This is a genomic window from Thermoactinomyces sp. CICC 10521, assembly GCF_016055135.1.
Lineage (GTDB): Bacteria > Bacillota > Bacilli > Thermoactinomycetales > Thermoactinomycetaceae > Thermoactinomyces_A > Thermoactinomyces_A daqus.
The window spans coordinates 1-115343 of record NZ_JAECVZ010000010.1; the positions used below are offsets into that span (position 1 = coordinate 1).

At 49.8% G+C, this 115343-nt stretch carries 111 protein-coding genes, 3 tRNA genes, 1 other RNA gene and 1 other annotated feature (1 of these 116 running past the window's edge); of the genes, 71 read left to right on the top strand and 44 right to left on the bottom strand.

Annotation, left to right across the window (positions count from 1 at the left end; translation table 11 throughout):
• Positions 1 to 235: 235 nt before the first annotated feature.
• The 4 genes from argS to speE all read right to left on the bottom strand — a co-directional run bounded on the left by argS (position 236) and on the right by speE (position 4326).
• Positions 236 to 1906 carry an arginine--tRNA ligase gene (argS, locus tag I8U17_RS08765; RefSeq protein ID WP_033100448.1) on the bottom strand — a complete coding sequence of 557 codons (1671 nt, stop codon included), beginning with the start codon at positions 1904 to 1906 and terminating at the stop codon, positions 236 to 238.
• The gene (locus tag I8U17_RS08770) at positions 1903 to 2325 is read right to left on the bottom strand and encodes a YwiB family protein (RefSeq protein ID WP_033100449.1); all 423 of its coding nucleotides are present in this window, start codon (positions 2323 to 2325) and stop codon (positions 1903 to 1905) included. Before I8U17_RS08770 ends, argS begins: the two co-directional genes overlap by 4 nt.
• 287 nt (positions 2326 to 2612) lie before the next feature.
• Positions 2613 to 3485: an agmatinase gene (gene speB / locus I8U17_RS08775; RefSeq protein WP_198055573.1), complete on the bottom strand. Its 873-nt coding sequence runs from the start codon at positions 3483 to 3485 to the stop codon at positions 2613 to 2615.
• Between the two features lies 1 nt (position 3486).
• Positions 3487 to 4326, bottom strand: coding sequence for a polyamine aminopropyltransferase (gene speE, locus I8U17_RS08780; protein ID WP_033100559.1), 840 nt, complete (start codon positions 4324 to 4326; stop codon positions 3487 to 3489).
• Positions 4327 to 4603: 277 nt separating this feature from the next.
• Here speE and I8U17_RS08785 point away from each other — a divergent pair, with 277 nt between their 5' ends.
• A complete protein-coding gene (locus I8U17_RS08785) occupies positions 4604 to 6652 on the top strand; it encodes a transglycosylase domain-containing protein (RefSeq protein ID WP_052154098.1) in 2049 nt (682 codons plus the stop codon).
• A gap of 147 nt (positions 6653 to 6799) precedes the next feature.
• Here the strand turns inward: I8U17_RS08785 and I8U17_RS08790 are convergent, their stop codons facing one another.
• From I8U17_RS08790 to I8U17_RS08810, 5 genes are all read right to left on the bottom strand, one after another.
• Positions 6800 to 7036: a hypothetical protein gene (locus I8U17_RS08790; protein ID WP_198055575.1), complete on the bottom strand. Its 237-nt coding sequence runs from the start codon at positions 7034 to 7036 to the stop codon at positions 6800 to 6802.
• Between the two features lie 230 nt (positions 7037 to 7266).
• A complete protein-coding gene (locus tag I8U17_RS08795; protein WP_033100452.1) occupies positions 7267 to 7761 on the bottom strand; it encodes a YwhD family protein in 495 nt (164 codons plus the stop codon).
• 18 nt (positions 7762 to 7779) lie between these two features.
• Positions 7780 to 10089, bottom strand: a complete 2310-nt coding sequence (locus I8U17_RS08800) for a sensor histidine kinase (protein ID WP_198059294.1) — start codon at positions 10087 to 10089, stop codon at positions 7780 to 7782.
• A gap of 322 nt (positions 10090 to 10411) precedes the next feature.
• The gene (locus I8U17_RS08805; RefSeq protein WP_033100455.1) at positions 10412 to 11005 is read right to left on the bottom strand and encodes a hypothetical protein; all 594 of its coding nucleotides are present in this window, start codon (positions 11003 to 11005) and stop codon (positions 10412 to 10414) included.
• Between the two features lie 217 nt (positions 11006 to 11222).
• Complete coding sequence (locus I8U17_RS08810) at positions 11223 to 11984, bottom strand: YheC/YheD family protein (protein ID WP_052154099.1); 762 nt, start codon at positions 11982 to 11984, stop codon at positions 11223 to 11225.
• A gap of 119 nt (positions 11985 to 12103) precedes the next feature.
• Here I8U17_RS08810 and I8U17_RS08815 point away from each other — a divergent pair, with 119 nt between their 5' ends.
• From I8U17_RS08815 to I8U17_RS08840, 6 genes are read left to right on the top strand one after another with little or no spacing between them, the layout of a single operon-like run.
• Positions 12104 to 12424: a hypothetical protein gene (locus I8U17_RS08815; RefSeq protein ID WP_033100456.1), complete on the top strand. Its 321-nt coding sequence runs from the start codon at positions 12104 to 12106 to the stop codon at positions 12422 to 12424.
• Positions 12421 to 13134, top strand: a complete 714-nt coding sequence (gene yycF, locus I8U17_RS08820) for a response regulator YycF (protein ID WP_033100457.1) — start codon at positions 12421 to 12423, stop codon at positions 13132 to 13134. Before I8U17_RS08815 ends, yycF begins: the two co-directional genes overlap by 4 nt.
• Positions 13135 to 13147: 13 nt before the next feature.
• A complete protein-coding gene (locus tag I8U17_RS08825) occupies positions 13148 to 14950 on the top strand; it encodes an ATP-binding protein (RefSeq protein ID WP_033100458.1) in 1803 nt (600 codons plus the stop codon).
• Positions 14943 to 16316, top strand: coding sequence for a YycH family regulatory protein (locus tag I8U17_RS08830; protein WP_198059295.1), 1374 nt, complete (start codon positions 14943 to 14945; stop codon positions 16314 to 16316). The genes I8U17_RS08825 and I8U17_RS08830 overlap by 8 nt, the downstream gene beginning before the upstream one ends.
• Before the next feature lie 18 nt (positions 16317 to 16334).
• Entirely contained in the window at positions 16335 to 17096 is a 762-nt protein-coding gene (gene yycI, locus I8U17_RS08835; protein ID WP_033100460.1) for a two-component system regulatory protein YycI, read from the top strand.
• A 23-nt stretch (positions 17097 to 17119) separates the two neighbouring features.
• Complete coding sequence (locus I8U17_RS08840) at positions 17120 to 17926, top strand: MBL fold metallo-hydrolase (protein ID WP_033100461.1); 807 nt, start codon at positions 17120 to 17122, stop codon at positions 17924 to 17926.
• A gap of 39 nt (positions 17927 to 17965) precedes the next feature.
• On the opposite strand, the gene I8U17_RS08845 is transcribed toward I8U17_RS08840, so the two are convergent.
• Positions 17966 to 18223 (bottom strand): hypothetical protein, encoded by a 258-nt coding sequence (locus I8U17_RS08845; RefSeq protein WP_033100462.1) that lies wholly within the window; start codon positions 18221 to 18223, stop codon positions 17966 to 17968.
• 555 nt (positions 18224 to 18778) lie between these two features.
• Here I8U17_RS08845 and I8U17_RS08850 point away from each other — a divergent pair.
• From I8U17_RS08850 to rlmH, 3 genes are all read left to right on the top strand, one after another.
• Positions 18779 to 19957, top strand: coding sequence for a S1C family serine protease (locus I8U17_RS08850; RefSeq protein ID WP_033100464.1), 1179 nt, complete (start codon positions 18779 to 18781; stop codon positions 19955 to 19957).
• Positions 19958 to 20121: 164 nt separating this feature from the next.
• Positions 20122 to 20304 carry a CxxH/CxxC protein gene (locus I8U17_RS08855; protein ID WP_033100465.1) on the top strand — a complete coding sequence of 61 codons (183 nt, stop codon included), beginning with the start codon at positions 20122 to 20124 and terminating at the stop codon, positions 20302 to 20304.
• Between the two features lie 19 nt (positions 20305 to 20323).
• Positions 20324 to 20803, top strand: coding sequence for a 23S rRNA (pseudouridine(1915)-N(3))-methyltransferase RlmH (gene rlmH / locus I8U17_RS08860; protein ID WP_198059296.1), 480 nt, complete (start codon positions 20324 to 20326; stop codon positions 20801 to 20803).
• Between the two features lie 78 nt (positions 20804 to 20881).
• Here the strand turns inward: rlmH and I8U17_RS08865 are convergent, their stop codons facing one another.
• The 11 genes from I8U17_RS08865 to I8U17_RS08915 all read right to left on the bottom strand — a co-directional run bounded on the left by I8U17_RS08865 (position 20882) and on the right by I8U17_RS08915 (position 30304).
• Complete coding sequence (locus I8U17_RS08865; protein ID WP_033100467.1) at positions 20882 to 22168, bottom strand: adenylosuccinate synthase; 1287 nt, start codon at positions 22166 to 22168, stop codon at positions 20882 to 20884.
• 127 nt (positions 22169 to 22295) lie between these two features.
• A complete protein-coding gene (gene dnaB, locus I8U17_RS08870) occupies positions 22296 to 23645 on the bottom strand; it encodes a replicative DNA helicase (RefSeq protein WP_033100468.1) in 1350 nt (449 codons plus the stop codon).
• Positions 23646 to 23703: 58 nt separating this feature from the next.
• A complete protein-coding gene (gene rplI / locus I8U17_RS08875) occupies positions 23704 to 24150 on the bottom strand; it encodes a 50S ribosomal protein L9 (RefSeq protein ID WP_033100469.1) in 447 nt (148 codons plus the stop codon).
• On the bottom strand, positions 24147 to 26117 hold the full coding sequence (locus tag I8U17_RS08880) for a DHH family phosphoesterase (protein ID WP_198055581.1): 1971 nt from the start codon (positions 26115 to 26117) through the stop codon (positions 24147 to 24149). Before I8U17_RS08880 ends, rplI begins: the two co-directional genes overlap by 4 nt.
• A gap of 132 nt (positions 26118 to 26249) precedes the next feature.
• Positions 26250 to 27104: a DUF2232 domain-containing protein gene (locus tag I8U17_RS08885; RefSeq protein WP_152568512.1), complete on the bottom strand. Its 855-nt coding sequence runs from the start codon at positions 27102 to 27104 to the stop codon at positions 26250 to 26252.
• Between the two features lie 50 nt (positions 27105 to 27154).
• Positions 27155 to 27466: a MazG-like family protein gene (locus tag I8U17_RS08890; RefSeq protein ID WP_033100472.1), complete on the bottom strand. Its 312-nt coding sequence runs from the start codon at positions 27464 to 27466 to the stop codon at positions 27155 to 27157.
• A 114-nt stretch (positions 27467 to 27580) separates the two neighbouring features.
• Positions 27581 to 27808, bottom strand: coding sequence for a 30S ribosomal protein S18 (rpsR, locus tag I8U17_RS08895; RefSeq protein ID WP_033100473.1), 228 nt, complete (start codon positions 27806 to 27808; stop codon positions 27581 to 27583).
• Positions 27809 to 27848: 40 nt separating this feature from the next.
• Positions 27849 to 28313 (bottom strand): single-stranded DNA-binding protein, encoded by a 465-nt coding sequence (ssb, locus tag I8U17_RS08900; RefSeq protein ID WP_033100474.1) that lies wholly within the window; start codon positions 28311 to 28313, stop codon positions 27849 to 27851.
• 54 nt (positions 28314 to 28367) lie between these two features.
• Positions 28368 to 28661 (bottom strand): 30S ribosomal protein S6, encoded by a 294-nt coding sequence (gene rpsF / locus I8U17_RS08905; protein WP_033100475.1) that lies wholly within the window; start codon positions 28659 to 28661, stop codon positions 28368 to 28370.
• Positions 28662 to 28841: 180 nt separating this feature from the next.
• Entirely contained in the window at positions 28842 to 29942 is a 1101-nt protein-coding gene (gene ychF, locus I8U17_RS08910; protein WP_033100476.1) for a redox-regulated ATPase YchF, read from the bottom strand.
• Between the two features lie 146 nt (positions 29943 to 30088).
• Positions 30089 to 30304: a DUF951 domain-containing protein gene (locus I8U17_RS08915; RefSeq protein ID WP_033100477.1), complete on the bottom strand. Its 216-nt coding sequence runs from the start codon at positions 30302 to 30304 to the stop codon at positions 30089 to 30091.
• A gap of 291 nt (positions 30305 to 30595) precedes the next feature.
• Here I8U17_RS08915 and yyaC point away from each other — a divergent pair, with 291 nt between their 5' ends.
• Positions 30596 to 31186 (top strand): spore protease YyaC, encoded by a 591-nt coding sequence (gene yyaC / locus I8U17_RS08920; protein WP_033100478.1) that lies wholly within the window; start codon positions 30596 to 30598, stop codon positions 31184 to 31186.
• A gap of 131 nt (positions 31187 to 31317) precedes the next feature.
• On the opposite strand, the gene I8U17_RS08925 is transcribed toward yyaC, so the two are convergent.
• The 4 genes from I8U17_RS08925 to noc all read right to left on the bottom strand — a co-directional run bounded on the left by I8U17_RS08925 (position 31318) and on the right by noc (position 35488).
• Entirely contained in the window at positions 31318 to 32463 is a 1146-nt protein-coding gene (locus tag I8U17_RS08925) for an aminotransferase class V-fold PLP-dependent enzyme (protein ID WP_033100479.1), read from the bottom strand.
• Between the two features lie 136 nt (positions 32464 to 32599).
• On the bottom strand, positions 32600 to 33469 hold the full coding sequence (locus I8U17_RS08930; protein ID WP_033100480.1) for a ParB/RepB/Spo0J family partition protein: 870 nt from the start codon (positions 33467 to 33469) through the stop codon (positions 32600 to 32602).
• Entirely contained in the window at positions 33462 to 34226 is a 765-nt protein-coding gene (locus I8U17_RS08935) for a ParA family protein (RefSeq protein ID WP_033100481.1), read from the bottom strand. The genes I8U17_RS08930 and I8U17_RS08935 overlap by 8 nt, the downstream gene beginning before the upstream one ends.
• A 437-nt stretch (positions 34227 to 34663) precedes the next feature.
• Complete coding sequence (gene noc, locus I8U17_RS08940; protein WP_033100482.1) at positions 34664 to 35488, bottom strand: nucleoid occlusion protein; 825 nt, start codon at positions 35486 to 35488, stop codon at positions 34664 to 34666.
• A 571-nt stretch (positions 35489 to 36059) separates the two neighbouring features.
• On the opposite strand from noc, the gene I8U17_RS08945 reads away from it, so the two are divergent.
• Positions 36060 to 37241 (top strand): ParM/StbA family protein, encoded by a 1182-nt coding sequence (locus I8U17_RS08945; protein ID WP_033100483.1) that lies wholly within the window; start codon positions 36060 to 36062, stop codon positions 37239 to 37241.
• 143 nt (positions 37242 to 37384) lie between these two features.
• Positions 37385 to 38830, top strand: coding sequence for a hypothetical protein (locus I8U17_RS08950; protein WP_033100484.1), 1446 nt, complete (start codon positions 37385 to 37387; stop codon positions 38828 to 38830).
• 65 nt (positions 38831 to 38895) lie between these two features.
• On the opposite strand, the gene rsmG is transcribed toward I8U17_RS08950, so the two are convergent.
• The 8 genes from rsmG to rpmH form a co-directional block, all read right to left on the bottom strand.
• Positions 38896 to 39618, bottom strand: a complete 723-nt coding sequence (rsmG, locus tag I8U17_RS08955; RefSeq protein WP_198059297.1) for a 16S rRNA (guanine(527)-N(7))-methyltransferase RsmG — start codon at positions 39616 to 39618, stop codon at positions 38896 to 38898.
• A gap of 17 nt (positions 39619 to 39635) precedes the next feature.
• The gene (mnmG, locus tag I8U17_RS08960; protein WP_033100485.1) at positions 39636 to 41519 is read right to left on the bottom strand and encodes a tRNA uridine-5-carboxymethylaminomethyl(34) synthesis enzyme MnmG; all 1884 of its coding nucleotides are present in this window, start codon (positions 41517 to 41519) and stop codon (positions 39636 to 39638) included.
• Positions 41520 to 41534: 15 nt separating this feature from the next.
• Positions 41535 to 42911, bottom strand: coding sequence for a tRNA uridine-5-carboxymethylaminomethyl(34) synthesis GTPase MnmE (gene mnmE, locus I8U17_RS08965; RefSeq protein ID WP_033100486.1), 1377 nt, complete (start codon positions 42909 to 42911; stop codon positions 41535 to 41537).
• A gap of 160 nt (positions 42912 to 43071) precedes the next feature.
• A complete protein-coding gene (gene jag, locus I8U17_RS08970) occupies positions 43072 to 43698 on the bottom strand; it encodes an RNA-binding cell elongation regulator Jag/EloR (RefSeq protein WP_198059298.1) in 627 nt (208 codons plus the stop codon).
• On the bottom strand, positions 43695 to 44399 hold the full coding sequence (locus I8U17_RS08975; RefSeq protein ID WP_052154118.1) for a YidC/Oxa1 family membrane protein insertase: 705 nt from the start codon (positions 44397 to 44399) through the stop codon (positions 43695 to 43697). The genes jag and I8U17_RS08975 overlap by 4 nt, the downstream gene beginning before the upstream one ends.
• Before the next feature lie 70 nt (positions 44400 to 44469).
• Positions 44470 to 44730, bottom strand: a complete 261-nt coding sequence (gene yidD / locus I8U17_RS08980) for a membrane protein insertion efficiency factor YidD (protein WP_181735397.1) — start codon at positions 44728 to 44730, stop codon at positions 44470 to 44472.
• Between the two features lie 22 nt (positions 44731 to 44752).
• A complete protein-coding gene (gene rnpA / locus I8U17_RS08985) occupies positions 44753 to 45106 on the bottom strand; it encodes a ribonuclease P protein component (RefSeq protein ID WP_033100489.1) in 354 nt (117 codons plus the stop codon).
• 123 nt (positions 45107 to 45229) lie between these two features.
• Positions 45230 to 45364: a 50S ribosomal protein L34 gene (gene rpmH, locus I8U17_RS08990; RefSeq protein WP_081943776.1), complete on the bottom strand. Its 135-nt coding sequence runs from the start codon at positions 45362 to 45364 to the stop codon at positions 45230 to 45232.
• A gap of 576 nt (positions 45365 to 45940) precedes the next feature.
• Here rpmH and dnaA point away from each other — a divergent pair.
• The 7 genes from dnaA to gyrA all read left to right on the top strand — a co-directional run bounded on the left by dnaA (position 45941) and on the right by gyrA (position 54764).
• The gene (gene dnaA, locus I8U17_RS08995) at positions 45941 to 47290 is read left to right on the top strand and encodes a chromosomal replication initiator protein DnaA (RefSeq protein WP_198055585.1); all 1350 of its coding nucleotides are present in this window, start codon (positions 45941 to 45943) and stop codon (positions 47288 to 47290) included.
• A 227-nt stretch (positions 47291 to 47517) separates the two neighbouring features.
• Positions 47518 to 48651 (top strand): DNA polymerase III subunit beta, encoded by a 1134-nt coding sequence (dnaN, locus tag I8U17_RS09000; RefSeq protein WP_033100491.1) that lies wholly within the window; start codon positions 47518 to 47520, stop codon positions 48649 to 48651.
• A 20-nt stretch (positions 48652 to 48671) separates the two neighbouring features.
• Entirely contained in the window at positions 48672 to 48887 is a 216-nt protein-coding gene (yaaA, locus tag I8U17_RS09005; RefSeq protein WP_033100492.1) for a S4 domain-containing protein YaaA, read from the top strand.
• Between the two features lie 22 nt (positions 48888 to 48909).
• On the top strand, positions 48910 to 50022 hold the full coding sequence (recF, locus tag I8U17_RS09010) for a DNA replication/repair protein RecF (RefSeq protein WP_309485161.1): 1113 nt from the start codon (positions 48910 to 48912) through the stop codon (positions 50020 to 50022).
• A gap of 4 nt (positions 50023 to 50026) precedes the next feature.
• The gene (remB, locus tag I8U17_RS09015) at positions 50027 to 50278 is read left to right on the top strand and encodes an extracellular matrix regulator RemB (protein ID WP_033100494.1); all 252 of its coding nucleotides are present in this window, start codon (positions 50027 to 50029) and stop codon (positions 50276 to 50278) included.
• An 85-nt stretch (positions 50279 to 50363) separates the two neighbouring features.
• Positions 50364 to 52274, top strand: coding sequence for a DNA topoisomerase (ATP-hydrolyzing) subunit B (gene gyrB, locus I8U17_RS09020; RefSeq protein ID WP_081943785.1), 1911 nt, complete (start codon positions 50364 to 50366; stop codon positions 52272 to 52274).
• Positions 52275 to 52307: 33 nt separating this feature from the next.
• Positions 52308 to 54764, top strand: a complete 2457-nt coding sequence (gene gyrA, locus I8U17_RS09025) for a DNA gyrase subunit A (protein WP_198059299.1) — start codon at positions 52308 to 52310, stop codon at positions 54762 to 54764.
• Here gyrA and I8U17_RS09030 read toward each other — a convergent pair.
• Positions 54758 to 55825 (bottom strand): YaaC family protein, encoded by a 1068-nt coding sequence (locus I8U17_RS09030; RefSeq protein ID WP_033100497.1) that lies wholly within the window; start codon positions 55823 to 55825, stop codon positions 54758 to 54760. The genes gyrA and I8U17_RS09030 overlap by 7 nt on opposite strands.
• A gap of 97 nt (positions 55826 to 55922) precedes the next feature.
• Between I8U17_RS09030 and I8U17_RS09035 the strand changes: the two genes are divergently transcribed.
• The 10 genes from I8U17_RS09035 (at position 55923) to I8U17_RS09080 (ending at position 65418) form a co-directional block, all read left to right on the top strand.
• Positions 55923 to 56774 (top strand): alpha/beta fold hydrolase, encoded by an 852-nt coding sequence (locus I8U17_RS09035; RefSeq protein ID WP_198055588.1) that lies wholly within the window; start codon positions 55923 to 55925, stop codon positions 56772 to 56774.
• 162 nt (positions 56775 to 56936) lie between these two features.
• Positions 56937 to 58394 carry an IMP dehydrogenase gene (gene guaB, locus I8U17_RS09040; protein ID WP_033100499.1) on the top strand — a complete coding sequence of 486 codons (1458 nt, stop codon included), beginning with the start codon at positions 56937 to 56939 and terminating at the stop codon, positions 58392 to 58394.
• A gap of 195 nt (positions 58395 to 58589) precedes the next feature.
• Entirely contained in the window at positions 58590 to 59825 is a 1236-nt protein-coding gene (locus I8U17_RS09045) for a D-alanyl-D-alanine carboxypeptidase family protein (protein ID WP_198059300.1), read from the top strand.
• 109 nt (positions 59826 to 59934) lie between these two features.
• Entirely contained in the window at positions 59935 to 60828 is an 894-nt protein-coding gene (pdxS, locus tag I8U17_RS09050) for a pyridoxal 5'-phosphate synthase lyase subunit PdxS (RefSeq protein ID WP_033100500.1), read from the top strand.
• Between the two features lie 12 nt (positions 60829 to 60840).
• Positions 60841 to 61431: a pyridoxal 5'-phosphate synthase glutaminase subunit PdxT gene (pdxT, locus tag I8U17_RS09055; protein ID WP_033100501.1), complete on the top strand. Its 591-nt coding sequence runs from the start codon at positions 60841 to 60843 to the stop codon at positions 61429 to 61431.
• Positions 61432 to 61457: 26 nt separating this feature from the next.
• Positions 61458 to 61684, top strand: a binding site (T-box leader).
• Between the two features lie 41 nt (positions 61685 to 61725).
• Complete coding sequence (gene serS, locus I8U17_RS09060; protein ID WP_198055590.1) at positions 61726 to 63012, top strand: serine--tRNA ligase; 1287 nt, start codon at positions 61726 to 61728, stop codon at positions 63010 to 63012.
• Positions 63013 to 63112: 100 nt separating this feature from the next.
• Positions 63113 to 63202: transfer RNA gene (locus I8U17_RS09065), tRNA-Ser, on the top strand.
• 185 nt (positions 63203 to 63387) lie between these two features.
• Positions 63388 to 63765 (top strand): hypothetical protein, encoded by a 378-nt coding sequence (locus tag I8U17_RS09070; RefSeq protein WP_198059301.1) that lies wholly within the window; start codon positions 63388 to 63390, stop codon positions 63763 to 63765.
• Positions 63766 to 63783: 18 nt separating this feature from the next.
• Positions 63784 to 64437: an ATP-binding cassette domain-containing protein gene (locus I8U17_RS09075; protein WP_198059302.1), complete on the top strand. Its 654-nt coding sequence runs from the start codon at positions 63784 to 63786 to the stop codon at positions 64435 to 64437.
• 318 nt (positions 64438 to 64755) lie between these two features.
• Complete coding sequence (locus I8U17_RS09080; RefSeq protein WP_198059303.1) at positions 64756 to 65418, top strand: class I SAM-dependent methyltransferase; 663 nt, start codon at positions 64756 to 64758, stop codon at positions 65416 to 65418.
• 546 nt (positions 65419 to 65964) lie between these two features.
• Here I8U17_RS09080 and I8U17_RS09085 read toward each other — a convergent pair.
• Positions 65965 to 66642 (bottom strand): Crp/Fnr family transcriptional regulator, encoded by a 678-nt coding sequence (locus I8U17_RS09085; RefSeq protein ID WP_033101613.1) that lies wholly within the window; start codon positions 66640 to 66642, stop codon positions 65965 to 65967.
• 199 nt (positions 66643 to 66841) lie between these two features.
• On the opposite strand from I8U17_RS09085, the gene I8U17_RS09090 reads away from it, so the two are divergent.
• The 12 genes from I8U17_RS09090 (at position 66842) to I8U17_RS09145 (ending at position 76738) form a co-directional block, all read left to right on the top strand.
• Positions 66842 to 67252, top strand: a complete 411-nt coding sequence (locus I8U17_RS09090) for a hypothetical protein (RefSeq protein ID WP_152568583.1) — start codon at positions 66842 to 66844, stop codon at positions 67250 to 67252.
• Positions 67253 to 67865: 613 nt separating this feature from the next.
• On the top strand, positions 67866 to 68393 hold the full coding sequence (locus tag I8U17_RS09095; protein ID WP_198059304.1) for an Hsp20/alpha crystallin family protein: 528 nt from the start codon (positions 67866 to 67868) through the stop codon (positions 68391 to 68393).
• Between the two features lie 173 nt (positions 68394 to 68566).
• Positions 68567 to 68857 carry an MTH1187 family thiamine-binding protein gene (locus I8U17_RS09100; protein WP_033101610.1) on the top strand — a complete coding sequence of 97 codons (291 nt, stop codon included), beginning with the start codon at positions 68567 to 68569 and terminating at the stop codon, positions 68855 to 68857.
• 211 nt (positions 68858 to 69068) lie between these two features.
• Positions 69069 to 69503 (top strand): hypothetical protein, encoded by a 435-nt coding sequence (locus I8U17_RS09105; protein WP_198059305.1) that lies wholly within the window; start codon positions 69069 to 69071, stop codon positions 69501 to 69503.
• A 15-nt stretch (positions 69504 to 69518) separates the two neighbouring features.
• The gene (locus I8U17_RS09110; protein WP_198059306.1) at positions 69519 to 70202 is read left to right on the top strand and encodes a PspA/IM30 family protein; all 684 of its coding nucleotides are present in this window, start codon (positions 69519 to 69521) and stop codon (positions 70200 to 70202) included.
• An 85-nt stretch (positions 70203 to 70287) separates the two neighbouring features.
• On the top strand, positions 70288 to 70584 hold the full coding sequence (locus tag I8U17_RS09115) for a protein liaI (RefSeq protein WP_198055595.1): 297 nt from the start codon (positions 70288 to 70290) through the stop codon (positions 70582 to 70584).
• A gap of 228 nt (positions 70585 to 70812) precedes the next feature.
• Positions 70813 to 71700 carry a DUF4097 family beta strand repeat-containing protein gene (locus I8U17_RS09120; RefSeq protein WP_198059307.1) on the top strand — a complete coding sequence of 296 codons (888 nt, stop codon included), beginning with the start codon at positions 70813 to 70815 and terminating at the stop codon, positions 71698 to 71700.
• Positions 71701 to 71734: 34 nt separating this feature from the next.
• Entirely contained in the window at positions 71735 to 72466 is a 732-nt protein-coding gene (gene liaF, locus I8U17_RS09125; RefSeq protein ID WP_198055597.1) for a cell wall-active antibiotics response protein LiaF, read from the top strand.
• On the top strand, positions 72463 to 73527 hold the full coding sequence (locus tag I8U17_RS09130; protein WP_198059308.1) for a sensor histidine kinase: 1065 nt from the start codon (positions 72463 to 72465) through the stop codon (positions 73525 to 73527). Before liaF ends, I8U17_RS09130 begins: the two co-directional genes overlap by 4 nt.
• On the top strand, positions 73524 to 74156 hold the full coding sequence (locus I8U17_RS09135) for a response regulator transcription factor (RefSeq protein WP_198055599.1): 633 nt from the start codon (positions 73524 to 73526) through the stop codon (positions 74154 to 74156). Before I8U17_RS09130 ends, I8U17_RS09135 begins: the two co-directional genes overlap by 4 nt.
• A gap of 225 nt (positions 74157 to 74381) precedes the next feature.
• Positions 74382 to 75254 carry a YitT family protein gene (locus I8U17_RS09140; RefSeq protein WP_052154322.1) on the top strand — a complete coding sequence of 291 codons (873 nt, stop codon included), beginning with the start codon at positions 74382 to 74384 and terminating at the stop codon, positions 75252 to 75254.
• A gap of 164 nt (positions 75255 to 75418) precedes the next feature.
• Positions 75419 to 76738, top strand: a complete 1320-nt coding sequence (locus tag I8U17_RS09145; protein ID WP_033101608.1) for a hemolysin family protein — start codon at positions 75419 to 75421, stop codon at positions 76736 to 76738.
• Between the two features lie 31 nt (positions 76739 to 76769).
• Here the strand turns inward: I8U17_RS09145 and I8U17_RS09150 are convergent, their stop codons facing one another.
• Positions 76770 to 77513: a sporulation protein gene (locus tag I8U17_RS09150; RefSeq protein ID WP_052154316.1), complete on the bottom strand. Its 744-nt coding sequence runs from the start codon at positions 77511 to 77513 to the stop codon at positions 76770 to 76772.
• Between the two features lie 254 nt (positions 77514 to 77767).
• Here I8U17_RS09150 and asnB point away from each other — a divergent pair, with 254 nt between their 5' ends.
• The 19 genes from asnB to I8U17_RS09240 all read left to right on the top strand — a co-directional run bounded on the left by asnB (position 77768) and on the right by I8U17_RS09240 (position 95641).
• Positions 77768 to 79612, top strand: coding sequence for an asparagine synthase (glutamine-hydrolyzing) (gene asnB / locus I8U17_RS09155; RefSeq protein WP_033101607.1), 1845 nt, complete (start codon positions 77768 to 77770; stop codon positions 79610 to 79612).
• Positions 79613 to 79733: 121 nt separating this feature from the next.
• Positions 79734 to 79810, top strand: a tRNA-Arg gene (locus I8U17_RS09160).
• A gap of 353 nt (positions 79811 to 80163) precedes the next feature.
• The gene (locus I8U17_RS18575) at positions 80164 to 80295 is read left to right on the top strand and encodes a hypothetical protein (protein ID WP_255517819.1); all 132 of its coding nucleotides are present in this window, start codon (positions 80164 to 80166) and stop codon (positions 80293 to 80295) included.
• Positions 80296 to 80399: 104 nt separating this feature from the next.
• Positions 80400 to 80978 carry a hypothetical protein gene (locus I8U17_RS09165; RefSeq protein WP_033101606.1) on the top strand — a complete coding sequence of 193 codons (579 nt, stop codon included), beginning with the start codon at positions 80400 to 80402 and terminating at the stop codon, positions 80976 to 80978.
• Positions 80979 to 81412: 434 nt separating this feature from the next.
• Complete coding sequence (locus I8U17_RS09170) at positions 81413 to 82015, top strand: TetR/AcrR family transcriptional regulator (RefSeq protein WP_033101605.1); 603 nt, start codon at positions 81413 to 81415, stop codon at positions 82013 to 82015.
• An 89-nt stretch (positions 82016 to 82104) separates the two neighbouring features.
• Entirely contained in the window at positions 82105 to 84168 is a 2064-nt protein-coding gene (locus tag I8U17_RS09175; RefSeq protein WP_052154315.1) for a YhgE/Pip family protein, read from the top strand.
• A 425-nt stretch (positions 84169 to 84593) separates the two neighbouring features.
• Positions 84594 to 85535, top strand: coding sequence for a metal ABC transporter substrate-binding protein (locus tag I8U17_RS09180; RefSeq protein ID WP_033101626.1), 942 nt, complete (start codon positions 84594 to 84596; stop codon positions 85533 to 85535).
• Positions 85532 to 86287 carry a metal ABC transporter ATP-binding protein gene (locus I8U17_RS09185; protein WP_198055603.1) on the top strand — a complete coding sequence of 252 codons (756 nt, stop codon included), beginning with the start codon at positions 85532 to 85534 and terminating at the stop codon, positions 86285 to 86287. The genes I8U17_RS09180 and I8U17_RS09185 overlap by 4 nt, the downstream gene beginning before the upstream one ends.
• Positions 86288 to 86346: 59 nt before the next feature.
• Positions 86347 to 87201 carry a metal ABC transporter permease gene (locus I8U17_RS09190; RefSeq protein ID WP_033101603.1) on the top strand — a complete coding sequence of 285 codons (855 nt, stop codon included), beginning with the start codon at positions 86347 to 86349 and terminating at the stop codon, positions 87199 to 87201.
• A gap of 46 nt (positions 87202 to 87247) precedes the next feature.
• Complete coding sequence (locus I8U17_RS09195) at positions 87248 to 87682, top strand: Fur family transcriptional regulator (RefSeq protein ID WP_033101602.1); 435 nt, start codon at positions 87248 to 87250, stop codon at positions 87680 to 87682.
• Positions 87683 to 87746: 64 nt separating this feature from the next.
• Entirely contained in the window at positions 87747 to 88241 is a 495-nt protein-coding gene (gene tadA, locus I8U17_RS09200) for a tRNA adenosine(34) deaminase TadA (protein WP_052154313.1), read from the top strand.
• Between the two features lie 43 nt (positions 88242 to 88284).
• A complete protein-coding gene (locus tag I8U17_RS09205; RefSeq protein WP_198059309.1) occupies positions 88285 to 89574 on the top strand; it encodes an ATP-binding protein in 1290 nt (429 codons plus the stop codon).
• A 4-nt stretch (positions 89575 to 89578) separates the two neighbouring features.
• Positions 89579 to 90505, top strand: coding sequence for a DNA-binding domain-containing protein (locus I8U17_RS09210; RefSeq protein WP_198059310.1), 927 nt, complete (start codon positions 89579 to 89581; stop codon positions 90503 to 90505).
• Between the two features lie 171 nt (positions 90506 to 90676).
• Positions 90677 to 90850: a hypothetical protein gene (locus tag I8U17_RS09215; protein ID WP_198059311.1), complete on the top strand. Its 174-nt coding sequence runs from the start codon at positions 90677 to 90679 to the stop codon at positions 90848 to 90850.
• 43 nt (positions 90851 to 90893) lie between these two features.
• On the top strand, positions 90894 to 92162 hold the full coding sequence (locus I8U17_RS09220; protein ID WP_033101601.1) for a cation:dicarboxylate symporter family transporter: 1269 nt from the start codon (positions 90894 to 90896) through the stop codon (positions 92160 to 92162).
• Between the two features lie 139 nt (positions 92163 to 92301).
• Positions 92302 to 92393 (top strand) — tRNA-Ser (locus I8U17_RS09225).
• Positions 92394 to 92975: 582 nt separating this feature from the next.
• Positions 92976 to 93404: an NUDIX domain-containing protein gene (locus I8U17_RS09230; protein WP_052154426.1), complete on the top strand. Its 429-nt coding sequence runs from the start codon at positions 92976 to 92978 to the stop codon at positions 93402 to 93404.
• A gap of 132 nt (positions 93405 to 93536) precedes the next feature.
• The gene (locus tag I8U17_RS09235) at positions 93537 to 93998 is read left to right on the top strand and encodes a MarR family transcriptional regulator (protein ID WP_033102202.1); all 462 of its coding nucleotides are present in this window, start codon (positions 93537 to 93539) and stop codon (positions 93996 to 93998) included.
• A 173-nt stretch (positions 93999 to 94171) separates the two neighbouring features.
• Positions 94172 to 95641 carry an MDR family MFS transporter gene (locus I8U17_RS09240; RefSeq protein ID WP_198059312.1) on the top strand — a complete coding sequence of 490 codons (1470 nt, stop codon included), beginning with the start codon at positions 94172 to 94174 and terminating at the stop codon, positions 95639 to 95641.
• Between the two features lie 242 nt (positions 95642 to 95883).
• On the opposite strand, the gene I8U17_RS09245 is transcribed toward I8U17_RS09240, so the two are convergent.
• Both I8U17_RS09245 and I8U17_RS09250 read right to left on the bottom strand, forming a co-directional pair.
• Positions 95884 to 96345, bottom strand: coding sequence for a DinB family protein (locus I8U17_RS09245; protein WP_198059313.1), 462 nt, complete (start codon positions 96343 to 96345; stop codon positions 95884 to 95886).
• Positions 96346 to 96572: 227 nt separating this feature from the next.
• Positions 96573 to 97265, bottom strand: a complete 693-nt coding sequence (locus I8U17_RS09250; protein ID WP_198059314.1) for a lytic polysaccharide monooxygenase — start codon at positions 97263 to 97265, stop codon at positions 96573 to 96575.
• A 345-nt stretch (positions 97266 to 97610) separates the two neighbouring features.
• Between I8U17_RS09250 and I8U17_RS09255 the strand changes: the two genes are divergently transcribed.
• Entirely contained in the window at positions 97611 to 98717 is a 1107-nt protein-coding gene (locus I8U17_RS09255) for a chitinase (protein WP_198059319.1), read from the top strand.
• Positions 98718 to 98968: 251 nt separating this feature from the next.
• Entirely contained in the window at positions 98969 to 99757 is a 789-nt protein-coding gene (locus tag I8U17_RS09260; RefSeq protein ID WP_033102199.1) for a GNAT family N-acetyltransferase, read from the top strand.
• 61 nt (positions 99758 to 99818) lie between these two features.
• On the opposite strand, the gene I8U17_RS09265 is transcribed toward I8U17_RS09260, so the two are convergent.
• The gene (locus I8U17_RS09265) at positions 99819 to 101123 is read right to left on the bottom strand and encodes an ArsB/NhaD family transporter (RefSeq protein WP_033102210.1); all 1305 of its coding nucleotides are present in this window, start codon (positions 101121 to 101123) and stop codon (positions 99819 to 99821) included.
• Between the two features lie 195 nt (positions 101124 to 101318).
• Complete coding sequence (gene ald / locus I8U17_RS09270; protein WP_033102198.1) at positions 101319 to 102452, bottom strand: alanine dehydrogenase; 1134 nt, start codon at positions 102450 to 102452, stop codon at positions 101319 to 101321.
• A gap of 135 nt (positions 102453 to 102587) precedes the next feature.
• Here ald and I8U17_RS09275 point away from each other — a divergent pair, with 135 nt between their 5' ends.
• Positions 102588 to 104279 (top strand): PucR family transcriptional regulator, encoded by a 1692-nt coding sequence (locus I8U17_RS09275; protein WP_232330999.1) that lies wholly within the window; start codon positions 102588 to 102590, stop codon positions 104277 to 104279.
• 169 nt (positions 104280 to 104448) lie between these two features.
• On the opposite strand, the gene I8U17_RS09280 is transcribed toward I8U17_RS09275, so the two are convergent.
• Positions 104449 to 105027, bottom strand: coding sequence for a PadR family transcriptional regulator (locus I8U17_RS09280; protein WP_198059315.1), 579 nt, complete (start codon positions 105025 to 105027; stop codon positions 104449 to 104451).
• A 103-nt stretch (positions 105028 to 105130) separates the two neighbouring features.
• On the opposite strand from I8U17_RS09280, the gene I8U17_RS09285 reads away from it, so the two are divergent.
• Together I8U17_RS09285 and I8U17_RS09290 are read left to right on the top strand one after the other, a co-directional pair.
• Positions 105131 to 106351, top strand: coding sequence for a cytochrome P450 (locus tag I8U17_RS09285; RefSeq protein ID WP_033102195.1), 1221 nt, complete (start codon positions 105131 to 105133; stop codon positions 106349 to 106351).
• A gap of 685 nt (positions 106352 to 107036) precedes the next feature.
• Positions 107037 to 107579: an undecaprenyl-diphosphatase gene (locus I8U17_RS09290; RefSeq protein ID WP_052154422.1), complete on the top strand. Its 543-nt coding sequence runs from the start codon at positions 107037 to 107039 to the stop codon at positions 107577 to 107579.
• A gap of 502 nt (positions 107580 to 108081) precedes the next feature.
• Here the strand turns inward: I8U17_RS09290 and I8U17_RS09295 are convergent.
• Together I8U17_RS09295 and holB are read right to left on the bottom strand one after the other, a co-directional pair.
• Positions 108082 to 108483 (bottom strand): hypothetical protein, encoded by a 402-nt coding sequence (locus I8U17_RS09295; protein ID WP_033102193.1) that lies wholly within the window; start codon positions 108481 to 108483, stop codon positions 108082 to 108084.
• Positions 108484 to 108831: 348 nt separating this feature from the next.
• Positions 108832 to 109851: a DNA polymerase III subunit delta' gene (gene holB / locus I8U17_RS09300; protein ID WP_198055615.1), complete on the bottom strand. Its 1020-nt coding sequence runs from the start codon at positions 109849 to 109851 to the stop codon at positions 108832 to 108834.
• Positions 109852 to 109962: 111 nt separating this feature from the next.
• Here holB and ffs point away from each other — a divergent pair.
• Positions 109963 to 110229: signal recognition particle sRNA large type (gene ffs / locus I8U17_RS09305), an RNA gene on the top strand.
• 402 nt (positions 110230 to 110631) lie between these two features.
• Positions 110632 to 111795 carry a two-component system sensor histidine kinase NtrB gene (locus I8U17_RS09310; protein WP_198055616.1) on the top strand — a complete coding sequence of 388 codons (1164 nt, stop codon included), beginning with the start codon at positions 110632 to 110634 and terminating at the stop codon, positions 111793 to 111795.
• A gap of 216 nt (positions 111796 to 112011) precedes the next feature.
• On the opposite strand, the gene I8U17_RS09315 is transcribed toward I8U17_RS09310, so the two are convergent.
• A complete protein-coding gene (locus I8U17_RS09315) occupies positions 112012 to 112602 on the bottom strand; it encodes a YczE/YyaS/YitT family protein (RefSeq protein WP_198059316.1) in 591 nt (196 codons plus the stop codon).
• A 321-nt stretch (positions 112603 to 112923) separates the two neighbouring features.
• On the opposite strand from I8U17_RS09315, the gene dnaX reads away from it, so the two are divergent.
• The 3 genes in view from dnaX to recR are tightly spaced (at most 24 nt apart) and all read left to right on the top strand, a layout consistent with a single transcriptional unit that may run on beyond the window.
• Positions 112924 to 114609 (top strand): DNA polymerase III subunit gamma/tau, encoded by a 1686-nt coding sequence (dnaX, locus tag I8U17_RS09320; protein WP_198059317.1) that lies wholly within the window; start codon positions 112924 to 112926, stop codon positions 114607 to 114609.
• 24 nt (positions 114610 to 114633) lie between these two features.
• A complete protein-coding gene (locus tag I8U17_RS09325) occupies positions 114634 to 114945 on the top strand; it encodes a YbaB/EbfC family nucleoid-associated protein (RefSeq protein ID WP_033102205.1) in 312 nt (103 codons plus the stop codon).
• A 24-nt stretch (positions 114946 to 114969) separates the two neighbouring features.
• Positions 114970 to 115343, top strand: the 5' portion of a protein-coding gene (gene recR, locus I8U17_RS09330) for a recombination mediator RecR (RefSeq protein ID WP_198055619.1). The gene runs 223 nt beyond the window's last position; 374 of the gene's 597 nt are visible here — the first part of the coding sequence; it begins with the start codon at positions 114970 to 114972; the stop codon falls past the right edge of the window.

Consider the following 115343-nt stretch of genomic DNA (forward strand, 5'->3'; position numbering starts at 1 on the left):
GGATGAATTCGTCCTGAACATAGAAACCTTCCTTCGGAATTTTTTTTATACCTTTTCAACAAAAAAAGGCTGTTGACCTTCTTTGTCAACAACCTCAGCCGGTTTTTCACCGGCTGATTCTGCACTGATTAAACGTTGACCCGTCGGAACTCAGGATCCCGGAAAAGGGGACACAGAGGAAATTTTGGCATTCCGCACTTTTGCCGCCTTGCCGGAACCAAATGCCGGCAATTCCTTACATACGATCCGGCGCGCTGACCCCGATCAATTTCAATCCGTTGACAATCACTTGACGAATGCCGCTGAGCAATGCCAGGCGCGCTTCCGATTTTTCCACATCATCAGTGATCACGCGGTGAGCATTGTAATAACTGTGGAATTGTGTTGCCAGATCGTAGAGATAACGAACAACCCGGTGTGGTGCCAACTGCTTGGCCGCCGTGGCGATCTCACTGCCAAACTCGCCAAGCTTCTGCAACAAATCCAATTCCTGTTCCAGTTCCAACCGGGACAGGTGCTCCTGATCCCACTTCGCCGACAACCCTCTCTCCTCAGCCTGACGGAAGACACTGGCGATCCGCGCATGGGCATACTGCACATAGTAGACCGGGTTTTCATTGGACTTGGAAACAGCCAGATCTATATCAAAATCAAGATGGGAATCCGGGCTTCTCATCACAAAGAAGTAGCGGGCTGCATCCACTCCAACCTCGCTCATCAACTCTTCCAGCGTGACCGCTTTTCCGGTCCGCTTGGACATTTTCACCAGTTCGCCGCCCTGGTACAGCTTCACCATCTGGATGATAACCACATCCAACCGGTCCCGGTCATTCCCCAGAGCCTGCAATGCCGCTTTCATCCGGGCGATGTAGCCGTGATGGTCGGCTCCCCAGACGTTGATCATCCGGTTGAAACCCCGTTCCAGCTTATTGCGGTGATAAGCGATATCCGGCGTCAAATAAGTATAGGAACCGTCCGACTTGACCAGAACGCGATCCTTGTCGTCTCCGAAAGCGGTGGAGCGCAGCCAGAGGGCCCCGTCCTGTTCGTAGGTATAACCTTTTTCCTTCAGCTCCGTCAATGTTTTCTCAATGGCTCCGGACTGATACAGGGACTGTTCGCTGAACCATACATCAAATTCGACCCGGTAATCACGCAAATCATCCTTGATCTTCTCAAGCAGCTTCTTTTTCCCGTATTCCTTGAGGAACTGAAGCCGCTCTTCCCGATCCATCCCGAGCAAACGCTCTCCCTCTTGTTGGATCAGCTCCTCGGCGATCGCAATCATTTCCTCGCCGCGATAACCGTCCTCAGGGAACTCGATCTCTTTTCCCAAGCCTTCAAAATAACGGGCTTCAATGGACTGGGCCATCATGTTCATCTGATTGCCGGCGTCGTTGATGTAATATTCGCGCGTCACCTCATACCCGGCGGCCTCGAGAATGTTGGACAGGGCATCGCCGACGGCCGACCCGCGGGCATGTCCGAGATGGAGCTTTCCTGTGGGGTTGGCACTGCAAAACTCCACGTTGACCTTCTCACCCTGACCGCTGTCCGAGCGTCCGTATGCATCTCCGGACCGTTTGATTTCCACAAGCACATCGGTCAGGAAGGAACGATCCAAAAAGAAATTGATAAAACCGGGCCCGGCAATTTGAATGTCGCGAACGCCCACTTGTTCGCGGTCAATCCCGGCAACGATCTTTTGCGCGATCTCTCTGGGGTTTTTGCGGGCAATCCTCGTCAGTTGCATGGCAATGTTGGTAGCCCAGTCGCCATGTTCCTTTTCCCGCGGCACTTCCAGCACGATCTCCGGAATGTCCGTTTCCTTTACCAAATCGGCGGCGATGACCGCCCGCTCGATTTCCTGTTTCAACTCCTCTTTCTTTCTCTCAAGCGGATTCATTTCCCAGCCTCCATCCACTTCAAACTTAATTGGTATTGGCCCAGATCCTGGCTCCCCATATGAAGCAAAAAGGTGAAGCGAATCCGGCCTTCCTTTCCGGACCAGTCACGCTCATACACCAATGTGGTCACTTCCATCTCCGTCTTACCCGCCGGAGTATGAACCACGCTCTCCATGGTTTTCCCAGGGGCATAGGTCTGCCTGTACGAAACAGGTCCTTGGCGCGCGATCGTGATTTTCTCCGGGAATGAACGAACCGATGTCCGCACTTCATCAGGCTTTCCTTCATTTTCGGTATAACGGAGAATCCATTCCTCTTCCTTCATTTGAAAACGGCCGTCCAATTCCTGCTCGATGACTTCCTTCTCTTCTCCCGGCTGTTCAATGGTCGACTCGATGAAAATCTTTACTGGAATCAAACCGTCCGCCCCTTTCAACCTAATAAATGTATCTTAACACTGGTTTTTATGCTTTGCCAATAAAGCTGACCCGTTCTTCCTCCAATATTTTGAAAATCATCCGTCAGAAAAAAGCTTCCCTCCGCAGATCGGGAGGGAAGAATGAGGTTTCTTCAGCTTGCTGACAAAGACCTGAAGAGTCATCCGTCGGGTCTCGGCGCCCGGCCTCATGCTTGGCAAAGGCCGCTGCATAAAGCATTCAACCCTTTTCGCTCCAGTTTGTCAACAGCCTCAGAATGGGCAGGGATTTATTTCACAAAGCCGAGCAACATTTCGCGAATGAGTTTGGCAGCCAAAACCGGGGTCTGCTCACTGTGATCATAAGCCGGCGCCACTTCCACCAAATCTGCACCGACCACTTTCACGCCGGATCTGGCGATCAGGTGGATGGCTTCCAGCATTTCTTTGCTCGTAATCCCGCCAGGCTCGGGCGTTCCGGTTCCCGGAGCATGGGCCGGGTCGACGGCGTCGATATCAATCGTCACATAAACCGGACGTCCTTTCAGTTCCGGCAGGCATCTCTTCAAAGGCTCCACCACGTCAAATGGATGAAAATGAATATTCGCCTCTTTGGCGAACAGCACCTCCTCCTTGGTCATCGAGCGAATCCCGAATTGATATAAATTGGGACCCCCGATCAATTCGGCGATTTTACGAAGCGGGGTGGCGTGAGAGAGCGGCTCTCCTTCATAATCCGTGCGCAAATCAGCATGTGCGTCAATATGGATGACAGCCAGGTCAGGATAATCCTTGAAAACTTCCCGCACAACAGGCCAGGTGACCAGATGCTCGCCCCCCAAGCCGATCGGCATTTTCCGCAAATCGAGCACCTTGCGCACAAAATCGGCAATCTGCTGCAAGCTCCTTTCGGGATTGCCAAAGGCCAGCGGGATATCCCCTGCATCATAAAAGGTGATTTCCGAAAGCTCCCGTTCCAGGTAGTGGCTGTATTCCTCGTGCACCAGGGAAGCCTCGCGGATGCGTGCCGGACCGAACCTGGAACCGGGGCGGAAGCTGACCGTCCAATCCATCGGCATCCCGTAAATGATCGCTTGAGCAGCCTCAAGGTCCGTACTTGCCCCGATGAACACATTTCCCGAGTATTTCTCTTCAAAGCGCATCCTATTTCACCTCGTCCGTCAGCAGTTCCTGTACGAAAGCGGGAAGTTCAAACAAGGCTTTATGCATTTCCGGACGATAATAGCGGGTATCGAATTTGGACAGTTCCGCTTCGTTGACATGAAGGGGATCATATTTTTTCGATCCGATCGTAAAACTCCACAAGCCGCTCGGGTAGGTGGGGATGCTTGCCGTGTACAGGCGCGCCACCGGGAATGTATTTGAAATGTCACGGTAAACCTGGCGGATCAAATCGCGGTTAAACCACGGCGATTCCGTTTGCGCCACCATGATCCCATCGTCCTTCAGTGCTTCGTAAATCCCTTCGTAAAAGGGCTTTTGAAACAAACCGACAGCCGGCCCCACCGGTTCGGTCGAATCGACGATAATCACGTCATACCTGCCTTTATTTTCGGCAATGTGGCGAATTCCGTCCGTTACTTGCACATCGACGCGGGGGTCATCCAATTTCCCGGCGATTTGCGGGAAGTATGTTTTTGATGCTTCGATCACCTTTTTGTCGATCTCTGCCAACACCGCACGGGTGACAGACGGGTAACGCAAGATTTCACGAATCACGCCGCCATCGCCTCCGCCGACCACAAGAACTTCCTTGGGATCAGGATGCGTATTCATCGCGACATGGGTAATCATCTCATGGTACACGAATTCATCGCGATCCGTCGTCATCACCATGCCATCAAGCACCAGCATATTTCCGAATTCCGCTGTTTCAATCACATCCAGAGTTTGAAACTCGGACTGATCATGATAGAGCGTCCTTTTGATTTTCGTCGTAATCCCGTGATTTTTCGTTTGTTTTTCTGTATACCAAAGCTCCATATCCATCTGTCATTTCTCCTTTCAAGGCCGAAAACCGGGGCCATTCCGCATTTCCCCGGATACTCTTACTAAGAATAATGCATGTCCATTTCGCAGACAATCGCTTTTCGCCCCGCCACAAAAAATTTTATAATCATTTTTTTAGCGACTGTTATCCAAACCATGTATTCTGCCGCTAAATTCCGCTTTTCTTTCTCCAGGTATATTCTTCCTGCGGCTTTCGCATAATATTCTTACCTTTAGACTTGGAAGGAACTTCCGGAAAAGGAGCAGAACCATGGGCGATAACAAAGCAGCCACTCATCCCCATACCCTTAACCAGTTCTTTCTCTGGCGTCTGGTCAGACGGACACGTCAAGTGATGCGCCTGCTCTTCTTCTCTCTCCTGATCAGCTCCCTTGCCTTCATCATTCTCCTGCTCTATCTGAAAGCGCGCCCCTTGCCCTCACCCGAGGTATATAACATCTCCACCCTCTACGATGATGAGGGAAATTATCTCGGGCAACTGGATCACAATGAGCCGCGCGATCCCGTCCATTTAAATGAAGTGCCCAAGGCCCTGATCAATGCGACACTGGCCGCGGAGGATAAAAACTTCTATTCCCATCACGGCTTCTCCCTGAGCGGAATAGCCCGCGCCACACTGGCCAACATCAAGGCGGGGCACGTCGTGCAAGGAGCCAGCACCATCACCCAGCAATTGGCGAGAAATCTCTATCTCACCCATGACCGGACGTGGACGCGAAAACTGAAGGAAGCCATTCTGACCGCGCAATTGGAACTCCATTTTTCCAAAGATGAGATCCTGGAGATGTATCTCAATGAGATTTACTACGGTCACGGAGCCTATGGAATTGGCCAGGCGGCCAAGTACTATTTCAACAAAAAGGTGCAGGACTTGAATTTGGCGGAGTGCGCACTGCTGGCCGGAATTCCGCGCGGACCCTATTTATATTCGCCTTATCATCATCTGGGCCGGGCGATTGCGCGCGAACACCACATCCTCGACCTGATGGCAAAAAACCGCATGATCACCGCCGAAGCTGCGCGGGAAGCAAAAAAGCAAACGCTCACTTTTGCGCCAAGGACCCATCCCAAACAGATGAAAGCCGAGTATTTTCGCGATTATATCGTTCAAACGCTGGTCACGCGGTACGGGCTGGATGAAGCGACGGTGCGCCACGGCGGACTCAAAATATATACCACCCTTAACGCGCAAATGCAACAGGCGGCGGAACAATCGGTAAGCCGCTATACCAAAAAGGTGGACGGGCTCCAGAGCGCCTTGATCTCGGTTGATCCCCACACCGGTGAAATCAAGGCGATGGTCGGAGGCAAAGATTACTCATCCTCTCAGTTCAACCGCGCCTTCGCCCGCCGGCAACCCGGTTCTTCTTTTAAGCCGATTCTCTATTTAAGCGCCTTGGAAAACGGATTTACGCCGCTGACCCGGATCATGAGCAAGCCGACCGCTTTTCTTTTTCATGGACAAGAATACCGACCCTCCAATTTCCGCGGCCACTATGCCAACCGGCCGATCACGCTGCGTGAGGCAATCGCCCGCTCGGATAATATCTATGCAGTGAGCACACTAATGAAAATCGGTTTACAAAAGGAAATCGACATGGCCCGCCGGCTCGGCATCCGGGCCACGCTGAAGCCGACGCCCTCCCTGGCACTGGGCAGTTATGCCGTCACTCCTTTTGAAATGGCCGAGGCCTATGCGACGATCGCTTCCGGCGGAATCCACCATCCGCTCACCGGAATCAAAAAGGTGCTTGATCCGTTTGGACGCCCCTTGGTTCAAGAGGAGAGCAAGCCGGTCCGGGTAGCCTCTCCCGCCCACGCCTTCGTCTTGACCAAGCTGATGGAAAGCGTGTTTTCTCCGGGTGGAACCGGCGGACGCGTGCACCAGATTTTTTCACGGGCCGCCGCCGGCAAAACGGGAACGACCGATTGGGACGGCTGGCTCTCCGGATTTACCCCGGATCTGGAGACTACAGTGTGGGTCGGCTATGACCATGACAAAGAACTGCCACATGATCAGGCGCATTTAAGCCAATATATCTGGGCGGATTACATGAAACAGGCCACCCGGTTTCAGCCGGCAAAAATCTTCCCAATTCCCCAGGGGGTAACGAGTGTTTATGTCGATTTGGATACGGGCTATGTGGCCACACCGGAATGCAGGCACACCCGCCTGGAGTATTTTGTCAAAGGTACGGAACCAACAGAAGTCTGTCCCGTCCATCGAACAAAAACCGGTTCTTCTCCTGAACAACCCTCTTTGTTGAAACGGGTGCTCGACTGGCTGAAAAGCTTTTAAAGTGACACAAACGGACATTTCCTGTCTCCCCAGCCGCGGGTCAAGCCCGGGCAAACCGGGAAAAATCGAGGCCTCACCCCCGACAGGCAAAGGCGGGATCGCGAAAACGCCCGACCATCCAATAACTACTGGATGTCGGGCGTTTTTTCAGCATTCATCGCTGCCGCCAATCTTCCCTTCACCGTCTGCCCAGATTCCATCATTCAAAATGGTAATCATCCCGGCAGACTCCAATTCCTTCATCACCTGAGCCATATTGCTGCGCCGGGATTCCGGCAGAGACGCAACAAAACGGTTTAATTCTTGCTCGGAAACATTGGCGCGAAAATGAACCCCGCCATGGCGGGCGAAATGGTCCTGTGATCCGATATGATGATCAGCCATTTTCTTAAGCCCTCCTTTAACCCTTAGAATGAGCCAAAGAAAAGGCAAATACTCAGGAAAAAGAAAAAGCGGACCGATGGGATCCGCCAATTTGGTGTCCTAGCAAAAGATTCCGAAACCACATAATTAAGTGTACATTTGCAATTGAGAGCCGACAATGCTGAAATCCATTTGTTCACAAACCGTTCACTTTTAAAAACTTCGGTTGGAACCCCTTTTCACAATGGCACTCACGACAACTTTTCTTTCAGTTCATCCGGGCTGTTTTTCCACATCTCTTCATTATGGTTGACCAAAAAATCCCTCAGCACCGCTTTTTCCTGTTTCCCCAGCTCATCGACACGGATTCTCCGTTTCAACGCATCGTCCATGCGGTTCACGTGGAAGGGCAGGTTTTTCCACCCGATCCGTTTTTCTTTATTGATCCTCATCGGACAGGCGGCCACTCCTGCATAAAAAGGCCCGCTTTCATTGCGGTCGACGGCCACCCACACAACCCAGTAATCTTCACCATCAGGAACCTCATCCTGATGGGGGGTAAACTTAATCCCTCGTTCCACCGCGCTTTTGGCGTGAATCAGGCCGAGGTCGATTTTCGCTTGTTCCCCGGTCAGCAAGATAGAGGAAAGATTGCTTATGTTCAGCGTTCCGGTGTAGTAAGTGCCATGGGTGGTCGATTTATTGCTGATAATGTTGAATTGCGCATTTTTCTTTTGGTTGGCCATTTTTTCCCTCCTCGCTCATCATTTTACCGCACGCCGGGGCTTCGGCGCAAAAACCGTTTCCTCATAGAGGTAAAAATCCGCTTCCTCCCCGCTCTCCGGCGGATCAGCCGGAACCTGCTTCACCACCATGTGCACCTTTTGCTCCTGCCCGCTTCCTTGCCGTACGGCCTCTTCTTTCATTTTTTCTTCCACTCTCTTTTCCGCCCGGGCCATGATCTCGGCCACTTTCTCTTCAACGGAACGGCGGTCCTTTTTGCGCGGAAAAATGTCTTGCAGGGGGAGTTCTTCCTCCATAACCTTCCCTTTTCCGGCCATCAATTCTTTCTTATACTTTTTCCAGTCCGTGGTTTTTTCATGTTTCGGCTGCTCATCTGCATGCACCTCGTCCGCTTCACAGTTGCTCCCAGCGGAAGCCTGATGCCCGGTCCCATCGGTTTCCCGGCCCGCGCCTTCCTCACTCCGGTCAGGGACGGATACGCTCTCTTTCGCCTCCTCCCCCGCCTGCTCTGCTTCCGCGCTTCCGGCTTCGTCAGCGGCGATTGCGGCACTTCTCTCCTCCGGTTCCGGGAAAACTCCGCTCCCATCCGCGGCGGCAACATCTTTCTGAATTTGTTGATCCGCTGCCAGTGCCCGTGTTCTCATCCTGCCGGATCCGGCCTGGCTGAGCGGCAGATAAATATTGAAAGTCGTGCCGAGCCCGGGCTGGCTGTTGACGAAAATTTCCCCGCCATGCTCGGTAATGATCCGGTGGCAAATAGAAAGTCCCATCCCCGTTCCGTCGCCCTTGGTCGTAAAGAACGGATCAAAGATGCGGGTCATATGTTCCGGATGAATTCCATCGCCTGTATCTTTCACGGAAATATGGGCGTAATCGTTTTCACGCGCCCAGCTTACCTCCACAACTCCTTTGCTCGTCAAGGCCTCCAGCCCGTTCTGAATCAGGTTGATCATCACTTGTTTCAGCTGTTCCCCGTCCGCTTCAATCTCCATCTTGTACGGAGGGGCAACCTGTTTCAATTCATGCCCCATCAACAACGATTTCGGTTCGAGAAGGCTCAACACATCCCCCATCAACTGCTCCAGTTGAAAACGGGTAACCTGAACCGGTTTCACCTCACTCAGATTCAGAAACTGTTTGAGCAAATCATTAATCCGGTCGATTTCCGGCAAAATAATCGATTCCCATTTTTTCACCGCTTCCGACTCGGCGGCGGAAATTTGCACAAAGCCCCGAATCGATGTCAAAGGATTGCGGATCTCATGAGCCAGCCCGGCAGCCAGCTGACCCAGTGCCGACAGTTTTTCCAGATGCCGCCTGTGTTCCTCTTCTTTGTTGCGAATGCGGCGCTGTTTGAGCGTGAGCCGCTCTTCCGCGAGGCGGATCAACTGTCCTCCCGTTTTCGCCTCCTGCGGATAGGTGGCCGTCCCCAGGCAATAGTGCAGGTAGCCTTTTTCCACCTGGATCTCTTTCATGATGCAATCCACAGTCTCCAAAATCCGGCGCAGAACCTGGGAATCCCCCATCAACCCGATCGCGAATTGGTCACCGTCATAACGGGCCAGCTTTGCCGTTGCCGGCATATACTTCTTCAAAGCGTGGGCGATTCGCACCAAAATCCGGTCACCGACATCGATCCCTTCCCTCATGTTCACCTGCCGAAAGTCGGTCAAATCCAGACAGACCACGTGAAACGGCTGGTTTAGCAAATTGCGGGCCAGGCTGCGAATCACCTGTTGCTGAAACCCGTGGAAATTATATAATCCGGTCAAGGGGTCGCGCAGGTAGGTTTCCTCCAATTCCTTTTGAAAATCGCGCAGCCGCTTGTTGGACTCATTTTTCTGTTCAATCAGATAGCAGATCTTTTCCTTCTGTTTTTGCAATTCAAAATAAGCGGCCCTCACCTGCCCGCTCATCCACGCAACCCATACAAACAACAAAGAGTGACTGATCAGTTCGATCAGCATAAATTGATTCCAGACGGTAAAAGCGGAAACAGATAAATAACAAACCGTAAAGCAAAATGTGATCACATACGGGTGCTCTTCGGATGATCGGAACAGAACATAGCCCAGAACAATCAGGTAAACAGTCAAAATCGGAATGGTTTGCGTCAGGAGATCCAGCAACAAAATCGAACCCAGAACCGCCGACATGTATGTGTATAACGGAAAGCGTTCCAGCCATTTTTGATTGATAAAGAGCAAAAAGCATAAAAGGGCGGTTACCATTCCCACACAAATCCAGTGGACGGAAGGATATGTAGAAAATAATCGTTGGATGAATAAATAGAGAATCCCTTTTTTCGTGACAGCTTGAACGGTTAACACGGCGAATTCCACCCCCCGGCTCGTATTTTCAATATTTTCCATATTCCAACTCAATCATACAATCTTTGCTCATATTCTGGATGATTTCTTCCACTTATAAATAAAATAATCCTCCTCTCCTCCCCTCCTTCGACAAAACCTCACAAAATTCGCGAAGTTCCGATCCATATAAAATAGGAGTCCGCTCCCCACCATTACGGACTCCCTCTCATTCCAATCGCCGATTAATCCAATCCACGGTGTCTCCTCATTCACTTGTGATCCACCCGGTCAAGCACCGGATCACCTCGCTGTGATCGCCCCGCTTCTCTCGGGTGAAGCATCAACCGAGATAATTGACCAAATGGTTAAATCCCTTTGCCGCCTTTTCCTTGTTCTCGCTCTCGTCTTCCGCTGCGTGTTTGGATATTTTCTCCCAATTGGTGTAAGGCTCTTCCAGAGAAACGTGTTCCCGCTTGAGCAGAGTCAGCTTTTGCGACTCTTCCGAATAGGGATAGTATAATCCTTGCGCTTCATGCGCCTCCTTCACTCCATAGGGAGCTTGTCCCATCATCCGTGGCGGAAAGTGAGGTTGATCATTGAGCAGTGTATGAACAACCGTCTCCTTCAGGATATTTTTGATTTCCTCACTCCGATACCCGCTTTCCAGGCTTTTGATCCATTGGTAAACCGGTCCGTCCTCGGGTGTGAACGTCACGTTGCGCTGGGTCGGGACATACTCGCTCCGCTTCTGGATCTGCTCCTTCAACATCCTTGAATCACAGATGGACTGCAGCGGAAAGTAGTTGCTGCGCAGATAGGATTGGATGCAATATTTTACCAACATCGGGAATTGGCCTTTTGGAAGGATCTCATACCAGTAACGCACCAACCGATCTTTTTTCCCGAGATAAACGCCTACCGTAATGGAAGACATGATAACACCTCCGACAGTTGTTAAAAAATTTTAAATACCTAGAATTAATATTAATAGTAACAAGTGATCTACAAATAAGTCAACGGGAATACTTTGTCGAATCCTGTTATATATTTGCGAAAACGAAAAAAACATGCTTAGTGCATGTACAAAATCTTCTTGCAACGGAAATTTATTGGTTAAATTTTTTTATTTTTTATGAAATAAACTCCTCTGATCAAACAATGAGACTGTGAATCTTTTTAATCCTGCGATACTGCGACCGGTCTTTCAAATCACGGAACATTTTGAAATCAGGCCTTGTATTTACCTCAAAAACCCAAATTTTAAGATCGCTGTCAATCCCTGCATCAATCCCTAGCTCTTTCAACCCCTTAAAACGAGCGTTTAATGTTTTAGCAATTTCTATAGAAAGATAATGTAATTCTTTATGCAAATTTTTCATCTCCGTCAGGTTGCCGTCCGTAATTTTTTGCAATGCTGTGTGCAGTTCGATCGGCATTCCTCCTTTGCAATGATTTGTCACGATTTTTCCCGGAGCCGCCACTTTGGCACAGACCCCCGTTATTTCCCAATACTTATGCGGCTTTTGCAAATTGATGCGAAGATCAAACGGTCGTCCCTCGATCCGGGCTAATTCAATTCCTTGTTGCATGATATATTTTTTGTCCGGACGAAATTTTCGCTCAATCCATGTGGAAATTTGTCGGATTGGCAATTTTTTTCGCTCATAAAGAGTTTCGCACTTGACGATTCCGCCCCCGAGTTTCGTCAACCGGATTGCCCCGGCGCCACCGCCGCCCTTATCCGGCTTGATAAAAACGGAGCCATGGTGTTCCAGCATTCGGTAAAGCCGGTCTTTCTGATACCAGTCTGTTTCAGGGAGATAAGGCCGTAGCCTTTCATTCGCGTATAAGACCGCTGTTTTGAGGGATTTGCTGGCGACTTGTTGATACGGGAGTTTACGGGTCGTTCGCACTCCTTCTCCCCTCCTTTATGATCGTCATATCTTATTCATCTCTCTTCTGCCACGCTCGTCGGCGAACGCCCAATTTTCGACGATTTTTCAAGGGAAAAGAGGTGTTAGAATAGATAATAATGAAACAGATTGTTGCAACGGCAAAAGCGTTTGTCTTCGACCCGTCCTTGTGGGACAATGGTCTTAACTTTTGCCGGCGCCCATCGGCATTCCGGCGCAACCGGCAATCTGTTTTCCGCCAAACGCCAATCCGGCACCTTTCGGTGAAGACTCATAGAAAACAAGTATTTCGGCACAAACCGGGAATGAAAGCCGAAGCAAACTCGAAAGAGCGCTGGGACCACTTAACTGGCCATCAGGAACGTGGGGAGATCAGGAGTCCCCAACGGCCTGACCTGAAACAAAATATCACCATCAAGCTGAAGGAGGGACTGCTTTGAGCGCCAAAATCTATGTCGTCGAGGACGAGCGGCCGATCGCCGATATCATCAAGTTCAATCTGGAAAAAGAGGGATACACCGTTGATTGTATCCACGACGGATTGGAAGCGATTGAAAAGGTGATGGATTCAGCACCCGATCTCATGCTGTTGGACCTGATGTTGCCCGGCGCGGATGGAATTGAAGTTTGTCGGCGCGTACGGCAACATTTTCAATTTCCGATCATCATGCTCACCGCGAAGGACTCCGAACTGGACAAGGTCCTCGGACTGGAGATGGGAGCCGATGATTATGTGACCAAACCCTTCAGCAATCGCGAACTGCTCGCGCGGATCAAGGCAAATCTGCGCCGCACCCAATCCACGGTTAAAGAAATGAGCAAAGCGGAGAAAGGAAGCGAGATCACCGTTGGCAACATCGTCATAGACCCCGGAAGTTTTGTGGTCACCAAAAAAGGGAAAACGGTCGACCTCACCCATCGAGAGTTTGAACTTCTGCTGTACCTGGCAAAACATGTGAATCAGGTGCAAACAAGAGAACATCTGTTACAATCGGTATGGGGTTATGATTATTTCGGGGATGTGCGCACCGTTGATGTCACCATCCGTCGTCTGCGCGAGAAAATCGAAGACGACCCCGGCGCTCCCAAATACATCATCACACGCCGGGGAATCGGGTACACCATGCGCGATCCCCATTCCGAACGTTAACCCGGGTGATCAAATGAAAAAGTGGCTTCAGCTGGCAAACAGTATACAATGGAAATTGGTTGTGATCTATCTCCTTTTGATCGTGATCGCCATGCAGCTGATCGGGGTCTATTTCTTCCGGCAATTGGAAAATTATCTGACTGACAGCCTGCGCGGACAGATCAGGAATAACGCGGTGGCGATTCAGCAGACGATTAAGGATGAGCTGGCCAAACCGGAAAATGACGAGCGAAACAAAACTATTTTGTATTGGCTGAATACACTGGTTCCCCGCACCTCCAAGATGACGGTGCAGGTGATCGACCAGAACAACTTTGTCATCGCCTCCACCTCATCCAAACAGAGCAAGATCAAACAGCCCTTCAACTTTCAGCTTCCGGCAAAAGGATCGGCTTCCTTCAAGCGGCGGGACCCGGCGACCAACAAAGATTTTCAGGTCTACATTCAGAGCATCAAGGGAGAAAACGGAAAAAACCTCGGGATGATTTATATTGAAGCCCCGCTTGACGGGACCTATGCCACGATTTTTGCCATCAGCAAGATCCTGCTCAAAATTACGGCCGTCGCCGTCGTCATCTCCAGTTTCCTCATTATTATTTTGGCCCGGACGATCACCTCCCCGGTCAAAGAGATTACGGAGCAGGCCACCATTATGGCAGCCGGCGACTTTAACCGTCAGGTGGATGTGCGCAGCAAGGATGAGATCGGGCAACTGGGAATCGCATTCAATCATCTGGCTTCCCATCTGCGCAATGCCCTGGCGGAAAAAGAAGAAGAAAAAGAAAAACTGGAGTCGGTGCTGGCCAATATGAGTGACGGAGTGATAGCCACCGACAGCAAGGGGAATATCATCGTCAAAAACGCGTGGGCGGAAAAGCTTCTGGAATGCCCGGTCAAGATCGGGGACAGCTTCAATCGCGTCCTTCCCTTATCCGAACCGATTCAATTTCCCCTGCGCGAAGAAAAGCAAACTTTTCTCGAACTGAACAGCGACGACCCGGAAGAGCTGACGATCCTGAAAATCACCCTTACCCCTGTCAAATTAAAAGGGGCGCACCAGACGGGGATGGTTGCCGTACTGGAGGATGTAACTGAACAGGAAAAACTGGACCGGCAGCGAAAAGACTTTGTCGCCAACGTTTCCCATGAATTGCGCACTCCCCTGACCACCATCAAAAGCTATCTCGAAGCGCTTGATGACGGGGCAATCAATGAACCGGAGCTGGCGACGCGATTTTTGAAAGTGACCCGGCAGGAAGCAGACAGGATGACCCGCTTGATTCAGGACTTGTTGCAGCTGTCCCGCCTGGACGCGCAAAAATCCAAGTTCGCCAAGAAACCGGTCTCTGTCGAGCTGATGCTCGAGGAAGCGGTTGACCGTTTTTCCTTCCAGTGCAAACAGAAAAATATCTCTCTTACGCTGTATATCCATGAACGGATTCCGCGCGTCTATGCCGATCCGGACAAATTGGATCAAGTGCTGGACAACCTTATTTCCAACGCGGTTAAATACACGCCTGACGGGGGTTCGGTTGCCGTCGTCGCACAAGAAAAAGCGGATGGCATGGTGGAAATCGGGGTGGCCGACACGGGTATCGGCATCCCGAAAAAAGATCTCGGCCGGATTTTTGAACGTTTTTACCGTGTGGACAAGGCCCGCTCCCGCAGCATGGGAGGAACGGGGCTCGGTTTATCGATCGCCCAGCAGATCGTCCACGGTCATCAGGGAGAGATTGAAATTGACAGTGTGTACAAGAAAGGGACGCTGGTATCCTTTACGCTGCCCCCGGTGAGTGGAGGGAACGTTCATGAGTGAAAAATGGATTGAACATGCCAAAACGGCCACCCTGGTCACGCTGGTCACCATCAGCCTGGTGTTGACCGGTTTCCTGTGGTTCAGTTCCCCTGGATACCAGACCAATCCACCCTTTACCAAATATGACCTTACCTATATTTACAGCGGTACGAAATACAATGATCGGGCAGCTCATCAGCTGGCTTCCCCCTATCAGGTGATTGTCCATGCCAACAACAAAATCTCCTGGTTATTGCCGGAAGGAAATACGTATGCCCGTCTGACCCAATTGCTGCAAAAGGCAAGCTTTGACAGCTTCACCACTGTCGCTCCCACCGCGGACATGTGGAAAACCCTGTTCACTCAGGCTCCCGGCGCAGAACTGGTCTTCCCGCGCGATATTTCCGTGCAATATGCGGATGCTTTTTTCGATGCTTCCCTGCTGCAAAAGTATCCGCTCAACGGGCTCGATTCGATCAGCCGCATCTGGTTTTTTTATAACCCGGCATCCAAGGAATCTTTTGTCTGGTTCATCTCGGCGCAGGATCAGCAAATCGTGCAGGCGAAAGTGGATTTGGGGGACAAGCACCTGGAAGATGAAATCGCCAGGAGCAGCATGACCAAATCCCCGCCGCTGACAGCGGTTTTTGCGGACGGCAAAGCCCCGTGGGAGCAAAAGAACCCATCCGGCCATGCGTTTTCCCGATTTTTTTATCTGCCGACCTCTTCGTTGCCGATGAACGAATGGAGCTTTAAACTGACATTGTTCGATATCAATGAGATGAAAAAGTGGCTGATCAAAGATCCGAGCGTCGAGCCGTTCGTCACCAATAAAAATGAAGATCTCTATATGAACAACAATGAGTTTCTCACCTACAACAAAAAAGGAAACTTTATGAGTTACAGCCAGACGCCTGACGACACAGAACCGGGGACTTCCAATCTCTACACCGATCTCGCCCATATCAACAACTTTGTGCAAAGGCATCACGGGTGGACCGGCAACTATCTGCTCGACGATGTGCGGAGCAATGATAACAATCAATATTCATTCCGCTTGCTGGTGAAAGGATATCCGGTTTACTGGTCGGCCAATGTCCCGATCAATCCTGATCAAATCCAATTACAGACCAACAACAACGAAGTGATTAAATATTACCGGTCGGTTTATATCCTGGGGAGCCCCGACCGGCAGAGGACGCTTTCCCTTCCGGGCAAAGCCGAACTTCTGCAAAGTCTTGCCGACAAGAAAATCAGCCTTTCAACCGTCGAGCAAATCTATCCCGGCTATCAGGCGGACGGAATCGCCGGCAAACAAGCTGTACTCAAACCAGTCTGGATTGTCATTACCACTTCAGGCAAACGCATGTTTATCAGTTCTCCATGATGCGGGGAGGATTCCCAAATGGATTGGAGTCGTGCCAAAACCATTTTTATCATCGCTTTTCTCATTCTCGACCTTTTTCTGGGGGCACAGCTCAGCCATACGATGCAGCAACAATCACAATTTGTGGAGGAGAATGATATTTCCGCACAACAGCTACAGCAATTGCTGAAACAGGCCAAAATCAAATTCGCGGTTAAAGCGCCGAGCCCCCCGGAGCAACTGGATACCTACAAAGCAACCATCACGGCGATGGACAACAGCTGGAACCGGGATGAAAAAGGAGGCTATATCAAAGAGTTCCGTAACCCCCTTTCCTATCGTAACCAGCATGAGCTGGAAGGGATTTTGCATAAAGAAATCCCTTTTTTCGGCGAATTTGATTACATGCCGGCCCTGTCCACCCCGTCAAAAAAGCTGGTTTATTTGCAAATGGTGGGAAACCGTCCCATTTATGACGGAAAAATAGAGGTGAACCTTTCCGGTTCCCACCGGATTCACTCCATTCATGTAACCCGGTTTCAACTGGAAAAGGTGCAGGCGGTGCAGCTGGTTCCTTTCAATAATGTGCTCTACCGCTTTGTCACCGGGTGGAACAAGACGGACTTTACGATTAGCAGCGCCACTCTCGGCTATCAGGCCAAGGTTTATCCGGGAACGAGCGAAGATTACTGGTTAATCCCCTGCTGGTGTTTCCGGGTGGGGAACAGCCATCTCCTGGTGAATGCCACCAATCGCGGCGGCGATGAAGATGTGGAAACAGGGCCGGGGATCACAAAATAAAAAACAAAGGAACGAACAAGACGATGAAATTTAGCGTTCTGGCGAGTGGAAGTACAGGAAATGCCCTTTTTATCGAATCGGATAAAACGCGGATTTTAATCGATGCCGGATTGAGCGGCAAACAGCTGGAAGAGCGCATGAAAAAAATCGACATCGATCCGTCGACCATCGAAGCCATTTTTGTCACACACGAGCATATTGACCATGTGCGCGGATTAGGGGTGATGGCCCGGCGCCACCAGATCCCCGTCTATATGAATGAGGCGACGTGGCTGAGCCTTCCCTCAACCGTTGGCGAAATCCCGGAACCGTTGCAGAATGTGCTGGAAACCGGAGCGGCCCTTCAATTTCAGGACCTGACCATCGAGTCGATCCCCATCTCCCACGATGCGGCCGAACCGGTCGGCTACCAGATTCGCCAAGGCCGGGAATGCCTCGCCACCGTGACCGACCTGGGATATGTGAGCAAACGCATTGTCGACCAGGTAAACGGCGCTGACACGCTCATCTGGGAAAGCAATCATGATGTGGAAATGCTGCGCATGGGTTCTTATCCCTGGAATGTAAAGAGAAGGATTTTGAGCGACACCGGCCATTTATCCAATGAAGATGCCGGTGCGGCCCTGACCGAGATTCTGAAGGGCATCGGGGAAAACGTTTATCTGGCGCATTTGAGCCGTGATAATAACATGAGCGAACTGGCCCATCTGACGGTGAAAAACATATTGGAAGAAACGGGGATGAAAGTGGGACGCGATGTCCATCTGTGGCCGACATTTGACGACCGCCCCACTCCTCTCCGCGAAGTGCGCATAAAGGTAAAAGGGTAGCCCCCTGTTCCGGTTCCGGCAAGGGGCTGCCCTTTCCTTTCAGTAAAACGAATGTTCATCATTTTGGTTTGCACCTGGCTCTGCCTTCACCTCTGCATCAAGTCCCTTGACCAGTTCCGCAAATTCGTTTCTTTCTATCAGGCCTTTACCGATCAATAGTTCCAAAAGGGCCGTCAACAGCAAAGTCTGCTTGTAAAAATCCAGCTTCAGATCGGCCAATTGCGCCCCGAAATTCACTTCGTCACAGCGCTTATGAGGACTTACCGGCTTACCCGCTTTCGCGCGATTTTCTTCCATTTTCTCAACTCCCAAGCAAGCAACCGACGTATAGATATTTTCTACTATTCCCCTCCTTTTTCCTATTTTATGAGCTGATTTCCACCTGCAAAATATCAAACTCCGGCAGGCTCACGCGATGATTCCCCCGCTTTGCTGATCGAGAACCCCCTTCCGGTAATTTTTGCAAACAAAAAGCGGCCTCGAGGGAACGCCGGCCAAATGCTCAATTCCAATATGGTTTCAATCAAACGGAGACAAAGCCCGAATGGTTCGAGTTGCAATGAGACACAGACGGGGGAAATTTTACCCAGTTTTTCATTGCAGTTTGAATCATCACCTTTTATGATTTCATTGAAAGCGGCCGGTTCTGCCTTTTCAGCAAACATTCAGCCAATCCTCAAGAAATGTTCAGTTCCTTTTAAGCAACCATTCAGCCGATCAGGATATGATGAGATTGTAAGCAAAATCGGCTGAATGCCCTCATCAAATATGAGGAGGGCGGAAAAATCTCCTCATGCCCAAGGTTAAAGACTTTACCAATTCGGGTATATTAAGGATGCAGGAGGGAATGAAATGGGATATTATGACGAATCGGACCACTATCCAAAAAGACGCCTCACCTCCCCGATCTGGACTGCTCTCATTTCAGCAATTATCGGCGGATTGGTCGTCTTGCTCTTAACCCCTTTCTTTATTTCAAGAGGGATTCTCTCTCTTCCGCCCACTTCTTACAACGGTGCAATCTCCGGACCAACCACAACGACGAGCGTCAAAGTGAACTCAGATATTACCAAGGCCGTCCAAAAAGTGGCGCCTGCAGTGGTCTCGGTTATCAACTACAACAGATCGGAAGACTTTTTTAACCCACAGGAAGTGGAGAAAGACACGGGTTCCGGCATCATTTTCCGAAAAGCAAACGGAAAAGCCCTGATCGTCACCAATTACCATGTGATTGCCGGCGGTGACCAGTTCAAAGTCGTCATTTCCGGATCAGACAACAAAAAAGAGGTCAACGCCAAACTGCTTGGCGGCGATCAACTGACCGACCTGGCAGTGTTGGAAATTCCGGACACCTATGTGACGGCTGTTGCCGAATTTGGCAACTCCGATACGCTCAAAGCGGGAGAACCTGCGATCGCGATCGGAAATCCGCTCGACCTCGGGCAATCGGTTACTGTCGGGGTGATCAGCTCTCCCAAACGCTCCATCAGCGTGGATGAAGTCAACACCACCGACGTCATTCAGACAGATGCAGCGATTAACCCCGGTAACAGCGGTGGTGCGCTGGTGAACATCGCCGGACAGGTTATCGGCATCAACCGGCTGAAAATCGCCGAATCAGGGGTGGAAGGGCTTGGATTTGCCATTCCGGTAAACGAAGCTCGCCCCATCATCGAACGGTTGATTCAATACGGACATATCTCCCGTCCATGGCTGGGTGTGGGACTGGTGGATCTTTCCACTTTGCCCGGTTACACCCTGGATCAGTTGAAGTTGCCTGATTCCGTAACGGAGGGAGTGGCCGTTGCCAAAGTGGAACCGGGAAGCCCGGCCGATGAAGCGGGTTTGCAACCGCGCGACGTAATTGTAGCGCTTGACGGCAAAGCGGTCAAAGATTCATCCGGACTCCGCTCATATCTCTACCAAAACAAAAACGTCGGCGATAAAGTAACCATTACCTATTACCGTGACGGCCAAAAACAGACAGGGACGCTCGAACTGGGCGAAGCACCGCAAAACATATCACAATAGGGCTCCGTTATCGCGGAGCTTTTTCCATTTCCGTAAAAGTACAAGTTTGCCTGAACTGTCATCCCTGAGTTATCCTGAAAAAAGCACGCACATGATCCTTCCGTTTGTTTTGACTGGATTGTGGATAACTTATGAATAACTTTATATAATCATGGAGTGAAAACATGAACACAGAACACGTTTGGTACGCTTGTAATGAACATATCGACATTATTCTCGATGAAATTGTGGATGATACCTCACTCGCTCCTGAAATGGAACTTTATCGCGGAGATGACAACGAAGCAAAGTGCGGCTGGTGCGGGAACCGGCCTGCTTACCGTCTTTGGGTAAACCCCGGGGAATAAAAGGAGTTAAAGAATTTCCATGAAAATCGATGTGATAGCCGTTGGCAAACTAAAGGAAAAATATCTGCAACAGGCATGTGCTGAGTATCTGAAGCGGCTGAAGCCCTATGCGAAAGTGGAAGTGATCGAAGTAGCGGAAGAAAAGGCTTCCGATCCCGTCCATAAAACGGAAATGGAACAGATCGTCGCCAAAGAAGGGGAGCGGATCATGCGCCATCTCTCTCCGGACGCATACACGATCGCACTGGAAATTGAAGGCAAATCACTCTCTTCCCCAGCTTTTGCAAAGAAGCTCGACAAGCTGGCTACCTACGGAAAAAGCCATCTTCATTTCATCATCGGCGGTTCTTACGGTTTATCGCCACAAGTGACTGCATCCGCCGATCTGTCCTTATCCTTTTCATCCATGACCTTTCCCCATCAACTGATCCGCCTCTTTCTGCTGGAACAAATCTACCGGGCATTCAAGATCAATCGGGGAGAAACGTACCACAAGTGAACGGGACCTGTTAAAACGGCATAAAAAAACACCGGCCTTTTTGCATCAGCCGGTGCTTTTTTATGAGTCAGAAGTTCTTTACGCATAGACAGGGCGAACCTGGATCGTTTGATCACGGTCCGGCCCTACCGAGAAAATCGCAATCGGAATACCTGTCAGTTGGGAAATCCGTTCTACATAGCGCTTGGTTTCTTCCGGAAGATCACTGTAGCTGCGAACCCCGGTAATATCCGTTTTCCATCCCGGAAGCTCCTCATAAATCGGTTTGCATTTTTTCAACAGGTTCAAATTGGCCGGATAATTTTCAATCCGCTTCCCTTCGCATTCATAAGCGACGCAGATTTTTACCGTATCCAGTCCGGTCAACACATCGAGCGAATTCAGGGAGAGACCGGTGATACCGCTTACCCGGCGGGCATGGCGCACCACGACGGAATCAAACCAGCCCACGCGTCGCGGCCGCCCGGTCGTCGTTCCGTACTCACGCCCAACCTCGCGAATTTGCTCCCCGATCTCGTTGAACAGTTCGGTCGGGAACGGGCCATCTCCCACCCGGGTGGTATAAGCTTTGGCCACGCCGATCACCTGGTGGATTTTCGTCGGGCCGACACCTGAACCGATGCAAACGCCTCCGGCTACCGGATTGGAAGAAGTCACAAAAGGATAGGTTCCTTGGTCGATATCCAGCATCACCCCTTGCGCTCCTTCAAACAGCACGCGTTTCCCCTGGTCAATCGCGTCATTTAAGACGACGGACGTGTCGGTCACATAGGGGCGGATTCGCTCGGCACAAGCGAGATACGTTTCATATACTTCTTCAAATTTGCACCCTTCGGTCTCGTACAGGCGATCCAAAATGCGGTTTTTCTCTTCAAGGTTCCGGGTCAGCTTTTCCTTGAATACTTCCGGATCAAGCAAGTCGCTGATGCGAATTCCTACCCGTGCAGCCTTGTCCATATAAGCCGGTCCGATTCCTTTCCCCGTCGTTCCGATCTTTCCGGCTCCCTTGCTTTTTTCCTCAGCCAAATCCAATTTAATGTGATAGGGCATGATCACATGGGCGCGGTCGGAAATGCGGAGATTGTCCGCCTTTACGCCATGCTCTTCCAAGTAATCGAGCTCTTTTACCAGCGCCACCGGATTGATGACCATCCCATTGCCCAAAACACAGATCTTCTCTTTGTAGAAAATACCTGAGGGAATCATGTGCAGTTTGTATCGGGTTCCCCCAAACACGATGGTATGGCCGGCATTGTTTCCACCTTGGTAACGGGCAACCGCTTCTGCTTTTTCCGCCAGAAAATCAGTGATTTTTCCTTTGCCTTCATCTCCCCACTGGGTTCCTACCACTACGACCGTGGACATGATTCGTTCCTCCTAATAAGGATTAAAAACAATTCCCGAACATTTTTCACTCAACGAACTCATTTTAACAATTAAATACACATAAGTCAACGAAATACACGAACATTATATTGACTTTCCAGCTTAATTATTCGACAAATTCCTTTTGCCGCAACTCAAGACTCAAAAATTTGTTGTAGTTCTTCAGAAAGAGCAGTTCCACTTTTCCTACCGGGCCGTTCCGCTGTTTCCCGATAATGAGTTCGGCAATATTTTTTTTCTCCGATTCCTCATTATAATAATCATCCCGGTATAAAAAGGCCACGACGTCAGCATCTTGTTCAATCGAACCCGATTCCCTGAGATCGGACAGCATCGGCCGCTTATCCTGTCTCTGTTCCACCGCACGGGACAACTGCGACAAGGCGATGACCGGCACATCAAATTCACGGGCGATCAGTTTCAGCGAGCGGGAGATCTCGGAGATTTCCTGCTGGCGGCTCTCCCCTCCCCGGCCCGTGATCAGCTGCAAGTAGTCGATCACGACCAGTCCCAGCCCGTGTTCGGCCTGCAGCCGGCGAAGCTTGGCCCGGATATCGTAAACGGTAAGACCGGGAGTGTCATCGATAAAGATCGGGGCTTCACTGAGCGTACTCATCGCCATTGTCAGCTTTTCCCAATCTTCTTCACTCAGATTCCCCGAGCGAAATCCTTGGGCATCAATGTTTCCCTCCGCTGCCAGCATCCGCATCACCAATTGGGAAGCGGACATCTCCAGACTGAAAAGAGCCACTGTTTTTCCCGCACGCACCCCGACATTCTGCGCCAGGTTCAGAGCAAATGCGGTTTTCCCCATGCTGGGCCGGGCCGCCAGTATGATTAGCTCCGAGCCCTTCAATCCGGAAGTCATGCGATCCAAATCGACAAAACCGGTGGGGGTTCCGCTGATTCCGCTTTTATTGAAATGCTGTGCCTCAATCTGCTCATAGGATTCCATCAAAACATCATGGATGGGGATAAAGCCGCTTCCCCGAACCCGACGTCCGGCGATCTCCAGAATCCGTTTTTCCGCCTCATTCAATATCTCGTTGACATCCCCGTTGCCGGAATATCCGGTCGCGGCGATTTGCGTTGCCGTGCGAATCAAACGCCGCAAAATCGCTTTTTCCTCAACGATTTTGGCATAATACTCCGCATTGGCCGCGGTGGGAACGACACCCGCCAGTTCGTTCAGGTAGGGCACGCCCCCCACTTCCTCCAACAGCTTGCGGTCACTCAGTTCAGCAGTCAAGGTCACCAGATCGACCGGTTCCCCTTTTTCAGCCAATTCATTCATCACTTGGAACAGACGTTGATGTGCTTGGCGATAAAAATCCTCGGGGCGCAATCGCTCATTGACCGAAATCAAAACCGACGGTTCGATGAGGATCGCACCGAGGACCGCTTGCTCCGCCTCATGATTATACGGGGGAAGACGGTCAGCAAACAGATCACTCACAGGTTATCCCTCCCATCGCCATAAAAAAGCACTCCATTCCAAGTGGAGTGCCATGAGCTTACTCTTCAACCACTTGCACCGAAAGTTCTGCCGTCACTTCAGGATGGAGTTTGACCGGCACTTTTGTCACGCCGAGGGTACGAATCGGTTCATCCAGCTGAATTTTCTTTTTGTCCACATCCAGTTGAAACTGCTTTTTGAGTGCCTGGCTGATTTGCTTGGAAGTGATGGAACCGAAAATTCGTCCGCCCTCGCCGGTTTTGGTCGTTAACTTGACTGTCAGCCCGCTCAGCTTTTCCCCCAGACGCTTCGCTTCGATCCGCTCTTCTTCTTTCCGTTTTTCCTCACGCCGTTTTTGGTCTTTCAGCGAATTGAGATTTCCTTCCGTCGCCATCACTGCCAGCTTGCGGGGAATGAGATAATTGCGGGCATAACCCTCGGCCACTTCTTTGACTTCCCCTTTTTTTCCGGTTCCTTTCACATCTTTGAGCAAAATCACTTTCATCGTTTCTGCCCCCCACTTTCAACTGTTTCTTTTAATGTGTCAACCAAACGTGCTTTCGCCTCTTCCAGCGACAGATTCTTCAATTGACAGGCGGCATTGGTCAGATGCCCTCCGCCTCCCAACGCTTCCATCACCAGCTGTACATTGATTTCCCCCTGCGAACGCGCGCTGATCGAGACCAAACCGTCTTCACGTCTCCCGATGACAAACGAGGCGCGAACCCCGCGCATATTGAGCAGGGTATCGGCTGCCTGGGCAATCAGCAATTGATCATATTCTTCTTCCTCATCTCCAACAGCAACGGCAATCCCACCGTCCAAAACTTCAGCCTTCCGGATGATCTCCGCCCGTTTCACATACTGGGATAAATCCTCTTTCAACAGGGATTGCACCATCATCAGGTCAGCCCCGTGTCTGCGCAAGAAAGAAGCCGCCTCAAAAGTGCGGGAACCGGCGCGAAAGGCAAAGTTTTTAGTATCAACGACAATGCCCGCCAACAGGGCTGTCGCCTCCAGCGTATCCATCGCCAGGCGACCATCCTGATATTGCAATAATTCCGTGACCAGTTCACTCGTGGAAGATGCATAAGGCTCAAGATAGACAAGGACGGGGTCTTTGACAAAGTCTTCTCCGCGGCGATGGTGATCGATAATCACAATGCGCTTGGCGCGCTCCACCAGCTTCGGTTCCATCACCAGCGACGGCTTGTGCGTGTCGACCAAAATCAACAGGGTATCGGGATCCTCAACCCAGGCGAGCGCTTTTTCCGGATGAATGAGATATTCACCCAGATAATCATGCTGCCTGATCGCGGTTAACAGACGCTCAATCGAAGAGCTCTCCTCGTCGAGGACAATGTAAGCTTCACAATCATTAATCTGTGCAAATTTCAAGACGCCGATCGCCGCACCCAGCGCGTCCATATCCGGTTGGGTGTGCCCCATCACGACGACGCGCTTGCTGTCCCGCAGCAAATTGCTCATCGCATGCGAAATGACGCGAGCGCGCACCCGCGTCCGTTTTTCAACGGCATTCGTCTTGCCCCCAAAGAAGACGATTTTCTCCCCTTCCTGGACAGCCGCCTGGTCTCCACCACGGGCCAGGGCAACATCAAGAGCGGCTGCGGCATTCTGCGCCCGCTCCACCATGCTTTTTCCGACGCTGGCCACACCGATGCTGAGCGTGATCGGAATCTTGTATTGCCTCGTCATCTCCCTGACGACATCCAGTATATCGAAACGCGTTTTCATCAATCGCTGTAACGACCGGTGGTGCGTGACAAAAAACATCTTGTCCGTATCAATTCGTTTGAGGGAAATATCGTATTCCAATGCCCACTTCGAGATCGCTCCAGACACGTTCGACAACAACAAGGTGCTCTCCTGATCGGACAACCCCTGGCCTGATTCGTCAAAGTTGTCCAAGTGGATCAAACCCAAAACAGTTTGTTCATCGCGCAACTGCTGTTTCAGCGATTCCAGGCTGGTGATGTCACGGAAAAAGAAGAGACGCTCTTCTTCTTCATGGATCACTTGGTAAACCTTATCCCCGAGTTGGATCAGAAACGTCTGATCATCCTCCTCTTTCGACCGTTTCAGTTCGGGGAAGATCTCTTCCAGACTCTCCCCCACCAAACGTTCCCGATTCACCATCCGAGGGACAAAAGGGTTGTGCCATTCTATCTGTCCGTCCCTGCCATAAAGGAGTACACCGATCGGCATCTGGTTCATCGCCGCCTGCCCCGCGTTTTTCACACGATTGGACAGCGTTAAGACATATTCGGAAAAGTCCTTGCGAAAAGCGCGTTCCGCCTTGTATAAAACCAGGGCCAGCACGGCGAAAAACACAAGGCCCATAATCCCGTAGATCCAGCGATAGGTGGAAAGCAGAGCAACTAAAATCAAACTGAAACACATGGCAAAAACCATGTGATATCCGTGCCATCGTTGTATAATAAATTTCGGCATATTCGATCCCCTCAAACTAATCCTGCAAAGGCAAATTACAGTCGCATCCAACTTTTATTTTACCCTAGTTCATTTTAAGAGCAACTCCCGCTCCCAAAACAATCTCTTCCATCTCAAATCCCCCACCGCTTGTCATTTGGATAATTTTTGACGCAGCAATGTCGCCGCATCAATCATGCCCAAAAACTGGATCAACAGCGAAATTGGCGTAATGATTGAGACTGGAACCAAAAGGATCAGCCATCCTCCGCTTTTTCCCTTGCGGTGCAACAGAAAATGAATAAATCCAAATCCCTGGATCAGGAACAGCTCATGCAAAATGGTCAAAACGCTGATCCCCCCGTGTAATCCAACCACGGAAGGAAAGAAGTATAAAGCAACAAGGGTTAATAAGTAAAAATAGAAAAACACCTTCGGTAACCGCCACTCATGAAAAGCAGGCAACGTTTTTCTCTGAAATCCCTGACGCGACAACCAGCTTCTGGCGGTATAAAAGGTGATGAGAGCCATAAGACCGATAAGGTTAAAAAACACAGGCGGGACCATGGTTCCATTCGATAAGGCCTCCAACGCCTGTGCCCCTGCTCCCGATTCCTGCAATATCTCTTCCATACGAAGCGATTCTGTCTGCCAAATCGCCTTTACCCAATCGAACAGATGAAATGATTCTCCCACATACAAAAATCCCCAGGAACCAACAGCCCCAGATGCAACCCCGCTCAACACCACATCAGCTCCTGTCGTTGCCGAATGGCGATAGCAATACCCCATGATGCTTCCCATAAACCATGCGAATAAGGCGAGCAGAGCGGAGATTGCGGGGAAAAAGACAAACGCCACGCCCAAGGGGATGAGCGAAATGATCAGCGCTGCCGAAGGCCTTTTCACGCTCAGCAAAAGAAACGGCAGCGGGAGAAGCCAAAAGGTGATCATGGGAATGAAGGAAATACTGAGCGAGGCGAGCAATAAGAGAAAAAGCCCTGACATAAGAAGGCCGTCCTTTATGATCCCTTTCAGATCCTGCGGCAAATTGAATGTCACCTCTTGTTTAAATAATCATCAAGAGAGGACAAATCGCCATACCACTCTTCCAACTGGTGGCCTTCCCTGGCGTGTTCACGCAGCTTCTGCGAAACCGCTTGATCAAGTTCCCGAAAAGAAAATCCCATTCTTCTCGCCAACACGTACACGGAAATAGCCAAACTGGATAAACTATCTATGATCATGTGCTGATTGGCATAATGAATCCCCTTAAAAAGGGTGGCAATCTGGTCCAAAACCTCGGTTTTCAACCAATCAATCACTTTTATGCTTTTGGCGAATTGCACTCCCCGTTCAGGCCGGCTCATATGGTTGCACTCCTCCAAAATACTGCAAGTTTAGGAGAAATTTCCACATAAAAGAGCCGATTTCCTGCTTATTATACAAAAACAGGGGCATCAATCTCACCCCTGTTTTTGCGATCAATCATTGGTGTATGGCAACAGAGCCATTTGACGAGCCCGTTTGATGGCACGGGTCAACTGGCGTTGGTATTTGGAGCTGGTTCCCGTTACACGGCGCGGCAGAATTTTACCACGCTCGCTGATAAACTTGCGCAGCAAGTCTACATCTTTGTAATCGATGTAATCGATTTTATTGACGGTAAAGTAGCAGACTTTGCGGCGTTTGTTTCCGCGGCGACGAGCCATTCTCTTTTCCCCCTTCCTGTTTGCGATTCAGACGTTCAGATTAGAAAGGCAGATCATCATCAGAGATATCAATCGGTTGTCCGTCATCAGCAAAGGGGTCATCCATCGGCTTGTTTCCTTTGTTGTAAGTGCTTCCCCCGCCAAAGGAGCTTCCACCAAAGCCCGGAGCAGAGGATTCACTGCGGTTTTTCGGCTCAAGAAAGCGAACATCATCGGCCACGACATCTGTCGTATAGACCGTACGCCCTTCCTGATTTTCGTATTTCCCGGTCTGCAGACGGCCGTCCACACCGACCAGAGAACCTTTTCTGAGGTAGTTGGCGCAGTTTTCGGCCAGTCCCCGCCAAGTGACGATATTGATAAAATCCGCTTCGCGTTCTCCGTTTTGATTCGTGTAGTTGCGGTTAACCGCAATGCTGAATCTCGCTACGGCCACACCGCTCGACGTATACCGAAGCTCCGGATCACGCGTCAGCCGTCCTACCAGGATGACCCGATTTATCATGGATAACCTCTCCCCTTTGCATGATCAACCTTCATTTATCGAATAAACAGGCGATTATTTTTCATCGATGTTAATGATCATATGACGCATGAAGTTATCATTGATGCGAACCACATGATCAAGTTCTTTCACAACATCGGCAGACGCACGGAATGTATAAACCGTGTAGATCCCTTCACGGTAGGAATCGATCTCGTAAGCGAGACGGCGTTTACCCATGTCATCCGCGTTGATGATTTCCCCGCCGTGTTGCGCGATGGTTGCTTGCACTTTTTCGCGGCACGCTTTCACGGTTTCTTCATCAACGTCAGGACGAACGATGAACATGATTTCATAGTTGTGAGTCATCTTCCACACCTCCTTCTGGACTGTACGGCCCTGCCTGTCGCAGAGCAAGGAGAACATGAATTCTCTCTACATGTACGATTATACATTTTAGCAAACAGCCCGGAATAAATCAATGTTTGAATCGGATTTGCTCTCTAAAAATCGTGCCGACGGCGGGAAGGGATTTTGATTGTCTCCCGCTTACACATTGAATCGGAACGTCATAATATCCCCGTCCCGGACCACATACTCTTTTCCCTCTAAACGCAATAACCCTTTTTCCCGTGCCGCCGCGAGGGAACCGGCATTCAGCAAGTCCTCGTAACCGATCACTTCCGCCCGGATAAACCCTCGTTCAAAGTCGGAATGAATCACTCCGGCCGCTTGCGGGGCTTTTGTGCCCTGGCGAATCGTCCAGGCCCGGACTTCTTTTTCGCCCGCGGTAAAATATGTGATCAGGCCGAGCAAACGGTAAGCGGCTGCTATCAAGCGATCCAGCCCTGAGGAGGAGAGACCCAATTCCTCAAGAAACATGGCCCGTTCTTCCCCTTCAAGTTCGGCGATTTCCGCTTCCACTTGCGCACTGATCGGCACCACTTCGGCTCCTTCCTCCGCAGCAATCCGTTTGACGATCTGAACATACGGATTGGCTTCCGGATTGGCCAGGTCTCCCTCATTGACATTGGCGGCATAGAGAACATTTTTGAGCGTAAGCAGATTTAAACTCTTGATCAGTTTCCTTTCATCCGGATCCAGGCTGACGGTACGGGCCGGTTTCCCTTCGGCCAGCGCTTGCTGCAAACGGGTTAAAATCCCGTGTTCGGCAATCGCCGCTTTATCCCCGCTCTTTTTCTGGCGGGCCACCCGATCAAGCCGCTTTTCCACTGTTTCCAAATCTGCCAGCACCAGCTCGAGGTTAATTGTTTCGATATCGCTGGCCGGATCAACCTTTCCGGCTACGTGCGTAATATTTTCATCTTCAAAACAGCGCACGACATGGATAATCGCATCCACTTCACGGATGTGGGACAGAAATTTGTTTCCCAACCCTTCTCCGCGGCTCGCTCCTTTGACCAGTCCGGCAATATCCACAAATTGAAATGATGTGGGAACAATCCGCTGCGGATTGACGATTTGCGCCAGTTTCATCAAACGTTCATCCGGCACGTCAACCACCCCGACATTGGGGTCAATCGTACAAAAAGGGTAATTGGCCGATTCGGCCCCCGCTTGGGTAATTGCATTAAATAATGTTGATTTTCCTACATTGGGCAAGCCCACGATCCCAGTTGCTAACGCCACTTTTTGCGTTCCTCCTCCATCGTGATCCAATTCCGAATCCCATAATCAAACCCTTGTTCATTATAGCGGAAACCACGATTTCCTTCCATGCATCCCGCCGCCTTCTTTTCCATTCGGCGGTGACCATGTTGATCTCCGCCGGAGGCTTACTCTCGTTCAGCTCGTTCTTGTGCGGCAGAAACCAGAATGCGCTTCAATCGCTTTTCAAAACGGGAACGGGGCAAAAGGACACTGTGCTCACATCCGGTGCATTTCATGCGGATATCTGCACCCATGCGGATGATTTTCCAGGCATTGGTTCCACACGGGTGCGGTTTTTTCATCTCGACAATATCCCCGAGTCCAAATTCCTTTTTTTGCAAATGCGATCCCTCTCTCCTTTTTGATTGCTAACATTATAGAAACTGGCCTGCGCCAATTCAACCATTTTACTCATTCAGGCAGCAGATTCATTATCCGCCCCCGCTGCCGGCATCTCCAATGATGACAACCCGTTTAAGCGGCTCGGGAATGTATTTCCACACCGCCTTTTTTGTTTCAGCAGGGTGTGAGAAAGCCTCGATTCTTTCTTCAGCCGTTTTCATGGGCAAATGTATATTTTTCCGAATACAGCCGTATACTATGAAAGAGTTTTTTGCGGAGGTCAAGAATAAATGAGAGAAATTCCGTCCATTCGGAAGCGGTCTCTGTCTCCTCTCCCATTTCGGGTTGAATATACTGATCCCGCGGCAGACCAGAGGTTCTCAACTCAGTTGGCACTAGCTCTTCACCGGTTTCTGCCCAGCCCGGAAATCGTTTGTGTCTGTATCGGGACAGACCGCTCTACCGGTGATGCCCTCGGACCTTTGGTCGGTACACTCCTCAAACAAAAAATGCCGGGTTCACTCACGGTTTACGGGACATTGGACGAGCCTGTCCATGCGCTCAACCTCGAACAAACCGTGCAAATGCTGCATCAGGAACATCGTACGGCTACTGTTCTGGCCATCGATGCCTGCCTGGGTCAATTGAAAAGCGTCGGACAGATTCAGTTAGGATTGGGGCCGGTCAAACCCGGGGCAGGAGTGCACAAAGAGTTGCCGGAAGTTGGCCAGATCCATATTACAGGAATTGTGAACGTGGCCGGATTTATGGAATATTTCGTTTTACAAAATACCCGCCTGAGCTTGGTCATGAAAATGGCCGAAATTATTTCCAACTCGATCGTCAGGGCGGTAAACCAAACCTCGCTCTCACTTGCATGAGAGCCTCTTTTTTCTTTCAGTCCGTTTCGCGAAAAAAGCCAAAAGATCTTCTCCGATCAACCGTCCGGGAGCGGATGGCCATTGGTTTGACTCCTCTCGCCTCCGGATTTCATCCTCCCGAAATAAATCAGTCACTCGTATTTAAAAGCGGCGGCGATTTCCCGAACCGCATCGATCACGGCTGTGATCTGCTCTTTTGTATTGAAATATCCGGGACTGACCCGAACAGCTCCATGCTCCGTCTTCAGACTTCGGTGTTTCAGCGCAGCGCAATGAAATCCGGCACGTACTGCTATCTGATAATGCTGGTCGAGGATCGTCGCCACCTCAATTCCATCCGCATTTTCCATAGTAAATGAAACAATCGGCAATGCGGGTGCAGCGGAAGTCAGAACCGTGACACCTTCAATCGCTTGCAATCCTTCCCACAGCTGACGGGTCAACTCCTGTTCATGCCGGTAAATCTCTCTCAATCCTGTTTTCATAATAAAATCGATTCCTGCCCCAAGCCCGGCAATCCCGGGGGTATTGGGAGTTCCGCTCTCATATCCGTAAGGACGTTCCAACGGCTGCTCCACTTCTTCCGAGCGATTTCCCGTCCCGCCCTGAAGCAGGGGTTGCAAGGGAACATCCGGTTTTACGTAAAGCCCGCCCGTTCCCTGCGGGCCAAACAAGCTTTTATGTCCGGGAAAAGCAAGCAGGTCGATCGGCATTTCATCCAAATGAAAAGAGAGTAATCCCGCCGTTTGCGCCGCATCAACCAAATAGAGAATGCCATGCTTTTTCGCCATCTCGCCCAGCTCCGCAATCGGTAAAACTTCCCCTGTCACATTGGAGCCGTGAATCGTAATCAGCATCCGTGTTTTCTTGCGAATTTGCTCCTCCAGCAAAGAGGTCCAGTCTGCGCGTTCATCCTTTCCGTCCACAACCGTAACCTCAACCTTTGCTTCTTTTTCCAGCCAATAGACGGGGCGTGCCACCGCATTATGCTCCCATGCCGTGATGATCACATGATCTCCCGGCTTTAAGATGCCCTTAATGGCCATATTCAGAGCATGGGTCGTATTCTGGCAAAAGAGCAGATGATTCGGATCCCGCACCCCAAACAGCCGGGCAAGTTTCTCCCTAGTCTCTTCAATCGTTTGCGCTGCTTTTACCGCCAGCTGGTGGCCTCCCCTCCCCGGATTGGCACCAAACTCATCGATGGCCTTTTTAACAGCATCAGAAACCCCTGGAGGTTTGGGCCATGTGGAAGCAGCATTATCAAGATAAATCAATGTCGGATTCCTCCTTTTCACGATGATGAAAAGTTTAAGATAAAATCATCTCCGGTCTGGTAAAAGACAGAAGGGTCCCTTCAAGGACCCGGTTAAACTCGTATTCATCAATGAAGCCGCTCACTGCCTGCGCCGCCTACCTTCCTCCGACCACTCTTTCTTGATTTAACAATTCAATCAGCCGTTCCAACTCCCGATCGGAATAATACTCGATCTCGATTTTCCCTTTTTTCCGCCCGTGCTTGATGCGAACCGGCGTACTGAAAACTTGCTGCAACAGATCTTCATAGTGTTTAATCTGCGGGTCCAATTTTTCTTTGCTCTTTTTCCGTTCTTTCTTGGGCATTGTCTGATTGAGCTGTTGCACCCATTCCTCCAGCTGGCGTACACTTGGCTTTTCTTTTTTCACCTTCTCCGCCAGCTTGATGAGCAAATCCGCATCTTTTACGCCCAGAAGCGCCCGGGCATGTCCCATTGACAATGTTCCACGTGAAACATCATCTTGAACTTGCGGCGGCAATTGCAGCAAACGCAAAAAATTGGCGACATGGGGACGGCTTTTTCCCACTCGTTCTGCCAATTCTTCCTGGGTAACCGACAAATGCTTCATCAATTTCTGATAGGCGTGGGCCACTTCCATCGGATTGAGATCTTCCCGTTGCAAATTCTCAACAAGCGCAATCTCCATCATCTGATCGTCTGTAAACTCACGAACGACCACCGGAACTTTCGTCAGCCCGGCCGCTTTGGCAGCGCGAAAACGGCGCTCTCCTGCGACAATTTCATAGCCGCGAATGCTTTTTCTCACAACCAATGGTTGGACTATTCCATGCTGTTTAATCGATTCGGTCAATTCCTGCAGCAGTTCATCATCAAAATGTTTGCGCGGCTGATAGGGATTCGGGCGCAAATCCGTTATTTCCGCCTCGTGAACATGATCCTCCTCTGTCGTCACATCCACTTGAAACAAAGCGCCAAGCCCTCGTCCGAGGCCTTTGTTACTCATTTTGCATCACCACTTCTTTCGCCAGTTCGTTATAGCATAAAGCACCACGCGATTTCGGATCATATGTGATGATCGGCTTCCCGTGGCTTGGTGCCTCACTGAGCCGAACGTTTCGCGGGATCACTGTCCGGTAAACCTTTTGCTGAAAGTACTTTTTCACTTCGTCCATCACCTGAACGGACAAATTGGTTCTGCTATCGAACATGGTCAGCAGAACGCCTTCCACTCCCAGGTTTTTGTTTAAGTGTTTTTGCACAATGCGAATCGTATTCAACAGCTGTCCCAATCCTTCCAGAGCATAAAACTCACACTGAATCGGAATGAGGACAGATTCGGCTGCGGTTAACGCATTTAATGTAATAATCCCCAGTGATGGAGGACAATCGATAAAAATATAATCAAAATCCTGTTTCACTGATTGCAATGCCCGTTTCAGCCGCAGTTCCCGTGAGATGGCCTGCGATAATTCAATTTCAACCCCCGCCAGTTGAATAGTCGCCGGAATCACATAGAGATTTTCGACGATCGATGGAATCAGCACTTCCTCGACCGGTGCCTCGTTCATCAAAACATCATAGACACAGCGTTCGACATCGCCCTTATTGATGCCAAGTCCACTGGTCGTATTTCCCTGCGGATCAATATCAACAATTAAAACCCGTTTTCCGAGAGAGGCGATGCCGGCAGACAAATTGATCGACGTCGTCGTTTTTCCGACGCCCCCTTTCTGATTCGCAATCGCAATCACTTTCCCCATTTTTCCACCTCTTTTCCTTTAACCAGACCCCAAACCGCTCTTGCATTCCATCTCCGAGGCGACATCGGAACTGCGGCCTCTTCCTTTTCTGAAAGTTTTTGCAGTCGAGGGCGCAGGGTTCCCCCCCCTGACCTTCCCGCGTTTCAAATGGCCATCAGCGAAGCACCAATCCCCTCCTGGTTTTGTCCCATCCAAATCCCGGGGGTGGTGTTTGACAAATGATGCCCTTTTCCCGAACGGATTCATTCAGACACCTGACTCAACAAGAAGAAAATGATCCGCTGAACGGCTCCTCCCCTTCTCCCGAAACAAGCAGGGAGCAGCGCAAAAATAAAGAAAAAGAGGCGTTTTTGCCTCAATATTACATTTCGATCCTTTCTTTATTTTAATGAACGTTTTTCTCCAACGGAAGGAAAAAATCAGACAAGTGAACCAAATTATTTAGGAATACGGATGACAAGTTCCACATAATCCTGATGATCCTTCTCATCAGTCAACACATCCATCCCCGTCTGCTTTACCATATCGATCGATTGGCGAATGGTATTGATGGCAATCCGGAAATCGCGAGAGACGGACTTTCGTTTCCCTTTCTTTTTCGGTGCGGCCGGCTCCTTCTCCAGCAACCGCCGAACCCGTTCCTCGGTCTGTTTCACATTTAAGTCCCGTTCCAAAATCTCTTTCAGCACTTCCAATTGCCGGCTCGGTTCTTTCAAGGCCAACAGGGAGCGGGCATGCCGTTCGGTTATGGTCCGTTTCAGCAATTCCTCCTGAACGGCTTGGGGAAGTTGCAACAAGCGCAACTTGTTCGCAATCGTGGACTGTCCTTTGCCGAGGCGTTGCGCCAGGCTCTCCTGCGTCAATTGGTGCAGCTCAATCAGTTTTTGATAGGCATGAGCCTCTTCAATCGCAGTCAACCCTTCCCGCTGAAGATTTTCAATCAGTGCGGCAGAAGCCGCCTGGCTGTCGGACATATCCCGGATCACTGCGGGCACGGTCGTCATCCCCAACTTTTTAACCGCCCGCAGCCGCCTTTCTCCCGCAATCAATTCATATCCCTGACCCTTGCGGCGAACGACAATCGGCTGAATCACACCATGGACACGAATCGTTTGACAGAGCTCATCTATCCGTTCTTCGTGAAACAATGTGCGAGGCTGATAAGGGCTAGGGACAATTGCCTCCACAGAAATTTGTTTAATCTGGTCGGTTTCCTTCTCAACCAGACCAAACAGTCGCGAAAACGACTCTTTCATCAACACAGCCACCACCTTAGTCTGGAAACCTATTTCAAAACGGGCGTAAATGGATGGCGTAAAACGATGGACGCACGTATTTTCCAGGATTCAAAGACCCAACCTTACCGCCGATGATTTGAATTCCGCACCTTTCTGACGCCGGGCCACTTATTATTACCATTTCGCTGCCGATTACCATCTACCTCCTAATCTCCTGATCAAGATCGAAAATCAAGATATGAACTGTCATCGTTTTGTAAGAATATGCCCATCCGGCTCCCGTTCCTGCATTTGGACTGATCCGCACAACAGAGTTCTTTGTTCCACGTGGAACATTAACCATTCATCTGCGTTCCCCGGCTGAAACGCGTCAAATTTTCGAGGATTGTCACAGACCGGAAACTCGGCAGTTTAAGGGGGATCGCGCCCGGTCTGCAAATACTTTCACAGCCCAAACTTCTTCTCTGATCCGAAAATCGACGATATTTGAAGAACTTTGTCGTTATTGGTCATTCTATGTTGACCCTTGGGCTTCACAATTGATAGAATCGTGGGAAGAAGGGGATTTCATTCACTTGAGGAGGATATCTGAAAAATGAGTGCACCTGTATACATAGGGAATGACCAGGGTTATTACGGAACAAAAGTGGTTACCCGTGCCAACGGAAAGTTTTATAAAATGTTTATCCGTAACATGGTCGTACCAAACCGTGTCGGTGAAATCACTTATAATAATGACCCTCACAATATTATGTACCGCGAGCGCGAAGGGGATCGCGAATGGTTCTGCGGCAAGCTGGCCATCGAGCAAGCCGGCGATGACGAATTGTTCGACTCCCACAAGCGTCGTCTGTTCAGCCCAACCTGGTTCCGTGAACAAGAATATCTGATCATGTTCCGCGTCAGCACCGGCCTCATGCTGCAAGGAAGCACCGAACCGGTTGTATCCGTCGCATTGCCAACCGACAGCTACATCGACTACAAAGATGAGTTGAAACGCCGTCTGGTGGGCAAACACAGTTTTGAAGTGAAACAAGGAAACCTCCCCTGGCGCAAAATCGAATTTGAAATTAAGCGGGAAAATCTCTTCGTAATCAGCCAGCCGATGGCCACCTTGTTCCATATCGCCCTCGACCGTGAAGGCAAACTGTTAAACGAAGATTTGTTCATTCAAAAAGTAAGCATCAACGACCTTGGCTTTGGCACATCCGATATCGAAACATTGCACGGAGAAACGATCATTAAACGCCAAAGCTTCACGTCGCGTCACGCGATGCTGAATGTTTATCACACCCTGGCAAAACGCCTGCTCGATTTTACACGCAATGCAGACCCGGACGGTCACGGGAAGGAATATCCGATCTGGAGCCTGCCGCGCATTGTTCGTTCAGGTGAAATCAGCTTCAAAGGAAAAACGCACGACGTCAGCCCCATCGTCCAGGAATGCATCAGGGAAGTCGGGGAAGCTTTGGTGGAAGAAGTTTGGAACCGGCTCGACTACGGCGATGACATTACCTATATCATCCTGACCGGCGGTGCTTCGATTCCGTTTAAACCTTTCTACCGCGAACGCTTCGGCGACAAGCTCATCTTTGCTGAAGATTATGGCATTGAAGCACAATTTGCCAATGGTTTCGGACTTTGCAAGTTCGCCCAATCCAAAGCGCGAACCGTTCCGACTAAAGAAATGCTTGAAGCAGCTGCTTCGATTCAACAAGAATTCTCCGTCCCAGATGCCCTGGGTGAAAGCAAAAAAGAGGCGAAAGCGAAAAAGTAATCCCTGTTCCCCCCATGGGTGACCCTGGGGGGCTCACTTCTTATCAACCATTCGGGGAAAATTTTGACAAATGAGTGCTGTGCCCCTTCCAATGCAAATGGAACAACAGGCACAGCCGGAGTCAGCAAAAGGAGGGGGAGTGTATGTCACAGTTTGAATCCCGGTATGATTGTATTGTGATCGGTACGGGAAAATCAGGCCAGGCATCAGTCGAAGCCTTGAAGGAAAAGGGGTTGAACCCCCTTTATATTCATTTGACAGCAGAGATGCTGACGACGATGGTCAGCCAGCAAATAGGCCAGCAAACCAGTCCGGACGGCGATTCCTCCTCACAGACCGGCGGCTTTATGCACGCGAATGCGGACGGATGCATTTATTCCCAAAAGCAGACTTTGCAAACGCCTTTTGGTGAAACGACCACTTATACGTTCCAAGTGCAGCAACCCGCCTTAGGAGAATCGGTACAGGAGAGCAAAACCTCCACCCCTGAACCTTTCTCCCCGATCGGTTCACTGTCCGACGGAGAAGATCCGGAAGTGCTGGAAGCACAACAGGTGGAGTATGTATCCCCTTACCCGTTTCTTAATGAACGATCCCGGAGAAAAAAAGCATTCAGACGCCACAAAAACAGATTCTCTTTTCAAGAGCAACCGGAGATGGAAGAAGAATATCCCATCTATCATCTTGAGCGAATCAAGTTAGAGGATGAGGAGAGCAAGGATGAACCCGTTTCCGGTTGGCAAGAAACCCCTTATTACGACGGGAGAAATGGCCTCCAGGAAGATTTTGAACAAAAAGACGAAGTGGTTGATTCAGAGACTCCCCCGGTTTATCGGGAACGGGAATTGAAATTGCGCAAACGGTTGACTGAAAACCATCGCATGCAAGGAGTCAGTGAATCCGACCACGAGGAAGAAGAAGCGGAAGACTCCATTTCCAAAAGCTTCGACAATGATTTCTTCCAAGACTCCGGCTTTTTTCAGGACCCGATGTTCAAGCCGTTTGCCTATCCGGGCGAAAGAAACCAGCCAAACCAAACGGGGCAGCAAACATTTGAATCGCAGCAATATGAACAAAATGGTTATGATCCATCCTTTGAGCCACGCCCGTTTTCAAGCCGGACATCCTTTGATTCCGACTCATACGAATCGGACAAAAATGAACAAGCCAACCAGGAACAAGATGTTTTCCCGCTGGAACCGTTCTCTCCCAGACGGCGTTCCCGCAACCAAAAAAAAGCGCGTCTGCAATCTTTGACTGAGCAAAGGGAAAAAAAAGAACTTAACCGTCCCGCCAGCATTTTTTGGGAAGAGACACCCCAGGAAGAAGATCACAGCCTGTTCCCCAACGGACAGCCTACGATTCAGCCGTTTGGCCGCGAGCCCGAAGATGAACCCGAGAAAGAGGGGGATTCCAGTTTAAAAAGGGACGATATTGAATTCGAGGATGCTTATGGCGGCTATAATTCCTGGGAGGAATTCATGACCCCTTTCTCGCAAAACAGCCGCAAACGGCAGGAGATCGACAAGGTCGAAAAAAGGAAAATCGCTTTGCGCGGACTGCACAATCTGATCAATAACCTCGGATAAAAAAGGAAGCCGTCGTCTCTGAACAAAGGGAGATCCGGCTTCCTTTTTTAAAAGCGAATGTGAACTTAAACCAGCGGTTGCTTTGCGGGCGTTCCTGCTTTACGCGGATACGCCTTGGGCGTCTGATCCCGCTTTTTCATGATCAGAATATTCCTCGTTCCCATTCCCTCCGGCAACTGAAACTCTTCTCTCTCCACCGTTGTCTTGCCCAAGATAAACAGCGCCCGTTTGGCCTCCGTTATCTCCTCGCCCACGGAAGGCCCTTTCATCGATACGAAATATCCTCCGACTTTGACAAATGGCAAACAGTACTCCGCCAGGACATTTAATCTGGCCACGGCCCTCGCCGTCACCAAATCAAAAGACTGGCGATACCCCTTCTGTTTTGCCAGGTCTTCCGCACGGCCATGAACGCATTCCACTTCTTTCAGGCCGAGTGCGTCGGCCGTTTCCCGCAAAAACTGAACGCGCTTTTTGAGCGAATCCAACAGCACCAGCCGGAGATGGGGAAATGCGATTTTCAGCGGAATCCCCGGAAAGCCTGCACCGGTCCCCACATCGATCAGCGAATCAACCTCTTTTATATCCAAACTCTTCGCCAACAGCAAAGAATCATAAAAATGCTTGACATAAACCTCCCGCGGTTCAGTGATCGCCGTCAGATTCATCACTTTGTTGGTCTCCACGAGTCGCTCGAAATACTGCGCAAACTGCCTGAGCTGTTGATCCGAAAGGAAAAGCCCCCATTCCGAGACCGCCTGCTGCAACCACTCTCCATGTTCCTGCACCGTGTTCCCTCCAAGTTTCACTTCGCATAAGCCTTTCCATTTTGCTCGATATGCACCATCAAAATGGAGATATCCGCAGGGTTGACTCCGGAAATGCGCGACGCTTGCCCCAGCGAGATCGGACGCACTTGTTCCAGCTTTTCCCGCGCCTCAGAGGAAATGCCGGCAATTTTCCCGTAATCCACCCAATCCGGAATCCGCTTTTCCTCCATGCGGCGCATTTTCTCTACCTGTTGCAACGCCTTTTTGATGTAACCTTCGTATTTCAGCTGGATTTCCACCTGTTCCGCCACATCCGGCGCAACCGGTTCCGGTGGCGGAGACATCCGGGCGATTTCCTTGTAGCCTAGCTCCGGCCGTTTGATCAGCATGGCCAGCGGCACGGCATTGTTGATTCTCGAGGTTCCCATCTCTTCCAAAATCGATTGAACCTCTTCGGTCGGACGTACCTTCGTTTCGCGTAAACGGGCAATTTCTTTTTCGATCGCTTCACATTTGGCGGTAAAGCGGCGATACCGTTCCTCAGAAATCAAACCGAGCTCATAGCCGAGATCGGTGAGGCGAAGATCAGCGTTATCATGCCTCAAGAGCAGACGGTACTCCGCCCTTGATGTCAAAAGGCGATAAGGCTCATTGGTCCCTTTGGTGACCAGGTCATCGATCAGGACGCCGATATAGGCCTGGGACCGGTCGAGAATCACCGGATCTTTCCCCTGAACTTTTCTGGCTGCATTGATTCCGGCCATAATGCCTTGCGCAGCTGCCTCTTCATATCCGGACGTGCCGTTGAGCTGCCCGGCGGTAAACAGTCCTTCCACCCGCTTGGTTTCCAGCGATGGCCAAAGCTGCGTGGGAACGATGGCGTCATATTCAATCGCATAACCGGTACGCATCATTTCCGCTTTTTCCAATCCCTTGATGGTGTGGAGCATCTTCAGCTGGACATCTTCCGGCAGACTGGTGGATAAGCCCTGCACATACATCTCTTCGGTCTCCCGGCCCTCCGGTTCGATAAAGATCTGATGGCGGCCCTTGTCGGCGAAGCGCACGATTTTGTCCTCAATCGAAGGGCAGTAGCGGGGGCCGCGACCCTCGATCGTTCCGGAGTACATCGGGGCACGATGGAGATTCTCCTGGATGAGACGATGGGTTTTTTCATTGGTATAGGTCAGCCAACAAGGCAGTTGGTCTGTGATAAACCGGGTCGTCTCATAAGAGAAAGCACGCGGCTCTTCATCGCCGGGCTGAATTTCCATCTGGCTGGTGTCAATCGATTTCCGGTTTACCCGGGGCGGTGTTCCCGTTTTAAACCGCACCATTTCAAATCCCAGCTCTATGAGATGATGGGCCAGATTAACCGACGGCTGCTGGTTATTGGGCCCGCTCTCATACGAGAGATCCCCGATAATCACCTTTCCGCGCAGATAGGTTCCGGTTGTGAGCACCACTGCCTTGGAGGTATAATGGGCGCCGGTGCGCGTCACCACCCCTTTGCAGACCCCGTTTTCCACGATCAGCCTCTCCACCATGCCCTGGATCAGCTCAAGATTTGGCGTGGTTTCCAGCGTTTTTTTCATCTCCCGCTGGTACAAAACTTTATCTGCCTGCGCCCGCAGTGCATAAACGGCCGGTCCTTTTCCCGTATTCAACATGCGCATTTGAATATGGGTTTTATCGATATTTTTCCCCATTTCACCGCCCAGCGCATCGATTTCCCTGACGACATGCCCCTTGGCCGGGCCGCCGATCGACGGATTGCATGGCATATAGGCGATCATGTCGAGGCTGATCGTCAACAGCAAGGTGGAGCACCCCATTCGCGCGGCTGCCAATGCCGCTTCACATCCCGCATGTCCGGCTCCGACCACAATCACATCATAACTCCCCGCATGGTAGGACATCCTTGATTCACCTCTTTATTTACCCAAGCAAAACTGGGAGAAAATCTGATCAATCAAATCTTCGGCCACCGCATCGCCAATCACTTCACCCAGAAACTGCCAGGCGTTTTTCAAGTCTATTTCCACCATATCCAACGGCATGCCGGCATCAATTCCATTCAAAACTTCCCGCACGCTCTCCAGCGCTTTTTTGAGGAGATGGATATGGCGGGCATTGCTGACATAAGTTCCATCCGCCATGTCGACTTTTCCCAACTTAAACAGCCGTGAAATCGCTTCTTCCAAATCTTCGATTCCGCGTTCTTCCTTTAATGAGGTCGTAATGATCGGCAGATCCCCGGACAGCTCCCTTACCTGATCAAGATCCAATTTCCGCGGCAGGTCCGTTTTATTGACAATAACCAGTGCCGTATGATTCCGCACCCATTGGAGCAGCCGACGATCCTCTTCGTTCAACGGTTCCGCGTAATTGAGAACCAACAGGATCAGGTCGGCCTGTTCCAGCGCCTGCCGGGAACGCTCCACACCGATCCGTTCAACCACATCCTCGGTTTCGCGAATTCCGGCAGTATCCAATAAACGCAGCGGAATTCCCCTGACATTGACATATTCTTCGATCACGTCCCGGGTGGTCCCGGGGATATCGGTTACAATCGCCTTGTTCTCCTGCGTCAGGGCGTTCATGAGCGAAGATTTGCCGACATTGGGTCTGCCCACGATCGCAGTGTGGATTCCTTCACGAATGATTTTGCCCTGGCGCGCGGTACTCAACAGGCGCTCGATCTCCCGTTCGATCTCTTGCGCCCGTTCGCGCAACAGCTTCGCCGTCATTTCCTCGGCATCATATTCGGGATAATCCACATTGACCGCCAGATGAGCCAGCACTTCCAAAATTTCGTTGCGCAGCCGGTTGATCATCCGCGACAGCCTGCCTTCATGCTGGCCCAACGCCATTTTGGCAGCGCGATCCGTTTTGGCCCGAATCAGATCCATCACTGCTTCTGCCTGTGAAAGATCGATTCTCCCGTTTAAAAAGGCCCTTTTTGTAAATTCGCCCGGTTCGGCCAGGCGGGCCCCTGTCGCCAGCAGCGCCTCAAGAGTCCGCTCGACGGGAATCATTCCGCCATGGCAGCTGATTTCCACCACATCTTCCCGGGTAAATGTACGCGGGGCTCTCATCACGGTTACCAAAACCTCATCAATTCTCTCTTTCGATTCCGGGTCAATGATAAAACCGTAATTTACCGTATGGCTCGGCACACTGGCCAAACTCTTCTTTCCCTTATATATTTTATCCGCGATCGACACCGCCTCCGGTCCGCTGACACGGATGACCGCGATGCCCCCTTCGCCCATCGGGGTTGAGATCGCAGCAATCGTATCGGTATCCATAGTGTCACCTCGAATCTAATCTTAGCACACCGCCAACTGCCAGGCAAAAACAGGGTATGAAAAAACTCCCCTGAAACAGGGGAGATACCGGGCCGGATTTACCCGACGTTTGTATCCTGAAGTAAGTGGCAGTCCAGAGACAACCAATTCCTTCATCAGGTTAGTCCTGCCAATAGATCACCACCGAGCGGTTGGGTTCTTCTCCACGGCTCACCGTTTTCAGATTCGGTTCTTTCTTGATCGTCTGGTGAACCCACTTCCGTTCATTGGCCGGCATCGGGGATAACCGGACCTCCTGGCGTGTCTGCCTTGCCTTGGCCGCCATCTTCATCACATACTCAGCCAACGCTTTGCGTCTCCGCTCCCGATAGCCGTCGATATCCAATTCAAATCGCGCCGGCTTCTCCTCACGGCGATTGGCTGCGAGGTTGACGAGGAGTTCCATTGCTTCCAGTGTCTGTCCATGCCGGCCGATGAGCGCACCTGTCTGCTCCTCCCGAGCCGTGATGGTGACAAACCCCTTTTTCGCTGAAGTCGTGATTTCCACCGTTGCGTCCGCCCCCATCCGTTGCAGCAACCCCTGCAAAAAGGCACGGGCTTTTTCCGCCGGATCTTCCATCACTTCCACTTCAACTTTAGCCGGGCGACGGCCAAACAACCCCAAAAAACCCCTGCTCGCCTCTTCCACCACCCGAACGCGAAAACGCTCACGAGAAACGCCTAACTGTTTGAGCGCCTGGGCGACGGCTTCTTCAACCGTTCCCGCCTCGACGATCAGTTTGTTCAACGGACGGTTCCTTCCTGGGTCACGTTGCTTTTCTTCATCTTATTGAAAAACAGCAGGTACGTCAGAATCGTAAAGATGTTTCCGCCCACCCAGTACAGGGAAAGCGCTGCAGGGAACTGATAAGCGAGGAAGAAAATCATTACCGGCATCACCCAGACCATTACTTTCATCTGCGGATTGGCACCGGCGCCGGTCGAAATAAATTGCAAATATGTCGTCACGGCGGCGAGCAGCGGCAAAATATAAAAAGGATCCGCTTTGCCCAGCTGCAGATACAAAAAGCTGGAATGGGCGATATGTGCGTTTCCGATGATGGCACGATAAAAAGCCAGCAATACGGGAATCTGGATCAGCAACGGCAAACAACCGGCCATCGGATTCACATTGTGCTTCTGGAACAGCTTCATCGTCTCTTCTTGCAGTTTCTGCTGGTTGTTTTTATATTTCTCCCGCAGTTTGGTCAGCTGCGGCTGCAATTCCTGCATGGCCTTGGCGCTTTTCTGCTGCTTCCACGTCAGCGGGAGAATCACCAGGCGAACCAGAAAGGTTACAACCAGAATGGATAATCCGTAGTTCCCGAGCCAGTCTTTAAACAAATCTAACAAGTCGGATAACGGAATGACCAAGATCTGTTCAAACCAAGATGGATGCGCGCGGTCAATTTTGTATTGTCCCGGGTTCGTCGAACACCCCGACAGCATCACCACAGAAAGCACGAGCAGCAGTACTGCGGCGATCCAACGCCTGCGTTTTAACAAGGGAATTCCCTCCTCATTTTGAGCTTCGATCACTGTGGAATCTATCTGGCCGTTTCTGTCGTTTTTCCGGCACATAATCAAATCCCCCCGGGTGAAAGGGATGACATTTGAGAAGCCGCCTCAGCGTCAACCAACCTCCGTAAACAAAACCATGCCTTTGAATGGCGATCAGCGCATACTCCGAACAAGTGGGCACAAACCGGCATACGGGCGGTTTCAGCGGTGAAAGAAAGCGTCGGTAAAAATGGATGAGACCGAGGGCAATCCATTTCATTGCCATTCCCCCTTGATGCGGTTTACTTCGGGGGTTTCGTGACAAAGCACTTCCCCTTCTGGAAAACGTGAAGGAGGCTCGCTTTCACTTGCTTATAATCCATTTGCGCCGCCGGAATGCGGGCGATAATCACATAATCCGTTTTCGGATGGAGATAAGGGATAAAATGCCGGGTTACTTCCTTGACCAAACGCTTAATGCGATTGCGCACAACCGCTTTCCCCACTTTTTTGCTGACAGAGATCCCGATCCGCGGCGGCCCCTCCGCCTTGCGGCCGAGCATCACAACGACAAACTGCCGATTGGCGACGGATTGCCCCGCTTGAAATACCTTTCTGAAATCGTTTCGTCTTTTCAGACGATATTCCTTTTGCAAAGATCGGCTCCTTCCCTACTAAAAAATACAAGTCCATCAACAATTATAGAGCAAAACCCGGGAGAATAAACTACCAAAATTGCGTATAGGAAAAAAGGCCACATCAAAAGTGGCCTCGACAAATTAAGCGGATAATACTTTTCTTCCTTTTCTTCTGCGTCTAGCCAGCACTTTACGGCCATTCTTGCTGCTCATGCGAGCGCGGAAACCGTGAACATTTTTGCGTCTGCGGTTGCTGGGTTGATAAGTTCTCTTCATATCGCCACCTGGCCGCCAAATCACCCTGAGAACCATCTGACTCTTCCGGTCCTTTGCAAAGCCGGTCGAACACAGGGGAACGCGTCCAGGAGAAACCTCCCTTCTTGCGTTGAATTTCCGTACGTAAACCCCGACGGACAATCTCTATCATTATATCCGGGATGTTTCCATCATGTCAAGAAAGAGGAAATCCACAGACCTGTTTATCCACATGTGGATATTTTTTTCGTTATCCACCGGTTATCCCGACATTATCCTCCGTTTTTCCACAATATCCACACCTGTGGATAACTGTTTTTCATCTTCCTGTGGATTGTGGATAACTAACTATTTTTCATTGTAAATACTGGTTTGTTTTGATATTCTATTGGTGTTTTCTTGTGGATAAATTTTACGGTTTCATCCGGTTATCCACAGATTGTGGATAACTCCCTCATAAAGAATCCACAGGCTGTGAATAAAAGATATCCACAGGCTGTGGAAATTGTAGATATATGCCTTCATCTGTCAAAGGGCAAGGGAATTCCCTGTGGATAACAATGTTCAAGAATTAGTCAAGGGAAAGGAGGTTCTTTGATGATCCACATCCAAGAATTATGGGCGAAAACGCTGGATTCCATTCAGGACAAAATCAGCAAACCCAGCTTCGAGACATGGCTGAAAACGACGGAAGCCATCCAACTTCGCGAGGACATTCTCGTCGTTTCCACCCCCAACGATTTTGCCCGCGACTGGCTGGAATCGCGTTACGCCGATCTCGTTCGCGATGCCTTGAAGGAAATAACCGGTTCCCCTCTCGGCGTGAAATTTGTCAGCCAAAGTTCTGAAAAAAACCAGGTGGATTCCGAAAAGAAAGCAGACACCGCGGAGGCTGAAGAGGAAACGGAGGAGGAGCCGCCGCGCACACAGCTCAATCCGCGTTACACCTTTGATACATTTGTGATCGGCTCCGGCAACCGCTTTGCCCACGCCGCATCGCTCGCAGTGGCGGAAGCACCGGCCAAAGCCTATAATCCGCTGTTTATCTATGGCGGCGTCGGACTGGGCAAAACGCACCTGATGCATGCGATCGGGCATTATGTCCTCGATCACACGCCCTCCAGCCGCGTGGTCTACATCTCATCGGAAAAATTCACGAATGAATTTATCAATTCGATCCGCGACAACAAGACGATCCAGTTTCGGAACAAGTACCGGTCCGTGGATATCCTGTTAATTGACGATATTCAGTTTCTGGCGGGAAAAGAACAAACCCAGGAAGAATTCTTCCATACATTTAATGCCCTTCATGAGGCCAATAAGCAAATCATCATCTCCAGCGATCGTCCGCCCAAGGAAATCCCGACGCTGGAAGACCGGTTGCGTTCACGATTTGAATGGGGACTGATCACCGATGTGCAACCCCCCGATTTGGAGACGAGGATCGCTATCTTGCGCAAGAAATCAATCGCTGATAACTTAGATGTTCCGAGTGAAGTATTGGCTTTCATCGCCGATCGTGTCGATACCAACATTCGCGAACTGGAAGGGGCGCTGATCCGCGTGGTCGCCTTTTCGGCTCTGATGAATCAGCCCGTCACGCCGGAACTGGCCGCAGAAGCGCTAAAGGACATCATGCCGCAATCGCGCCCCCGGGTGATCAGCATCCATGATATCCAGCAGGCTGTCGCCAATTACTATCGCTTGCGGGTGGAAGATTTAAAAAGCAAGAAACGGACGAAGTCTGTCGCCTTTCCCCGTCAAATCGCCATGTACCTTTGCCGGGAACTCACAGATTTCTCCCTTCCGAAAATCGGGGAAGACTTCGGCGGAAGAGACCACACCACTGTCATCCACGCTCACGAGAAAATCAGCCGCAATCTGAAGCAAGATCCTCAGCTGGAACAAGCAATCAGCCAATTGAAGCAGAGAATCAACCGCGGCTGATTTCATGTTCCTGTGGGTATTGTGGATAACCGGATACAGTTTATGCACATCTTTTCCACAGGCCGGATTGCCCGGCTTGTCCGGGCTCGGACCACTTTTCCACATTATCCACAGCCCTTACTACTACTACTGCTGTCTTCTTTAAAAAAATATATATATATGCAAAGCCGTTCCGGTTTATGTCTACTTTTTCATTTGTTTTTTGACTCATACTAAGGAGGATGAATATGAAGTTTCGCGTGATCAAATCAGCGCTGGTGGATGCCGTTTCCCAAGTGTCCAAAGCAGTTTCCTCCAAGACGACCATTCCGATTCTGACCGGAATCAAAGTGACGGCGGATGAAAACGGACTTTTGCTCACCGGCAGCAATTCCGACATCACGATTCAGGTGCGGGTTCCGAAACGGAAAGACGACTTGGAGCAGGTATTTGTGGAAAAGCTGGGAAGTGTCGTTCTCCCCGGACGCATCTTCGGCGATCTGGTAAGAAAACTCCCAGGAAAAGAAGTGGAATGGTTTGCCAATGAGAAGTTTCAAACCACGATCCGCTCGGAAACATCCGAATTTCATCTGAACGGATTTGACCCTGTGGAATATCCGCGTTTGCCGATGTTATCCACAGAACAGCTCTTCAGCGTGTCAGCCGATACCCTGAAAACTTTGATTCGGCAAACCGGATTTGCCGTTGCCACCAATGAGGCGCGCGGCGTTCTGACGGGTGTCCTGATGCAGCTGGAAGGCGGTGTGCTCACATGCGTGGCGACGGACAGCCATCGTCTGTCCAGGCAACAGGCCCATGTGGAAGGATCGGAAGAACTCACTTTGAAAAACGTGATCATTCCCGGCAAAAGTTTGACCGAACTCGCCAAAACGCTGGCAGATTATACGGGAATTGTGGATATTATCGTGGCGGAAAACCAAATACTGGTAAAAACGGATGAGTGGGAATTTTATTCCCGCCTGCTCGAAGGAACGTATCCCGACACCAACCGGGTTATTCCGGACGGCGGGGAAACGGAACTCATCTCTTCGACCAAGGAATTGTTACAATCCGTTGATCGTGCATCACTCATCAGTCGGGATGGACGGGATAATGTGATAAAATGGACTTTGAAAGACGGGAAGGTAGAGGTGAATTCTGCCGCACAGGATATCGGAAGCGTGACGGAGGAAGTCATCGCGAAGGTAAATGGGCCGGAACTCGGCATTTCCTTTAATGCCCGGTATATGATGGAAGCCCTCCGCTCCATTGAAAGCGATGAGATTCGCATTCAATTTACCGGTCCGATGCGGCCTTTTTTGATTCAACCGACCGATCGAGAGGATTCCCTGCACTTAATCGTCCCGATCCGCACCCGCTAATCCCGAAGGAGGGAGCTTTGTTGCAGCAGGTTAAAATCGACGGCCCGTACATCACGCTCGGGCAGTTGCTGAAAAAACTCGATCTCGCTCACAGCGGGGGCTTTGTGAAAATCTTTTTGCAGGAAGTGGAAGTAAGGGTAAATCGGGAGCCGGAATCGAGAAGGGGACGAAAGCTTTATCCACAGGATATTGTGGATATCGCCGGATACGGTTCGGTACAAGTGATCGGGGAGTAAGGGAGGGCCCTCAATCTTGAGAGTGGAAAATTTAAACCTGAAGCAATTCCGCAATATTGCGGAACTCGACCTCCATTGCCCCGAGGAACTCCATCTGTTTGTCGGACCGAATGCCCAGGGAAAAACCAATATTCTCGAATCCCTCTATCTCCTGGCGCTGGGGAAATCCCATCGCACGCGAACGCACAGGGAATTGATCCGCTTCGGCGAGAAAAGGGCTGTTGCCAAAGCCAGCGTCAGAAAAGGGGAACAAAAGCTCCGGCTGGAAGTGCAAATGACGGAAAAAGGGAAAAAGGTGAGTCGAAACGGAATTGAGCAGCCACGGCTCAGCCAGTATATCGGCTCCCTTCCCGCCGTTTTATTCGCTCCGGAAGACCTGGCGCTCGTCAAAGGAAGTCCGCAGATTCGCAGGCGCTTTTTGGATATGGAGATCGGACAGGTCAGCCCCGCTTATGTTCATCATCTTACGCAATTGAACAAGTTATTGACGCAGCGCAACAGTTTGCTAAAACAGTTAGGCCAGAAAGGGACATTCCAGTCCGCACTCTTAAATGTGCTGGATGAGCAGTTCATCCAGTTTTCCATAGATCTGTGGAAGAAACGGCTCGCTTTTCTTTCTTCTCTCAAGAAATGGGCAAGAGGGATTCACCAGGCAATCACGCGCGGCCTGGAAGAGCTGGAGATCGAATACCTCCCGTCTCTGCCGTCGCTGCTCGACACGGATCCGGGGGAATGGCCCCTGCTTTTGCAGAGGGAATTGGAAAAAAAACGCGAAAAAGAGATTAGACGCGGAACCACCCTGATTGGCCCGCAGCGGGACGACTTGCGTTTGACAGCCAACGGACTTGATCTGCACCTGTACGGTTCACAGGGGCAGCAGCGAACGGCCGCTTTATCTCTGAAATTGGCTGAAATTGAACTGATTTATCAGGAGACCGGCTATTATCCTGTTCTATTATTGGATGATGTTTTATCTGAACTTGATGATTCCCGAAAAACGCACCTACTGGAGGCGATTCGCGGCCGTGTGCAAACCTTTGTCACCACGACCAATCTGGAGGGGATTGATCAGGAAACACTGGCGAAGGCGCGGATTTACCAGGTGCGGCAAGGGCGTATAACGGAACTGGGGTGATCAGGTGTTTATTCACCTAGGGGGAAGCCGCACGCTCCGCATTCGCGAGGTGATCGCCATCCTGGATGCGGATGTGCTGGAAGAATCCGGAGACTGCACTTTCCTCGAAATGGCCAGACGAAAGGGGAAGGTGGAACGGATTTCGCCTGAAGCAGTAAAATCTTACGTGATCACAAAGAATGGCGTGTTCGCTTCGCCGATCTCGTCAACCACATTAAAAAAAAGGGCGGATGACAGCCAGATTCCGGGGAAATAAGCGGTTGACCAACCCTGATTGGCCTTGAAGTCAATCGGTTGTTTTTGTTTTACGTTAGTTTTGGATAAGGAAGCAGGTGACCGAATTGTCCGTACAAAATACCAATTACGATGAAACTCAGATTCAGGTACTGGAAGGATTAGAGGCTGTTCGTAAACGCCCGGGAATGTATATCGGGTCCACATCGAGCCGCGGTTTGCACCACCTCGTATGGGAAGTGGTGGATAACAGCATCGATGAAGCATTGGCCGGGCGGTGTGACACGATTGAGGTGATCGTCAACCCGGATAACAGCGTAACGGTCACTGACAACGGAAGCGGGATTCCGGTCGGAATTCATCCGAAAATGGGGCGGCCGGCTGTTGAAGTCGTGATGACGGTTCTCCATGCCGGCGGAAAATTCGGCGGTGATGGCTACAAATTTTCCGGCGGCTTGCACGGAGTGGGCGTGTCGGTGGTGAATGCCCTGTCGGAATGGCTGGAAGTGGAAGTGAGACGGGAAGGAAAAATTCACCGCCAACGTTACACCCGGGGCGTGCCCGATTATGACCTGCAAGTGATCGGGGAAACGGATGAAACAGGAACGAAGGTTACGTTCAAACCCGACCCGGAAATCTTTACCGAAACGACGGAATACGATTATGACATTTTGCAAAACCGCCTGCGTGAGCTCGCCTTCCTGAACAAGGGGATCAAAATCATATTGGAGGATCGGCGCGAAAAAGAGAGAAAGGCGGAATTCCAATATGACGGCGGCATTCGATCCTTTGTGGAATATCTGAACCGCAACCGCGAAGTGCTGCATGAGCCCCCGATCTATATCGAAGGCGAACGGGATTCCATCCCGATTGAAATTTCGCTTCAGTATAATGATTCTTTCTCATCGAACATTTATTCGTATGCCAACAATATTCACACGCATGAGGGCGGAACGCATGAAGCCGGCTTCAAATCGGCGCTTACCCGGGTGATCAACGATTATGCCCGGCGGAACAACCTGTTGAAAGAAAACCAAAGCAACCTGACCGGCGATGATGTGCGGGAAGGGTTGACGGCCATTATCAGTGTGAAAATCGGTGATCCGCAGTTTGAAGGGCAAACGAAAACCAAGCTGGGAAACAGTGAAGCCCGCTCGGCCACGGAACAATTATTTGCCGAGGAGTTCCAGATCTTTCTGGAGGAAAACCCGGCGGTGGCCAAAAAGATCATCGGAAAAGCGGTAATGGCTGCACGCGCAAGGGAGGCTGCCCGCAAAGCCCGGGAATTGACGCGTCGGAAAAATGCACTGGAAGTCAGTTCATTGCCCGGGAAATTGGCGGATTGCACCTCCAAAAACGCTGCCGACAGCGAACTGTTCATCGTTGAAGGGGATTCCGCGGGCGGTACTGCCAAGCAGGGGCGTGACCGCATGTTCCAGGCGATCCTCCCCCTCAAGGGAAAAATTATCAACGTAGAGAAAGCGCGGTTGGACAAGGCACTTTCCAACGATGAAATCCGGACGATCATCACTGCGCTCGGCACGGGGATCGGCGGTGACTTCAATCTCGACAAGGCGCGGTACCACAAGATCATCATCATGACCGATGCCGATGTGGACGGCGCGCATATCCGCACGTTATTGCTGACCTTCTTCTACCGCTATATGCGGCCGCTGATTGAAAACGGCTATGTTTATATCGCGCAGCCTCCGCTTTATAAAGTGACGCAAGGGAAAACGGTTCGCTATGCCTACAATGACCGCATGAAAGAGGAAATTCTCAAGGAACTGGAAGGAAAGGGAAAAGTGGAGATCCAGCGGTACAAAGGGCTGGGAGAAATGAACGCGACCCAGCTCTGGGAAACGACGATGGACCCTGAAAGCCGCACATTGCTGCAAGTTTCCCTTGCCGATGCGATGGATGCTGACGAGGTATTTGAGATGCTGATGGGCGACCGGGTTGAGCCGCGGCGCGTATTCATCCAGGAATATGCGAACCAGGCTACCTTGGATGTGTAACCGGCAGGCAGTAGGAAGCAGGGAGATGAAACGATGCCAGATATGCAAAGAATTCAAGAAGTGAATATCAGTAAGGAAATGAAGTCTTCGTTTCTGGACTATGCGATGAGCGTAATTGTCAGCCGCGCCCTCCCGGACGTACGCGACGGCCTGAAACCCGTTCATCGCCGGATTTTGTACACTTTGTATGAACTGGGGATGACTCCGGACAAACCGTACAAAAAATCGTCCCGCGTCGTCGGAAACGTTACGGCGAACTATCATCCGCACGGGGATGTGGCGGTATACGATGCGATGGTTCGGATGGCGCAGGATTTCTCTTATCGGTATCCGCTGGTGGACGGACACGGAAACTTCGGGTCAATCGACGGCGATTCGCCCGCGGCCATGCGGTATACCGAAGCGCGGATGGCTCCGATCACGATGGAGTTGTTGCGCGATATCCAGAAGGATACGATCGACTTTGGCCCCAACTATGACGGACAGCAGGAAGAGCCGTTGGTGCTGCCTTCCCGCTTTCCCAATCTGATCGTTAACGGGGCATCCGGGATTGCCGTCGGCATGGCGACCAATATCCCGCCGCATAACCTGTCTGAAGTGATCGACGGAATCCTTCTCCTCCTGGATAATCCAGAGGCGACGATTGAAGATTTGATGCGGATCATCAAGGGTCCTGATTTTCCCACGGGGGGAATCATCCTCGGGCATGACGGGATTCGCAAATCGTACCGCACCGGGCGGGGCAGCATCCGGATCCGGGCGAAAACGCGGATCGAAGAAGCGGGCAGCGGAAAGATGCGCATCGTCGTGGAAGAATTGCCGTACCAAGTGAACAAAGCCAAGCTGGTGGAAAAGATCGCCGAGCTCGTACGCGACAAAAAAATCGACGGAATCACCGACCTGCGCGACGAATCAGACCGGAACGGAATGCGTGTGGTCATTGAACTGCGTCGGGATGTAAACCCAAGGGTCATTCTTAACAATTTGTACAAGCATACCAGCCTGCAATCGAGCTTTGGCGTTAACATGCTGGCGTTGGTTGACGGCCAGCCGCAGGTACTCAACATTAAATCCATTCTTTCCCACTATATCGACCACCAGGTGGAAGTGATCCGCCGGCGCACCCAGTATGATTTGAACAAAGCGGAAGAACGGGCTCACATCCTGGAAGGCTTGCGCATTGCCCTTGACCAGATCGACGAAGTGATCGCCCTCATCCGCGCTTCCGCCACCACTGCCGAAGCTCGTACCGGTTTGATGGAAAAGTTCGGTCTCAGTGAAAAACAAGCCCAGGCGATTCTCGATATGCGTTTGCATCGCCTGACCGGACTGGAACGCGAAAAAATCGAGGCGGAATACGGAGAACTTCAGAAATTGATCGCCAAATTGAAAGACATTCTCGCCGATGAGGCCAAAATCCGCGGCGTCGTGCGGGATGAGCTGAAGGAGATCAAAGAACGGTATGGCGATGAACGCCGCACGATGATTAAAGCCGATGAGGACGAAATTGAGGACGAGGATTTGATCCCCGAAGATGAGGTCGCCATTTTGTTGACCCAGCGTGGATATATCAAGCGGATGCCTTTGTCCACCTACCGGGCGCAACGAAGAGGCGGCAAGGGAATCACGGGGATGGGAACCCGGGAAGACGACTTGGTGCAGCATATGTTTGTCACCCATTCCCATAATCATTTGCTCTTCTTCTCAAACAAGGGGAAAGTGTACCGCCTGAAGGCGTACGAAGTGCCGGAGCTCGGCAGAACCGCGCGCGGGACTCCCGTGATCAACCTGATTCAGATCGACCAGGGCGAGCGCATCGAGGCGGTCATCCCGGTGAAAGAATTCCTGGATAATCAGTTCCTTTTCTTTGCCACGGCTGAAGGCATTGTGAAGAAGACCGCACTCAGCGAATTTGAAAACATTCGCCGCAACGGCCTGTTTGCCATCAATCTTCGTGACGGGGATGAACTGGTTGGCGTCCGCCTGACCGATGGAAATCAGGAAGTCCTGATGGGAACGCGCCAGGGAATGTCGATTCGCTTCCACGAAATGGACGTCAGGGAAATGGGACGTTCGGCCACAGGCGTGAAAGGCATCACGTTAGGTGAAGATGACCGCGTAATCGATATGGATATCGTGATCCCGGACAAATATGTCCTGATCGTCACTCGCAACGGATATGGCAAACGGACGCCGATGGAGGAATACCGCATTCAATCACGCGGCGGTAAAGGGATCAAGACCTTAAGCCTCACAGAGAAAAAAGGAGATGTGGTCGCCCACAAAGTGGTGTCCGAAGATGAAGATCTGATGATCGTGACTCAATCCGGCATTGTCATTCGTCTGAAGATCGCCGAGATTTCCGTGATGGGCCGGTATGCGCAAGGAGTGAAACTGATTTCGCTCGACGAGGACGAAGTATCGGCCGTCGCCCGCGTCCACCGCGAAGAGGAGGAAGACGGAGAAGACGGAGAAGACGGTAATCAATAAAGGCGAATGATCGATTTTTGACCGTGGAGAAGGTTTAAGACCAGATGGGGGACCTTTCGCGGGATGAGACGGAGCAGTCCGCATACCAGGATTTGCTCTTCTCCGGTGTGATCCAGCATTATCTCCCCCCATAGCGGTGGTTCATAGCGACACAGCATACTCAGCGCAAACAGCAACATGAAATGAACCAGCAATTCATCAACAGGGGTTCCAAGGCAATCATTACCGAACCACAGGTAATGGTTGCCTTTTTTATCTTCATAAAACCAAGGATGGTGAAATCCTTTCTCCCAGTCATTCACATGCCGGACATCGGGATGGCTCCAACGAAGTTGCAGGAGACCGGACCGGATCACCGGAGTGCCAAGGGAGAAGAGTGCCCCTTTGCTGTAATGATTCAGACGGGAAACAAAAGCTTCGGGGGTGAGATGGATCCGGTCGAGAACGGTTTCGGCGATTTCCAGCGGCATCGCCTCGTCTGCATAAAGCGAGGTCTGCCGGCCAACCGTAACCGGAATCAGCGGCGTTTCACCCATAATGCGCTCATAACTGGCGGACAAGTCAGATAGGAAGGAAAACAATGTCTTGAGCCGATATGAGTCTCCCGCATCGGGAGGATTCCCCAATAACCCGGCGACCAGTGGATAAAGCCCTTCTTTTTGTATCCGGACTTCATCCTCGAGCAAACGATAAGATTCACGCTTTCGTTTTCGGGTGGATAACCCATGGCGCAAGACTGAAGTATTTTGCGGATAGTCCGGCACCCGGGTCAGAATCCATGCTTTAATCAAGCTCATCATTCCATAGTAGTCGAGGACAGGCTGCATCCAGATATTTTCTTCCCGTCCCGGCCGGAAAATGGAAAGAGCCTGCCGGATGTAGGCGGAAAACGCTGCCGCATTACGAAAGGCCATCTTTTCCGGTTGCGGGGTTCCGCTTTTTTGGTAAGCGTTCAACAGAAATCTTTGTGCCGACTTTTCGTTGGCAAGCAGGAAATATTGGTCACGGATCCATTCCTCCGGCGATTCGCAATAGATGATGTTTACCGGTTTTGCTTCCAACCCGTTCCCTCCCGTTTTAATCTTCTGCCCTTTATTGTGCTGAAAAGGCGGGAATGATATAACAGAGGTGATTTTTCAGGAGGATCGTAAGGCAGATATGAAAAAGAGATGGATTTGGTGTTTATGCATTCTCCTGTTGTTCGTCTGGGGGACGATTCCTCCGAAGAAGCAAGCACTTCCCGAGAAAAACTCGGATTTGGTTCTGATCCATGGTTTTAACAACCGCCATCAGTGGGGAGAAGCATTTTTAAACACATTGGTCGCTCATTGGAAGTCCGGGCATATTTATGTCCTGTATACCAATCGGTCAGACCGGGTCTGGACGATGCGGATCAATGGAAAGATCGTGACGTTTGCGGGAGAAAATGATCATCAAGCCGGAAACGGCTCAATCGACGCCCAGGCGAAAATTGCCGCGCATAAAATTGATCTCCTGCAAGCAAAATATGGACTTGATCCCCGTTTTGCGGTGATCGCTCACAGCATGGGCGGTCTGGTTGCCCGGGAATTGGTCTACTTGCGGCCGGGCCGGGTGGCGGACCTTGTGACGATTGCCTCACCGCACCATGGAACCCCGCTTGCCAGGGAATACAGTTGGCTGGGGATGTTTGTGCATGGACAAGCGGCTATGGCAGATCTTACTCCTGAGGCGGTGGCGCGGTTTAACCAAAAATATCCCGTACAGGGAAGTCCGTTTGCAAAAGGCGGACACCTTTTTACCATAGCCGGGGATGCGGATGGATGGGGAAACCGCGGATGGCATGGGGAATTGGCGGTCGGATGGACGCTTCTAGCCCTGAAGTACGGTTCGGACAGCGATGGTGTTGTACGTGACGGAGAAGCGACGATCAAAGGGGCCATTCATGTTAAAACGTTCCCGGATGATGACCATCTGCAGCTGATTCAGAAACCAGAGGTAGCGGAAACCATTAGCAGCATCCTTCCCTGAACCGTTGGTTATCCACAGAAAAGTTTAGTTATGCACAAGATCCTGTGGATAACTTGTGAATGATTGTGGACAACTTTTTGGCAAAAAATGAAAAATCTTGACGACTTGGCAAGGATACTGTTACACTTGCTAGAAAAAATTTGGGCCAAAGGGGAAAGCGATATGTGGGATCAGAAGTTTGCCAAGGAAGGTTTTACCTTTGACGATGTTTTATTGGTCCCGGCGAAATCGGAAATTTTGCCGCGAGACGTCGAGACCGGCACCACGCTGACGGATCGGGTGAAACTCAATATTCCGCTGATCAGTGCGGGGATGGATACCGTGACCGAATCAGCCTTGGCCATTGCGATTGCCCGGCAGGGAGGCATCGGTGTCATTCACAAAAACATGAAAGTGGAAGAGCAGGCTGAAGAAGTAGACCGGGTCAAGCGCTCTGAGAGCGGAGTCATCACCAATCCGTTTTACTTGACACCTGAGCACAAAGTTCATGATGCGGAAGAACTGATGGCGAAATACCGGATTTCCGGTGTGCCGATTGTCGATGAAAACCGCCGCCTGATGGGGATTATCACCAACCGTGACCTGCGTTTTGTCCGTGATTATTCCACCCCGATCGCCGAAGTGATGACCAAGGAAAAATTGGTGACGGCACCGGTGGGAACGACCCTGAAAGAGGCGGAAGCGATTCTGCAACAACATAAGATCGAGAAATTGCCTTTGGTCGACGAAGAAGGCATTTTAAAAGGACTCATTACCATCAAGGATATTGAAAAAGCGGAGCTGTTCCCGCAAGCGGCCAAAGATGCCCACGGAAGGTTACTCGTCGGGGCGGCTGTCGGGGTGACCAAGGATACGATGCGCCGGGTGGCGGCATTGGTGGAAGCAGAAGCGGATATGATCGTCGTTGATACTGCTCACGGCCACTCCCAGGGTGTGTTGGACATGGTGCGGGAGATCAGAAGACAGTATCCCGACCTGGTGATCGTTGCCGGTAACGTCGCCACGGGAGAAGGCACCCGCGATTTGATTGAAGCCGGGGCCAGTGTGGTCAAAGTGGGAATCGGTCCGGGCTCGATTTGTACAACCCGTGTCGTTGCAGGAATCGGTGTGCCGCAGATTACAGCCATCTACGACTGTGCCACCGTTGCGCGCCAATATGGCGTTCCGATTATCGCCGATGGCGGCATCCGTTTCTCCGGGGATATTGTCAAAGCGATCGCGGCCGGGGCAGATGCAGTCATGCTGGGCAGCCTTTTCGCCGGAACGGAAGAAGCTCCGGGAGAATCGGAGATTTATCAGGGCCGCCGCTTCAAGGTGTACCGCGGGATGGGATCAATCGGTGCGATGCAGGCAGGCAGCAAGGACCGCTATTTCCAAGAAAATGTGCAAAAGTTGGTTCCGGAAGGCATTGAGGGACGCGTTCCGTACAAAGGGCCGCTTGCCGATACCATTTACCAATTGATCGGAGGCCTGCGCGCAGGCATGGGCTATTGCGGAACCAGAACATTGGCCGAATTAAAAGAGAAATCCCGTTTTATTCGCATTTCCAGCGCTTCGCTCAGGGAAAGCCATCCTCATGATGTTCAGATTACCAAAGAAGCTCCAAACTACCATATGTGACCAATTTCTTTCACCGAACAAGCAGAAAAACGCTTCTGCTTGTTCATTTCTTTTTTCCCGTTCCTCTTCTATACTGGATTAAGGGGGCGGGAAATTTCCGACATTTGGCCGGCCGTGGCCCGAACCGGATTTACATAAATATGTCAGTCTTGTGCAATGTTTTGCGGCAAATGAGGGAGAATGGAGAATGACCTGATGAAAAACAAAATAAACATCTGCTGTTGTCTTTGTTTGCTTGTCTTCATGAGTTGGATTACGAATCCGGCAATGGCAGCTGCCGCGGGGATGAAACCGGATGTTCAGGCAAAGTCCTATATCCTGATCGATTTTCAGTCCGGGGAGATTCTTGATGAGAAAAATGCCGAAGTGCCGTACCCGCCTGCCAGCATGACCAAAATGATGACCGTGTTCGTTGTGCTGGACCAGATTAAAAGCGGGAAGATTCACTGGGATGATCTCGTCACCATAAGCCCGCGGGTGGCTGCGATCAATGAAGCGCAGATCAACCTTACACCCGGAGAAAAAATCACTGTGCGTGAGCTGTTTATCGCCGCTCTGGTCGAATCGGCCAATGATGCGGCTGTGGCCTTGGCAGAATATGTGGGGGGGACGGAAGAAAACTTTGTCGCCATGATGAATCAAAAGGCGAAGGAACTGGGAATGAACCATACACATTTCAATTGCGCGTCCGGCCTTGATTTCCGCCTTTATCCCGACCCGCCGAAAGTTTCCGGGCCAAACGTGATGTCCGCTCATGATACGGCCATCCTGGCGACCAAGCTGATTCAAACGTATCCCGAAATCCTGAAAACGACGTCCATCCCTTACTATACATTTTTTATAGGAACGAAGAAGCAACTGAAGGTGACCAACTGGGATTTGATGCTGCCCGGGCTCAAGTATTCCTACCCGGGAGTGGATGGACTGAAAACGGGGCATACCAACACGGCGGGTTATTGTTTTACGGGGACCGCCCAGCGTGGTGATCTTCGTCTGATTTCCGTTGTCATGGGAACCCGTTCCGACGATCACCGGTTTTTGGAGACGAAAAAGTTGTTTGACTACGGTTTTCAGGAATTCGTCCCGCAAGTGCTGGTGAAAAAGGGAGGTCAGATCCCGGGAACAAAAGAGCTGGCCTTGCCTGACGGAGTGGAACGCACCGTTCCGGTAACCGTGGACAAGGCGATTAAACTTCCCGTGCATAAAGGGGAGAGTGCCCGTTACCAGGTGAAGGTAACATTCAAGCCCCGATTGAATGCTCCGCTCAAGCAAGGGGAAGTGGTCGGCACAGCTCAAGTGCTCTATAACGGAAAACCGGTCCAAGGGGTGGAACCGACTCCGGTCGTGACGGCCAAAGCGGTGGAAAAAGCGAGCTGGATTCGCCTGTTTTTCCGGGAAATAGGGGATACCGTAAAGAATTGGTTTAATTAAATTTATTTTTCAAATGGATTTTTTCAACTATAATAAAATGGGGAGGAGAGCAAGGAAATTCCGATTGCTCTCCCGGTTTTTAGCTGGTACATCAAGGGGGTTATCCGAAATGAGTGAAGTGCGTAAAGTCGGAACAGATCGCGTCAAACGCGGGATGGCCGAAATGCAAAAAGGCGGCGTCATCATGGACGTTGTCAATGCTGAACAAGCGAAAATTGCGGAACAAGCCGGAGCAGTGGCCGTTATGGCACTGGAACGCGTTCCGTCCGATATTCGTGCAGCCGGCGGTGTCGCCCGCATGGCAGACCCGCGTGTGATCGAGGAAGTGATGGGAGCCGTATCGATTCCGGTTATGGCCAAAGCACGGATCGGTCATTTTGTGGAAGCGCGCCTGCTTGAAGCGATGGGCGTCGATTACATCGATGAAAGTGAAGTTTTGACACCGGCAGATGATCTGTACCATATCGATAAATCGCAATTTACCGTTCCGTTTGTTTGCGGTGCGCGTGACCTCGGGGAAGCATTGCGCCGGATCGGGGAAGGGGCGTCCATGATCCGCACCAAAGGGGAACCGGGCACCGGAAACATCGTTGAAGCGGTTCGCCATATGCGCATGATGCAAAGCCAGATTCGCAAGGTGCAAAGCATGTCCCGCGATGAGCTGATGGCTGAGGCGAAAAAACTGGGGGCTCCGTACGACTTGCTCTTGCAAGTGCATGAAACGGGCAAACTGCCTGTGGTCAACTTTGCCGCCGGCGGTGTGGCAACGCCTGCCGACGCTGCTCTGATGATGCATCTTGGTGCAGACGGTGTCTTTGTCGGCTCCGGGATCTTCAAATCGGAAAATCCGGAGAAATATGCACGCGCCATCGTTCAGGCCACCACGCACTATGAAGATTTCGGCCTGATTGCCGAAGTGTCCAAAGATCTTGGCACACCGATGACCGGAATTGAAATTTCCAAACTGCGTGCGGAAGAACGGATGCAGGAGCGCGGCTGGTAGGAGGTTGGAGCGATGAAAATTGGCGTACTGGCTTTACAAGGAGCGGTGCGCGAACATGTGCGCTTGCTGGAACAGGCTGGAGCCGAGGCAGTAGCGGTGAAACGGGTCGAGCAGCTGAGCGATTTGGATGGCCTGGTGATTCCGGGCGGCGAGTCGACCACCATCAGCAAATTGATGAATGAGTATCAGATGACTGAGCCGATCCGCCAGATGTACCAGAGTGGCAAACCGATCTTTGGCACTTGCGCCGGAATGATCCTGATTGCCAGCCGCATAGAAGGCCGGGACGAGCCACATCTCGGCCTGATGGATATCACGGTGAAGCGAAACGCCTTTGGCCGGCAACGGGAGAGCTTTGAGGCGAGCCTTGATGTCAAAGGGATCGGCGATCAGTTTCAAGCGGTTTTTATCCGTGCACCATACATTGAAGAAGTGGGGCCGGGTGTGGAAATCCTGGCCGAAGTGGATGGGAAAATTGTCGCTGCCCGGCAAGGTCATCTTCTGGCGGCCGCTTTCCATCCTGAACTGACAGATGATGTGCGTTTCCATGCCTATTTTATCGAAATGGTTCGCGAATCGATGGTTACAAATGCAGAAGTTTAGGATATAATATGTAGTAAACTTTTGATATCGACGCGAAGAAGAGGCTAGTAGCTGCCGGCAGTTCGGTTCAGAGAGGCGATGGCTGGTGCGAATCGCTCCGGACGGGCGGCGAATCCACCTCGGAGCGAGGCGTGAAGGGAACAAACCCGAAGCGCATTCGGTTACGAGCCGTTATTTCGGAAGAGCGGGTTTATCCTGTCACAGCGACAGGCAGACCAATAAGGGTGGCAACGCGGAACCTTCCGTCCCTTTGGGGAGTGGGAGGTTTTTATTATGGTTAGGAGGTGCAGACCCGTGTTGGACAACAAGTTGTTGCGCAGCAATATGGATGAGGTGAAACAACGGCTTTCCACCAGACAGGGAGAATGGCCGGGGCTCGATACCTTCCTGCAGCTGGATGAGCGCCGCCGCGAAGGGATCAGGAGGGCGGAACAGCTCAAGAATAAGCGCAATGTCGTTTCCAAAGAAATTGCCCAAAAGAAAAAGAACAAAGAAGATGCCGAAGCGGATATACTGGAAATGCGCCGGGTCGGGGATGAGATCAAGCAATTGGATGAGGAATTGAGACAATTGGATGCACAGTTGGAAGAAATATTGCTCAGCCTTCCCAATTTGCCGCATGAGAGCGTGCCCGTCGGGGCTTCCGAAGAGGAAAATGTCCCTGTGCGCAAATGGGGCGAGCCGCCGCAACCCGATTTTGTCATCAAACCGCACTGGGAGATTGCCGAAGAACTCGACATCCTCGATTTTGAACGGGCGGCGAAAGTGACCGGCTCCCGTTTCGTCTTTTACAAAGGTTTGGGAGCGCGTCTCGAACGGGCCTTGATCAACTTCATGCTCGACCTGCATATCCAGGAACACGGCTATACGGAAATGATGCCCCCTTACATCGTCAACCGGCAGGCCATGACCGGAACCGGACAACTGCCCAAGTTTGAAGAAGACGCTTTCAAGCTGGCGGATAATGAGGATTACTTCCTCATCCCGACCGCGGAAGTGCCTGTAACCAATTATCATGCGGGTGAGATTCTGGCAGCTGAGGAACTCCCCAAATATTACACCGCCTTCAGCAGTTGTTTCCGTTCCGAAGCCGGTTCGGCCGGACGGGATACACGCGGACTGATTCGTGTGCATCAATTTAACAAAGTCGAAATGATCAAATTGGTGAGACCGGAAGATTCTTATGACGAGCTCGAACTGATGGTGCAAAATGCCGAAGAAGTGTTGAAGCGCCTTGAACTTCCCTATCGCGTCGTCGCTCTCTGTACAGGAGACCTCGGTTTCAGTGCGGCCAAAACATACGATCTTGAGGTTTGGATGCCGAGCTACAATACTTACCGGGAAATCTCGTCCTGCAGCAACTGCGAGGATTTCCAAGCCCGCCGCGCCAACATCCGCTTTCGCCGCGATGCCAAGGCAAAACCGGAGTTTGTGCACACGCTCAACGGGTCCGGCCTTGCCGTCGGCCGCACCGTCGCCGCCATCCTGGAAAACGGCCAGGAAGCCGACGGGAGCGTCCGCATTCCCAAAGCTCTGCAACCTTACATGGGCGGACTTGAACGGATCAGCAAACAGGGATGAGAAGCAGTTGCGGGTTCCGGGTAATTGCCGGACCCGCTCTCTCCTCATTGACAAAAGGAAAAAAATCAGTATAATTAGATTCTGTAACGAAATAGATCGTGGAGAGGTGGTCGAGTGGTTTAAGGCAGCGGTCTTGAAAACCGCCGAGGGTTCACGCCCTCCGTGGGTTCGAATCCCACCCTCTCCGCCAGAAACAGGAAGTCGCCGGGTTGATCGGCGGCTTTTTTCATATGGAGCATAACATAGGGGACAGATAGGTTATCGTTGAATCCAGAGTAACGGGCTTTGTTACCAGACGGAGGACAAAATGAAGAAAGAAGAAGTCAGAACATATATAATAGTGGATCATATTCACAATTATGATGATTTACCGGGTTGAAAGGGATTGAGCCGTTCCCGGCAATGTTATGGCTTTTGCTGCTCAATTGGAGCACAAGCTTTTCAATGTCTGTCTTGATACTGGGGCTGGCCGTCAAGTGGGAGCGTGTTTTCAAACCATATGTTCTTGTGGTTTTTCTGTATATCGTTTCTTGTTTCAGCAGTCTCATGCCTGAAAGTCTGGTCAGTTGGTTTCCCGGCAATCAGGGGATTTATCTGAGACATTCTGAAGTGGATGGGCACATCCATCATTTTTCGGTTTGGTGGTCTTTGATATATAACGCGATGATCATCGTTTGTGTTTTTTTATGGGGGATGCATTATATCAAAAAGGCCGATGTTTCGGGGCAGAAAAATTCAAATGAATTACAGTGAAAGACAGGAGGATTTATCATGGCACATCCGGCGCCGGCGGTAAAACTGGAAAATGTCTCAAAAGTGATTGACGGAAAGCCGATCCTGAACAAGATTGATCTTGAAGTTCCGGCGGGTCAAATATATGGGTTGATCGGGCGCAATGGATCAGGAAAAACGATGCTTTTGCGTTTGATCAGCGGATTTGTATTTCCGACGGAAGGGCGTGTCTTGGTTTTCAATCAGGAAGTTGGAAAAAACGGAACCTTTCCGCAGAATGTTGGGATTATTATTGAGACGCCCGGCGGTTTTTTGGGGGAATACAGCGGGTTCAAAAACCTGAAGCTGCTGGCTTCAATGAGAGGAATAATCAATGATGATGAAATCCGGCAAACGCTGAAAGAAGTCGGCCTTGATCCGGCGGATAAAAAACCGGTGCGGAAATATTCCCTTGGAATGAGACAATGCTTGGGGATCGCTCAGGCAATCATGGAAAGGCCGAAACTCCTGTTGCTGGATGAACCGACAAACGGGTTGGATACGGAAGGAGTTGAAATGCTTCATCGTTTATTGTCCGATCTGCGGGAAAATGGAGTGACCATTCTGTTAGCCAGTCATTATATGGAAGAAATAGCGAAATTGTGCGACAGAGTATTCAGAGTCGAGAAAGGACAGTTGACAGAGGTCGGATAAATGTCATTTTCCGCTTAACCCCTCGTTACGGTGAAGGAACAGGGAAACCGGATGACAATCATACGCCGGGATTTGACGGAAACGCTTCAGCCGGTTTTAAAGGAGAACCAGCCCGGCGTTTTTTTGTCTTTGCTTCAGGTGTTCTTCAACAATATGAAAATAACCTCTTGGCACTGAAATGGAATTGTTAGTATAATAGTATAAATTAAAAATACATTTTAATAATTTGGATTAATCGGTATTTTTCATTTGTTTTTCGTCTGACCCTTACGGTCGACCAATTTCACAAAATAAATTGGGAGAAGGAGTGGATTTGTCATGTCTGAAAATCCCACCAAGGGTCCGGAAATGAGCGGTTTTATTGCAACCTGGTATGCCAAAAATACCGAAAAGCAAATCGAAAAATACAGAAATGATGCCAAGAAGGTGTTTTCATCCGTATCAGAGGGGGATGCTGTTCTTGAACTTGCTCCCGGTCCGGGGTATTTATCCATTGAACTTGCCAAGATGGGCCGTTTTCATATTACCGGATTGGATATCAGCAAGAAGTTTGTGCAAATGGCACAAGCAAATGCAACAAGAGCAGGAGTGGATATCGACTTTCGTCACGGTGATGCAGCACAGATGCCCTTTGATGATCATGCATTCGATTTTATCATCTGTCGGGCGGCCTTCAAGAATTTTTCCAAACCGGTCGCGGCACTCGATGAGATTAATCGCGTATTGAAACCCGGGGGCAAGGCATTGATCATCGATTTTAAAAAGGATGTTTCCAAAGATAAACTGGATCAATTTGTTTCCGGTGATCTGGGTTTTACCGGCATTAATTCTCTTGTTACCAAATGGATGTTTCGATTCGTGGTGATCAAGCAAGCCTACACTAAAGATGAAGTCAAGGAAATGATAGCGAAGAGCAAATTTCAAACAGGCAGGATTCACGAGGGGTTGATCGGATTGGAAGTATGGCTGGAGAAGAAATAACAGATGGCTCGGACGATAGTTTGAATTTTCGTGATACAATGGACTGGTTATGGATTTTCGGAGAGGTAGGGGGCTCCATAACCCGATGGCAAAACATTTTCACGGAAAACAGTGATAAGGATCACACTGAGATGGAGAAAAATAATGTATAATAAAAATGTTACGCAAAAACGGACTCAGAAGACGATGTTTTGGGAGAGAACAGTCGCGTCCATCCCTTAATTTGAAGGATTGGGAAAAATCCCTGAAATCCGTTGACTTTTCATCTTCCTGGTATGAATACCCGCAAAGGAGTTTGCCGTGATGCTGTATAAAGGTGCGTTTTTATTTTGCATTCTGCTATGCCTTTTTGCCTTCTTCATAACTTTTCGCCTGGGTTCGACTCAATCCCAAACTTCGAATGAACATTACGAAAAAAGTCGAAAGAAAACTGTTATCCTTCTTTCCCTGATTTATGTCCTTGTCACGGTCTGTGGTCTCTTGTTTGTCTGTTTGCTTTAGGAAAATCGGACAGGACAGGCGTCCGGGCTTTTGCCAATGGGAATCTTACTTCCAGCCTCTCAGTGCATCCTTGTCCAGGATGATGATCTGCGAGCGTTGTTTGTCAATGATTTGTTCCTTTTTTAATTGATTCAACAGGCGGCTGACGGTTTCTCTGGATGTACCGACCACATTGGCCAGTTCCTGATTGGTTATGGGCAAATCGATGTAAATCCGGGAGCCTTTTGTCTCCCCTTGCTTGTCTGCCAGGTCGAGCAAAAAGGAGAGAATGCGCCGGTTCACGTCGGTTCCGGTAAACTGCTGGAGTTTTTGCTGAAGATCCCGGATCTTGGAGCTGAGCACATCAATCACTTTGCAGGCAATCGTCGGCATGGCCAGGATCAGTTGCTCAAAGGCGCGAACGGGAATCGCCAACAGGTCGGTATCGACAAGTGTTTCCGTGGTGGCTGGATAAGGAGCATGTTTAAAAAAACCGGTATGCGGAAACATGTCACCGGTTTGCAGAAGCGAGACAATCTGTTCATGGCCTGTCTCGTCTGTCTTGTAGGCTTTGACAAGGCCGTTCTGTATAAAAAAGACCGCTTCTTTTTCACTTCCTTCCGTGAAGATGACCGTTTTTTTCGTGAATGTACGATGAATGACGATTTCTCCGATTCGTGCCAGTTCTTGTTCGTTGAGATCTTGGAATAACGGAACCTGTTGCAGTACACTCTGTTTTTCCATTGAAAAAAATTCCTTTCGTGTATTTATGTTTATTATATCAGATGGCGTGCAGACTTATTAGGCGGATCAAGCCGTTGTGATCGTTCACGGCTGTTTTTGTCATGAGAAGGCTTTTGCCCGTTTCAAATCGTTTGTACCTTTTATGGACACAGTGAAAATCGAAGAAAAGATCAATCTGTTTTGAGAAGGGGAAACGATGTTGCTGAAGATCATGTTATTTTTTCATGTTCTCGGGGCGATCGGCATGGGATTCTATCTGGTCTTGCCCTTTTTGCTGCAAAAAAGGTTTTTGCAATCGCGTTCCGTTCTCCAGGTATTGTATCGGCTGAACTTTCTCACGCAATGGATTCTCGTCGTTCAATTGTTGACCGGCGGTTACTTGTACAGTCAAGCGGTGTATAGCACCTTGTGGATTTCTTTGGTGGTGGCTGCTTATTTCGGTGTTGGCGCTTTTGGTGGATTGTTTGGTTATTACATCCGCCATTTTCTCAAGTCGCCCGATCGCTTTGAAGTGAAATCGTGGATGCAAACCGTCCGTTTTCATGCACTCTTTACGACGGCCTTCATATTTCTGGTCATCCTCTTGATGATGTTTCCCGCCGGAATTTGATGCTGTTCCTTGGAACTCTTGTCGACACCTGTGGAAAGTGTGAATAATTTGTGGAAAAATATCAGATTTGCAGAAAACAGGGATTGGAAAAACAAACGGTCATGGTTCGTTTCAGCGGGACGATGGCCGTTTTGACTGAAGAACATGATGTTTGCTGATTCAAACCTCTGAAACTGCCAGAAAGGGGATCCGAGGGTCATCACCTCAATGCGACCAATCGGAACCTGAATCTCCCCTGATTTTCCCACCTTTCAATTTCTCCTTCCCCGCATTTTATCGTTCCATCCTCACCAAAAAATGTCCTGAGAATAACATACAGTATAAGTGTGGAGAGTTGTCATGCCTTCTTTTCACCGGATACTTGACCGGCGACATCGGGGTCGTTGATGACATAGCAATTTTCGGACACTGTATTATGATCGCCGCTGATCATGCCGTGTCCTTCGTTGGATTTATCACGGGGTTTCCAATCTTTATGAACGTTATCACCTGAAAATACAAAGGAAGTTTTTGTCATCTGTCCAATCTTGAGGTTTTTTAAAAATGCGGATCATTTGGCATCGCTTCTTTTTTTGGCTTTACATTGCGAATCGCAATGAAGGGGGAATGGACCATGTCCGATTCACGGGATCAGTTTAAGCCGTTCGAGTTTAATTGGAATGATGTTGTAAACCGGGTTACCAAACATCAGGATTTTTCTTGGCTGGATAAATTTGTGGAAGGGACGATTTCGAAAGCTCTTCCCAATCACCAGTTTCCTTTCAACATGGCAAAAGGCGGGCTTAAGTCCCTGGATAAGTATATGGATCAAATTTTTTCACAAGCAATGCCGAATGCAAACGGGCAACCTCTTTTTAACTCAGGTCAGGACAGTGTAAAGTCGGAGGTTTTTGAAACACATCACTGGATGTTTGTGCGTATAAAAGTCCCGAACCGGGCCATCGCCAGCAAATTGCGCATCTCCCTCGGCGTCAATCAACTCCGTGTCTCCGGTTTGACTAAAGAGATTGAAACGATTGGCTTGCCTGCAACCGCACGCTTGGAAGGGGCAAGAGCCATCTATAAAGACGGAATCCTGGAAATACGGATTCCCAAAGATTTAAATGAACAGTTTCATGAGGTCAACATTCAGTTTCTGTGATGATCGCATGGCAGGAGATGGGGGGCACGATCCGCACCAAGATATTTGGCCCGTGGGTTGATAACAAATGCAACGCCAAAAACCTTTCGCGGCGATACGGTTCTGCTAGGGAATTATAAAACTCCTCTTTTTGGGCACTTTACTGGATAGCAATTACCGAAGGAGTGAGTATGATGGCATTTTTGGAAATCAGTGTTGCCCCGGTCGGAACCAATACGCCCAGCTTCAGTTCTTATGTGAGCCAAGCGGTGGAAGTGGTACAACAAAGCGGGCTGCAGTATCAGGTCACGCCGACGGCAACCGTCATTGAAGGGGATCTGAATCAATTGATGGATGTGGCCAAGCAAATTCACCAAAAAGCCATGTCAGCCGGTGCGAATCGGGTGATCACCCATATCAGCATCGACGAACGCAATGACAAATCGACAAATATGCAACAGCAAGTGCAATCCGTTCAGCAGTGACCCGACCGAAACTTTTATCCGTCCGGACTGAACCCCATATGCGGAAAATCAAGGCTCCCGCCTGTGTTTGTCAAGCACGGTGCGGGAGCTTTTTTTCAAGTCTCGTCCAGTCTACGACCAAAGTCGTAACGAAAAATAAATCCGTGGTTCGTGTTGGAAAATTCCATACTCCTGTATGCTGGAATCAGCAAAGGAACGGAGGAGGGTGAGCATGAAACGATGGGGCAAAAAACTGGCCGGGTTCCTTTTGCTGCTGGTGGGCGTTGCCATGTTTCTGGGTAACCTCGGCAGCCTGATCGGCTTTCTCATCGCCGCCGTGCTTTTCTGGTACGGCGTGAAGAAGCTGAAAACGGCAGAAACGAAGGGCTCAAAAATATTTGCCTTCATGGTTCTCGGTCTTTCCCTGCTGGTGTTATTCGGCATGCTTCCGGGAGCAATTCCCCTGATTTTCGGTGGAATCTGCTTTTACTTCGGCTTTAAGTTGATGAAAACAGAAGTTGCCGGACTGGCATGGGAAACGGGAGTGGCGGTACGCGGGATTCCGAAGGGGAAACGGACCTCAATGGCCGACCATTCATTTGAAGCAGACTGGCAGGAGTTTGTAAAACGGCAAAAACGAACGGATTGGGATATAGAACAATTTTAGAGGAGGAATGGGAAAATGGCTTTCAAACGGTTACGCGATTTTCTCCTGGCGACCTACCATGAAGTGATGGATGATCTGGAAAAGCCGGAGGCGATGCTGAAGCAATATTTGCGCGACGTGGAGAAGGAGATCTCCAGGGCGAGGGATACCATCGTAAAGCAAGAGATTATGATCAAAAAATTCCAACTCCAGAAGGAAGAAGCGGAAAAATTGGCCGCCCGTCGCAAAAAGCAGGCGCAAATTGCTTTTGATGCGGGAGAAGAGGCGCTGTCGCGCAAAGCGTTGGCTGAGATGAAGCATTATGAAGCCAAAGCGGAAGAGTACCGGGAGTATGTGGCGCAAGCGAGCAAACAGGTGAAAGAGCTGAGAGAGCAAATGGGCAAACTGGTGAAAAAGTACCAGGATTTGCAAGACAAAAAGAACGAACTGATTGCCCGGGCAGCGGTTGCCAAAGCGAAGCAAAGCATCAATGCCACGCTCAACTTTTTCGATTCCGAAAGCGCGTTAAAAGAGTTTAAGCGGATTGAGAACCGGATCGCCGAGATGGAAGTCAAGGCCAATTCTTATGCGAATGCTGACCGTGACGGAGATCTCAGCTTTGCCAGAGTGGAGTATGCTGAGGAAATTGAAAAAGAAATAGAAAGATTGCGCAGTGCCAAAATCGAAGAGGAAAGCGAAGCAAGCAGTTCCCGTCAATAACATGCTTGCTGAAGCGTGGCCCCCGTTTTCCGCGACTGACAGGAATCCGGGGGCCCTTTGCTCGAACAGGTAAAGGAGGGAGAGTATGGTGATAAGCGGCAAAAAGGCCGCCGGCATTCTCTTGATTTTTCTCGGAATATGGCTCTTCTTCAGGGGAGGGGATCTGTGGGGGTTCATCACCTTTTTGGTTGCGACGGCATTGCTCGTCTACGGGCTGGTGAGTTTCGTCCGGGCCAAAACAGGCGGGCACAAGGCATGGGCTCTGTTTGTGCTCGTCATCGGCGGCTTGTTGATGCTGCGCTGGATTCCCTTTCTGGCAGGGGTGGCGCTGGGGCTTTTTTGTGTCTATTATGGTTTGAAATTGCTCACAAACAGCCATTAGTCAGATCAAAAAACTTCCCGGAAGCCGGAAGGAAAAAAGGAAATGCCGGAAGCGGAATCTCTTTTTGAAGCGGAATGGAGTGAATTTCTCAACAATCGGGAGCAGGATAAATGAAGGAAACGAGGGGGACCCGCCTGGGGGCCCTCTTTTTGAAAAGGTGGTTTATAATCAGACGGGGGGTGAAGTCGCATTTTCCCCAAACGTGGCTGAATTGGGGGCCCTGCGGCAATGTTTATGAAGAAGCTGATCGGAATTTTATTGATTCTCTGCGGGTTTGTCATTCTCATCGGATCAGTGGCAAGCAGCGGAATCGGCAGTGGATGGCATGCCGGCAAATATCCGGCCCGCGACGTTACGATCGAGAATGTTCGGCAAATCCGGATTGACGCCACGTCCTCCGTAACGGTGATTCCGGAAAAACGGCTTGACGTAAAAGCGGTTTTGCAGGGAAAAGGGATGAATGATGTCGATATGAGCATACAAAAGAAGGGCAATGAATTGACGATATTGGTAAAACCCAAGTGGTATTTATGGATGCGGCAGGATCAGATCGTCAGGTTGAATGTCTATGTTCCGAAAAGTTATGATCAAAACATGACCATTCACTCTCTCGGAGGCAATTTGGATTTTGCCGGCCAGGAGGGGAGCCAATTGATGAAACTGAATGAGCTGAAGGTAGATATGGTGGAGGGGAATATCAATTTAAAAAACTTGCGGGTGAACCGCCTTGATACCAACAGCATGTCCGGAAACACGAAACTGGACTTGGTAACAGCGGAGTCGGCCAACTTCCATTCCAGTTCAGGCAATGTGACGCTGAATCATTTTTCCGGTTCTTTCTGTGCCAATCTGTCTCTGGGTAACCTGAAGGCGCAGATTGATCAGGTATCCGGCCCGATCCAGGCTGATCAGGTATCGGGGGACATGGAGGTCAACTTGCCCCGGGATGCGGATTTCGCTTTGAGGGCACAAGTTGACAGCGGGAATGTGAAGTGCGATTTTATTCCATGCCAGAGGAGACGGAAAAACTGGGCGGTGACGGCGACAGCAATGGTCAAGAGCGGAAAAAACAAGATTCAGCTTCATAATATCAGCGGCAATGTCCATATCTACTGAATCGCTCTCTCCTTGTGATGAAGGGGGCAAACAAATGCGGCTATTTCAAAACCGACTGGTGGGAATCGTTGTTTTGGCGGTCGGGTTGCTCATTTTGTTAAGCCTGAGCGACACTTTTTTGCCCGGCTTTCTGATTCTCTTCATCATCGGTGTCTTGTTGCTCAAAAAGCATCATCGCAAGATGGGATATTTGTTCCTGGTTCTTGCGGCTCTTTTTTTGCTGGATCAATTTATCGATTTTAACCTGTTTTGGACTTTTCTTTCCGTGTTCTTGATTTACTGTGGCTACCGCATGTTTAAAGAGGAGGATAAAACGCTTGGGCAGCCGGGGAAGTGGAACCGCCCCTCTTCTGATTACGCGGGGCAGGAAAAGACAGAGCATGCCCGGTATCAAACCCCGTCTTTCCGCAGCGCTGTCATCGGCCATCTGTACCTGATCGACTGCCGTTACCAGTTTAACGACATCAACCTGTCCTACGGATTCTGTGATGTAAAAATCGATTTGTCCAAAGCGATCATCCCGGAAGGAGTCAACTCCATTGTGATCAGCGGCCTGGCCGGTAATGTGAATATCTATGTTCCCGATGATCTCGATGTTTCCATCGCGGCAACGGTCGGTGCGGGGTATTTGGATGTTCCGGGAGTGAAACAGGGCGGAGCTGCCCGGCAGGTGCAACTGACCACAAAAGGGTACGAGCAGTCGAGGCGGAAGATGAATATCTCAGTCTCGCTGCTGTTTGGCGATATTGGTGTGAGGGTTTTATGAGCAAGCGGAGAACGGCAAGCATCTATTGGCGGCTGACGAAGTTTACGGTTTGGATTTGTTCGGGTGTCTCCGCGGTCTTGCTGACCGTCATCCTGATCTCCTATCGCCTTGACTGGCAAACACTGGTGACAGCCCGGATTTACGGGATTCCTCTTCCGGTTCTCATTCCGGTTTTTGTGGTCAGCATCGGAACGGTCTTCGGTTTTGCTTTCGGCTATTCGATGAAGAGAAAAATCGAAGTGATTGTCGAATCAATCATGCGATATGAACGGGGCAATTTCGCCCATCGGGTGCCGGTGCTGGGTGAAGATGAATTCGGCCTGATCGCCGGACATCTGAACCGAATGGCCGAGCGGGCGCAACAACAAGTAGCTTCTTTGCAAAAGCTGACGACGGAGAAAGCGAAGTGGGAAGAACGGATGAAAGAGGCCGTGATCTCCGAAGAGCGGCAACGCCTGGCCAGAGAGTTGCATGATGCAGTCAGCCAGCAGCTGTTTGCCATCTCGATGATGTCGTCCGCAGTAAAGGAAACCCTGACCGGGGATGACCGGCCGATTTACAGGCAAATCGCCATGATCGAAAAGATGGCGGGAATTGCGCAAAATGAGATGCGGGCGCTGCTTCTGCATTTGCGTCCCGTCACCTTGGAAGGCAAGAGATTGAAAGAGGGTCTGGAAGAGCTGTTGGAAGAATTTAAGGCCAAACAGTTGGCCGAGGTGCATTGGGAAGTGGAGGATTTGCCCGATCTGCCAAAGGGGATCGAGGATCATCTGTTTCGCATTGTCCAGGAAGGACTCTCCAATGTGTTCCGCCATTCGCAAGCCACTTCGGTCACGATTCGCCTTGCTGTCCGCAACCGGCAAATTTACTTGCGGATCATCGATAATGGTATCGGTTTTGACATGAATAAACCGAAGTCTTCTTCTTACGGTTTGCAGTTGATTCAGGAACGGGCCAGCGAAATCGGCGGAATTGCCGAAGTGATCTCTTTTCCCGGCAAAGGGACACAGATTGAGGTGAAAGTGCCGATTATCGAGGAAGAAAAGGGGAGAGATGCATGATTCGTGTGATGATCGTGGATGACCACGAAATGGTCAGGATGGGACTTGCCGCCTACCTCGAATCGCAGCCGGATATGGAGATTGTCGCCGAAGCGGCCAGTGGGCGGGAAGCAGTCAGATTGGCGCTGGAAACTAGGCCCGATGTGATCCTGATGGATCTGGTCATGGAACCGATGGACGGCATTGAAGCGACGAAAGAGATTGTCCGTGTGCTGGATGATCCCAAAATTATCGTCCTGACAAGCTTTATCGATGATGACAAGGTTTATCCGGTTATTGAGGCAGGGGCACTGAGTTATCTGCTGAAAACATCGAAGGCGAAGGATATCGCCGCGGCCATTCGCGCTGCGATGAAGGGAGAGCCCGTGCTGGAAGCGCAGGTTACGGGCAAAATGCTTTCCAGAATGCGGCGGACCCATCATCCCAAACCCCATGAAAAGCTGACTGCGCGCGAGATGGAGATTTTGCGTCTGATCGCCGAAGGGAAGAACAACCAGGAAATTGCTGAAGTGCTTTATATCACGGTAAAAACCGTGAAAACGCATATTACCAATATCCTTTCCAAACTGCAGGTGGACGACCGCACCCAGGCGGCGATTTACGCTCACCGGAACAAGCTGGTGGAGTAGCAAGGCCGGATCGCTCTTCCTGCTTCCGATCCCATGGACGGATGTCTATGGGATTTTATGCTGTTATGGTGTCTGTTTGTGAACTGATTAAATATTTGTAATAAGCTTATTTCAATAGAGTAAAGCATTACATGGATGCTGTTTACATCTTTTTAATCCTGGTGTTATACTTCCTTTGATCTATACATGATTGCCGCTGCAATTTTCGAAAAAGAGGTGAAAAAGATGGGAGCCGCTGTATATCGCCGCATCATGTCCTTGCCTCCAAGAATCATTCTTTTATTGGAATATATCGAAATTCTCGTCGGTACGGCGATTGTTGCGGTCGCCTTCAATCTGTTTCTGCTGCCCAACCAGATCGCTGCCGGCGGCGTCAGTGGACTCAGTACCATCCTGTATGGAGTATTTGGCTGGAAACCTTCTTACGTGCAATGGGCGGTTAACATTCCGCTGTTTTTTCTGGGCATGCTCTTGCTGGGGAAACAGTTCAGCCTGAAGACACTGGTGGGAACGTCGTTTTTGCCGCTGGTTGTTTACCTGACAGAGGGAATCAAGCCGGTCACCATGAATCCCCTGTTGGCCGCATTATTCGGCGGGATCATGGTCGGACTCGGTCTGGGGATCGTGTTTCGCGGGAAGGGTTCCACCGGCGGAACGGCCTTGATCGGGCAGATGCTTCATAAGTTTACCGGCATTTCCCTGGGAGTTTGCATGATGTTTATCGACGGGATGATCGTTTTGTCCTCTGCCCTTGTGTTCAGTCTGGAACGGGCATTATACGCGATCATCAGTATCTATCTCACCGGAAAAGTGATCGATGTCGTCCAGCTCGGCTTCAGCAATTATGCCAAGATGGCGTTTATTATTTCCGAGAAAGAAGAAGAGATCAAAAACGTGATCCTTCATAAAATCAATCGCGGGGTGACGCGGCTGTCCGGGACTGGCGGCTACACCAATGACAAGCGCCCGGTATTAATGTGTGTACTCGATCAGAGCGAACTGTCCCAATTGAAACAAATCGTTGAAGAAGTGGACCCTTCAGCTTTTGTCATTGTTTCCAATTCGATTGAAGTGCTGGGAAAAGGGCTCCATGCCTGAGACGATGCAACCGAACACCCATTTTGCGGGTGTTTTTTATTTTGATTTGTTAATGAACCCCAAACAGGGAAACATTAACATCAGGCAGGTCGTTTGCTGTGAACGGAAAGGCGGCCCGCCGGAAAAATTTGCAGGAATCGTGATGAGCCCGGGAGGAATCACCCTTGACTGGCTTTACTCATACATTCTTTTATCTACTGCTGGTGTTTGCTTTTGTCTTGATGAACGGATTTTTTGTCGCGGCGGAGTTTGCCATCGTCAAAGTGCGATCGACCCGGATTGCCCAAATCCATAGCCAGCGCGGAAAAATGGCGCAAAATGTGCTGGCTCATCTCGATGCCTATCTGTCGGCGACACAGCTGGGAATCACTTTGGCCTCTCTCGGATTGGGCTGGGTCGGGGAACCGGCAGTCGCCCGTTTGTTGGGAGTGGTTTTCCGCTTTTTTCATCTGCCCGAATGGCTGGTTCACCCTGTTTCTTTTGCCGTTGCTTTTACCATTATCACGTTTTTGCATATTGTGCTGGGGGAAATGGCCCCAAAATCGATTGCCATTCGCAAGGCGGAAGAGGTTACCCTGCGGACGGCCACCTCTCTTCACTGGTTTTACCGAATCTTTAAACCGTTTATCTACATTCTGAACCAGGCGGCCAATCTCGTTTTGCGCCTGATGGGCATCGAGATGACAGAACCGCAGCAAGCTCATACCGAAGAGGAGATCCGCATGCTGATCGCACAAAGCCATCAGAGTGGTGTCATCGACCAAACCGAACTCACCCTCTTTGACAATGTATTTGACTTTACCGACCGGGTGGTTCGCGAAGTGATGGTGCCGCGTGTCAAAATGGTTTGCTTGTACGTGTATGATTCGTTTGCCGAAAACATGGAAACGATCAAAAATGCCCATTTTACACGTTTTCCCCTCTGCGGCGAGGATAAGGATGACGTGCGCGGCATTGTTCATATCCGGGATGTGTACGAACATCTGCTGGCCGGGGAAACTCCCGATCTGGAAAAACTGGTTCGCCCGATGATTGTGGTGCCGGAAACGATGGAGTTGAAAGACCTGCTCAGGGAATTGCAGCGAAACAAGATCGGCATGGCCATTGTCGTCGATGAATACGGCGGAACCTCCGGGCTGGTAACAACAGAGGATATCATTGAAGAGATCTTTGGGGAGATCCAGGATGAATTTGACGATGAACGCCCTTTCTTTCAGAAGGGAAAAGAGGGGGTATCCATCGAGGCCGGTTTGTTAATTGACAATGTCAACGACTACTTTCAGATTCATATCGAGGATGAGGATAACGACACGATCGGCGGATGGCTTTTCTCGCAGTTGGATAAAGTGCCGAAGACGGGAGACGAGGTGAAGTTTGGGGATTTTGTCTTTAAGGTTGAGGAGATGGATCAATTGCGCATTTCCCGGATTTTGGTCAGCAAAAATCCCTCCCCTGTGCCGGTGGAAGAAGAACAGAGGCGATAGCCGCCCTCATGCGACGATCGCCTCCTTATGGTTAAAACGCTTTTCGGTTGAGGATTTCCTTGATCTTGTTCAAAGGATCGCTCATGGTTTGCTGATCATTGATATAAAGGACACTGTCCGGATTATTGTATTCCCACTTCAACGAGGTGAAGAAGGATTGCGAAGAGCGGATCATCTCCAGATCCATCTGGATATGCGTCTGGGTCATGTTAAAGGAAACATTGAGTTCATCGATATACCCGTGGTAACGTCCGGTCGGGCGGAAACAATAGACCTGGGCAAAGGAATGAGGTTTTTGTTCCTTGTCGTAAACATTATAGATTTGGTAGAGAATAAACTCCGCATCTTCAATCTGCTTCAACAGCTTTTGCACCAGCGGGTGCGGGAACACTTCGATTTTGTCTTCATCCGTCGGGTCGACCGCCATTTTGATTTCCACATCGGTTTTCAGATGGATCGGGTATCCGCCCGTGGACATGGGGGTATAGAGAGGTAATTGGATTTGAAACGGGATTTCCTTCACTTCCCCCGGCTGAATGAGGAAAGCGTGAGAAAGCTTAAACTTGCTTAACACATGTTTGGTTTTTTTATTCTGTTTAAGCAAAGTGATGACAAGATAAAGATAAATATCTTCAATTTGCTGTGTAGTCTGACCACCGCGAATCCAGACAGTTCCCCTCACGGTGTCTCCGGCTTGAAACTGATTTTCGGCCAGATTTGTATCGACCCGGGCTGACCCAATTCCCAAGCTTGCCAATGGTTTGAATAAATTCAATGTCTGTAACACTCCTTCGAGTTCACCCTGTTCAAAAAAAGACAAATCCTTTTTAGGTAATGAAATATTTGCCAAATTTAATCATATTATAACCTAAAATCATAGAATGCCAAAACTACTAAATAGACTCAGTTTCTGATGATCATAAAAAAAGTGATCCGAATCAAAAATGACAAGACACCTTTTTCCGACGGTCACATAGGATGAAGAGTAGACATTTGCCTGGATCTTTTGGCAGAAAGGGTGGATGATCCGTGTGCGGAATTACCGGTTGGATCGATTTTGAACGGGATTTAAGCGGGCAATCGGCAATTTTAAACAAGATGAACCAAACCCATGAGAAACGGGGCCCTGACGCCGAAGGGACCTGGATTTCCAAGCATGTTGCCTTGGGGCACCGCCGCTTGATCGTGATTGATCCGGAGGGGGGCACCCAGCCGATGATCAAAAGATTCGGCGATAATCAACTGGTGATCGTCTACAATGGTGAATTGTACAATATGCAGGAACTGAGACTCAAGTTGCTCTCGCTGGGTCATCATTTGCGAACCCGCTCCGACACCGAGTTGGTTTTGACGGCCTATGCCGAATGGGGGATGGATTGTCCGAAGTACTTAAACGGCATTTTTGCTTTTGCCGTTTGGGATGAACGGGAACAGCAACTGTTTATGGCGCGGGACCGCATCGGAGTAAAGCCGCTTTTTTATGCGCGTGTCGGCAGTTCTTTCCTGTTCGGTTCCGAGGTGAAGTCTTTACTTGCCCATCCGCTGGTGCGTCCGGTGATCGATGATGAGGGGATCGCCGAGGTACTGGCAATCGGCCCGGCCCGCACTCCGGGGTCAGGCATTTTTAAGGATGTAGAGGAACTTCGCCCCGGTTTCGCGATGAAGGTGGGACGCGACGGGGTTTTTGCCCGGCCCTATTGGGAACTGGTCAGCAAGCATCATGAAGATGACTTTGATACCACCGTTGACCGGGTGCGCGAGCTTTTTGCCGATGCGGTCAAACGGCAATTGGTATCGGATGTGCCGATTGGGACCATGTTGTCCGGGGGATTGGATTCCAGCGCGATTTCCGCCTGTGCCGCGCGTGTATTTGCAGAGGAAAACCGTGGCGTTCTCTCCACCTTTTCTGTCGACTATATCGATAATGACAAACATTTCAGCGTCAATGAATTTCAGCCGAATGCGGATGGCCCGTGGGCGCGACTGATGGCAGAACATATCGGTTCCGATCACCATATTGTGATGATTGACAATCATGAACTGTTCAGCCATATGAAAGAGGCCATGATCGCGCGGGATTTTCCGGGAATGGCTGATGTGGATGCTTCTCTTTTGCTCTTTTCCCGGGAAATAAAGAAGAAAATGACGGTGGTTTTGTCTGGAGAGTGCGCAGATGAGGTATTTGGCGGTTATCCCTGGTTCCATCGCGAGGAAATGGTGAATGCGGATACCTTCCCGTGGGCGCGGCTGGTGGAAAAGCGAATTCCCTTTATTTCCCCCGACATCGTCAGGCGAATCCGTCCGCTCGAATATGTGCAAACTCGCTATGAAGAAGCATTGGCGGAAGTTCCGCGCCTGTCGGAAGATAACGCCACGGAGGCACGGATGCGCGAACTGTTTTATTTAAATCTCACGCGCTGGATGCCGACCCTCCTTGATCGAAAAGACCGCATGAGCATGGCCTTTGGTCTGGAAGTGCGTGTGCCGTTTTGCGATCATCATTTGGTGGAATACGTCTGGAATGTACCTTGGGCGATGAAAGCGCACAATGGCAGGGAGAAAGGACTCCTCCGCCATGCGATGAAAGGCATCCTGCCGGATGAAGTGATCGAGCGCAAGAAGAGTCCCTACCCCAAAACGCATCATCCGGACTATTTGCGCATAATGCGGGAAAAGGTAAAACGTCTGGCTGAAGATCCGGCTTCCCCGCTCTTCCACCTGCTCGATCGGAAAGCAGTCCAAGAGTTTATCGAGCAAGATCTGACCAAGATTCACCTGCCGTGGTTCGGTCAACTGATGAACGTCCCTGCCTTGCTGGCTTATTGGTTACAGCTAAACGACTGGTTGACCGATTACCAGGTGGAAGTGCAGTAAAACCATCAAAACAAAAGAAGCGGGTCCTTCCGGCAGGAATCCTGCTTCTTTTGTCATCATCGCAGGGGAAGAGGTTGCGGACGGAACGCTCTTCATGTATAATTTTATAAAGAAATTTTATGCGCCCGTAGCTCAGCAGGATAGAGCAGCGGTTTCCTAAACCGCGTGTCGGAGGTTCGAGTCCTCTCGGGTGCGCCAACCTGGTAATGACGCGGATTTAACCGCTGATTTAAACCGCGTGGTTCCCTGCCGCCTAAACCGTGTGACACACGGGAAGAAAGGCGGTTATTTTTATGGGTGAAAACGGAAGCAAAAATGCGGATTGAAAATCGTTTATGCAAGCGTCCTGCCGGATTGGCTTTGTGTTAGTATATAGCAGATCAGGCGACCTTGCCAGATGACCGAGAATAGAAATGAAGTTAATTATAAAAAAATTCTGTATAAATCCGTTGACTTCCGTTGTCTAATTCATAAAAATAAGAATATACGTAAAATATAACCTCGACCACGTCACCGAATACAGCAGATCAAATCTTCAGGAGGCATCCGGTATGCTTAACATATTTGAGTGGTTGGCGATCTCTTATGAAAGGTGCCCGCGTTGCGGTGAAGGGGAGTTGCAGAAAACGAAGGACGGCTACGTAGTTTGTAGCGAATGTGGTTACGAAGAGTATGACGGCTAAGCTCAGGCGCCCGCGCTTTTTGCGGGTGTTTTCTTTTTTGACACAAGGAATAGTCGTTATGATATGGAATAGGTATTAGCATCCATGCACAAGGAGTCGAGCCAATGAAAACGGTAGACGCTTTTTTGAAAGGGTACAAACCCGCATTTTTGGAGGTTCCGAACCACAAGTATACCACGGAAAAATTGGATACGTTGTTGGCAAAATATCCGTATGTTGACGACAAGGCGTATGATTTGCTTGACGGAAAGGCATTTTATTTATTCTTTCAGGATGAAGCGTTGCGTACCCGTTTCCGAGCGGACATGGAGCGGACCGGGTTTACAAAAGGCGAGATTGACCGCGTCCTTGGGATTACACTGGGATTTCCGCCGAAATCAGTTGACTTCTACGTACGGATGATGACGGAAAAACGCAACGGGAACATTGAAGCGTATCAGCGGATGAAAAAACAAAAAGTCGGTATGGGTTATTGCGGCTGTTATTTTGGTTCGGGCGTGGCCGATTTTTTGGAAAATGCGCTTTGGTTGCTTGAACAATACCCCTTCCAGGAAGCGAAAGACGAGGGGATGTTTGTGCGCATAGGCTTGGAAGACCGGCTGCGGGTTCCCGTGAACAGTTACCGTCAACTGACGGAGTTTCACCAATACATATTGCAAAAAAGCAGTGCTATGCCTGTATAAGTTTCAATACAAAACGTACGGTGAACTGTCTGTATGGCAGTTATTTTTTTGCCTTGCAGACATTGGCAAGTTCCCCAAATTCATGCTTAATATACGAATATAAGATTAGATACTTCATATGAGGAATAAGTTACAACTGCGTTATTACGATTAGCGGGGGCAGGGGGCGGGACAGAGAAAAAAAGCAATTGGTAGGCATCCCATCGGAAGGGTTATGAGAATGACCACAATATATTGTGGATACTGTGGATAAAGTTGTGGATATGTGGATATGTCTGTGGAAAAGTCCTGATACCATTGATAAAATAAGAACTTTTCTGTTGCATTGCATTTGAAAACTGGAAAATGTCTTTTGAAAGCTTCATAAAAACCCTTACATCCTTTATACTGAATGTAGTCTCTCTGTAAAGACAGGATATTTTTGGAGGATCGGAATGCGTCACGAAAAAGTGGATATGATTTTTCAAGCAGCTGTTGAGGTTTTTGCCGAAAGTGGATTTGACCAGGCCAAGATGGATGATATCGCGCAGGTGGCGGGGGTTGCGAAAGGTACGATCTATTACCATTTTAAGAGCAAGGAAGAAATGTTTATCGGGCTGATGAATGAGGGAATGCAGAAGCTGATCGACTGTGCGCGGAGAAATGTGGATTTGCACGAGTCACCGACGGAACAGCTAAAAGCATTGATCGCCAGCCATGTTCAGTTTTTCGTGCAAAACAGCAAGCTGGCCAAACTCTTGATCAATGAAGCATTTGGAACGAAGGAACGGCAGCGGCAGTTTCGTTTGAAAGTCCGCGACTATCTCGGGTTAATCGAAGCGGTGTTGATCAGAGGAATGGAGTGCGGGGAGTTTTTCATCAGTCAGCCGCAGGAAGTGGCGAACAGCATTTTTGGGTCGGCCAGTTTTGTCGTATTGCAAAAGATCTACAGTTTGGATGAGTTGACAGAGCAGGAGATTGAGGAAGCATCACCCGTCATGATTTCCACCCTGCATCAGATTCTGCTCGGAAGTATAACAAAATCGTCGCAATATTAGGCTGCTCTTCTCTTGCAATTTTGCAGGGGGAGAGTTATTATTTTTGTACTGACCAGTCAGTTCATAATGCGATGGGAGGGGTGCGGCCGATGAGGGCGAAACCTCATACCTTCGGCTTCAACGCCACCGACGATTTGCGGCGTCTTTGGGCAAACAAGCCGATGCGTCTGGCGCTGATCGGAATTTTGTTGATTCCGCTCGTCTACAGTTTTATTTATTTATCAGCCTTTTATGACCCTTACGCCAATTTGAATAAGCTGCCGGTGGCGGTGGTGAATGAGGACCGGGGGGCGGTGCAAGATGGTGAACCGGTTCATGCCGGTGCTGACCTGGTCGATGAACTGCGAAAAGATCACACAGTGAAATGGGAATTTGTCTCCCGTGAAAGAATGAATCAAGGATTGGCGAACGGGGAGTATTACCTCGGAATCGTGATTCCCCGTCAATTTTCAGCCAAGGCCGTATCCGTAAGCAGTCCCGAGCCGCTCAAAGGGGAACTGGAGTATGTCCATGATGAGAGCAATAACTACCTGACCGAAAAAATCGGCGATTCGATTCAAAAAACGCTGGTCAAAAACCTCGATGAAAAACTGACCCATGTCTACGTCAAGGCGATATTTGATTCGCTGGCCAATTCCACCCGGGATTTGGCCAAAGCTGCCGACGGGGCCGGCCAGTTGGCGGAAAAAACGGGTGAGGCGGCAGCTGGAGCGGGGAGAATGACCGATGGACTGAGAAAGCTTCAGGCGGCGGCTGTGGAAATGGAAAAGGGACAGCTTCGCATGCTGGCCGGGCTGAACGAATTGCATCAGCATGTGGCTCAAGCGAAGGAGCAAATCAATCAGTTGCCTTGGAAGAAGATCGATGAAGCACAATCCTTTGTTCACCAAGTCAATACGGTGATTCAGCAACTGGCGGAACAGCCGCTTCCAGATCCGGGTACAACCACGGCAATGCTGAAACAAAATGCAGAGCAAGCTTCCTTTTCTTCGCAAAAAGAAAAACAGGGGCTGGAAGCATCGCAAGCTTATCTTGACCAATTGGTGCGCCAGCATCCCGATTTGGCGGCAGACCGCGATTTTGCCAAATTGAAGGAATCGCTCGCGCAAGCTGGCCATTATCAGGCGGAAACCAGCGGAAAGTTGAATTCCGTTCAGGCCAAACTGCCCGAGATCGAAAAGGATTGGTCCCGAATTGTAAGCCTGCGCCGGCAAATCGCCGATCGTTCGCAAAAAATGACCGATCAATTTGATCGTGAAGTGGCGAAAATCAAGCAAATGCGAAGCGATGCGAACCGACTGGTTGACGGCGTGAACGCATTGGCTGCGGGAGCCGGCAAGTTGGCGGACGGTCAAAACCAGATGCTGGCAGGAGTGAAAAAGTTAAAAGCGGGCTCGGAGCAGTTGGCCGGCGGGCTGGAGAAAATCGGGCAAGGGCAAGCGCAGTTGGCGGACGGTTTGAATGAGGGTGTGCAGAAAGCGAAAAACGAGCTGCAAGGCGCTGGCAAAAAGGAAGAAGTGATTTCCGATCCGGTGCGGGTGAAAGAAACTTCCCTTCATCCGGTTCCGAACTATGCGACAGGGTTTGCACCTTATTTCATCTCGCTTTCTCTCTGGGTCGGGGCCATGCTCTTGTTTACCATTGTCGACCTGTACCGCGTCCTGAAGGACAAAGGGGAACCGTTATCGCTGACAGCGGGAGGACTGATCGGACTGGGGCAGGCGGCCATCCTCACTTCCGTACTGATGTTTGCGCTTGATCTCAAACCGGTGCGGCCGGGGTGGTTTATCCTGTTTGCGCTGGTGATGTCCGTCACCTTTATCGGCATCAACCAAATGTTGGTCGCGCTCCTGGGAAACGTGGGACGTTTTCTGTCGATTATCATTTTGATGTTGCAGTTGGCGTCCAGCGGAGGAACCTATCCGGTCGAGCTGTTGCCATCCTTCTTTAAAAGCATTCATCCCTACTTGCCGATGACCTACACGGTTCAGGGTTTGCGGATGGCGCTAACTAATGGGAATGTACAGGTGATCGTTCATGACCTCATTCTGTTGCTGATTGTGCTGGCCTTCTCCCTGGCGGTGACGCAAATTCATCTCCGCCTGGGCAAACCGATGATGAAAAAGGCGATTCTCAAATTGAAAAATGCATAAGCAAAAAAATCAGGCTTTCCTTTTTATCTTGGGGAGCCTGATTTTTTTTGGCACTCAATCATACGATAATAGCCGACGTGAATCTGTAAAAGTGAGAATTCATTTTGCGATTCTGCGTTTTGTCTGACATACCTTTCTTTATTCTGACATCGTGAGTTTCATCTCCGGTTTGTGAGGAGAAAGACGGAATGCTTTCTTTTATATTTTCAGTCTTTCACGCCGAAACTAATGAAGAATAAGGGAGCGGATTATCTATCAATGATAAATAACCTTATCACCTTTCTAAATCGTAATATTTACGATTTACAATTACCAGGCATCGGTATATAATGAGTAGGAAGTTTGACAGGGTGGGGAGCCCTTCTGACCGGAAATGGCTACAGATCACCGGAATCGGAATTAATCTGTTTAAAGGTGGAGTTTTTATGCGAAAAAAATGGTTGTCGATTTTGATGCTTGGGTCGGTATTCACCCTCATATTGTCCGGTTGTGGCAAGAGTGGAAACGTTGGGGCTCCGTCAGGAAAAATGCAAGTGGTCACAAGTATTTATCCATTGGAGGATTTTACCGAGAAGATCGGGGGCTCCCATGTACAAGTGACCAATCTGGTTCCGCCGGGAGTGGAGCCGCACGATTACGATCTCAAGCCCCGGGATTTGATGCTGCTTAGCCAGTCTGATCTCTTCATCTATAACGGGGCGGGTCTTGACCCTTACGCGGAGAAGGTGAAACAGTCCCTGGATCCGGAGAAGACGGAAGTGGTCAATGCAACCCGGCACATTCGTTTATTATCCCCGGAGGAGGAAGGGAAGCAAGGAGATGGCCACTCGGGAAGTTCACGTGACCCGCATGTATGGCTGGATCCGGTGCTTGCCAAACAGGAAGCCTTGGCGATCCGCGACGCTCTGATTGCCAAAGATCCCAAACACCGTGCTGATTATGAGAAAAATTACGAGCAGCTGGCCCGGCGCTTTGACCGGTTGAATCAGGAATTCAAAGAGTTGGCCGATAAGGCGCCGCAGAAGGAGTTTGCCGTTTCCCACGCCGCTTTCGGTTATCTGGCCAAACGGTACGGACTCCATCAGCTGGCGGTTTCCGGACTTTCTCCGGAGGATGAACCGAGTCCGCGGGAGTTGGAACAAATTATTCAGCAGCTGCGGGCACACCATATTCATGTCATCCTGTTTGAGACGCTGGTGAGCGGGAAGATTGCGGAAGTGGTGAAGCGGGATGTAAAAGCAGAAGCGGGTGTGCTCAATCCGATCGAAGGACTGACAAAGGAGGAAAAAGCCCAGGGGAAAGATTATTTCTCCCTCATGGAGGAGAATAAGATAAATTTGGCCAAAGCTCTGGGCGTATCCCGATGAGAGAAAATGTGGTTGAAATCAAAAATCTCCATTATTCTTATGAGGAACAGGCAGTGTTGGACGGAATTGATTTGACGGTGAAACAAGGGGAGTTCCTTGGGATTGTCGGACCGAACGGTTCGGGAAAATCCACTCTGGTCAAATGCATTCTCGGTTTGTTGAAGCCGCAGGCAGGTGAGGTGCTCCTCTTCGGCCAGCCGGTTCGCACGCTCGGGGAACGTAGCCGAATCGGATACGTTTCGCAAAAATCGAACAGCTTTAACAGCGGATTCCCCGCGACGGTAAGAGAAGTGGTTGCTTCCGGGCTGTATGGTTCACTCGGATTATTTCGCCGCATGAAAAAGCAGGACTGGGAAAAGGTGGAGGAAGTGATTGCCCAAGTAGGGTTATCGGCGTTTCGGGATCAGAACATCGGCAAACTGTCCGGCGGGCAGCAGCAACGCGCCTTTATTGCCAGAGCATTGGTATCCGATCCCCGGCTGTTGGTGCTGGATGAGCCGACAGTGGGAATCGATGCCAAATCGACGGCACAGTTTTATGACCTGCTGGCCGTCTTGCACCGGGAGGAAGGATTGACTTTGCTCATGGTGACGCACGATCTCAGTGTCCTCTCTTCTCATGTCGACCGGGTGGCGTGCCTGAATAAACGGCTTACCTTCCACGGTCGGCCGGACGAATTTGAGCGCAAGCAAACAGAGATCTTGTCTGCCACTTACGGGCATGAGATCCAATTGGTCAGCCACGGACACTAAAAAGGTAAATTCAAAATTGGATAGGAGGGTAGTGCCGGGATCCGGGCACTCTTTTCGCTATGATTGAGATGCTGTTTCAGTTTGAATGGATGCGCAATGCATTGCTGGCGGGTGTTATGATCGGCTTGATTTCCCCGCTTGTCGGTGTTTACCTCGTGGTGAGGCGAATGTCCCTCATCGCCGATGCCTTGTCTCATGTCACTCTCTCGGGTGTGGCAGCCGGGCTGTTGCTGCAAAAGGATTTTGCCTGGGCCGGGTGGCTCAATCCGATTTATCTGGGCATGGTCTTTTCGGTGATCGGTTCCGTCTTTGTGGAACAACTGCGCCGTCTGTACCGCACCTTTCAGGAGATCGCCATTCCGATCATCCTCTCCGGCGGCGTCGGTTTGGGCGTTGTTCTGATCAGTGCGGCGAACGGGTTTAATGTTGACATCGCCGGTTACCTGTTCGGGAGCATTCTGGCGGTCGGCCGGCAGGAATTGCTGTTGATGGCGGTGGTCAGCGGCATTGTTCTTCTTTTTCTTCTTATCTTTTACAAGGAATTATTCGCACTTTCTTTTGATGAAGAACATGCATTCCTGACAGGGATTCCCCGCCGGTTGCTTAATTTCTTGTTTATCGTGGTGGTTGCCCTGGTGATCGCCGCTTCGATCCGCGTGGTCGGCATCCTGCTCGTTTCCGCTTTGATGACCATTCCGGTTGCTGCCAGTTTGCAGTTTACGAACAGTTTCCGCCAGACTTGTATTTGGTCGGTGATCTTTGCACAAATCGCTGTATTATGCGGCCTGTTTGCGGCTTACTATCTCAATTGGGCTTCGGGCGGAACAATCGTCCTTGTCTCCATCGTCATCTTTTTGCTCATTTTGCTCATCAAGAAATCGCTTTTTCTATTTCGACGCCGAAAAATAGGTTAAAATAGTAGCGAGAACCCAAGAGAGGATTAACACAGGGGCGAGATACATGAATTTGCAAAAAGCGCTGGACCTGCTGAAGGAAAAAGGATATAAGAACACCGGGAAACGGGAGACGATTTTAAATATCTTTGCCGAGCAGCAGCGGTATTTGACCGCCAAAGAAGTGCTCGACCTGATGCAAGCTGATTTTCCGGGACTCAGCTTTGATACGGTTTACCGCAATCTGGCCTTGTTTGAAGAGCTGGGCATTGTCGAAGCAACGGAATGGAACGGGGAGCGCCGCTACCGGTTTCATTGCGGCGGAGAGCATCATCATCACCATATTATCTGCACGGAATGCGGCAGAACGCGTACGATCCACCTCTGTCCGATGAATGCCATTCTCGGTAACCCGGAAAATTTTGCGATTACCGGTCACAAGTTTGAAATCTATGGAGTTTGTTCCGATTGCGCACCCGGAACATCCTCCGCCCGACACTAGCAGATGCAGCAGATGGCTGGCCGGAGAGGTCAGCTTTTTTTATGGAGAAGGAGCGAACGACATCATGGATTATCAAACCTTTATGCGCGAAGCATTGGCAGAAGCAAAAAAAGCGGAAGAGATCGGGGAGGTGCCGATCGGTGCGGTCGTTGTCAGAAATGGTGAAGTGATCGGTCGCGGGCACAATTTGCGTGAGACGACTCATGATCCGACGGCGCATGCGGAGATCATCGCCATTCGTGAAGCGGCAGGGGCGGTCGGCGGATGGCGGTTGAATGACTGCGACTTGTACGTTACTTTGGAACCTTGCCCCATGTGTGCCGGGGCGATTCTCCAGGCGCGGATCGCCAACGTCATCTACGGGACAGCCGATCCGAAGGCGGGGTGTGCGGGAACTTTGATGAATCTGCTTGACGACGGGCGTTTTAATCACCAGACGGCGGTGGTTACCGATGTATTGCAGGAGGAGTGTGCTGCTCTCTTGTCCGATTTTTTCCGCAGGCTGCGGCAAAAACGAAAACTGGAGAAAGAAGCGGCACGGAATCGGACAAATGAGTAAAAATGGAACGGCCAATCCGGTATAATAAAAGAACCAGCACATGATGGAAGGGGGAAGAATCATTCGGCTGTTAAAGGATAACCGCATCCTGGTTTTGCTGATGGCGATTTTGGTCCCGCTGGCCGGGGAATTTAACATCCGGCCGTTCCATGACGACTACCGGGTCAGCTTCGGAATCCCCATCTTTTTCTTCTTTTTGTTCGTCATCCGCAAAATCCATCCGGTCATCTCCGGAGTGATTGTCGGGTTTGCCGTTCTCGTTCTGCGCATCTCCCTTGATTTTTTCAATTCGGTGCCGTTTGACTTTTTATTATCCGTACGAACTCATATTCCAGCCAGCATCTTTTATATCATTTATGGTCTTTTTTTTCATTTGGCGAAAATAAACCGTTTTCAACAGGAAGCCGAAGTGATCGGGTTTTTGGGGATGGGCGTGGAGATTGTCGCAAGTTTGAGCGAATTGGCATTGCGCCACTTTTTATCTGACGAACCGTTTTCCGTACCGATGGTCGGGAAGATTGTCCTGATTGCCTTTGTGCGCAACTTCTTTGTCCTCGGGGTGATCTTTAGCGTTTTTAAAGACAAAAAAGTGCAGGAAGATCAGAAAATCATGTTGGAATCCCATTTGTATGAAGTGAATATTCACCTGGAAAAGACGTTGCAATATGCTGATGAAATCACCAAGGACGGACAGGAGCTGTACCGGCGTCTGATGAGAATCGGGTCGGCTAGCGGTCATCCCGAAGTGATCCGCCATGCCCAGGATGTGCTGGGAATGGCCAAGAAAGTGCATGATATTAAACAGGATAATAAGCGGATCATCTCCATTCTGTCCAAGCTGCTGTCCAAAAAGAGCTCCCCGGACCGGATTCGGCTGGATGAACTCGGTTATATCGTCGTACGCGCCAATCAATACTATGCCGAAAAATTGAACAAAGAGATCCACATCTCTCTTGATACTGAAAATTGCGAACTATATATTGATGCGTTTACGGTTTTGTCCCTGATCAACAATTTGGTATCCAACAGCGTGGAAGCGATCGAAAAGAAAGGCATGATCCGCATTTCCCTTCGCCGCCGCAAGAACTGGCTGACCTTCACCATTGCGGACAATGGACCGGGCATCCAGGCCAAGCGGCTGCAACGCATATTTGAAGCGGGCTACACGACGAAACTCCTCGAGCGAAAAGATCCCTTTTCCGGACTGGGTTTATCTTACGTAAAAGAAGAAGTGCAAAAGCTGGGTGGGCGCATTGAAGTGAAAAGCTCCCCGGACCGGCGCGAAACGATTTTTACCATTCACTTGCCGGTTGAGCGGTTGTTAAGGGGGTGAGACGATGCGTTTTTATATCGTCGATGATGATAAAACCACCCGATGGATTTTGGCGGAAATTATTGAAGAAGGCGGTCTCGGAGAAGTGGTGGGTGAAGCGGAGAACGGTGCGCAGATCGACAGCAATCTGCTCAGGATGAAGCGGGTTGATATTCTTCTGATCGATCAGATGATGCCGGAGCGGGACGGCCTGGAAACGATACGGCAACTGCAGGATTTTCAAGGCAAAATCGTGATGATCTCCCAGTTCAGCAGCGAGGAGATCAAAGAAGAAGCGTATGCGCTCAAGATCGAATACTATATCACCAAACCGATTGTCCGAAATGAGGTAAACCGCATCCTGACCAATATTTGCGAGATGATCCGCAAAGAGGCTCTGATCCACAGCATTACCCAGGGGGTTCTGGGGTATCAGTCGGGCCGCCTGATGGAAGGGCAAAAAGGAAAACAGCCTGGACGAAGTCTGGCCGACGCGGGAAAAGCCATCTTGAAGGAACTGTCGATCAACAGCGAGAGCGGAAGTGCCGATCTGCTGGATATCCTGCGCATTCTTGAGCGAAATCAGGAACGGGCAGAGACGGAGTTTCCGATATTGAAGTCCCTGTTTCAGCAAGTGGCCGAGGAGCGGCTGGGCACAGCGAAAAAGGAGACCGAGATTGCCAAAGAAGTGAAGGCGATGGAGGCGCGCATTCGCCGGGCGATTATTCGGGCCATGCACTATATGGCTTATCTCGGCTCAGATGATTTTCACAATATTAACTTTGAGAACTATGCGCACCGCTACTTTGATCTGGAAGAGATTCATCGCCTGATCAAGGAAATGAAAAAGAGCAAAGGTGCGGTGAAAAGCAGCGAGATGAATCCACGGGTGCAGATGCGCAAATTTATCAGCAATCTGTATGAAGATGCCAGGATGATGGCGATGGAGTAAGCCTTTTCCCCGAGTGGGGAGAGGGCTGTTTTAATTTCATTTCCATTACTCGAAAAAGTGTGTCAAATTTTTGTACGTTTTTATAGGTTTTTGTAGGTTCATTTCTATAATAAAATTACCTTCTTCACCCCCGAAGAAGAAATGAGGGTGTTTTACACGGAGGGATGCCCCGTGAAACGGGAAGGTCTTTGGCGTGTACTTTTTATCGGTTTGGTCTTGGGAATGACGGCGGAGCAGTATCTGAATCAACACCCTTCGGCTCAAGGCTGTATCATCACTTTGTGGGATTTTTCGTTTGAAATGTTGAAAACCATGGTATTGTCTGTTGTCGGCGTATTATATTGACCATTTTTTAACCTGATAAATACGAATATTCGGAGGTGCGCGTGTGAAACGGATTAGTCTGGCGTGGCAGATCCTGATCGGTTTGGTGCTTGGGATTGCAGTAGGAGCTGTCTTTTACGGGAATCCGGCTGTAGAAACCTATCTGCAGCCGGTGGGCGATATCTTTTTGCATCTGATTAAAATGATCGTCGTCCCGATTGTCTTCTCCACTTTGGTCGTCGGTGTTGCCGGGGTGGGGGATGTGAAGAAGCTGGGCAAGCTGGGCGGAAAAACGATTCTCTACTTTGAGATCATTACCACGATTGCGATCATCGTCGGCCTTCTCGTGGCCAATATCGTTCAGCCGGGTGACGGCGTGAATATGAAACAGCTGACGAAAACGGATATTCAGTCGTATGTGGATACGGCGAATCAGCAAAACACTCACAGCTTTGTCGACACCGTTGTCGGAATTGTACCGACAAATCCGTTTGCCGCCTTTGCCAATGGCGACATGCTGGCCGTCATCTTTTTCTCCGTCATGTTCGGTTTGGCCGTTGCCGCCATCGGGGAAAGAGGAAAGCCGGTGCTGGCCTTTTTCAAAGGGGCGTCGGATGCGATGTTCTGGGTGACCAACAAGGTGATGCGGTTTGCCCCGTTCGGCGTGTTTGCCCTGATCGGGGTGACCATTTCCAAGTTCGGCATTCACTCTCTGGTTCCGCTGCTGAAACTGGTGTTGTCCGTTTACGGAGCCATGATCTTGTTTGTCGTCCTGATTCTTGGGCTCGTTGCCAAATTCGTCTGCAAGGTCAATCTGTGGACAATGATCAAAATCCTGAAAGACGAATTGATCCTGGCCTATTCCACCGCCAGTTCTGAAACCGTTCTCCCGCGCATCATGGAGAAAATGGAGAAATTCGGCTGTCCCAAATCGATCACTTCCTTTGTCATTCCGACCGGGTATTCGTTCAACCTGGACGGTTCCACCCTGTATCAGGCGCTGGCGGCTTTGTTTATCGCGCAGATGTATAATATTCATATGCCGATCGAAAAACAGATCATGCTCGTACTTGTCCTGATGCTAACCTCAAAAGGCATAGCCGGAGTTCCGGGCGTTTCCTTTGTCGTCTTGCTGGCAACCCTCGGTTCCGTGGGGATTCCCCTAGAAGGGCTCGCCTTTATCGCCGGTATCGACCGCATCCTTGATATGGGACGCACCGCCGTCAACGTTGTCGGCAACTCCCTTGCTGCAGTTGTCATCTCCACCTGGGAAAAACAATACGACCGGGAAAAGGGGAATGCCTACGCCCGAGGAGAAGGGGAAGCGGCGTAAGGAGCAAAGTGAAACCATTTCCCGCCACATTCTTCACCAAGGGAAAAAGGGCAAAAACTGTTTCTCCCCTGCCCTTTTTTCCTTGACTTTTTTTTATTTATCCTATAAAATGTTTTAGTGTCTGGTACTTCATATATATGGAGAGGTGTCCGAGTGGTCGAAGGAGGCGGTCTCGAAAACCGTTGTGCGGGGCAACTCGTACCGTGGGTTCGAATCCCACCCTCTCCGCCAAAACACAAGGGTTTCGCAAATGCGGAGCCCTTTTTGTTTTTCCGGAATCGGGGAACCTTCCGATGAACTTCTAATGTTAGTCAGCTAAAGTGTTTTGATTCGGAATATTGAAAAACCAAAATAAATGTTTATGCTTGGAGTAAAAACAAAGGAGTTGTTTTGATATGGCGTCCGTCTGTCACAAGACTATACCATCAGGTGAGATCTACTGACAGCGGACATTCTCGAACGTTGATTGTAGGGGCCTTGATATATCGCAATTTTCAATACAGATTACCGAACCTTCCTTCTCTGGAGAAATGGAGTTTTAAAGAGAAGGAACTTTTCGGAGAGGAGTCTGTGTTTAGAGAAAGGAGACAAAGGAGAGCTGGGAACCGCGTGAACGGGGCAGATGGGGCTGATGACCGGATCTGCCCCTTTTATCATCTTTAATCGGGAGCAGGAGAAGAAGTAAAGTCTGTGTAATCGTTTAAAAATGCAGTTGTGAAAAATAATTGAGCGTTTCACATCGCTCAATACCGGATCAGGCAGATTCGGAGTTTTTGTACGGGGGAATCAAATAGGATGAAATGAGGGATTGGAGTGTATCAGAAAATTGTTTGTACAGGATTTATTTATCATCAGGGAAAGACGCTTATTGTGGAGCGGTCTTCACGAGAAACTTTTTTGCCCGGATATTATGAGTTGCCCGGAGGACAGGTTAATTTTGGTGAAGACCCGGGTGATGCGCTGAAACGGGAATTTCGCGAAGAAGTGGATTTAAATGTTGAAGTCGTCAAGCCGTACAAAGTCTTTTCTTATCTTTCGGAGAACGGAAACAGACATACAGTGGAAGTCGTTTTTTTGGTTAGGCTTGCAGATGACCCGGCAAATATCCGATTAAGTGAAGATCATTCTGCATATCAGTGGATTTCCGGAAATGAGGTTCGGAATTATCTCATTAGCGAAGAGACCAAAGATTCAATTTTTCGGGGATTTAAAGCTGTGCCGCCTGAAATGGTCAGTCGCTGAATACCCAATCCCCTCCTGCATGGGGATTGGTATAATGGGAGGGAAAAGGGATAAACTGTAAATCTCTTAAAGCCAAGGGAGTTGAAACAAAAAATATAATAGAGTTAACGGATCGAAAGCGGGGGACTGGAGATGAACAAAAAAGACCAGCTTATTATGGGTTTCCGGGACTTGTTCAACAAGTATGTCTCGCTTAATAAGCCTAAGATGGAAGAAAGGCTTAAGGGTTATAAGCCTTCTGAAGTGCATTGCATCGAATACATCGGAAATCATGTGCATCCCAACGTGACCAAACTTGCGGAATCCCTTTATATGACCAGAGGTGCGATAAGCAAAATAACTAGGAAGCTTATTGAAAAAGGACTGATCGAGAGTTACCAGAGGCCGAATAACAAGAAGGAAATCTATTTCAGGCTTACTGAGCAGGGGAAGGAAATATATAAAATTCATAAAGAGCTTCACAAAGAGTTTCAAGAGCGGGATAAAGCTGTATTCGAGCAGATCACCGAGGAAGAATATGACAGTATGCTTCGCTTTGTGGAAAAATACAGAAGGCATTTAGATGAAGAAATAAAGAAACAGGGTGGCAGATAGTAGACAGGAATCAATTTCAATAATGAAAATGTAATCCAATCCCGGGCAGCCCAAGTCCATTAAGGAGCAGGCTGCCTTTTTATTGTTGTTTGATTGTTGACATGGAAACAAAAACACGATAACCTGATTATGTTTCCTAGGAAATAATAATGCCTCGTTTAAGGAGGGGTTTTATGACGAAAGATCAGACAAAAGATAGAGGATTGCCAAAAGAAATTCTCATGGCCGCCTGGGCTATTGCATTGGGAGCAATTGCGCCAATGCTTGACTCAACCATGGTGAACATCGCCGTCGACCAACTGAGTAAGGAGTTCAACACAACTTTGGACACGATTCAGTGGGCCATTACAGGTTATGTGTTAGCCCTTGCGATGGCAGTTCCGCTATCTGGATGGCTTATGAACAAATTTAATGGAAAGAAGATCTACATCGGCACGGTTATCGCTTTTGGTGTCACTTCCGTTCTTGCCGGAATCAGTTGGGACATTTCCAGTTTCATTTTCCTCCGGATCCTCCAAGGATTCAGTGCCGGGATTATCACCCCGCTCATGTCCACACTCTTGGTTAAAACAGCGGGTCCGGAAAATCTGGGGAAGGTGATGGCGATTGTCAGCACGCCCATGATCTTCGGGCCGATTTTGGGACCTGTCATCGGGGGGCTCATCGTCCAGGGGGCATCATGGCAGTGGATTTTCTTCATCAACGTATTTATCGTTTTGATTGCTGCACCACTGATGATGAGAACGATTCCGGAATTTGAACCATTCAACAGAGACAGTAAACTCGATGTTTTTGGGATGATCAATTTGTCCTTGATGAGTGCGGCATTGATCTACGGGATTACGAAAGCGGCCGACCATGCATCATTTAACAATGGCGAAACAATCCGATGGATGGGTATTGGCCTTGTTTTGGCAGCAATTTACCTTGGATATAACCGAATCAGAAAGAATCAAACCGTGCTGCCGATGAATTTGTTTGCGCACAAGAGCTTCCTGGCATCAAGCATCGGTTTGTTCTTGGCGAATATTGCCGTCATGGGTCCCATGTTAATCCTTCCGTTGTTCTTCCAAAACTTCCGTTACTTCACGGCCATCGAAGCAGCGCTTGCGTTAATCCCTCAGGGACTCGGGATGCTCGTTACCAGGCCGTTCATCGGAAAAATGATTGATAAGGTCGGAGCCAAATATGTGGTTATGGTTAGCCTGGTTCTTTCGCTGATCGGATCTGTTCCGCTTATCTTTATCACTGATCAAACAAGCATGATTTGGATTTCTGTTGTACTGTTCATCCGTGGCACCAGTTTTGGGGGAATTATGCTCCCGTTGACGAGTGACGCTTATACTGGACTTGACAGCAGACAACTTCCGGAAGCAGGTGTGGGTATCAATATTATTGAAAATCTCGGTTCAAGCTTTGGTTCGGCTGTGATTGCAACTGTTGTCGCAACTGTCGTACAGGGATCACAACCGACGATTGCGAATGGATTGAAGGGTTATCATGCCGGATTCCTGGTTTCTGCAATGATCCTTGCCATCATCTTCATTCCGGGTCTGTTCCTCACAAATAAAAAGCGAAGTGAACAAAGGGTGACAAGTGGTGGGGATTCGGGCATAAAAAAAGATTGCCGGATCCAATCCTGATCAAATGGGGTGGTTCTTTGTGGGGGAGGTCTTGACCATTTGAATTCCCTCTATGTCATCGGGCGATTTCCCGCTTTTACATTGGCCCGAACGGGGATGGTGCTGCCGATTTCTGACAGATGTGAATTGTCGGACGCACGGGGGGGGGAGCCAGCCTGCCGGCAGCAGGAGTTCCGCCCGTGCGGGACAGGAACGGGGATGAGACATCCCGTGTTGAATGTCATGAATCAAGCTTGCGGAGATTAGATTTGCCCTTGAATGGTCCGCTTCAAAGCATTCATATAGCCCAGATGAAGGCTTTCGTGCGAGTTTGTGAAACTAAAGAGCGCACCAACTGTTTCGATGTTGAGGTTGTTTGGGAAGTTCAGGGGTTTTTCCAGCTTTTCCCCCAACCGGTTGGAAAAGGCCTCTTTCAATTGTGCCGTTTGTTCCCGCAATTGGGAAGTTAATGTCTCCAGCGTCGGGACTTCCCCTGTCCAGTCAGACGGTTTGGTTCCGGGCCAGAAAAGTTCTTTATAGTTTGCGGGGAGACTTTCCAAACCGAAAAACACATCAGAGACGATCAGGATATGACCTGCATTCCAGCGAATGGTATTGTTGAATCCTTGCGGCATTTGGTCGGCGACTTCTTCTGAAGTTTCCTCCAGGAATTTCAGGATACGACCCCGTAACACGTCGAAATACCCAGTCACAAAGTGTTCCATCTTCATCCCACCTATAAGAGTTGTACTCATAATCAATAACAATTATAAAATATGAAAACGAGAACGGAAATAGAAGCTTGCTGTCGGCACCGCAGGGGATGATCGCCGGAAAAAACGCTGTTCCGAACGGAAAAAGAGACACCGTGGTCACAGTGTCTCATATTGTTGCAAAGGTTTTGATTTAAAGAACAACTGGCGTTTTCAGAACCCTTTCGGTGGCACTCACTTCAATTACCGGGCCAAAGAGATTTTAACCAATTGATCATACTGGGGATCGGGGCATCGGTGTTTTGGGGTGTCGATTTTTGTGCAGCTAAATTATTGTTCACCAAATTCACATCGACCGCCTGATAAAAGGCGTTTCCGGTATCGGCGATTTCCCAGACTCCCAAGATCACGTGATAGCCGCTGCGGTCCGTCGGAACATTGCACGTATGCGTGACTGTATTTGGGGGACGTTTTCCGTCACCAGGGTAATAACAGAAAAGCTCAAGTTCATCACGGCTCAGGGGTTTGTTCGGATTCCATCCTTTCTTGGTGATGTAATATTTCCACTCTTTTGTGGCATGCGGCGCGGTCAGGTACCATTGGAAGGTGTTTGCACCCCCGTGGATGGTGACTTTCTGCCAGCGGCTCTCTGTTTGTACGTTCAGTTCCGGAAAGCGGCCGGTTCCGGCGAGTTGCCCGTCCGGCGGGCCGGATTGCGGAAATGATCCCGGTCCTTCGACGCTCTGGGGCTCCCACTGAATTTGTCCGCAGTTTGTGTTTACCCCCTGTTTGCACAAATAAGCCCGGCTTGCCGGCGACTCGATGTAACCGTGTGCGGAGGCACTGGCGGCAAATGTCATTGTGCCGGCACCAACCAACAACATCATGAGGCAGGCAGTTAGCATTTTGGACCAGAAAACTGATTTTGCCATGGAAACAACCCTCCTGGTTTAAAATACAAAATATTCTATATATAATTATTCTAATTTATATTTGTAGAGTTGTCTATACAATTGAGCGGAAAGAACGGTGGAATGGGTTGTTGATGATTTAATTCATTTTTTGTAGATAAAAATACATCAGATAAGTTGAAATATTTGATTTTTATAAAAATTACCCCTATAATAAATCATGAGTCTGATAGGTTGTCTATACCAATACTTGATGTTTTTCTTCCGCATTTTCCGTAATTTCTCATTTTGTTTTACAGGGGTGGTTCTTGCGTGATTCGATTTAAACGGCTCCGTTTTGCTGCAGTTTGGAGGGCATTGCCGAAGATGTTTCCTGTTGCGGTGATCCTGACGCTTCTGCTCAGCATTCTGCCCGCAGGTGTTTTTGCCGCAGGTAATGCGGTCACGGTTACCACCAATCCTTCCCCCGTAAGCGGCGACGGTGTCGGGAATAAGCTTCTTATCGGTTACTGGCACAATTTTGACAATGGATCGGCAAATATTCGACTGCGAAATGTATCAACCAAATATGATGTCATCAATGTCGCTTTTGCCGAGCCGACGGGTGCAGCGCCCGGTGAGGTCGGATTTACACCATACAATGCAACTCCGGAAGAGTTTAAGGCAGATATCGCCTACCTGAACAGCATCGGGAAAAAGGTGGTCATCTCGCTCGGAGGGGCCAATGGCCATATTCAGCTTAATGATGAGACGGCAAAACAAAACTTCATCAACTCGATGTCCAATCTGATTCAAACCTATGGCTTTAATGGAATTGATATTGATCTTGAGGGCGGTTCCTTATCCTTGGCCAGCGGCGATACGGATTTCCGCAATCCGAAAACACCGGCGATTGTCAATCTGATTTCGGCAGTCCGTACGCTTTGTGATCGTTTCGGATCCGATTTTATCCTGTCGATGGCACCGGAAACGGCTTATGTCCAGGGGGGATATACCGCCTACGGAGGGCCGTGGGGCGCCTACCTGCCTGTTATTTACGGGCTTCGGGACAAATTGACCTATATCAATGTTCAGCACTACAATTCAGGATCGATGACCGGTCTTGACGGACGGACTTATACACAGGGAACAGCTGATTTCCAGGTTGCGATGGCGGAGATGTTGTTGCACGGATTTCCTGTTGCCAACAATCCCAATAACATGTTTCCGGCCTTGAGGGAAGATCAGGTTGCGATCGGTCTCCCGGCGACGCAGGCAGCAGCGCCTTCGGGAGGTTATACGTCTCCGGCTGAGATCGAGAAAGCGCTAAATTATCTGGTCAAAGGCATTTCCTACGGCGGCAGCTACAAACTCAGGAAGCCGGAAGGATACCCCGGATTCAGAGGGGTCATGACCTGGTCGGTCAACTGGGATGCAGCCTCCGGGTCCGTTTTTTCCACCAGTGTACGCAATATTCTCGATTCCCTGAAGTGAGCGCCTCTTAAAAAAATGGGTCAAGGCAAAAGTTTTGCCCCAGCAGGCACCGGCATACCGTCGGTGTCTGTTTTTCATATGGATTTAGACAGTTTGAATCTGCTAAAATAATCGGAAATGGGGAGAAACTGTTTAAAGTAAACGAAATGTGATCACTAAGGGGATAAATCGCGAGTCATCATACAGAAATTTCTTTCTGTGCAGACGCAGACAGATGCATTGATTGATCGCGATATTCCAGGGGGAGTTACATGATCAGAAGATTATCCGAACGCGACCATGATAAGTGCCTTGAATTGCTTCGGCCCAAGTCCGCAGAAAATCTCTTTATCCTTGGCGATTTGGAGGCCTTTGGTTATGAACAGGAGTTTCAGAAGGTATGGGGCGATTTTGATGAAAATGGCCGTCTGCGTGCCGTTCTGCTTAAGTACAAAAGAAATTTCATTCCTTATGCCGCTTCCGGAAATTTTGATGCCGAAGGCTTTGCTTCCATTATCTCGGAAGATGGTGATTTTGGGTTATTGAGCGGCCTGAAATCAGTAACCAGCCGGGTTTATCCTTACATAAGCAGAAGATTGGTGAAGGAGCGGGAGTTGCATTATGCGAAATTGACAGGCGACACCGCCATGTTGAAAGATGATTATCGCGAAGTGAAACGCGCCGGTTTGCAGGACATCGGCAGAATCGGGGAACTGTACAGGCAAATCCCGGAATTCGTCGACGTGGGAACGGAGAAGGATCGGGAAACAAATATGAAGAAAGGGGTTTCGCGGACTTATTATATAGAGCGAAATGGAAAAATGGTATCGATTGCCTCAACTGCGGCGGAAAATTCGTTGTCGGCGATGGTAGTCGGAGTCGCCACATTGGACGGATATAAACGGCAAGGGCTGGCCTCCAAATGCATCGGTAAATTATGTCTCGATGTTTTGGCGGAAGGAAAAGAACTCTGCCTCTTTTACGATAACCCGGAGGCGGGGCGAATTTACCAAAGGATCGGGTTTAAGGAGATCGACCGTTGGATGATCTATCTATACTAGATGAACGGTCATGGGAAAATCAACGCTGGGACACCTCTGCCGGCGTTGATTTTCCCGTTTTTTAAAAATGGATGAGGTAGCGGAAGTACAGATACAACTGCGCGATCAGCAGCGACAGCAGGGTCAGCGGAGCGCCGATTTTCAGGAAATCCCAATAACTGAATGCTTTTCCTTCCCGTTCGGCGATATTGGCGACGACGACGTTGGCTGAAGCTCCGATCAGCGTACCGTTGCCGCCAAGACAAGCTCCCAGGGCGAGCGACCACCATAAGGCGTTGATGGCAGGGGAATCGATGGACAGACCGAGGCTGTCCGCAATATCCCGGATCAGCGGGATCATGGTGGCGACAAAGGGAATATTGTCGATGGTAGCCGAAGCAAAGCCGGATCCCCATAGAATCAGCGCCGAGGTGAGAGGGATATCGCCATGGGTGAGATCGAGTGATTTGACGGCCAAATATTTGATCACCCCTACTTCCTGCAAGCCTCCAACCAGAGTGAACAGTCCGATGAAAAAGAAGATCGTGACCCAGTCGACTGAGTCCAGAGCTTCTTCCGCTTCTTCTTTGTTCAAGCCCACGATCATTAGGAGAGTGGCCCCGGTGATGGCGATGATCGAGGCTTCCAGGTGGATGACAGAATGCAGAAGAAAGGCGAGAATGGTCAGCCCCAGAATGATGAGCGATTTTCTCATCAGAGCCGGGTTTTTAATATAGTCGCTTTCATCAAGTTCCATCAGTTTTTGCACGTTTTTCCCCGGGATGGTCAGCTGTCGCCGATAGATCAGGTAAAGAACCAGGAGAGTGGCGATCATGATGATCAGTACGACGGGGGAGAGATGGAGCAGGAAGTCATTAAACGACAGATGTTTATTGGCCGACCCGATCATGATATTGGGCGGATCGCCGATCAGTGTGGCCGTACCGCCGATATTGGAAGCGAGAATTTCCGAGATTAAAAACGGGGTCGGGTTCAATTCGAGAATATTGGTGATGGCCAAGGTGACGGGAACCAGTAACAAAACGGTGGTCACATTGTCCAAAAAGGCCGAAGCGACCGCGGTGAAAACGGAAAGGATAATCAGGATGCGTACCGGATTTCCCTTGGCCGCCTTGGCCGATTTGATGGCAACATATTGGAAGATGCCGGTTTTGTTGACGATCCCTACGAGAATCATCATGCCGATCAATAGCGTAATGGTATTCCATTCAATATATTTTTCAAAAACCTGATCGAGGTTAAGGATTCCGAATACGATCAGCAGTGCACCGCCGAAGACGGCGATGGCCGACCGGCTGGCTTTTTCCGTGATAATAATGGCGTAGGTGATGAGGAAAATGGCAACGGCAAGTATGGTAGGATTCATTGCATCAATCATCCTTTCGCCCTGAAAAAGGGTCCTTTTTAGTTTTGCCAAAAACTCCCAATAAACATGCAAAAGGAGCCTGCTGGTGACAGGCTCCTCCAAAACATCGATCTTATTAAATTTAAAATAATTATATGCGAAAGATGAAAAGGTGTAAACAAAAAAGGGGATTCCGGTACAAAAGATGTTAAAATCCTAGGATAAGACTGCTTTGTTTTCCAATACTTCATTCACGTCTTTATAAGAGAGACCGTGTGCTTCGGCTACAGCTTTGCAAGTGAGTTCGCCGTTCACGGTGTTGAGTCCTTTGGCGATGGCGCGATTTTCCAGCGCAGCCCGTTTAAATCCTTTATTGGCGATTTGCAGTCCGTATGGTACGGTTACGTTGGACAAAGCCAATGTCGATGTACGGGCGACGGAGCCGGGGATGTTGGCCACGGCATAATGGACGACACCGTGTTTTTCGTATGTCGGATTACTGTGGGTGGTGATGCGGTCAATCGTTTCAATCGATCCGCCCTGGTCGATGGCTACGTCAACAATGACCGAGCCGGGTTTCATCGATTTTACCATATCTTCCGTTACCAGGCGTGGTGCACGGGCTCCGGGGATCAACACAGCGCCGATGAGCAGGTCTGCGCGTTTCACCGCTTCGGCCAGGTTGAAAGAGTTGGACATTAAGGTTTTCACTTGTCCGTGGAAGAGATCATCCAACTGGCGCAGACGGTCGGCGTTGATATCGAGGATGGTTACGCTTGCTCCCAAGCCCAAGGCCATTTTGGCGGCGTTTGTGCCTACGACGCCCCCGCCGACGATCACAACTTCTGCCGGCAGTACACCGGGTACACCGCCGAGGAGAACCCCTTTTCCGCCATTTGGTTTTTCAAGGAAGCGGGCGCCGATTTGAATCGACATGCGGCCGGCCACTTCGCTCATCGGGGTGAGGAGCGGAAGAGAACCGTTTTCCAACTGAATGGTTTCATAAGCGATCGCGTTTACTTTATTTTCGAGCAGGGCTTTGGTCAGCTCCGGTTCAGCGGCAAGATGGAGATACGTATACAAGGTTAATCCTTCGCGGAAATAGCCGTATTCTTCCGGAAGCGGTTCTTTTACTTTGATTACCATGTCGCCGGCCCAGGCTTCACGGGCGGTGGAGACGATTTTGGCACCGACGGCGATATAATCCTGGTCAGTAAAGCCGCTGCCGAGACCGGCTCCGGTTTCGATGTGAACCTCATGACCGTTGTTTATATAGGATGCGGCCCCGGCCGGTGTGAGTCCGACCCGGTTTTCGTTGTTTTTGATTTCTTTTGGTACTCCGATAATCACGGGTGTACCCCCCTTTACGGTGAATTTGGTTTTTAACCCCGAGTCAAGTGTAAAGGAAATTTGAAGCGATTCCATTAGACACAATGTCAAAAATAGAGGCGATTTATTGGACAATTCGCATGGGGGTGGTTAGCGTTGCATCTGGAACCGGTTCTGACGGTAAGGGATGTTTTAAACCGGCCTGTTTTTAAAAATGCGGAGGTGATCGCGGGAAAAAAAGGATTAAACCGCCGGATTCGCTGGGTACATATACTGGAGGTATCGGAGTTCGGCTCGTTGATCAACGGGGAAGAGATGATCTTGTCCACTGGGATAACCTTTCAATCCTCCGCGGCTTCTCCCGCGTCCTATTTAAAACGGTTGATTGATCAGAATGCTTCCTGCCTCTGTCTGGAATTCGGGTATTACTTTCACTCGGTTCCCCCGGACTTAATCGAGATTGCCGACCGGCATGATTTCCCGCTGATCATTTTTCGCGAGGAAATCCGCTTCGTCGATATCACGCAGGATTTGCATTCCATTATCATCAACCGGCATTATCACATGCTGCAAAACCTGGAAGCCCTTTCCCGCGAATTTCATCGCCTGACGCTGAAGCCGAACGGAACGTATAACATTTTGCACATGCTTTACGAAAAAACAAAGTCACCCATCATCTTTCTGCCCGTCAAGGGGAAACCTTTGCTCGTTCCGGAAAAAAATTCGCGGGAGCAGGAGGAGTTGTTTTGCTTTTTGCGTGAGCGGCTCAACATGAATGGGGGACCGGGCGAGCCGGAATCCCGTCCGCGCCGCTTTTCCTTCAGGGAGAAAAAAATCCTGGTGCAGCCGGTCAAGGCAATGGGGCAAATCTGGGCCCATATCGGCATGATCTGCAACCGCGAACCGCATCGTTATGATGATCTGATATTGGATTGGTCTTCCCTGGCGATTGCCCAGGATTTGCTGAGAAAGCGGTATATCGAGGAAAGGCGGCTGCACTTTGAACACGTGTGGGTGGATGATCTGTTGCAGCGGAGAATTGAAGAGGAGCAACTGCACAGCCATCTCGGCATGGAATATAACAAACTGAAGGGGCTTAACAGCATCGTCTGCCTGATTGAGTTCGGCCTTTCGCAAGAGCCGGAACCGCTCTGGGACTTGCACGAATTTATCCGCTACGATTTTTCGCTCATGACCCGCTCTGTTTTTGAACAGTACCATTTTCGCGTTTTCATCACTATGAACAACGGCTTGATCACCGTCATCGCCTTCGATCTTCGCCCGGATAAACCATGGAAAACAAGATTGCAGCAAGCAGTGAAACAGATCCAAAAAGCCGATTTGGACCGGAAGCAGGACCTTCAACTGAATATAGGGGTGGGAAGGCCCTATCCGGGCTTTACCGGCGTCCATCACAGCTATAAGGAAGCCAATCAGGTTTTGATGCTGAATTCGGAACATCGTGCCGGATTCCTTTTTCATGAAGAACTGGGCATCTTTCAACTGCTCCTGAATTTAAAAGACAGCGAAAATGTGCTGCCGGCCTTTGTCGAGAGGTATTTGGGGCCATTGATCGCCTATGACCGGGATAAGGGAAGCGATCTTCTCCATACGCTGAAAGTTTATCTCGATTATGATTGCTCCAAAAAGCTGGCGGCCGAGCATCTTTTTATCGCGCGACAGTCGCTTTACTACCGCCTGGAGAAGATCAAGGAACTGCTGGGAGAAGATGTGATGTCACCGGAAAATAAATTGGTCCTCAATGTTGCGTTGCGGGCCTGCAAGCTGCTGTATCCCGACCGCTTCAACAAAGACCGGGCGCATCTCCGGCAAACGGGGGAACACTGAAAGCAACAAGCAGGTGCGGATGAGATCGTCCGGTTTGTGAAGAAGCACACGTTTGCTGTTTTTACCGCGGTTTGCCAAAACACCGGAGATGCGGTTTCATCTGCTTTTTGTCTTGACGATTTGGACGCGTTGATCAGCCGTGTGGCCGGATCCGGCCTTCGTTCAATCGTTACAGGGAGATTGATGCTGATCCGGCCTTTGTTTTCCAATCCTGACTGAGGGATCCGCTGGCCGCCTGATCGAGCACCCGTTGTTTTAAGTGCATGATCCAGTCCAATTCGTGTTCGATCTGCTTTTTTTGGAAGCGAACCACTTCCATAACGAACGGATTTTGTGAATGAGCGCTTTCGATTTGGTGAAAATGATTTCGTTCTTCTTTCAGCACATCCTCCCTCTTTTGCAGAATTTCAAATTGCATGTCGCGATCAAGCCGGTTGAACAAAGCCACTCTCACCATAAATTCGGCTTGGCTTGCGGCTAACTTATCGGGAAAATCGCGAATCATCTCACAAAAAATTTCTTCCCCGACATCGGTCAGGAGATAGATATGGCGTTTTGGTTTGCCCTCGGGCTTAACCACTTCCTTGGAGATCGCCCCCATTTCCAGGAAGCGGCGCAAAGCCGGGTACAACAAATTGTTATTGATTTCAAAAGACTCTCCTAACGCTTCTTGAATGTTTTTCTTTATTTCATATCCGTGCTTGGGGCCTGACAGAAGCTGTTCCAAAATGAGAAGCTCAACATACATTTGGGATCACCTTTTTATGAATTTTTTGCAATGGGGTTCCCCTTGCCTTGTATATATGTTAATTTAACATATGTAAGAGGTTGATCACAGGGGAGGGATTTTTGTGAACACGATGGATGAAACCATTCTCTTACATGAAATATCAAAGCTGAAATCAAAGCAGGAGCAATGGGAACCTTTTTCGTGGTATAAGGAGATGCGGGAGAAGCAGCCCGTTTATTACGATGCCGAGCAAGATGTCTGGAATGTGTTCTTATATGATCATGCCAAGCGCGTTTTGTTTGACCACCACCTTTTTTCCAACCGGAAAGAACGAAGTTTGATTCCTGTTCCCAGAAACAACAGCCGCACCAATCTCAACTTTTCAGATCCTCCGGAACATCGGAAACGACGTGCGCTCGTTGCCAAAGCGTTTACCCCCCGCAGTTTGCAAACATGGGCCCCCCGCATTCAGGCCATTGCCGATGAACTGATCGCTGAGATGGAAGGGCAAACGATTGTCGATATCGTTCAAAAGCTGGCAATTCCTCTTCCGGTGATTGTCATCGCCGATCTGCTGGGCGTCCCTTCCAAAGACCGTCAGTTGTTTAAAGCCTGGTCGGATATTCTCTTCCTCCCGTATGCAGCCGAAACCTATGATCACCTCATTGAACAAAAAGCCCGGGCCATGAAGGAGTTTCATGAATATCTGCATCCGATCGTGCAGGAAAAAAGGAAGAATCCGGCAGACGACATTATTTCGGATTTGATCCGTGTTGATTATGAGGATGAACCGTTGACTGATGAAGAGGTGGTCATGATCAGTAGGGGCCTGTTGGCCGCCGGGAATGAAACAACGACCACGCTGATCTCCAATGTGTTTTATTCCCTGTTGGTGGATTGTCCGGGCCTGTATCAGGAGCTGCGCAGCGACTTGTCTTTGGTTCCCCGGACGATTGAGGAAGTGTTGCGCTTCCGCTTTCCGATCGCCATGGATCGCAAGGTGGCACAGGATACCGATGTGTTTGGACACAAGATGAAGAAAGGGCAAATGGTTGTGGCCTGGATTGCTGCCGCCAACCGGGATGAATCCCAATTTGCCCGCGCGGAACAGTTTGACATCCATCGTGCAAACAATCAACAGCATCTCACATTTGGGGCAGGCCCGCATTTTTGTTTGGGTGCCCCGCTGGCCCGGATGGAAGCAAACATCGCTTTGACTACGTTTGTGAAGAAGTTTGCTGATATTCAACTGGTCGACGGATTTGAGGTCACGGAACATTTGGTTGAATCGGCCACAGGTCAATCTCTTAAAAGTTTCCCGATCCATTTGGTAACGCAATGAGGAAAGCGCACAAGGAATGTCCCCTCAAAACCCCGGATATGTGACTTCATTTCCAGTTCAGTATAAAAGATCATCTGCTTGCAGAAAAGAGACCCCCGGCCCTCTTGATCGGCCGGGTTTTCTTTTTATGCCCGTTAACCCTTTTATTTCCAAACAACCCTTTATTTTGCTCCTTTCTCCCTCTTTTTTCAGTTAATCCATCATAATAATCTAAAAATACAGACGGATGATACATAGGATTTTTGTTTATAATTTTAAAGAGTATTTTATTATATAAGATAAAAATAGATAGAATTGATTGTCGATGGCCAGAAGGGCACTGGTTCTTTGGCAGGGAGAAGGAGATGAAAACGAAGGGGGATTGTGTATATTCTTTTGTTTTTCAGTTTTGATCAATTGGCGAAATCAGTTTTGCGAAGCCGGGGAGAAATGGTGTCCAAAAATGTTCATAAGTTATTCGATTTTTATATTATAATTTTAATCGTAAAAATTTATAGTTTGATTCGATTGGTCATTCAGAGGGTCCGGAGCGGTGCAACTCATGTTTTACATTTCTGTGAAGTCGGTGGGGAGTTGCTGGTGGTTTGCTGAATTGGTCTAAAGTTCTCCATATGATTTCCTTTACAGTTTCTTTATAATGGTGTTAATTTATACAGGCATACGCGGGGCTAAAGGAGGTACTTCTGTGGCTTGGGACTTTCAGTTGTTTAAAGCGATTAACGGTTTGGCAGGACAGAATGCTCTTCTTGATTATCTGTTTATGGGATTGACAGAATTTGGTCCTTATCTGTATGTGCTTATTTTGGTCATCCTGCTTCTGCGTTCGTCCACCCGGATGACCGCGATTAACGGTTTTGCCACGGTTGCAGTTGCGATGGGGCTCAACTTCGTGATCGGGCTGATTTATAATCGCCAGCGCCCGTTTGTGGCTCATCCCCACGATGTACATTTGTTGCTCCAACATGATCCCAACGCATCGTTTCCAAGCGACCATACGACCGGAGCGATCTCGATTGCCGTTGCGCTTTGGGGTTATAACCGGAAGCTCGGCATTTCTCTGTTCATATTGGGGATTTTGATCGGATTCTCCCGTATTTGGGTGGGGCATCATTATCCGACGGATGTGCTGTCCGGAATCGTGGTCGGGACCTTGGTCGCTCTCTTTATCCGCTGGCTGGATCATAAGCTGTTCGGGCCGATTCCGGTGAAACGGAAAAAAACGGCATAATTTGGCACTGGTGAAATGTTCAGCTTCCATTTTGGAAAGCATGGGCAAAATGCGGGAGTGGCGTCCCGCGGCTGACGTTTGAAACGTTGGTGACAAGGGGACATCACAAGCCGCTCGGCCATGCACTCCAAAGAAAAGGATTCTTGCTTCAATTTCGCAAGAATCCTTTTTTCTTTCATCAGCAATTCCGATGTAATCTTCGCTTGAACCATTGTGAATGACTAACACATTTTGATGTCCTGATCTTTTCGCTCATGAGGTCATAAAATGGCTTGATCTTTCGAATAAATAAATGATGCCAACCAAATTCTGTTTCCCCAGGAATAAATAAAGTTGCCCGATTTACACCGGGCAGCTCTTTTTTTGTATCAAAACAAGGGCTTGGAAGCCGCGCAGATACACGAAAAATAGTACCGGATATTCCGCGGTTTGAAATGGGGCATGCAAATCGAAGAATCTAAAAGAGTTATCGTTTCTTCGGACATTAAAAAATAATTGCCTGTTAATAGATAATTTTATGTATGATCCAGGAAAGAGGCAGCAAGATCCCCCAAACCAAACAAACCTTCTTAGAGAAGCTCCTGACACCGGGAACTGCTACATCCTTGAACGGGGTCGGCGATCTGCGCACCAGCGTGGGGTAGGCGTGATAAAGATGACCAAGCAACATAATGAAGATAGTGGCCAGAATATATGATGAATCATCTTCGGTAAAGAAGTAACCCAAGAGCAGAAAAGCAGCAACGATGCTGACGATGGCACAGTTTATTTTTAATATCTTAAAGCCCTTCTGTCTTTTCTCTTCAGTATCACCACGGATAAGCTGATACTCAATATAACCAGATACTGCAAAAGGCTGGGAGAAAACAAATAGAATAAAAACACAGGCAACTATCACATCCATATTTATGATTAACACTCCTCCATATACCATCGAACCCGGCGATTTCAACGTTCTGCTATATTTCCATTCATTCCCGATTGGCATTGAATGGATCAGCTGATTTTCCTGTGATTTTCAAAAATTTGTCCATGAGAGGGCCCCGTAACTCTCTTGCAAACTTAATGGAAACGACAACGGCAGTATTAATATTACAGTTGCCGTTCATACTTGGCTACACTGGAAAGCAAGCGGGTGATTCCGGCGGGTTGAGATCATTGTGTTTGTTGATAATCATGAGTTTCGGATAAATGACAACTGTATGCGCGCTTAAAAAGATATAAAAAAGAACCGGAGATCGGAACCGGTTCGTCATAACGGAATCAATTGCCATCCGTTTTCGGTGCTCACTTTTTCTGCTTGGGTGGATAACACCATCTGCTCCAGGGCTGTCAGGGGCTGAACGCTGCTCTTCAGCAGAAGGCGTCTGGCGATCAGAACGTTATCCATTGCGGTGATCAAGGAAGAAGCGGGTTTCAGATAAGTTTGTTCCTGCACCTTTTTCTGCCAGGGGACGAAGACGGGATCCGTTTGCCCGATCTGATTGTTCAACAATTCGCGCAGCCACAGGAGCAGCAGGTCAAGTACCAGCGGCAGCCGGTTGTTTGCCAGTTCATCCGTCAGCCATGGTTGCGACAGGGTGAGATACGCGTCGGATTTTCCGGACAGAATGGATTGGCTCCACTGGATTACCTTCTGGCAGAGAGCAGGGAATGTATCCGGTTCCGCTTCATAAAGCCGGGCGGATTCCTCCGGCAGATAAGACAGAATGCGGGCCGCGTCCGGGGCGATTCCCTTGTCCAAAAGTTCGCTTTCCTTTTCTTTCGGGGGAAGCTCCGCAAACCGTACATGCTGGCAACGGGATAAAATCGTCGGCAATATGGCTTGCATATTTTCTGTCACCAGGATTGCCGCCATCGGGGAGACCGGTTCTTCCAAAAATTTGAGCAGGCTGTTTGCTGCTTCCTGCCGCATCCGGTCAGCCTGCTCCAGGATCACCACCCGCGTTGTCCCGGGCGGGGCGCTGTAGCGGAAACGCTTTTGCAGCGCGCGCAATTGATCGATTTTGATTACGGACCCTTCCGGTTTTATGGTGACGACATCGGGGTGATTCCCGTGCTCCACCTTCAGGCAGGAGGGACAGCGTCCGCAGGCATCGTATTCCTCCGGCTGTTCGCAGTTGAGTGCCTTGGCGAACTGGAGTGCCATCGCCCTTTTGCCCGTCCCGCTCGGACCGAAAAAACAATAGGCATGGGCCACGCGGCCTTTGGCGATCGCCTGCAATAAAAAACGGGCTGCCTGGGGTTGCTTTTTGAGTTGCCTCAGAGACAATCCGATCACCTTCTGTGAAATTTCCTTTTAAGCTTTATTATAAAGAAGGGTGCGGCCTGATTCAAAAAATTCCCGTTGTGCAAACATCTGTTTTGTGTTATGATGGAGTCACCGCGCTAGATGGGGAGCTGGCGGTGCCCTGTTACCCGTAATCCGCCTTAACGGGGTTGAATTCCTATCCGAGGCGCATTTTGTGCGAGGTTTGGCCTGAATCGCCGGTGTTGACGATTGGGTCCTGCGCAACGAGAGCTTCTGAACTGTGTCAGGTCCTGACGGAAGCAGCACTAAGGAAGAATTCCCGTGTGCCGCAGGGGTGCCTGATCCGAGTCGTAGGTTCAGGGTCCGCTCGGGCAAAATGCGTCGGAGATAGGTGCGCGGTTACATAGGTGAGATAAAGAAACCGATGCTTGTATTCCGCAGGCGTCGGTTTTTTGTTTTGAGGGCCGAAACGGTTGTTTTTTCACCCTGGCACTCTGTTTGGATGTTTTTGGAAAATTTTCTTGTCGGAGAAGGAAGAAAAAGGAGAAAGGCGAATAAAGAATTAGAAATATTTGTGAAGATTGGTTTGGTAGGTATGTGGTTTTTGATTTGAGGAGGTGAATAAGTGCCCGCACGTTTCGTTCCCGCGAAAGGAACGTGATTTGTCGAGAGTTTGGATGATCGCGGGTCAGCACTGTAGATTGGCAGCCATTCTTCCGGCGTATTGTCCGACCCCAAACTCGTTGCTGCGATTTGAAGCGAGAGGATGGAAAAGGGAAGCTACGATGTGGCGGTGCGATTATGATTAATATGAACATAAAGCAAATAGCAGGGAATGAGGATCACCAGTCTTGCCATTTGTATACATTTTATCCTGTAACACCATTTGAACGGTTGGCCGCCCAACTATTTGGACACATCCATCTGGGAGTGGTATTGCTTGACGACGGTTTAAACGTGATGGAGATGAATTTGGCGGCAAGCGAGCTGTTGAGTTGTGACCGGGCAAAGGTATTGTACCGTTCTTTCCAGGAAGTGATTACCCGGTCGGAGATCAGCCACCGGCAACGGGAACGTTTGCTTTCAATGTTGCTGGCCAAGGGGGATGAACCGCGTCAGGCGGAAGTGGAGTGGAACGGAAATGAAGAAATTCGCTATCTGTTCCTGAGAATTCAAGGCTTTGATGATGGTGAGAGCGGATTAAAAGGGAAAATGGTGGTTATAGAGGATGTGACGGAAAAACGTTCCTTGTCACTGCAGGTAAGGCGCAACAATCGTTTAGCGACCGTTGGACAAATCGCAGCTGGAACCGCACATGAGATTCGCAATCCGTTAACAGCGATCAAGGGGTTTTTGCAAGTGATAGGGCACAAATTAAAGGAAAACGGGCAGCAGAAGGAACATGGCTATATCGATATCATGTTGAAAGAGATCAGCCGCATCAGCAATCTGGTCGGGGAATTTCTGATGCTCAGCAAGCCCCGTCCCGCAGATTTGCGTGCCATCAGCGTATCCAAGGTGTTGAAAGAAATTTTGCCCATCATCAAAAATGAGGCTCTCCTCCATAACGTCGATGTAGTGATTGAACGACGCCTGTCATCGATTCCGCTGGTGATTGCCGATGGAGAAATGTTGAAACAGGTTTTCCTCAATCTGTGCAAAAACGCAATCGAAGCGATGAACAAAGGAGGACGGCTGACGATCAGCATGTATACCGATGAGGCGGAACAGACGATGGCAGTGGAGATTGCCGATGAGGGCCCGGGAATTCCCGGACATATTTTGGAGAAGGTGTTTCAACCCTTTTTTACGACAAAAGAAAACGGAACCGGACTTGGGCTCCCGATCTGCAGACAGATTCTCCATGAGATCGGAGGGGAGATCGAAGTCGATTCCGATGAAAAAGGGACGGTAGCAAAAGTCACCCTTCCCCTGGTGAGTTCGAGAGTTTACGCTGATAGCTGATGATTTAGGGAAGGGAGAGCGAGAGCGTGAATGGAAAACATGACGAAAGGGCATGAAGAGAAAGGGAAGAAGCGGGAATATCGCTTTTTTTCCTTCACTTCATGCCCGGTTTCTTTTTCTGTAACGTTTGTTGCAGCCGGGTTGTGTTTCTTCCCTTTCCGGTTTTGAAAAATGTTGCATCCACGGGTTATGCCGAACACGGGAATGTTCCCGGGCTTATCCGAACATCAGCCGTTCGATCATCGGGATGAAAAATTGAATCAGCGGTCCGCACAGGAACGTGAAAATCACTGTTCCGAGCCCGACCGGCCCTTCAAGGACGATGGCGAAGGCGAGTGCGATCACTTCCCCGATCGTCTTGGAAACCATCAGGCTGAAGCCAAAGCGCTGATGCAGGGCATACATGAACTGGTCAACCGGGGTGAGGGCAAATCGGGCCTGGACATAAGTGGACATTCCGAAGGTGGTAAACAGGAGACCTGCCCAAAAGACCAGCACCTGCTGCACCGGATTGTCCGGATTTACCCCCCAGTGATTGAGCAGACCGAGCCAAAAATCGATGCAAAATCCGAGGATGAAAACAGTAATCAAGGAAAAAAAATCAGGTTTGCTGCTTGTGAGGAATGAATTGAGCAGGATCAGGAAAATGCCGATGACGATCAGCCACGAACCCACTGTCAAACCAAAGCGGTTGGACATTCCCACATAAAAGCCATCCCACGACCCCGTCCCCAGATGGGAGCGAATCATCAGCGAGATGCCGAATGATTTGATGACCAGTCCGCTCAAATAGGCTATCAATCTCAAATTTTTATTATCCATAGCAGCATGACCAACCTTAACCAGACTCTTCTAGAAATGGATATGTACAAGTTCTTCAAGATAGAAGCCCTTTTTCTCTTGTTCGTGAAAGTGTGAAATGGCGTTGCATGCCGGGGGTGTGCCTTTTTTCCCCGATTTTCCGATGACCGGACAGTTTGCTCCTCTCCCGCCTGACTTTTATCGACAGGTCATGACGAGCATCCGCTTGCGTGATGGGTTTGTTTCTTTTGGAAAAAAGAATTTCAGTGTAGTATGATAATAAAGACCATTAATCAACCCCGAATGGGGAAGGCTGGAGTGTTGGGTGTGTCCTATCGAGCCTTATACCGAGTATGGAGACCGCAACGCTTTGAGGATCTGGTCGGTCAGGAGCATGTGACCAAAACGCTGATGAACGCATTGAGGGAACAGCATTTATCCCATGCTTATCTCTTTCACGGGCCGCGCGGCACCGGAAAAACGAGTGCGGCCAAGATTCTGGCGAAAGCGGTGAACTGTGAACACGGGCCGGCTCCTGAACCCTGCAATGAATGCGAGGCATGCAGGCGGATAACTGAAGGAGCCATCATGGATGTTGTTGAAATCGATGCCGCATCCAATCGCGGTGTTGATGAAATAAGGGATTTGCGGGACAAGGTAAAATTTGCTCCCACAGAAGTACGATATAAAGTGTATATTATTGATGAAGTTCACATGTTGACGACCGAGGCGTTTAATGCCCTTCTGAAAACCCTGGAAGAACCTCCGCCCCATGTGATCTTCATTCTCGCGACCACGGAGCCGCATAAACTCCCTCCGACCATCATTTCCCGCTGCCAGCGTTTTTCTTTTCGGCGTTTTTCCTTTGAACAGATTGTCAGCCGCATGAAATTCATTTGTGAATCGATGGGGATTCCGTATGAAAACGGTGCGCTGTTGGCAATCGCGCGTGCGGCGGATGGCGGGATGAGGGATGCGCTGAGCCTTCTGGATCAAGTTTTGGCATTCAGCGGGGAACGTCTGGATGAGCAAGCGGTGATTCAGGTGACCGGAGCGGCCCCGAAAGAAATAATGTTTCGCATCCTGGAAGATCTGGAGCAGGAAAATCCGGCATCAGCCCTGAAACGCCTGGAAGAAGCGATTGCCTCGGGAATGGAGCCGGAAAAACTGATACAGGATCTCATTCATACTTGTCGTGATATGCTGTTGTACCTTACTGCTCCTGATCTGGATGAAATCAGTTACTTCGCCGCTGACCCGCATGCATCGGATCTGGCTAAGCGCCTGGGTTCTGACCGCATTTCCGAAATGATGGACCAATTGATTCATTATCAGCAGCAGATCAAATGGGTGGCCCATCCGCGGATCTTGTTGGAAATGGCGTTTGTCCGTTTGAGTGCGCGCCGGAAAAAGCAAGAGCTGGCAGAAGTGCCTGCAGTGGAAAAATTGGAGCAGCGGATGAAGCAGCTGGAGGCCATGTTGGAGAGATTGAAAAACGCACCTCCTGAGCCGGTGCCAAAGGGAAACAGGGAAAGCGGCAAGGGGGCCGATGCCGGCGAAAAATCCCGTTCCCAGGCTGCGTCGGTTCCTTTGGGCGGAAATTGGGCGGAACAGCTTTCCGATGCGTCTTTTGCCCAGATCAAAAAGGTGTGGCCGGAGCTCCTGCATCGCGTCAAAAAAGAAAAAATCACGGTTCATGCCTGGCTGATCAACGGCGATCCGGTTGCTGCGACGCGGGATACGGTGATTCTCGCCTTCAAAAGCAAAATACATCGCGAAGCAATAGAGAAAGAGAGCAACAGGCAACTGATCGAAACCATTCTGTCGCAGATGACGGGAACCGCATACCGCCTCAAACCGGTGATGCTGGCTGATTGGAAAGCGATGAAAGCGCATGTGAAAAATGCTCCGGAAGGAGAACAGGCTTCGGCCTTGGAAGTTCCACAGGATGAAGATGTCGTTCGCAAAGCGATCGCGTTGTTTGGGGAAGATGTAGTGAAAATTATCAAATGAATGTATGGGAGGCGAATCATGATGATGCGCAACATGAATCAGATGATGAAACAAGTGAAAAAAATGCAGCAAGAAATGGCCAAGGCACAGCAGGAACTGGAGCAGAAAGAAGTGGAGGGGACAGCCGGCGGCGGTGTGGTCAAAGTGAAAATGAACGGACATAAACAGCTCATGGCTGTGGAAATCGCTCCGGATGTTGTCGACCCGGATGATGTGGAGATGCTGCAAGACCTGATTACAGCTGCCTTTAATGAAGCTATGAAAAAAGTTGATGAGCTGGTTGCCAAAGATCTTGGCAAATTTGCCGGCGGTTTGAACATACCCGGTTTATTCTGACGGTCATGCTAGGGGTGGCGAATCTTGTATGTGCCTGAACCGATATCGAAGCTGATTGAGGGATTTATGCGCTTGCCCGGGATCGGGCCCAAAACCGCACAGCGATTGGCTTTCTATGTGCTAACCATGGAAGAGGATGACGTATTGGATCTGTCAAAGGCGCTGATGCGGGCGAAACGGGATTTGCACCAGTGTTCCCTCTGCGGCAATATCACAGACCAGGATCCCTGCTATATCTGTTCCGATAAGGGACGGGACCGTTCCGTCATCTGTGTGGTGCAGGATACGAAAGATCTGATGGCGATGGAACGGACGAGGGAATATAACGGTTTGTACCATGTTTTGCATGGAGCCATTTCCCCGATTGAAGGGGTCGGCCCGGAAGATCTGAGGATTCC

Excerpts from the sequence above, each read along its gene's own strand:
- argS (WP_033100448.1), bottom strand. The coding sequence starts at position 1,906 with ATGAATCCGCTTGAGAGAAAGAAAGAGGAGTTGAAACAGGAAATCGAG.
- speB (WP_198055573.1), bottom strand. The coding sequence starts at position 3,485 with ATGCGCTTTGAAGAGAAATACTCGGGAAATGTGTTCATCGGGGCAAGT.
- speE (WP_033100559.1), bottom strand. The coding sequence starts at position 4,326 with ATGGAGCTTTGGTATACAGAAAAACAAACGAAAAATCACGGGATTACG.
- I8U17_RS08785 (WP_052154098.1), top strand. The coding sequence starts at position 4,604 with ATGGGCGATAACAAAGCAGCCACTCATCCCCATACCCTTAACCAGTTC.
- I8U17_RS08790 (WP_198055575.1), bottom strand. The coding sequence starts at position 7,036 with ATGGCTGATCATCATATCGGATCACAGGACCATTTCGCCCGCCATGGC.
- I8U17_RS08795 (WP_033100452.1), bottom strand. The coding sequence starts at position 7,761 with ATGGCCAACCAAAAGAAAAATGCGCAATTCAACATTATCAGCAATAAA.
- I8U17_RS08805 (WP_033100455.1), bottom strand. The coding sequence starts at position 11,005 with ATGTCTTCCATTACGGTAGGCGTTTATCTCGGGAAAAAAGATCGGTTG.
- I8U17_RS08815 (WP_033100456.1), top strand. The coding sequence starts at position 12,104 with ATGAAACAGATTGTTGCAACGGCAAAAGCGTTTGTCTTCGACCCGTCC.
- I8U17_RS08825 (WP_033100458.1), top strand. The coding sequence starts at position 13,148 with ATGAAAAAGTGGCTTCAGCTGGCAAACAGTATACAATGGAAATTGGTT.
- I8U17_RS08830 (WP_198059295.1), top strand. The coding sequence starts at position 14,943 with ATGAGTGAAAAATGGATTGAACATGCCAAAACGGCCACCCTGGTCACG.
- yycI (WP_033100460.1), top strand. The coding sequence starts at position 16,335 with ATGGATTGGAGTCGTGCCAAAACCATTTTTATCATCGCTTTTCTCATT.
- I8U17_RS08840 (WP_033100461.1), top strand. The coding sequence starts at position 17,120 with ATGAAATTTAGCGTTCTGGCGAGTGGAAGTACAGGAAATGCCCTTTTT.
- I8U17_RS08845 (WP_033100462.1), bottom strand. The coding sequence starts at position 18,223 with ATGGAAGAAAATCGCGCGAAAGCGGGTAAGCCGGTAAGTCCTCATAAG.
- I8U17_RS08850 (WP_033100464.1), top strand. The coding sequence starts at position 18,779 with ATGGGATATTATGACGAATCGGACCACTATCCAAAAAGACGCCTCACC.
- I8U17_RS08855 (WP_033100465.1), top strand. The coding sequence starts at position 20,122 with ATGAACACAGAACACGTTTGGTACGCTTGTAATGAACATATCGACATT.
- rlmH (WP_198059296.1), top strand. The coding sequence starts at position 20,324 with ATGAAAATCGATGTGATAGCCGTTGGCAAACTAAAGGAAAAATATCTG.
- I8U17_RS08865 (WP_033100467.1), bottom strand. The coding sequence starts at position 22,168 with ATGTCCACGGTCGTAGTGGTAGGAACCCAGTGGGGAGATGAAGGCAAA.
- rplI (WP_033100469.1), bottom strand. The coding sequence starts at position 24,150 with ATGAAAGTGATTTTGCTCAAAGATGTGAAAGGAACCGGAAAAAAAGGG.
- I8U17_RS08880 (WP_198055581.1), bottom strand. The coding sequence starts at position 26,117 with ATGCCGAAATTTATTATACAACGATGGCACGGATATCACATGGTTTTT.
- I8U17_RS08885 (WP_152568512.1), bottom strand. The coding sequence starts at position 27,104 with ATGTCAGGGCTTTTTCTCTTATTGCTCGCCTCGCTCAGTATTTCCTTC.
- I8U17_RS08890 (WP_033100472.1), bottom strand. The coding sequence starts at position 27,466 with ATGAGCCGGCCTGAACGGGGAGTGCAATTCGCCAAAAGCATAAAAGTG.
- rpsR (WP_033100473.1), bottom strand. The coding sequence starts at position 27,808 with ATGGCTCGTCGCCGCGGAAACAAACGCCGCAAAGTCTGCTACTTTACC.
- ssb (WP_033100474.1), bottom strand. The coding sequence starts at position 28,313 with ATGATAAATCGGGTCATCCTGGTAGGACGGCTGACGCGTGATCCGGAG.
- rpsF (WP_033100475.1), bottom strand. The coding sequence starts at position 28,661 with ATGACTCACAACTATGAAATCATGTTCATCGTTCGTCCTGACGTTGAT.
- yyaC (WP_033100478.1), top strand. The coding sequence starts at position 30,596 with ATGAGAGAAATTCCGTCCATTCGGAAGCGGTCTCTGTCTCCTCTCCCA.
- I8U17_RS08930 (WP_033100480.1), bottom strand. The coding sequence starts at position 33,469 with ATGAGTAACAAAGGCCTCGGACGAGGGCTTGGCGCTTTGTTTCAAGTG.
- I8U17_RS08935 (WP_033100481.1), bottom strand. The coding sequence starts at position 34,226 with ATGGGGAAAGTGATTGCGATTGCGAATCAGAAAGGGGGCGTCGGAAAA.
- I8U17_RS08945 (WP_033100483.1), top strand. The coding sequence starts at position 36,060 with ATGAGTGCACCTGTATACATAGGGAATGACCAGGGTTATTACGGAACA.
- I8U17_RS08950 (WP_033100484.1), top strand. The coding sequence starts at position 37,385 with ATGTCACAGTTTGAATCCCGGTATGATTGTATTGTGATCGGTACGGGA.
- mnmG (WP_033100485.1), bottom strand. The coding sequence starts at position 41,519 with ATGTCCTACCATGCGGGGAGTTATGATGTGATTGTGGTCGGAGCCGGA.
- mnmE (WP_033100486.1), bottom strand. The coding sequence starts at position 42,911 with ATGGATACCGATACGATTGCTGCGATCTCAACCCCGATGGGCGAAGGG.
- I8U17_RS08975 (WP_052154118.1), bottom strand. The coding sequence starts at position 44,399 with ATGCTGTCGGGGTGTTCGACGAACCCGGGACAATACAAAATTGACCGC.
- yidD (WP_181735397.1), bottom strand. The coding sequence starts at position 44,730 with ATGAAATGGATTGCCCTCGGTCTCATCCATTTTTACCGACGCTTTCTT.
- rpmH (WP_081943776.1), bottom strand. The coding sequence starts at position 45,364 with ATGAAGAGAACTTATCAACCCAGCAACCGCAGACGCAAAAATGTTCAC.
- dnaA (WP_198055585.1), top strand. The coding sequence starts at position 45,941 with ATGATCCACATCCAAGAATTATGGGCGAAAACGCTGGATTCCATTCAG.
- dnaN (WP_033100491.1), top strand. The coding sequence starts at position 47,518 with ATGAAGTTTCGCGTGATCAAATCAGCGCTGGTGGATGCCGTTTCCCAA.
- gyrA (WP_198059299.1), top strand. The coding sequence starts at position 52,308 with ATGCCAGATATGCAAAGAATTCAAGAAGTGAATATCAGTAAGGAAATG.
- I8U17_RS09035 (WP_198055588.1), top strand. The coding sequence starts at position 55,923 with ATGAAAAAGAGATGGATTTGGTGTTTATGCATTCTCCTGTTGTTCGTC.
- guaB (WP_033100499.1), top strand. The coding sequence starts at position 56,937 with ATGTGGGATCAGAAGTTTGCCAAGGAAGGTTTTACCTTTGACGATGTT.
- I8U17_RS09045 (WP_198059300.1), top strand. The coding sequence starts at position 58,590 with ATGAAAAACAAAATAAACATCTGCTGTTGTCTTTGTTTGCTTGTCTTC.
- pdxS (WP_033100500.1), top strand. The coding sequence starts at position 59,935 with ATGAGTGAAGTGCGTAAAGTCGGAACAGATCGCGTCAAACGCGGGATG.
- pdxT (WP_033100501.1), top strand. The coding sequence starts at position 60,841 with ATGAAAATTGGCGTACTGGCTTTACAAGGAGCGGTGCGCGAACATGTG.
- I8U17_RS09075 (WP_198059302.1), top strand. The coding sequence starts at position 63,784 with ATGGCACATCCGGCGCCGGCGGTAAAACTGGAAAATGTCTCAAAAGTG.
- I8U17_RS09080 (WP_198059303.1), top strand. The coding sequence starts at position 64,756 with ATGTCTGAAAATCCCACCAAGGGTCCGGAAATGAGCGGTTTTATTGCA.
- I8U17_RS09085 (WP_033101613.1), bottom strand. The coding sequence starts at position 66,642 with ATGGAAAAACAGAGTGTACTGCAACAGGTTCCGTTATTCCAAGATCTC.
- I8U17_RS09095 (WP_198059304.1), top strand. The coding sequence starts at position 67,866 with ATGTCCGATTCACGGGATCAGTTTAAGCCGTTCGAGTTTAATTGGAAT.
- I8U17_RS09100 (WP_033101610.1), top strand. The coding sequence starts at position 68,567 with ATGGCATTTTTGGAAATCAGTGTTGCCCCGGTCGGAACCAATACGCCC.
- I8U17_RS09105 (WP_198059305.1), top strand. The coding sequence starts at position 69,069 with ATGAAACGATGGGGCAAAAAACTGGCCGGGTTCCTTTTGCTGCTGGTG.
- I8U17_RS09110 (WP_198059306.1), top strand. The coding sequence starts at position 69,519 with ATGGCTTTCAAACGGTTACGCGATTTTCTCCTGGCGACCTACCATGAA.
- I8U17_RS09115 (WP_198055595.1), top strand. The coding sequence starts at position 70,288 with ATGGTGATAAGCGGCAAAAAGGCCGCCGGCATTCTCTTGATTTTTCTC.
- I8U17_RS09120 (WP_198059307.1), top strand. The coding sequence starts at position 70,813 with ATGTTTATGAAGAAGCTGATCGGAATTTTATTGATTCTCTGCGGGTTT.
- liaF (WP_198055597.1), top strand. The coding sequence starts at position 71,735 with ATGCGGCTATTTCAAAACCGACTGGTGGGAATCGTTGTTTTGGCGGTC.
- I8U17_RS09130 (WP_198059308.1), top strand. The coding sequence starts at position 72,463 with ATGAGCAAGCGGAGAACGGCAAGCATCTATTGGCGGCTGACGAAGTTT.
- I8U17_RS09135 (WP_198055599.1), top strand. The coding sequence starts at position 73,524 with ATGATTCGTGTGATGATCGTGGATGACCACGAAATGGTCAGGATGGGA.
- I8U17_RS09140 (WP_052154322.1), top strand. The coding sequence starts at position 74,382 with ATGGGAGCCGCTGTATATCGCCGCATCATGTCCTTGCCTCCAAGAATC.
- I8U17_RS18575 (WP_255517819.1), top strand. The coding sequence starts at position 80,164 with ATGCTTAACATATTTGAGTGGTTGGCGATCTCTTATGAAAGGTGCCCG.
- I8U17_RS09165 (WP_033101606.1), top strand. The coding sequence starts at position 80,400 with ATGAAAACGGTAGACGCTTTTTTGAAAGGGTACAAACCCGCATTTTTG.
- I8U17_RS09170 (WP_033101605.1), top strand. The coding sequence starts at position 81,413 with ATGCGTCACGAAAAAGTGGATATGATTTTTCAAGCAGCTGTTGAGGTT.
- I8U17_RS09175 (WP_052154315.1), top strand. The coding sequence starts at position 82,105 with ATGAGGGCGAAACCTCATACCTTCGGCTTCAACGCCACCGACGATTTG.
- I8U17_RS09180 (WP_033101626.1), top strand. The coding sequence starts at position 84,594 with ATGCGAAAAAAATGGTTGTCGATTTTGATGCTTGGGTCGGTATTCACC.
- I8U17_RS09185 (WP_198055603.1), top strand. The coding sequence starts at position 85,532 with ATGAGAGAAAATGTGGTTGAAATCAAAAATCTCCATTATTCTTATGAG.
- I8U17_RS09190 (WP_033101603.1), top strand. The coding sequence starts at position 86,347 with ATGATTGAGATGCTGTTTCAGTTTGAATGGATGCGCAATGCATTGCTG.
- I8U17_RS09195 (WP_033101602.1), top strand. The coding sequence starts at position 87,248 with ATGAATTTGCAAAAAGCGCTGGACCTGCTGAAGGAAAAAGGATATAAG.
- tadA (WP_052154313.1), top strand. The coding sequence starts at position 87,747 with ATGGATTATCAAACCTTTATGCGCGAAGCATTGGCAGAAGCAAAAAAA.
- I8U17_RS09205 (WP_198059309.1), top strand. The coding sequence starts at position 88,285 with ATGGAAGGGGGAAGAATCATTCGGCTGTTAAAGGATAACCGCATCCTG.
- I8U17_RS09210 (WP_198059310.1), top strand. The coding sequence starts at position 89,579 with ATGCGTTTTTATATCGTCGATGATGATAAAACCACCCGATGGATTTTG.
- I8U17_RS09235 (WP_033102202.1), top strand. The coding sequence starts at position 93,537 with ATGAACAAAAAAGACCAGCTTATTATGGGTTTCCGGGACTTGTTCAAC.
- I8U17_RS09240 (WP_198059312.1), top strand. The coding sequence starts at position 94,172 with ATGACGAAAGATCAGACAAAAGATAGAGGATTGCCAAAAGAAATTCTC.
- I8U17_RS09245 (WP_198059313.1), bottom strand. The coding sequence starts at position 96,345 with ATGGAACACTTTGTGACTGGGTATTTCGACGTGTTACGGGGTCGTATC.
- I8U17_RS09250 (WP_198059314.1), bottom strand. The coding sequence starts at position 97,265 with ATGGCAAAATCAGTTTTCTGGTCCAAAATGCTAACTGCCTGCCTCATG.
- I8U17_RS09255 (WP_198059319.1), top strand. The coding sequence starts at position 97,611 with ATGTTTCCTGTTGCGGTGATCCTGACGCTTCTGCTCAGCATTCTGCCC.
- I8U17_RS09260 (WP_033102199.1), top strand. The coding sequence starts at position 98,969 with ATGATCAGAAGATTATCCGAACGCGACCATGATAAGTGCCTTGAATTG.
- I8U17_RS09265 (WP_033102210.1), bottom strand. The coding sequence starts at position 101,123 with ATGAATCCTACCATACTTGCCGTTGCCATTTTCCTCATCACCTACGCC.
- I8U17_RS09280 (WP_198059315.1), bottom strand. The coding sequence starts at position 105,027 with ATGTATGTTGAGCTTCTCATTTTGGAACAGCTTCTGTCAGGCCCCAAG.
- I8U17_RS09295 (WP_033102193.1), bottom strand. The coding sequence starts at position 108,483 with ATGGATGTGATAGTTGCCTGTGTTTTTATTCTATTTGTTTTCTCCCAG.
- I8U17_RS09310 (WP_198055616.1), top strand. The coding sequence starts at position 110,632 with ATGATTAATATGAACATAAAGCAAATAGCAGGGAATGAGGATCACCAG.
- I8U17_RS09325 (WP_033102205.1), top strand. The coding sequence starts at position 114,634 with ATGCGCAACATGAATCAGATGATGAAACAAGTGAAAAAAATGCAGCAA.